Consider the following 115,343-nt stretch of genomic DNA (forward strand, 5'->3'; position numbering starts at 1 on the left):
TACTTTTGATGAACCGCTTAAGTCTAAATACTCATGGCGTCGTATGGTGAGGACAGGAAGCGGGCCGGCAGGGTCCTTGTGGCTTGGCGGCTTCCTGATCCGCTGTCGTTACGTCTGTGAGGATATCTGACATGGCTATTTCGCCCTTAGCGTTTGCTCCGGCCTCGGACTATACCCGCGTCGCGGGCTATGAAGTGCCTGGCGATGAGCACCCTAGACGCTTTACAACCGACTACCGCACCGCTGATGAGCTGGAGCAACTGATTCACGCGGCCTATCGCCAGATCTTTCATGAGCAACAAATGCTCGCTTGCACCCGTCAGCTCCGGTTGGAATCCCAACTGCGCGCGGGGCAGATCACGGTGAAGCAGTTTATTCGCGGCTTACTCACCTCGGATGCCTTTCGGCGGCTCAATTATGAGGTCAATAATAATTATCGCTTTGTCGATTTGGTGTTTCAGCGGGTCCTGGGCCGCTCGGTCTTTCATCACCGGGAGTCACTGGCTTGGGCGATGATCGTGGCGGCCCAGGGCTGGACGGCGTTCATCGACGCCCTGCTGGAGTCCCCGGAGTATACCCAAACCTTTGGTGACCATACCGTCCCCTTTCAACGCCGCCGCATTCTCCCCCACCAACGCCTCGGCCACCTCCCGTTTCAGCGCACCCCTCGCTATGGCCCCGCCTATCGCCTATCCCAGCCGGCTCTCGCACCTAGCCCCCAGCACAGAACCCCGCCCGCCTGGCAGACCTGGCCCTGGCCCCGCATCGCCCTGCTGCTGCTCTCCGCCCTCCTGCTGTCCCTCGCCTTACTCACCCTCCAATCCCTCCTCCTCCTCCCGCTCTCCTAACCCCACTCTCCTAACCCCGCTCCCCTAACCCCTCGCTTCATGAAGTTCCGTAACACTTTATCAGACTAAAGCGAATAAAGCACCCCACCCGCCGTATGATCAGGGTTGATTTTCGTACCGTTCGTTTGCGTAGGGAGCTTGTTTTAGCGTGGCTATTCCTCTTTTGTCCTATTCCCCCTCGTCCCAAAATGTCCGCGTCACGGGCTTTGATGTCCCCGGTGATGACCAACCTCGCATCTTCTCCAGCGATAATCTCCTCTCGCCCTCCGATATGGATACCCTCATCGAGGCCGCCTATCGCCAACTCTTTTTCCATGCCTTTGCAGCCGACCGCGAACCCTTCCTCGAATCCCAACTCCGCGCGGGCCAAATTACTGTCCGCGATTTCGTCCGCGGCTTACTCCTCTCTAATACCTATAAGCGCAGTTTCTATGACCTCAATAGTAACTATCGCTTTGTCGAACAAACCGTCCAGCGCGTCCTCGGTCGTGATGTCTTTAATGAACGCGAAAAAATTGCCTGGTCGATTGTCGTCGCCACTCAAGGCCTCAAGGGCTTTGTCGACCAACTCCTCAATTCCCCAGAATACCTCGATGCCTTTGGTGACTCGATTGTCCCCTATCAGCGCCGCCGCTCTCTCCCCGGTCGCGCCCAAGGCAATCTCCCCTTTAATATCAAGTCCCCCAGATATGATGAATACTACCGCCGCAAGCTTGGCTTCCCCCAAATGATCTGGCAAAATGCCACTCGCTCTTATAAACCTCAAGACCAACAAGCCAAAGCCGGTGACCCCGCGAACTTCCTCGCCATGGCCCGCTCGATTGACCCTAAAGCCAATCCCCCTCAGCGCCTCTCCGCTCAAAATGTGGACTTCCTTAACCAGGTCCCCTATAGAAAAAAGTAGGGTAGGTTTCTCTTGAGATACTTCTTCGAGATCCTTGAATTATGCTGAACCCTCCCCAGATAAATGAGGAGGGTTTTTATTTGTCTGCTATCTGTTAGTCAATGTTTGCTTTTCGTCTTCAGTGCTCTTTTTGCATTATGGCTCGGTACTGTATCCGGTACTTGATCGAGTACTCGCAATTAAACACAGTTAGACAAATAGTTGACAACCAGTTAGACAAAATAATTGTTCACCGTTAAAACACCTGCATTGGCATCTCCAGATCTAAAGCGAATGCCCGTTACATCTACTACTAAATCCCGCCGAGGCGAGAAACCAGCCTCATTGTCGTTCACGGATAAATAGGCTTTTCTCCTCCACTCAAAGAAGACGGCTTCATTCACGCTCAAAGCTTGATTACCGCGTCTAGCCTGATTTTTATCCGCATAGGCAGCCTCTACCGCATCAGCCAGGTTGCCTCCGGTTTGTCGTCCAGCGTTAAACAATTTGGCGGGCAGATTTGGTGTTGTTTGATCGTTATCAAAGTCTAGCTGGAAGCGGTCCCCCTGCCCAAACCTAAAGTCAACGATCCGATCTAACCCTTGCAGCGAGGAATTTGCCAAGGCCGCTCTTTGAGTCCGTCCAGCATAGATAAAGCGATCAGCACCCAGTCCTCCAGTCAGCGTATCTTTACCACGTCCACCATTTAACCCATCATTACCCGCGAGGCCCAGCAGCCGATCATCGCCACCCAATCCCAGAATTAGATCATTGCCATTGGTTCCCCGCAGCCTTTCGCCGGCTGACGTGCCTCGAATCGTGCGAACAGCATCATTATCAGTGATGGTTAGCGTAGCCGTATTCTGACCTGCTAAAACAGCTCGACTTGTCGGATTACTCAACTGTAGCAGAACCGTTTCATTATTCTCTACCAGCGTATCATCGGTAATGTTCAGCGTAGCAGTAGCGCGAGTTTGACCGTCAGCAAAGGTAACCGTTGCCGGTAGGCCACTAAAATCGCTGCTGTCAGCCGTTCCACCCGTTGCAGTTACATCAACGGTGAGGGCACCGGATGAACCACCAGACCGCACCAGCTCAATCGCAATCGTCTCGCCATCTTCCGACACCGTATAGGTCGGCGCACTAAAACCAATCGAGCCAGTTGGCGCATCTGCCACAGTTAGACCACTCAACTGGGTTGTGCCTGCACCAATTGCTCCCACAAATGTAGCAGCCCCTGTACTCAGATCAATTTTGTAGAGTCCGGTTGTGCCACCTACAGTCAATCCAGCAAATCCCTGCCCAGAGGCGGGTGTATTAGAAGCGGACACTTGCACACCAGCCGGAATATCAAATCCATTCACCGCTGTGAAATCTAGCGGATTACCATTGAGCGTCACGGCTAGGGGAGAAATCTGCGTGCCGCTATTGGGTGGATTTTGAATAAACAACCGATCGCTAGCCGCATCTAGCGTGTATTGAGTGGTTGCCGTGGCTCCAGTCGCCTGAGCAAAGCTGTTGGTGTAGGCCGTGGCATCAACGCTGGTTGTGCCGCCTTGAACCGCTCCATCTGGATTAACTCCAGGTACGCTGCCTGCCGTCAATCCCGTGTCTCCATCCACCGGTGCACCCGTAATCGGATTGAGGCGGAAGTTTAACCCAGTACTCGTTACGACCCGAATTCGATCGACAGTTGGATTGAAATCGAAGCCATAGCCCGTCTCTGGCAGATCCACTGGACTGCCTGCCGCATCCACAAAAGCCACCGACCCAGGGCTGCCTATCGGAGTTGCCGCACCCGACTGCGGATCTAGGATGACAACCGTTCCTGTATTAGTCTGGGCGTTAACAGCCAGACCATAAAGTTGACCAGTTGCCGGACGGAAATCGATACCTACCAGTGTTGCACCAGCCGGCAGACCCGAGACCGCAACCGTGGCAACCGTACCAGGAGCCGCGCTATTGAAACGCAACAAATTGCCATTCGTATCCAAGCCAACAATGGGAGTACCATTCGGCACTACCTCGCTCTGCACCGCATACCCCTGGACTGGGGCAGTGCCATCTCCAATTGGACCAAGCAACGTAGCCGCACCAGTAGACAGCTCAATCGCGTAAAGCCCTGTATTCCCAGCCACGGTGAGAGCCGCAAACGCTTGCCCTACAGCAGGCGTATTGGATGCCGTCACATTCACCCCGGCTGGAATGTCAAATCCGTTTGCCGCCGTAAAATCTAACGGACTACCGTTGAGAGTGATAGGCAAGGCTGCGGTTTGAGTTCCGCTATTGGGCGGATTCTGAATCAAAAGCGTGTTATTAGCAGCATTCAGTGTGTACTGAGTTGTGACTGTGACGTTGGGCGCGTTGTTCGTGTAGGCTGTCGCATCAACCGTAGTTGCACCGCCGCTAATCACACCATCAGGCTGAATTTCAGCTGTATTAGGGTCACTGTCAACCAGTTCGCCAGTATTGGGGTTAATGCGGAAGTTGAAGCCACCATCAGTCACAACCCGAATCCGGTCTACTGTGGGATTAAAGTCAAAGCCAAAGTTAGTTCCTGTAATGGGTGCAGGACTACCATTAATCGTGAAGCTCCCGGCGGTGCCGACAGCAGTTGCGACTCCAGTTTGTGTGCTAATGACATACAATTGGACATTTCCGGCTGCATCTCTGGCAAGTCCATAAAGTTTGCCATTCTGTGGACGAAAATCGATACCAACTAGCGTTTGTCCTGCTGCTAGTCCCGTAATAGCCAATGGCGATTGGGCCGCTCCAGGGTTAGAGGTATCAAAAGCAATTAGCGTATTGTTGCGCAGAGCATAACTAACGCTAAAGGTACCAGCATAATTCTGTTGCGCTTCAGCCGTAAACGCTAACGCCGCCGTTATGTTCCCCAGATGTTGATCCAGTTTCCACCAACCTTGTCCCACCGTTCGACTAGAGGCCGCAATACTAGCTCCAGTTAAACTACGCAGCATTTGCAAGAACCGGGTCCGACCTCGCTCTGCGACACGGCAACCATAAATTAAGATCTCAGGGCGGTCAGTAGCTTTGCCCCATTGTTGGAGGTTAGCTGCATAGCGCTTCAGATTGGTTGAATTCAGCTGAGTATTGCCTAAGTACAAACAGTCGGGACTACCGTGGCTAACCAAGTGAATTTCCGCAATATCGCAGCGGTTCTGTAATGCTTCGCTAATTTGAATTACACCATCCCGGTCTGGGTCCAATAGCACCACTTGGCTGCCCGGTTTGACATGCTGCAACAGATATTGGTAATCACGGACTTGGCGATCAATAAAGACATAGGAACGCTTTTCCATCTGACTATTCCACTTGATGATTAGAATGGACAAACTGCAACTGAGCCTGCTTCAATCCACAGGGCTGCCTATGAGTAAATAAGTTACTTGTATTCAGTACGGAGCAGTATGCAAATCGGATTTGCAAATTTTGAAGAGATAGGAAACTCCTGGAGTTCAGTTAAAGTAAAGCTCAACTCCCTATCTCATGCCACGCTTCTGCTCAGCCAATATACCGAAGCAGACACATGGACGCAAATTAGAGGAAGATAGCAATTGTGATAACGACACACTTGCGATTGTGATAATGGCACACTTTGTAATAATGGCACACTTGGGTAATGTTAAGCTTATGGCAATCGCAACCTAAAGTGCATACAGCTGTCATTGATCACAAAGAGTAGTTCCCCATGAATAACCAATGACAGGTGCTTTGTGATAGTTCTAACATGATTAATTGAACTGTACTGATCAACTGAGTCTTTTCAATTTTCCAGTAAGACCCTGGTAATGTTCTACTCCTAAAGAGGTAATTCCTGAGACTAAGCGCAAAAATTTAGTAATCTAGGATACTAATTCTGATTTTGAGCCGCTTGAGAGCATGAATCGAGTTCTGTACGTCCTGTTAAACTGGCTACGGCTGCGGTCAGTTCTGGCAAGTTGACGGGTTTGGCGAGATGCAGCTGAAATCCAGCGGCAAGCGCACGAGTGCGGTCCTCAACTCTGGCATAGGCACTCAGAGCTACGGCAGGTAAGCGTTTTGAGTCAAATTCTGCTCTGAGCTGCCGAATCAACGTATAGCCATCTTCATTCGGCATGCCAATATCGCTAATCAGCAGGTCGGGCTGGAGTCGGTCGAGCAGGGCAATTGCTTCTGATGCAGAGGCCGCCACCGAAACCTCTGCTCCACACTGGTGCAGAATCATGCGGATGAGTTCGCGGGCATCTACCTCGTCGTCCACAACGAGAATATGCAATCCATATAGTTGGGGTAGATCACTCCTGAGGGCATCAGCATCAGCCCGAGGATGAACTCGCTCACCCTCCTTCAGCGGTTGCGCCACCATCAGCGGTAGTTGCACTGTAAAAATAGCACCTTGGCCCAAACCAGCACTATAGACCGACACGCTGCCCCCGTGCAGTTCCACCAGATGTCGCACAATTGCCAGACCCAGACCCAAACCACCATGAGAACGGGTAGTTTTGCTATCCGCTTGCTGAAATCGATCAAACACAAAGGGTAAAAAGTCAGGGTTGATCCCCAGCCCAGAATCACTCACCACAATTTCCACCTGGGAGTTGACCCGTTCAAGGCGGACCTGCACCCAGCCGCCCCTCGGCGTGAACTTGACCGCATTGGAAAGCAAATTCCAGACCACCTGCTGCAACCGATCCACATCACCCGACACCGGACCAGCTTCGGGGTCTAGGATTGCACGAATTTGAATTCCTTTTGCGTCCGCTGCTGGCCGTACCGTATCGATCGCCGCTTCAATCACTGTAATCAGCTCTACCGGACACACATTGAGCCGCAGCTTTCCGGTGATGATCCGAGAAATATCCAGCAGGTCATTGATCAGATTAGCCTGACCGCGAGCATTGCGTTCAATCGTTTCTAATGCACGTTGAACAATCGCCGCATCGAGTTGGGGTTTAGAGCGCAGCATTTGCGCCCATCCCAAGATCGCATTTAGAGGAGTCCGCAGTTCATGGGACAGCACCGATAAAAACTCATCTTTGGTGCGATTCGCAGCTTCAGCAGCGGCCCGGGCCATTTGTTCACTGGCCAATAACCGTTCCCGTTCTAGTTCTGCCTGCTTCTGCTCAGTAATTTCTTGCACGACAATATTGACACCCAACACCTGCTGTTCCGACAGGCGGAGTGGATAGTAGCTGACCCGCCAGATGCGTTCAATTCCTGGTTGAGCGGGTGTCATACCACGAATTTCTTGATTCAGCGATGGTGTACCCGTTTGAATCACCTGTTGAAATATCTGGGCTTGAGCTTCACCCAATTCCGGCAGCACCTCACGCACCGATCGCCCAATATGCTCAGATACTGGCAAGCCGTTCATTTCAGCCAAAGACTCATTGATGCGCATGAAGCGAAACTCAGTATCAAGCACACACAGCCCGATCGGTGTATTTCGGTAGATACTCTCTAGCTCAACAAGCTGCCGCTGCGTGGTTTCCTGGCTGGAACGCAAAACATTTTCAATTCGCTGTCGCTCGGTGATTTCCCGCTGAAGTTGTTTATTAGCCGCAACTAATTCTGCCGTGCGTTCCTGCACCCGCAATTCCAGCTCGTTTTGGTAACGTCGCAGTTCTGCCTCAATTCGCTGCCGCTCCTCAATCTGGGCTTCTAGTTGCTGGTTGGCCTCCGTCAGTTGGGCCGGACTCGGTAAGGCCAGCGCTTTTGGAATCAACGGCAAAAGCTGCACTGCCGTAAACAGAGAAATCCCAGCCGTTGTCGCCTTAAGGCCACCAGAGATCCAGTAAGTGGGATGCCAAAGCGTCCAAATTTCCATTAAGTGGGTCGTGCCACAAGCAACAATGAACGCCCCAAATAATAGAAAAATCCAGTTGAAGGGTAGATCGCGCCGCCTTTGCACAAAGTAGACTAGCGCAAAGGGAATCGAATAATATGCAACAGCAATTAAAAAATCGGAAGCCAGATGTAACCACACCAGATCGGGTTTCCAGAGGTAGCAATGCCCGTGGGGAATGAAGGGATTTACAGCCAACGTCACACGCAGAAAATTCGTCATATTTATATAGATTACTGGATTGCTCGCGGTTTATGGCTCTACGGCTGAACTGAACTACCACTCTAATGTTAGAAAACTAACCAGAAAGCTCAAAAAGCTTAAACAAATTTCTAGCTTCAATTGGCCTGTCATTAGATTGGCCGCAAGATGTAAAAATCAGCAACTAGCAAAAGATAGATTTATGGCGCACTAGCTATAAACCTCTACTGTGGCAATGGATTCAAAATAGACACAAAATAAACGCGAAACAGCTTCTCGAAAAGTAACTTATCAATACAAACTTTATACAAACAAAACCTGCCTTCGCGAGTACTCCGCAAAAGACAGGTGTAGGTTTGGGTTAGGAGCGCAATGGTGCCACTGAGAGAAGCCCGCTAAGAGAAGCCCGTTAAGAGAAACCACTGGCAACTGCTGGAGGCAAATTGGTCAAGCGGAGGATCCAATCAACTCATTCCAAGGCTCTGAGCGATGCTGTCAGCAATCTGCCCCAACGTTTTAGGACGAACTTCTTTATAGCGCCGATTTCCTGGCATCATTACCAAATTCGGCGCTGAAGAGCAACACTTCAAACAGCCAGTTGGTTTAATCGTGACATGCTGATCTAGGTTGCGTTGACAAAGCGCTTGCTGCAACGCCTCACATAATCCTCTGCCGCCTTTTTTCAAGCAACCCGACTTTTGACAAACCAGCACCTTGATTTTCGATTTCGCTGAATTGACCGGAGCGGCAGAAACCAGACCATTCAGAATTTCACAGCCATTAGTCAGAGTAGTGCTCAAGCTATCAGCTGGGTCATCAACGAGGCTATTGAGCAAACTATCAGGCAGACTATTAGGCAAATTATTAGGCAAATTATCAGGCAAGTTATCAGACAAACTATTAGGCAAACTATTAGGCAAACTATTAGGCAAACTATTAGGCAAAGGCACAATCTGCGCCGCTTTCAGCTTGAGTTCACGAGCATAACGGTTGAACTTACCCCGGCCCGTCACCAAAATCCGCTCGCCAGGTTGCAGATTCAGCCCCCCAGCCAAACGCAAGGCTTTGGGAAGTTTGATCTGCATTTCTTCAGATAACACCCGTACCCGCAAATATTTCGGTAGGTAGTCCGACTTGTTAGCAGGTCCGACAAAGCCCAAAAATTGTCCCTCAAAATTAAACTCTAACTGCTGCTGATAGTCATAACCCATGATGTTTATTCCTAAGCGATTCGTTTAGCTTCTACCGTCTTGGGTAACTCTAGCGGTTCGGTTAACCCCGCAATTGCCAGCTCCCAACCATTTGCCAGGGTGAAAATCTTTTCGCTGTCAGTCTCTACTTGTTTCACTACTTCTTCTTCCAGATCTTTTTTGGCCACATAAACAACCAAATGTCCAACCGCGTTTCGACGAAGCATCACTTTCATGAAATTTCCTCAACTAGTTCAAGTTCTTTTTTGCGACAGCCGACAATGTATCCTGTCGGCATAAAATGTACGGCATAAATATAGGAGTTTTGCAAGAAGGTACCAATGCTGATCACATAACCAACATCGCCTTTCTTTGCCAACGTCTCGCCAATCTCTTTGCCAGGAAAGGTACCATCATTGCGAATCAGTTTGCGTGACCGCACTTTTTGACCAATATCAAAGGCTGGAGGGGCATCTAGTTCGAGTTCGTCGTATTGCATAGGAGAGTAGATGGGTAGATGGGCTTCGCCGTGAGCGGCTCAGCCGAACGGTGGATGAGTTTTGGTTAGTGTGAGATGGTTTGGGGGACTAAGCTCAAAAGTTCTTCGACCGTGAGGCTGCGCTTAACCAGAACTGACTGATGCCGCACGGCTTCGAGTAGCGCTTGAATTTCTTCTGAGTTGAGCATGATGCCATGCTGTTGCAGCACACTCAGCACCAGATGTCGCCCTGAATGTTTACCGACTACAAAGCGGCGTTCCCAACCTACATCTTCTGGCGCAAACGGCTCATAGGTGACGGGATTTTGCAGCACTCCGTGGGCGTGAATGCCGGACTCATGGGCAAACACATTGTCACCGACAATCGCCTTCCAGGGGGGGACCGGACAGTTAGAGGCTTTGGCTACTAGGCGAGAGAGTTCTAATAACCGTTTTGTATCAATGTCGGTTTGCATCCCATAAATACGCTTCAGCGCCATTACCACCTCTTCTAGGGCTGCATTTCCAGCACGTTCACCCAGGCCGTTCACCGTTGTATTAACTGATGTAGCTCCAGCCTGAATTCCGGCCAAAGCATTGGCAGTTGCTAAACCCAGATCGTTATGGGTATGCATTTCAACCGGAATCATCAGACGAGAAACTAACCGCTGCACTTTTTTGTAGGTTGTTAGAGGATCCAAAATGCCCACCGTATCGCAAAAGCGAAAGCGAAACGCTCCCCAGGATTGAGCTAACAGGGCGACATCCAGCAGAAAAGATTCATTCGCTCTAGAAGAATCTTCCCCGCCCACCGATACATCCAAACCATGATCGCGAGCAAAGTTGATACTATCTCGCAACCGGTCCAGCATGACCCGCCATTGCCCATGAAATTTAGCAGCAATTTGAATCTCTGAAACTGGAACCGAGACATGAACACGCTGCAAGCCGCAGTTGAGCGAAGCCTGAATGTCTGCTAAGTTAGCTCGGTTCCAGCCCAGCAATTTTGCCCTTAGCCCCAGGTTGACAATCGCCCGAATCGATTCGGCTTCCTCCTGACCCATGATCGGAATACCAACCTCTAGTTCCTGAACCCCAATTGAGTCAAGGAACGTAGCAATCGCAATTTTCTCTTCGATATTGAAGGCAATTCCAGCGGCTTGTTCACCGTCACGTAGGGTAGTGTCGTTGATTTGGATGAGTGAGTTAGTCATAAGCTGTGCTAATCCGCAACTTCGCGAGGGGTTGTTGATTTATCTAGGTTATCTTTCTGGAGAATATCCAGCATGTAATTTTCGGTCACTATGATGGATACAAACATAGCTACAAGCATCACAATTGTCGTTAACATAATATCTCCTAGGTTAATTTGGGGTCTTCCTGCATCCTTCCTCACGTCGTCTATTCAAGAAGACCAATCTCGTAGAGCGAGTCTCAGGCTCGATTCACGAATGCCAACGTCAGGCTATCTTCAGCCAAGAAATGAGCCAGATGAAACGCTCGATCTTCGGTTTGCAGCAAGATCTGTTCGTACAGGTAGCGTGTAGCCCGGTCGCCCACACTTTCTGCTTGGGCCGCCTGCCGTCGCAGAACATCAATCACAGCTTGCTCAGCGTATAAGTCATTTTGCACCATCTGACGAGCCGTGAAACAACCGTCTGCTTCTGGCGTAAAGCAACACAGTTCTGCCAATTTGCCAAAGCTCGCCGCCGGCACTCCGCCCAAGCCATTCAATCGCTCACCAAGCTGATGCACGTGATTTTGAACTTGCTCATAGCTTTCAGCAAAAAATTCATGCAGTGAGTAAAACTCTGCCCCTTCTACTACAAAATGATGTTTCTGGTATTGCAGATACAGGGCTTGGAAACTAGCTAGGGCAATATTCAAACCTTCACAAACCGGAACAGTCACTTCCTGACCTAAACCGATTGGATTGAATTGAACTTGACCAAATTCTTGTGCGAGGGTTTGTGTCTGTGTCATGGTTTTTTAGGGGGGTGAGGGGTGGGGGGTGAGGGGGTGGGGGGAGGGAGTAGGAAATTAGAGGAATACAAGAGTAGAAGAAACAATTACTTTGTTATCTTGTAGTCTCATTACCATCTACCCATCCACACCTTCACATTAATTAGCCTGCCAGCAGCGCTCTAGCCAGTCCACCATTTCTTGCCGCGAGGCGATGAACTGTTGTACGACACTCCGCACTAGCAGAGCACCGGTGCAGTTTTCTACTGCAACACAGAGCGAGCCGTCGGACGGGCAGCAACAGGGAATGGTGAGTTCTTGGAGGCGATGATAGATTCGCCAGCGATCGATCCGAGGGACAGATACAACATGCATTGTGGTATTGGCATGCGTTATATGAATTGACTGGGTTGCAGAATGAGTAGGGGAAGAGAGGAACATTAGCATTACCTCAAAAGGGTTGATGGGAAGTGAACGGTGAATTATTTTATTGTTTTGAATCTGAGTTAATGTTGAGCAAATCGATTTTGAGATAAATGTTGAGATAATTAATTACCGGGATAATTGCTGAATTTGTTGTTCTAATTGCTCGATTCGATTTAGCAAAGCCCGTATAGCAATTGCTTCGGCATCGGGAATTTGGTCATGATCGAGCGGGCAGGTTTGGGTTGTTTCGCGGCAAATATTGCGACCGGGTATGCCAACGGCTGTACAGTGAGCAGGAACAGGGCGTAGTACAATCGATCCGGCTCCAATGCGGGCGAAATCGCCAATGTGAATATTGCCTAGAATTTTGGCTCCGGCTCCCACCACCACATGCTGACCGAGGGTGGGATGGCGTTTACCGGTTTCTTTTCCTGTTCCCCCCAGCGTTACACCTTGATAGATCAGGCAATAGTCACCGACAATCGCAGTTTCGCCAATCACAACTCCCATACCGTGATCGATAAACACACCTTTGCCGATCACCGCACCCGGATGGATTTCAATGCCGGTGAAAAATCGGCCCAGATGGGAAATTAACCGAGGCAGAAACACCACATGCCGACCATGCAGCCAATGAGCCAGACGATAGCACAACAGCGCATGAAAACCGGGATAGCAGCAAAGCACCTCTAGCCAGTGACGAGCCGCTGGGTCTCGCTCAAAAATAATGCGAAAATCTTCCTGTAGAGTTTGCCAGACTTGCCGCAGTACGGAGTCAACGTTGAATTTGAAACTTGGCTTAGTTTCAGAGCTAGCGAGGCTAGATACCTTGGAAAGCGCAGGGAAGAGGAAGAGGGTGAGGGGGTGCTGCATGGCGTTTGGCTGCATGGCATTGGGTGAAGTTCTGTTCTTCTGCTTATAGCAGGCAGTTCCAACTAGGGCAGAACCGGCAGCCCCCTCAGAGTTATTGAATTAATTAGTCCTGTACTCAACTTCCAACGCCTGCATTAGCAACGCATCTAATTTTTTTAGGGGTTGGGGCACGAGTATTTTCAATCAGGGGAATGAGTATTTACAGCAATAGGACTAAGTATTTTAGTACTCAGAATCAAACCCAGTTCTCGTGGGCTTTTAACCAGAATTTTTGCAAAGAAATCGTTAGCAGATGAAGAGTACTCAAACCGAGTGTTCTGTATCAAACGACTCTATTTATAGAGTAATTTAGTTCATAATGAACAAACATTAAAAAAAGCTTAGCTAGCATTTTCATCTTGAAAAAAGTGCTAATTTAGATACAGAATTGAATTTTGGCAGCACTGGGAGTTTTCCTAGCTTGATTTCTCCCAGTCTTTAATCAAAAAACCCATCAAACATCTCCTCAAATGGCAATTCTGGGCTAGGTTGGGCTAGTTTTTGAGTACAGGTTCGCATACTCAAAAACGATGAAAAAATAGCCTCAAATCCTGATTTGATAAAGACTAAAGCTGAGTACAGAAAACACCATTCCCCCGCTCCATAAATACTTGACCCCCTGCTAAAAAATACTCGTACCCCGACCTGAAAAAAATTTTTAATCCTGGCTCAGTCTGTGTTTGCGGGCTTGAGTACAAGTTAATGAATTCAATAACTCTTACCTGGTTTGACTCGACTGGGCGATTTTAGCTGGCTGGTATAACTCTCATAACACCAGTTGCTCAGTTCTCCCAGAGACACAGGTTCGTTCAACCAAACCACTATAGATTTAGGTTTCTTGGCGAGAGACAGAGTGAATGGAGTTAGCAATTGTTCCCATTTCCTAATGAATGAAGTCGTTGCGTTACAGTCTTAATTATTGTCCTCAACTGGACCCATAAAGCTTCTAGCCTGCATCGGTAGGTTGTCTGTACCCAGCGACTTCAATCAATTTTTTGGAATAGTGGAGCAACTGATAGTGATGTCCACCCAACCTGCCGAAATTCAATGACACCACCTCCATTGTCCGGACTTCTCTCTCCTCCAACCGAAGCTGTCACAGACATTGTAATCACCAAAAACACGGTGACTGAGAAGGTAACGCATAACAAGAGCGATAGCTGTGGTTGTAGTAGCAATACAAATACGGCCAGCAGCTTCGACCAACGCACTCTCGACCGGATTGCCAAGCACCCCTGCTACAGCGAAGAAGCGCATCATCACTATGCCCGCATGCATGTGGCTGTGGCCCCGGCCTGCAATATTCAATGCAACTACTGTAACCGCAAATATGACTGCGCTAACGAAAGTCGTCCCGGTGTGGTGAGTGAATTATTGACGCCCGAAGAGGCTGCCCATAAGGTGCTGGTGATTGCCGGTAAAATTCCCCAGATGACCGTATTAGGCATTGCTGGGCCGGGTGATCCGTTAGCGAATCCAGAAAAAACCTTCCGCACCTTTGAACTAATTGCCGACAAGGCACCCGACATTAAGCTCTGTTTGTCTACTAACGGACTGATGTTGCCGGATTATGTGGATCGGATCAAGCAGCTGAATGTGGATCACGTTACTATTACCATTAATATGGTAGATCCGGAAATCGGCACCCAAATTTATCCCTGGGTGCACTACCGCCGCAAACGCTATAAAGGACTAGAAGCCGCTCGAATTCTGCACGAACGCCAAATGGAAGGACTCCAGGCCCTGAGAGAAGCCGATATTTTGTGTAAGGTCAACTCGGTGATGATTCCGGGAATCAATGATGAACATCTCGTAGAAGTCGATCGAGTCATCCGCGAGAAGGGAGCATTTCTGCACAATATCATGCCACTGATTTCCGCTCCGGAACATGGTACTTATTTTGGTTTGAACGGACAGCGTGGTCCTACACCTAGAGAATTGAAACAGTTGCAGGACCAGTGCGCCGATAGCAATATGAAAATGATGCGCCATTGCCGCCAATGTCGGGCTGATGCAGTTGGGTTACTGGGAGAAGACCGCAGCCAGGAATTTACCAAAGATAAGTTCATGGAAATGTCGCCCCAATATGATCCAGAACTACGTCAGGAAGTGCATGCGGGAATTGAGAAATTCAAGGAAGAAATCAAGCTGACAAAAGCCAAAGTCAAACCCAGCGAGCGCATCAAAAATAGCCCCAAAATTCTGGTGGCTGTAGCCACGAAGGGAGGCGGCATTGTCAACCAACACTTTGGTCACGCCAAGGAATTCCAGATCTTTGAAGTAGACGCCAACGAAGCCAAGTTTGTCGGCCACCGCAAGGTAGACCAATACTGTCAAGGCGGTTATGGCGAAGATGCCACACTGGAATATGTAATCAAAACCATTGCTGACTGCAAAGCCGTGTTAGTTTCCAAAGTCGGTGAATGTCCGAAAGCCGAACTAAGAGAAGCGGGCTTACATGTCGTCGAAGCCTATGACGTGATCGAAAAAGTAGCCAGAGAGTTCTACGACCAACATGTCCAGACGTTTTGAGGCATATAGTAACCCGCTCAGTCCTGCAACTCAAAACTTAAAACTTAAAACTTAAAACTTTTCAAAGGGGGGTTGCTATGACCTACATGATCACAAATCAGTGCATTGGATGTAATCGTTGCGAATCAGTTTGTCCGAATCAGGCAATCACACAAAATAACCACCAGTATCAAATCAATCCTGAACGCTGTAATGATTGTGTAGGTCACTATGCCGTCCCTCAATGTTGGGCCGCTTGCCCTACCACTAACGGATGCGTTCCAGATCTGACGGTTCTACCGCAATCCCTCACCATCAGCTCAAACGATTACTGGGAAAACTGGTTTAGCCTTTACGATTGTCTAGTCTCTCGGCTCAAAGCCAATCACCAATCCGAGTATTGGCAGTCCTGGTTCAATACCTATTCCCACTATTCGCAAAAATTGTCTCAACACTTACAAACCCCTACACCTGTGGGAGCCAACGCATGAGTGCAGTTATCTATCTCGACAACAATGCCACCACTAAAATCGATCCAAATGTGCTGGAGGCAATGCTGCCCTATTTGACCGAATATTACGGCAATCCTTCTTCGATGCATAGTTTTGGTGGGCAGGTGGGCAAGGCGCTGAAACAGGCGCGTGGACAAGTCGCTGAACTACTTGGTGCAGAAGAGTCAGAAGTCATTTTTACAAGCTGCGGCACCGAAGGGAACAATACAGCGATTCGAGCTGCTCTAGCCGCCCAACCCGATCGGAAACATCTGATTACCACGCAAGTTGAACATGCCTGTGTATTAAACTTATTCAAGCAGCTAGAAAAGCAAGGATATACCGTCACCTACCTTTCAGTAGACCGCAAGGGACAGCTTGATCTGATGGAGCTGGAAGCCGCTATGACCGGCAACACTGCTCTGGTTTCCACCATGTACGCCAACAATGAAACCGGCACAGTATTTCCAGTTGAACAAGTCGGTCTAATTGCGAAAGAATACGGAGCTACTTTCCATGTCGATGCGGTACAGGTCGCCGGGAAACTACCCTTAAACCTCAAAACCAGCTCGATCGATCTGATGACAATATCGGGCCACAAGCTGCATGCGCCTAAAGGCGTGGGGGCGCTATATGTGAAGCGTGGGTTCCGCTTCCGGCCTTTGTTGATTGGCGGTCATCAGGAACGCGGACGACGAGCAGGTACCGAAAACGTAGCGGGCATTATAGGACTAGGCAAGGCGGCTGAACTAGCTCAGATTCATTTACCGGATGTAGCCCAGGAGAAAAAACTGCGGGATCGTCTGGAAAAAGGACTGTTAGCGATTCCCGAAACCGAGATCAACGGCGACCGGAAAAACCGCCTGCCCAACACCACCAACATTGGCTTCAAGTACATCGAAGGCGAAGCAATTCTGTTTTGCCTCAACCAGTACGGCATCTGCGCCTCCTCCGGCTCTGCCTGTACGTCCGGTTCCCTAGAGCCATCCCACGTCCTGCGAGCGATGGGGCTACCCTACACGATTCTGCACGGCTCGATTCGGTTCAGCCTTTCGCGCTACACCACCGAAGCCGAAGTAGACCGCGTCCTAGAGGTCATGCCCAGTATCGTCGAACGGCTACGCGCTCTTTCCCCCTTCAACAACGACCAAGCGGAATGGCTCCAAGACCGGGAAGAGGCAGTGGTGGGGAAATTCTGAGTTTTAAGTTTTGAGTTTTAAGTTCATTACTTAATTCTCGACACTCAGAACTCAATTTAACACTCAACATTCGACCCACTGCTACGTAAAAGCAAGCTATAGCCTCCACTCAAAACTCAAAACTCAAAACTCAAAACTGAAGTAACTGCCATGTGGGACTACACCGAGAAAGTATTGGAATTGTTCTATAACCCTAAAAACCAGGGCGCGATCGAAGCGACGGATGCAGCAGGGATTGCGGTTGTGTTTGGTGAAGTAGGCAGCATTGCCTGTGGGGATGCGCTCAGACTGCACATCAAGATTGAAGTCGATACCGATAAAATATTGGATGCGCGGTTTCAAACCTTTGGCTGCACTAGCGCCATTGCTTCCTCTTCGGCCCTAACGGAAATCATCAAAGGACTGACATTAGATGAAGCTCTGAATATCAGTAACCGCGATATTGCCAACTATTTGGGTGGGCTGCCGGAAGAGAAAATGCACTGTTCAGTGATGGGACAGGAAGCATTAGAAGCAGCAATTTATAAATATCGCGGCATCGAAGTAGAAGAACATGAAGAGGATGACGGTAGACTTGTCTGTAGCTGCTTTGGTGTGAGTGAAAATCGCATTCGTCGGGTAGTGATCGAAAATAATTTGACTACGGTTGAGCAAGTCACAAGCTACGTAAAGGCGGGCGGTGGCTGTAGTTCCTGTGCTGCCGAAATCGAAGATCTGATTGCGGCGATTCAGGAGGAAAAAGACCTGACGGCGATCCGAGTTGCGGCGGAAATTGCTACAGCCCAAGCCCAGAATCGACCCCTGACTACGGTGCAAAAGATCAACTTGATTCAAGCGGTTCTGCAAGAAGTGCGCCCGGTTCTGCTTGCCGATGGCGGTGATGTCGAACTATATGACGTAGACGGTGATGTCGTCAAAGTAGTTTTGAAGGGGGCTTGTGGCTCCTGTAGCAGCAGTCTGGCGACGCTAAAAAATTCGATTGAAGCTCGGTTACGCGAACATGTTTCACCTAGCTTAGTTGTGGAAGCGGTGTCATGATGCCCATTCGACTTCCAGTTGGGCGATCGCCTCCGATTGATTCCAACCTCCTAATCCGGTCATCAAATCTTGACGAACATTCTGATGAACTAAAAAACAACTCAAGAATGAGCATTTCAATAATTGATGGCTGATGATTGTCCGCTCACCCCTTAACACCTTAAAGGAGATTCTCCCATGACTGACGAAAATATTAGACAGATTGCGTTCTACGGCAAAGGCGGGATTGGTAAATCGACCACTTCGCAAAATACTATTGCCGGGTTAGCCGAGATAGGCGAGCGCATCATGATCGTTGGCTGTGACCCCAAGGCCGATTCGACCCGCTTGATGCTGCACAGCAAAGCCCAAACCACGATTCTCCACTTGGCGGCTGAGCGTGGTGCTGTAGAAGATCTGGAAATCGAAGAAGTGCTGCTGGAAGGGTATCTCGGCGTCCGTTGCGTTGAATCGGGCGGTCCGGAACCCGGTGTGGGATGCGCAGGCCGGGGTATCATCACCGCCATCAACTTCCTGGAAGAAAACGGTGCCTACGAAGATCTAGATTTCGTATCCTATGACGTGTTGGGCGACGTTGTTTGCGGTGGTTTTGCGATGCCAATCCGGGAAGGTAAAGCCCAGGAAATCTACATCGTCACTTCCGGTGAAATGATGGCGATGTATGCAGCCAACAACATTGCTCGCGGTATTTTGAAATATGCCCACTCTGGCGGTGTGCGCTTGGGTGGTCTGATCTGCAACAGCCGCAAAGTAGACCGGGAAATCGAGCTAATCGAAACCCTGGCCGAGCGGTTGAACACCCAGATGATTCACTTCGTCCCCCGCGACAACATTGTTCAACATGCTGAGTTGCGCCGCATGACCGTGATCGAATACGCACCCGACAGCAGCCAAGCCAACGAGTATCGCACCCTCGCCAAGAAGATCAAAGAAAACACCAAGCTCACCATTCCGACACCGATCACCATGGACGAGTTGGAAGAACTGCTGGTCGAATTCGGCATCCTAGCCGGTGAAGAAGACTACCAGAAAGCCATCCAGTCTGGCACTAAGGCACCGGCTGGCGTTGCTTAGTTTTAGGAGATGAGGAAGGGGAGATGGGGAAGATGGGGAAGATGGGGGAGATAGGGAAGTATATTCCCCTTATCCTTCCGTGAACACCTCCCAATCCCTGCAAACTGAATACACAAGCACCCTCCCCCACCTCCCTCACCTCCCTCACCTCCCCCACCTCCCTCACCTCCCTCACCTCCCACCTCACCCTCCACCCTATCCTTTACCCGAGAGGCAGACTATGACACCTCTAGAATCCAGTACGCTTGAAGAGAATCCTGCTGTTGAGACGAAAGACGCCAAAGAACTGATTCAGGAAGTTCTGCAAGTCTATCCGGACAAAGCGAAGAAAAAGCGAGAAAAGCACCTGAATGTCTATGAAGAAGGTAAATCTGATTGCGGCGTTAAGTCAAATATCAAATCGGTTCCCGGTACAATGACCACGCGCGGTTGCGCCTATGCTGGCTCGAAGGGCGTGGTTTGGGGACCAGTCAAAGATATGATTCACATCAGCCACGGGCCGGTTGGCTGCGGCTACTACTCCTGGTCTGGTCGGCGCAATTACTACATTGGTACCACCGGCATCGACACCTTTGGCACCATGCAGTTTACCTCCGACTTTCAGGAGCGGGACATTGTATTTGGCGGTGATAAAAAGCTGGCGAAGCTAATCACCGAACTGGAAGCACTGTTTCCGCTGAATCGTGGGATTTCCATCCAGTCTGAGTGCCCAATTGGTCTGATTGGCGATGATATTGAAGCAGTTGCTAAGAAATCGGCAAAAGAAATCGGCAAAACCGTAGTTCCAGTCCGCTGCGAAGGCTTCCGAGGTGTCTCCCAGTCCCTCGGCCACCACATTGCCAACGACGCGGTTCGGGATTGGGTATTTCCTCAACATGATAAAGAGAAGCAAGCAGGAAATATCCCAGAGGGCACTCCCTATGATGTCGCGATTATTGGTGACTACAACATTGGTGGAGATGCCTGGTCCAGTCGAATTCTGCTCGAAGAAATTGGCCTGCGGGTCGTCGCCCAATGGTCCGGCGATGGCACCCTGCACGAGATGATCAAAACTCCTTCAGTGAAGCTGAATCTCGTCCACTGCTACCGCTCGATGAACTACATCAGCCGCCACATGGAAGAAACCTACGGCATTCCCTGGTTAGAATACAACTTCTTTGGCCCGACCAAAATTGCCGAATCGCTGCGCGAAATTGCTTCTAAGTTCGATGAAACGATTCAAGCCAAAGCCGAGGAAGTAATCGCCAAATATCAACAGCAAACTGAAGAAGTAATCGCTAAATACCGGCCTCGATTAGAAGGCAAAACCGTCGCCCTGATGGTAGGCGGCCTGCGTCCTCGCCACGTCGTTCCCGCCTTCTACGACCTCGGCATGAAGCTAATCGGCACCGGCTACGAATTCGGCCACAACGACGACTACAAGCGCACCACCCACTATGTCGAAGACGGCACCCTGATCTACGACGACGTATCAGCCTACGAATTCGAGCAATTTGTCAAAGAATTGCAACCCGATCTAATCGCCTCTGGCATCAAAGAAAAATACGTCTTCCAGAAAATGGCGCTTCCCTTCCGCCAAATGCACTCCTGGGATTACTCCGGTCCCTACCACGGCTACGACGGCTTCGCAATCTTCGCCCGCGACATGGATCTCGCCCTGAATAGCCCCACCTGGAGTTTGATTGGCGCACCGTGGAAGGAGGTGGATGGCTGAGTGAATGCTGAGGTGGGGGAGATGGGGAAGATGGGGGAGATGGGGAAGATGGGGAAGGTGGGGAAGCAGCAATTCCTCACTCCACCTCCCCAGCCTTGAAGCACGTTATGCATTGACATTTGCGAGCGAATGCAAATTCCCCAACCAGTTCAAAAAGCTTACACCTCCCCCACCTCCCTCACCTCCCCCACCTCCCTCACCTCCCCCACCAGGCACGCTACGCAAATACCCCCTACAGGAGAACACCCATCATGGCTCAAAACAATATTGACAACATCAAAGACCACGCCCAGTTATTCCACCAGGATGAGTATCAGGAACTGTTTGCGAATAAGAAGCAGTTTGAAGGCGGACATGATCCGGATCTAGTCGCGCAGACAGCGGAATGGACCAAGACCTGGGAATACCGGGAGAAGAACTTTGCCCGGGAAGCGCTGACCGTTAACCCAGCCAAAGCTTGCCAGCCACTGGGAGCAATTCTGGCTGCCGTTGGGTTTGAAGGAACGCTACCGTTTGTACATGGCTCGCAGGGATGTGTCGCTTATTTTCGCTCTCACTTTACCCGCCATTTCAAAGAACCATTCTCAGCAGTATCATCTTCGATGACAGAGGATGCTGCAGTATTCGGCGGATTGAAGAACATGGTGGAAGGATTGGCAGTCTCCTACAACCTGTATAAGCCCAAGATGATTGCGGTCTGTACAACCTGCATGGCGGAAGTGATTGGCGATGACCTGCAAGCCTTCATCAAAACATCGAAGGAAGAGGGATCGGTGCCGCAGGACTTTCCTGTGCCCTATGCCCATACGCCTAGCTTCGTCGGGTCCCACATCACCGGCTACGACAATATGATCAAGGGGATTCTCTCGAATCTGACCGAAGGCAAGAAGCAAGAAACCACCAACGGTAAGCTCAACTTGATTCCTGGGTTTGAGACCTACATCGGCAACCTGCGGGAAATCAAGCGGCTCGCCTCGGTGATGGGCATCAACTACACCCTGTTGGCCGACAACTCAGACTATCTGGATTCTCCCAATAACGGCGAATTCAACATGTACCCAGGTGGAACCAAACTAGCCGATGCCGCCGATTCGATCAACGCCGAAGCTACCATTGCCTTCCAAGCCTACTCGACTACCAAAACCCGTGAGTACATCGAAACCGAGTGGAAACAGAAAACCTATGTGACGCGCCCCGTAGGAATTCGCGGTACCGATGAGTTCCTGATGAAGCTGTCGGCCCTGACCGGCAAACCAATTCCGCAGGAGTTAGAAGATGAGCGGGGTCGTGCTGTCGATGCGCTTACCGATTCGCAAGCTTGGTTGCATGGTAAGAAAGTAGCGCTCTATGGCGATCCAGACTTGGTGGTCGGCTTAGTGCAGTTCCTGTTAGAAGTCGGTGCTGAACCCGTTCACATTGTAGTGACCAACAGCAACGAAGCCTTTGAAACAGAACTGCGGGCACTGCTGGACTCCAGCCCGTTTGGGGCCGGTGCTACCATTTGGGGCGGCAAAGACTTGTGGCACCTGCGCTCTCTGCTGTTCACCGAACCCGTTGACTTCTTCATCGGCAATTCCTACGGCAAATACCTCTGGCGCGACACCCATACCCCAATTGTGCGGATCGGCTACCCGATCTTCGACCGCCACCACCTGCACCGCTATGCCACCTACGGCTATCAGGGCACGATCAACCTGCTTAACTGGATCGTCAACACAATTCTAGACGAACTCGATCGCAACACGATTATTCCGGCCAAAACCGACATCTCCTACGATCTGATTCGCTAATGCATCTGCGGGCGGGTTTCACAGATAATTGTCAACCCAATCAATTTTCTCAGTAAATCCGCCCTCACATTTCAAATCCACATCCTATCGATTCACCATCCCATTCTCTATGTCTACGCTCTTTCATCACCTCAACTCAAGAGGGCACCCCGATCTCGATCTGCTCGCCCCTCTGCGACAATGGTTGGACCATTTCGAAATCCACAACAACCGCTTGGCACACCTGATCTGCCATCTGATCCCCTGTAGCTGCCCCTTTGAACGCGATATCTCCCTACTCGGCAAAACTCTACATATTCCTGCCCTCTGCAAACTCAATCCCCTCTACAACGAATTCATCACCCTCCGATTTCGCGCCCTCAGCTATCTCTCCGATACATGCGGCGAAGACATTACCAAATACATCTGTTGAAAGTTCTGAATTCTGAGTTTTGAGTTTTGAGTTTTGAATTCAGCACTTAGCTCAAAACTACTCACCCTAGCGCCTACGGCGACGCTACGCGTGGGCAACGCCTGTCCGCAGGACATACACCGTTCGGCTGAGCCGCTCACGGCGAAGCCCCTCCACCCCCTACCCCTTCACCCATGAAACTCACTCAAGGCAAAATCAACGAACTCCTGAGCGAGTCAGCTTGTGAACACAACCACAAGAAGGACGGCAAAGGTAAAAACAAGTCCTGTACCCAACAGGCCCAACCCGGTGCAGCCCAAGGCGGATGCGCCTTTGATGGAGCTATGATCGCGCTGGTACCCATCACCGACGCAGCCCATCTAGTGCACGGTCCAATTGCTTGTGCAGGTAATTCCTGGGGCAGTCGCGGTAGCCTTTCCTCCGGGCCTACACTCTACAAAATGGGCTTCACCACCGACCTGACCGAAAACGATGTGATCTTTGGTGGGGAAAAGCGCCTCTACAAAGCGATTTTAGAAATACAACAGCGCTACAATCCGGCTGCCATTTTCGTTTACTCGACTTGCGTTACAGCCCTGATTGGAGATGATCTGGATGCAGTTTGTCAGAAAGCGACCGAGAAAATCGGTACACCCGTGATTCCAGTCAATTCTCCTGGCTTCATTGGCAGCAAGAATCTCGGCAACCGCGTCGGTGGCGAAGCGTTGCTAGGGTACGTAGTCGGCACCCGCGAACCCGAATATACCACGCCCTACGACATTAACTTAATTGGCGAATACAACATTGCCGGAGAACTGTGGGGTGTATTGCCCTTATTCGAGAAATTGGGCATCCGCGTCCTGGCTCAAATTACCGGCGATGGCCGTTATCGAGATATTGCCGCTGCCCATCGGGCCAAACTCAACGTGATGATTTGCTCAAAAGCGTTGATCAACATGGCGCGCAAAATGGAGGAACAATACGGCATACCTTATATCGAAGAATCCTTCTACGGTATAGAAGACATGAATCGCTGCCTGCGGAACATTGCCGCTAAACTAGGCGATACAGACTTACAACAGCGAGTCGAACAGCTAATTACCGCAGAAACGAATCAATTAGATCAGGCCCTTGCTCCCTACCGCGCCAAACTAAAAGGCAAACGAGTCGTACTCTACACCGGCGGCGTCAAAAGCTGGTCGATTATCTCCGCCGCTAAAGATTTAGGCATGGAAGTCTGCGCTACCAGCACCAAAAAAAGCACCGAAGAAGACAAAGCCCGCATCAAAGAACTACTTGGTAAAGACGGCATCATGCTGGAGAAAGGCAACGCCCAAGAACTGCTGCGCGTCATCGCCCAAACCAAAGCCGACATGCTGATCGCCGGTGGCCGCAACCAATACACCGCCCTCAAAGCCAGAATTCCCTTCCTCGACATCAACCAAGAACGCCACCATCCCTACGCCGGCTACATCGGCATGGTCGAAATGGCCCGCGAACTCGAAGAAGCCCTCTACAGCCCCGTCTGGTCCCAAGTCCGCAAACCCGCCCCGTGGGACAATAGTTCGAGTTTTGAGTTTTGAGTTTTGAGTTTTGAGTTTTGAGTTTTGAGTTTTGAATTTAGCACCTAGCTCAAAACCACCCCCTCACCCCTCACCCCCCACCCACTCACCCATGGCCACCATCACCACTCCCCGCAAATCCATCGCAGTCAATCCGCTGAAGCAAAGCCAACCCCTCGGTGCCGCCTTAGCCTTTCTGGGTTTGAAAGGTATGATGCCTTTATTTCACGGGTCGCAGGGCTGTACGGCCTTCGCCAAAGTGATGCTAGTACGTCATTTCCGGGAGGCGATTCCTCTATCGACCACAGCTATGACTGAGGTGAGCACCATTCTGGGTGGAGAAGAGAACGTCGAACAGGCGATTTTGACGCTGGTAGAAAAATCCCATCCGGAAATTATCGGACTATGTACCACCGGATTAACCGAAACTCGCGGCGATGACATGATTGGTATTCTCCAAACCATTCGCAAGCGCCATCCCGAACTGCATAATTTACCTATTGTTTTTGCTTCTACTCCAGATTTTCGAGGTGCATTACAAGACGGATTTGCAGCAGCGGTAGAAAGTCTAGTCAAAACCTTGCCTCAACCGGGCGAAACCCGCCCCAACCAAATTACACTGCTGATTAGCTCCGCCTTTGCTCCCGGAGATGTGCAGGAAATCAAGGAAATTGTCGCAGCATTCGACTTGAGTGCGGTTATAGTTCCTGATTTATCTCTTTCACTAGATGGTCATTTAGACGAGACCGCCCAAACCGTCACCAGTGGCGGCACCACGTTAGCAGAATTGCGAGAAATCGGCAGTTCAGTTTATACGCTGGCCCTGGGTGAAAGTATGCGAGCAGCCGCAGCAGCCCTCCAGTCCCAGTTTGGCATTCCCTATGAAGTCTTCCCCAGCCTCAGCAATCTGGACGCTATAGACAGCTTTTTAGAGAGCTTAGCAGACCTGAGCGGCCTGCCTGTACCAGAACACTATCGCCGTCAGCGCAAACAGTTGCAAGATGCCATGCTGGATACCCACTTCTTCTTTGGCCGCAAACAGGTAGCTCTGGCGCTAGAACCCGATCTACTTTGGTCAACCGTACATTTTTTGCAAAGCATGGGAGCCAATGTGCAGGCCGCCGTCACAACCACCAAATCGCCGCTGCTGGAACAGCTCCCTGTCGAAACTGTGACGATTGGCGATCTAGAAGACTTTGAACAGCTCGCAATCGGATCAGATTTGTTGATTGGCAACTCTCACGTGGCAACAATCAGCCAGCGACTCCAGATTCCGCTCTATCGTCTCGGATTTCCAATTTTCGATCGCCTTGGTAACGGCCAGCGCTGCACCGTCGGCTATCGCGGTGTGATGCAACTGTTGTTTAACCTCGGCAATTTATTTTTAGAGCAGGAGGAAGCACACGTAAAACACTAATAATATTGAGGAGGAACATCCAATGAAAATTGCCTTCACAACCAGCGACAACATTCATATTAACGCCCACTTTGGTTCAGCGCGAACGATTGATGTCTATGAAGTAGATCAGACTGGATACAGCTTTGTAGAAACCCTGCGGTTCGACGGTAACCTCAATGAAGATGGCAACGAAGACAAGTTACTGCCCAAAATTGAAGCTCTGCATGACTGCACGATTGTGTATGTCTCGACCATTGGCGGTAGTGCAGCCGCCCGCTTAATTAAACAGCGCATTACCCCGATCAAAGCGCAATCAGAAGACCAGGAAATTACCGACCTATTGACCAAACTGGTGCAAACCCTGAACAGTAGTCCTCCCCCCTGGCTGAGAAAAGCCCTGCTACAACGTAACCCCAACTTTGATCAAACCGAGGAAGAAGTACCTGTATGACTACAACTCAAACTACCAGCTCGACAGCAACTGAACCAGTAATCAGCCCCTTCCTAAAGGCAATTGTGCAGCAGGTTCGCGCTAATGATCCCTACGGCACCTACCGCAACTGGTCCGATGAATTACTGCTCAAGCCTTATGTGGTCAGCAAAGCCCAGAAACGCGAAATCTCGGTTGAAGGCGAGGTAGATCCCATCACCAAAGGACGTATCCTGGCCTTTTATCGAGCTATTGCCCACCAGATCGAATCAGAAACCGGCCTCTTGTGTCAGGTCGTGATCGACTTAAGCCACGAAGGATTCGGCTGGGCACTGGTGTTCTCTGGTCGTCTGCTGCTAGTGGCCCGCACCCTACGAGATGCCCAACGGTTTGGCTTCGACTCGCTGGACAAGCTAGAAACCGAAGGCGACAGGCTGATCCAAACGGCAGTCGGTTTAGCCAATCGTTTTCCTGAAGTCGGTAAACTCTAGGGGAAAATTCATGACACAAACCGCACAAACAACCAGCATTGAGGAACTCAAAACCCAAATCAAACGGCTAACCAGCAAAGCCGGACAGATGAAGATGGATCTGCACGATCTGGCCGAAGGATTACCCACCGACTACGAACGTTTGGTTGATGCCGCCACCGAAACGTACCAGATCTATCGACAAATTGCTCAACTCAAAACTCAGCTAAAGCAATTGGAGCAGAAAATATGACTGGAACCCTAGCCGAATTTCAGCAATTGGTAAATGCAGAAGATTACCTAGAATTCTTCGGTCTGCCCTACGATCCAACATTCGTCAATGTAAACCGCCTGCATATCCTGCAAAAATTCTCCACCCTAATCAAAGCCATTGATGCAGAATTCCCAGACCTAAACGACACCGAAAAGCTAGAGCGTTACCAAGCCGCCCTCCAACAAGCCTACAACACCTTCACCACCTCTTCCCCCCTCACCGAAAAACTGTTCAAAGTATTCAACGAAAAACCACCCAACCTAGTCCTACTCTCAGAAATTGGCACCGATTAGTCCCCCCACCTTCCCCATCTCCTCCACCTTCCCCATCTCCTCCACCTTCCCCATCTCCCCTCGTTCGGCGAGGCTCACGAGCCGCATCTCCCCCATCCATCTATCTACCCATCCCCGGAGAATCCAGCATGCAACCCCTCACCCCTACCGAACTAGAGCGTTACCGGCGTCAAATCATGCTGCCTGGATTTGGTGAAGCAGCACAGCAGCGGCTGAAGAACTCAACCGTCCTCGTGACCGGGGTAGGTGGTTTGGGCGCTACAGCAGCTCTCTACTTAGCCGTGGCCGGAGTGGGCCGATTGATTCTGCTGCGGGGCGGCGAACTGCGGCTAGATGATATGAATCGGCAGATTTTGATGACCCATGACTGGGTAGGAAAACCACGAGTATTTAAGGCCAAAGCAACGCTGGAAGCTATCAATCCAGATGTGCAAATTGACGCTATCTGCGAATATGTCAACTCAGATAACGTCGATGAATTAGTGCAAACAGCCAATATTGTTCTAGACTGTGCCCATAACTTCACCGAACGGAATTTGCTGAACGCTGCCTGTGTTCGTTGGGGGAAACCAATGGTGGAAGCCGCGATGAACGATATGGAAGCCTACCTGACAACAATCGTTCCTGGCTTAACTCCCTGCCTCTCTTGCATTTTCCCAGAAAAGCCCGACTGGGACAAACGCGGATTTGGCGTCTTGGGGGCAGTATCGGGCACGCTGGCCTGTCTGACGGCACTAGAGGCCATCAAGCTGATCACCGGATTGGGCACACCACTGCTATCCCAACTACTCACCATGAACTTAAGCCAAGCTGAGTTTGCCAAACGGCGGCCTTACCACGATCCGAACTGCCCGGTTTGTGGCCATAAAAACCAGTGGTCAACCAACACAACTATCCAGGAGGAACCATGCTGCTCCCACTCTTAGCGCTGGCAATCGGAATCTGTGCAGTTTATGTCAATCAGCCAGCCGATGAAATTACGCGGCTGCTGATCAAGCTGGTAGGGCTAGTCAGTCTGTTTCTCGGTCTGTTGTATGCTCCCTGGTCTATCAAGCTGCTGATTGTAATCGCCATTCTCGCAACTCCGATCTGTGCTCAAAAGCGTTGTCTGCCCCAGATCCATTGTCCAACATTATGCATCGCCCGCCGCAATTGTCCCCAATCTCCGTTTTAGATTCAACCATCTATTCGCTTCTGGAGGAACTCCCATGACCATTATCCTGACCGAAAAAGCCGAATTCCGCCTGCGGGCCTTTCTGCAAGGCAGCGCGGATGGATCGACAGAAAAAGGTATCCGAGTTGGTGTCAAAGATGGAGGCTGTAACGGTTACGAATATGTACTCGATATCGTTAATGCACCTCGTCCCAATGATCTAATCGACCAGCAGGGCAAAGTGCGGATCTACATCGATCCTCAAAACGCCCCTCTCCTGGAAGGTGTGGTGATCGACTTTCTAGAAGGGTTGATGGAAAGCGGTTTCAAATTCACCAATCCCAATGCAACCGACACCTGTGGCTGCGGCAAGTCTTTCCAAGCCGGAGACTGCACCCCAACCGGAGTACCGTGTAGTTAATTTCGGAGAACACAATCATGGCAACCTATCAAGTTCATCTCATCAACAAAAAGCGGTCGCTTGACGTTACCTTTCCAGTTGAAGATACCACAACCATTCTAGAAGCAGCTGAAGAACAGGGGCTAGACTTGCCTTTCTCCTGTCAGTCTGGGTCTTGCTCGAGCTGCGTCGGTAAAGTGGTCGAAGGCGAACTGGATCAGTCAGAGCAAGTATTTCTCGATGAGGAGCAAATTGCAAAAGGATTTGTACTGCTCTGCGTCGCCTATCCCCGCTCTGATTGCACGGTTCGCACCCATCAGGAAGCTTATCTGGTTTAATTACGTTGTCTGAATTGCAATTGTCTTAATTGCTTGTTTCAATTGCAATCGTCTATCCAGGAAGGATTAGTCTCATGCACAAGTCATTTTCGGCTCAGGATTCGTCATTAAAATTGCTGCGGTTCGGTGAACGAGGCATGATCACAAGCATCCATACCCTTAGAGACGCTACTGCTCAAGCCCTACGAAGCATGGGACTAACCCCCGGACGGACAATTACGTTAGAGCAGCGCTTTCCTCGGTTTATTGTCCGAATCGGCAATACCTGCCATGCTCTAGATGAAACCGCAATTAACGCCATCTATGTGCGAGTAATTCAACATTCAACGCTTAGTCATTAACGGTTCATCCTAGTGATTGAGTTATTCATGATCTGCCACATGTAGTCGAACAACTCCTGTCTCTTTCATGTCTCCTGCCTCAACCCATTTCACCATTCACCAAGAAGATCCAAAAATGGCTGAACAACCGGCTGAACAACCGATTTCCAACGCAGTGGCCCTGAGAATTGCCCTCGCCTCCAGACTGTTTCCGGAATTGCCGATTACAGATTTTATTGAGGCTTTGCAGGATTACCTGGGCGGTGTTCTGGATGAAGCCAGCCTGAGTCGGATTACGGTCACGAATCTGAAAACCGCATTGGGACAAACCTACGAACTCGATGGGGAAGAAGACGGAGAAGATGCCAACACAACTGACATTGCAGCTCTCAAAAAAGCCGTCCGCATCCTTTGGGGTGAACTAGACGCAATTGACCAACTCCCTGTGATTGAACCCTACCGAGCTGAGGACATGCCCAACTCGATTCGAGTCGCGGTGGCCTCCAATCATCAAGAATCATTAGATGGGCATTTTGGTTCCTGTTTGCGTTATCTGATCTATCAACTCTCGACTGAAGAAATTCGGCTAGTTGACATTCGCTCGGCCTTAGCAGCCGACTTCTCAGACGACAAAAACGCCTTTCGCGTCAGTTTAATTCGAGACTGCTCGGTGCTGTATATCGTCGCTATTGGTGGGCCAGCTGCGGCCAAAGTGGTGCAGGCTGGCATCTACCCAATTAAAAAAGAGCAAGGCGGCGCTGCTAGAACCTTACTCGCCGAACTGCAACAGGCGATTGCCACCTCACCACCACCTTGGTTGGCCAAAATCTTGGGAGTTGCTGCCAGTGAGCGAGTCAAAAATTACAAAGCGCTGGTGTAGGCTTTTATTTCTTACTAAAACCCGATTGAGAGGAACACAACCAATGACGACATTTACAGGACTAACCTTCGGAGGCCAAATTTGGACACCCAAATTTCTGCAAGCAATTGACATTGTCCGCTGTATCGGCTGCGGTAGATGTCTGAAAACCTGTGGGCGTGGGGTGATGGCCTTACGCGCCCTGAATGAAGAAGGTGAATTTGTCGATGATGAAGAAGATGACGAAATTGAACGCAAGGTAATGACGATTGCGAATGCAGATAATTGCATCGGCTGCGAAGCTTGTGCTAGAGTCTGTCCTAAAAATTGTCAAACCCATACCGAGTTGGCACTAGCTGGCGTATGACCCCATCTACCCACCCTACCCGACATAACTGGACAGCTTATTACGCAGCAGTAGAAGGCCGCCCACCACGCGAAACGCTGCTCAAGGCTCTCGCTAATTTTGAGGCAGAGCCAAGCGGTGATACCACTCAGCCTCGATTGGCCGTTGATTTAGGCTGTGGAGATGGACGGGATACCATAGAGCTGCTGCGACGAGGTTGGCGAGTACTGGCCATCGATGCGGAGCAAACGGCGTTTGAGCGGATGCTGAGTCGTTCTGATCTCCAGCCAAATTGGCGGCAAACCCAACTGCGAACCCAAGTAATGCGTTTTGAGACATTGGCTCTACCGATTGGAGCAGATCTGATCAACGCCAGCTTTTGTTTGCCCTTCTGTCCGCCGGCTAATTTTCCCCATCTCTGGCAAACAATTTTGGCAGCACTGAACCCCGAAGGTCGGTTTTGCGGACAGCTATTCGGTGACCGAGACTCCTGGGTGAAGTTTCCGAATCGCAGCCATCAGACTCGCGAACAAGTCATCGCCCTACTACAGCCGTTTGAGGTGGAATGGTTAGACGAAGAGGAACACCCCGGCGTCACGGCCATCGGTGAGGAAAAGCACTGGCATATTTTTCACATCGTGGCGCGCAAGCAATAAAGTTGTTTGAGCTGGGATCTGTCAATGGTTCTGTGTTGCCTCGTTGCCTGACTCGCCCGCAATTGATTCGCGGGTATACGAAGTCAAACACTGGATTGACACAAAACTCTGAACAGATCCTTGAGCTGCGCTTCCAGAAGTTAAAACCCACCCTATCTCCTGACCCCTATCTCCTGCCCCCTAATCAACAGCCACCATCACATCACTAGCTTTCACAACCGCGTAGGCTTCTTTACCGACACTCAACCCCAATCGTTCGGCAGAAGCTTTGGTGATGATGGCAGTAATTTCAACGCCAGGTGCCACTTCCAAAACCACTTCCGTATTCACAGCTCCAACGTCAATCGTTTTGATTGTGCCTTTCAAAGCATTGCGAGCGCTAATTTCCATATCTGATTCCTTACTTAGCTTGAGAAAAATCTACTGTTTGATTCGAGAGAAATCTATATTACTTGTAGCTTGCAGTAACACTCTAGCAAAAAACATAAGCTTTTAAACCCATTGACCTCCATATATTTTTAAATCAATTTAAAAGTATTCTTAAGTTCATGATTTCTGTACCTTTAAATACCTTTTACGATTGATACTACGTTCACGATCTAAAATATGGTAGCTAAAAGGATATGTAAACAATCTCAGTCGATCGGAAATGGATTTGTTTTGATCACTAGACTTGGGGTCGTTCCCGCAGCGTGTGCATAGCACAATCCCCCTAAACCCCAGCGGGGATGCGCCTTCGGCGTAGAAGAAGGGGGACTGCAAACCACGGTTGGCCCGGTCCCCCCCTTTTGTAAGGGGGGCTAGGGGGGATCTCAACAGAATTCGCAATCTACTCGACCTGACTATTGCTAGTAAAACAATTTCTCTAGAAACCGATCTCTTCAAGACAGAATTTCGAGTTCGATTCCTGATGAATACCCGGTAAGCTTGTGCAAAGAGCGCCCAATTAGCCAAAAATCATTTTATTCTAGCTAAGCTGCTAATCAAAGTCGCCACTTCGTTCTAACACCCTCTACTATCTCAAGTCCCATGAAACGTAAACAGGTTCTTGCTTTTTTAGGCGGTTTGCTGATTGCCCTGACCGGATCGGTTGGTTGCAGTACGGTTGCTCCGGTTCCTGCCAGTGATCAATCTACAACACTTTTGATTGCTGCCGCCGCCAGCCTTCAGAATGCACTAGAGGACATCGATCCAATATTTGAAGCCGCCAATCCTGGCATTACAGTCAGCTATACCTTTGCCGCCTCCGGTCCGCTGCAACAGCAAATTGAGCAAGGTGCGCCTGTAGATGTGTTTATTTCCGCCGCAACCAAGCAAATGGATGCGCTCCAAACCAAGGATTTGATCCTCAGCGAAACTCGTCGTAACCTCCTGACTAATCAATTAGTGCTAGTCGTACCCCAAAATTCCCGCTTGCAACTGACCAGCTTCCAACAGTTAACCGATCCAACCATCAAGAAAATTTTGGTGGGTGAACCGCGCAGCGTTCCTGCTGGACAATATGCCGAAGAATTATTCAGTAACTTAGGCATCCTCGATCAATTACGTACAAAATTCGTCTATGGCAACTCGGTTCGTAGCGTTTTAGGCACCGTAGAGAGCGGCAATGCCGATGCAGGCATAGTCTACGCCACCGATGCCAAAAGCTCAAACCGAGTCAAATCTGCTCTCACCGCTACCGCCACCCTCCATACGCCCATTGTTTACCCAATCGCGGTGATCAAAGCTAGCCCCAATCAACAGGCAGCCCGCGCCTACGCTCAGTTTCTAAGCAGCAAACAATCACACGCTATCTTCGAGAAGTACGGTTTCGGCATTGCTCCCTGAGGTTGATATGATGCCTGCGGATTTGTCTCCCCTCTGGACTTCCCTCAAAACGGCTGGGTTGGCCACCCTGATCACATTCCTGACGGGCACAGCGGCAGCCTACTGGATGCTGGGATACCGAGGCCGCTGGAAATCAATCATCGAAGCCATTCTGATCGCGCCGCTAATTTTACCGCCTACGGTGGTAGGATTTTTGCTGCTGCTCCTGTTTGGCAAAAACGGGGCGTTAGGCTCTCTGATGCAGCAGTTCAACTTTAGCATCATCTTTACCTGGTATGCTGCCGTTGTAGCTGCGTTCGTGGTTTCCTTCCCGCTAATGTACAAAACCGCGTTGGGAGCCTTTGAGCAAATTGATCCTAGCCTCCTTCAAGTGGCCCGGACGCTGGGCGCACCAGAACCGCGAGTCGTGAGGCAAATTCTCTTACCGTTGGCAGTACCTGGGCTGTTAGCTGGAATTACGCTGGCCTTCGCACGGGCCTTGGGTGAGTTTGGTGCCACTTTGATGCTGGCGGGCAACATCCCCGGCCAAACCCAAACCATGCCAATGGCGATCTACTTTGCGGTGGAAGCGGGCGATATGAAAGCAGCATGGCTGTGGGTGATCTTGATTCTCAGTCTTTCACTATCGGGACTGCTGGCCGTGAACCTGTGGCAGAAGCGATACGAACGAAAACTACAGGGACAGTCTGGCTGGGTAGAAGCTGATGAACCCGTCAGCCGAGGCGGCAAACTCACTGAGCCAGCCCCACAAGCAAATTGGCACAAACCGCGGCTCACTCCTACTGCTACCGGGTTGTTGGTTGACCTCGAAAAACAGTTGCCTAGTTTCACCCTCAATCCAGCCTTTACCGCCCCACCTGGCACCCTCGGCATTTTGGGCGGCTCCGGCTCCGGCAAAAGCATGACGCTGCGTTGTATTGCTGGAGTAGAAACCCCTGACCAGGGGCGAATTGTCTTAAATGGGCGGACCCTGTTCGATTCAGCACGGCAAATTAATCTCCCCTGCCATCAACGCAACGTTAGTTTGGTATTTCAAAACTATGCCCTATTTCCCCACATGACCGTAGCGCAAAATATTGCCTTTGGAATTCAGCATCTGCCTAAACCTATGCGCAACCAGCGGGTCAAGCAGCAGTTGGCATTAGTGCAGTTACAGAGCTTGGGTGACCGCTATCCTCATCAGCTCTCCGGTGGACAACAGCAGCGAGTCGCGTTAGCTAGGGCACTCGCTACCGAACCAGAAGCCTTGCTGCTCGATGAGCCGTTTTCAGCCCTCGATACCTATCTGCGCAGCCAAATGGAGCGGCAGTTGCTAGAAGTCTTATCTAGCTATCGCGGTGTCACCCTATTTGTCACCCACAATTTGGAGGAGGTCTATCGCGTCTGTGGAACGCTGCTGGTGATGTCGGTCGGCAAACCAATTGCTCAGGGTTCCAAGCACCAGATTTTTGAGCACCCTCAAACCGTGCGCGTAGCTCAACTCACCGGCTGCAAAAACTTTTCTCGTGCTGTGGCTCAAGGGCACAATATTATCGAGGCTATTGACTGGGACATCACTCTGAAAGTTCTCGAAGCCATTCCCACTCAGCTCACCGATATTGGCATCCGAGCACACCAGATCCGGATCGGCACCGATTCTGCAGCCATCAACACCTTCCCCTGCTGGCTAGCTGCAACTAGCGAAACCCCGCATCGAATGACGCTATTTCTTAAATTCAATGCCGCTCCCACTCACCCACAGGACTATCATGTCCAGGCAGAAATCTTCAAAGAAACCTGGCACACTATCAAAGACCAGCCGTTTCCCTGGTCCGTTCAGCTTGATCCGGCTCGGTTAATCCTGATGATAACCGATTGAATTGACAGATTGCTCAAAGCAGGGATTCGCGCCGCCCTCGAATAAATTTCGATCGCGGAAATTCGAGCGCTTGACATGCAACCAAATAGTTGCATAATAGGTTAATATGGACGCAGTGTTTAAAGCCCTTGCCGATCCGACTCGGAGAAAATTGCTCGACCAGTTGTACCTTCACAATGGCCAAACATTAGGAGAACTATGCAAACATCTAGATATGACGCGGCAAGCTGTGACCAAACATCTAACCGTGCTGGAAGCAGCGAATTTAGTTGTCACTGTCTGGCAGGGGCGAGAGAAATTGCATTACCTCAATCCCGTACCGATTCAGGAGATTTATGATCGCTGGTTGAATAAATATGAACGTCGCCAGTTAAATGCTCTGGGTGAATTGAAACGAACGCTGGAAGAGAACACTAAGGAGACGGAACATGGATAGACCCACCTTCGTTTATGTAACCTACATTGCCACCAGTCTCGAACAGCTTTGGGACGCTTTGACCAGCGAAGCTTTCACTCAGCAGTATTGGGGAGAGGGGCAACTCCAGTCAGACTGGCAGGTGGGAGCAACCATACAACACATCAATCCAGATGGTGAACCGGATTGGCAAGGCGAAGTGTTGCAATCCGAACCGCCGCATCGATTGGCCTACAGCTTCCAGCCGCTGGACGCAACAGAGAATCAGCCATCTCATGTGCAATTTGAGTTGCAGCAGTATGGAACCCTGGTGAAGCTAACGCTAATTCACAACCGCCTAGATGCCCAAAGCTGTCTGACCATCAGCCGCAAATGGACCGCTAGTTTGTCCCATCTGAAACACCTGCTGGAAATTGCAGATGGCTTGGCCTTAGTCGCCTGAAATAATTCAAGCATAAAAATGGCAGTTTCAATCGCTCATCCCCTACCGCTCACCTCTACCGGTAAACAGTTGCCAATGAACTGCCCTATCGTCGATTAAATCACTGCACTCATGTAAGGACAACTAAGGACAACGTATTTGCCAAATAGTTTGGAGTGCATTATACAGATTGAGCAGACAGATTGAGCAGACAGATTGAGCAGACAGATTAAGCGGCAAATTTAATCTCTACAACCGTCAAATTAATTGAGAGAACTCAGATCATGATTCCTACCGTCATCGAACAATCAGCTCGGGGCGAGAGAGCCTTCGACATCTATTCTCGCCTCCTGCGAGAGCGGATTATTTTTTTAGCAGAACCAGTCGAGTCAGAAATGGCCAATCGAATTGTGGCACAAATGCTGTTTCTAGAAGCCGAAGACCCAGACAAAGATATCTACCTCTACATCAATTCTCCGGGTGGTTCCGTGTTGGCAGGATTGGGTATCTACGACACTATGAATCACATTCGTCCAGATATATGCACAATTTGCTATGGGATGGCAGCTAGTATGGGGGCATTTCTACTGGGTGCAGGTGCTAAAGGTAAACGCAGCAGTTTGCCCAGTTCGCGGATTATGATTCACCAACCCTCTGGCGGCGCAGAAGGGCAGGCGGTGGATATCGAGATTCAAGCCAGGGAAATCCTTTATCTCAAACGTCAGATTAACCAACGGATGGCGAACTATACAGGAAAATCCCTAGAGCAAATTGAGCAGGATACGGAGCGCGATTTCTTTATGTCGGCGCAAGAAGCGGTGGACTATGGCCTGATTGATCAGGTGATCGACCACCCTACAGTTTCGATGCAGCCTGACCTAGCAGCAGCTAGATAGCCCATCTATCGCCGAGCCTGTGTTAGCCCTCGATCCAATCGGCCCTCAATCAAAGATGTAGCCATGCGTGCCATGATTCTCAAGGCTCCTGGTTCTCCGCTTCAGGAAGTCGAGCTACCCATTCCCACTCCGCAGCCGGGACAGGTGCTGATTCAAGTCCATACCTGTGGCGTCTGTCGCACCGATTTGCATGTGGTGGACGGCGAATTGACCCAGCCAAAGCTGCCGCTGGTGCCGGGTCACCAAATTGTCGGAACCGTGGTCGCAGGAGCAGGCAGACAGGGTACATTTCCACCCGGAACTCGCGTCGGTGTACCCTGGCTCGGTCATACCTGCAACCACTGCCGCTATTGCCTCAGCGGACGAGAAAATCTGTGTGATAACGCTCAATTTACCGGCTATCAACTGGATGGCGGCTACGCCGAATACACCGTTGCCGATGAGCGCTTTTGTTTTCCGATTCCGGCTGGCTATCCCGATCTGCAAGCCGCTCCTTTACTCTGTGCTGGCCTGATTGGCTATCGCTCGCTGATGATGACCGGAGAGGCCGAGCGGATTGGGCTATACGGATTTGGGGCTGCCGCTCACATTGTGATTCAAACCGCACGCTATCAGGGCAGACAGGTGTTTGGCTTCACGCGGTCGGGCGATACCCAAGGCCAGCAGTTTGCTCGTGATCTAGGAGCCGTGTGGGCCGGCAGTTCGACAGAAGCCCCGCCTGAACCGTTGGATGCAGCAATTATTTTTGCTCCGGTGGGTGCTCTGGTGCCAGCAGCGCTCAAGGCGGTAGTCAAGGGCGGCGTGGTGGTTTGTGCGGGGATTCACATGAGCAACATTCCCTCCTTCCCCTACGAATTACTGTGGGGAGAGCGGGTACTGCGGTCAGTAGCAAATCTCACCCGTCAAGATGGCGAAGAGTTTTTGACGCTAGCGCCCCAAATCCCAATTCAAACGCAGGTCGAGTCCTTTCCCTTAGCTGCCGCCAATCAAGCGTTAGCAGCACTTCGCGGCGGTAAAATTCAGGGTGCCGCCGTTTTAGTCATCGACCCCAACCTAATTTCTGAAGTTTAAGTTTACGGTATCAGCAACTCACTCAAAAGCGGGTTTAGATTGCGAAGTCTTGCGAAGTCTTGAATTATGTTTTCAGTTGAGGCGGTTCTGTCACAATCCTCACAACTTCCTCATTTTTGTCATCTATGCTTTAGAAGTTGGCGGATGAGATGGTATCCGTTATTCACCAGGTTATTTACCAGACAGAATTACAAATAATTATGAAAACCTCATTCACAGACTGCCCTTGCTGCGGATATTCACTGGTGCGGTGCTTTCGTCATCATCGAACCGTTTCATTCTGCCGCCATTGCTGGCAAGAAGTACCCGATTTGTCAATGGCAGCTAGCGCTCCGTTGTCCAGACGGCAGTCACCAGAGCCAGTTATTCAACCTGCTTAGCCATCCTGAGTCGTACAGAAACCCTCCACCTGTATACATCCCTGATTGACTGATATCAAATCCGACTAAACGCCCTAAATTTAAATGCCGCGTTGTACGGGCGTTTCGGCGAAACGCCTCTACGCGAACTCTGGCTGATCAACCGGATTTGATATGACAAAACTCTGACTACTGGCAGCTAGAAGCCATGCCTACACAGACAAAACCCGCCTTCGCGGGTTCATCATCCTACCCAGGGTTAGTGTAGGGCGTTCGACGAAGCTCAGCCGAGTCGCCGACTTAGTTTGTGTAGAAGCGGTTTGCACCGCCACATATTAAAAACTCAATTGGAATCGCCCCCCTAACACAAATGTATCATTAGCATCATTTAGCAGTGGATGAATAATGTACTGAGCACTAAACGTCATTTGTAACGCTGGTGTCAAAGCAAGATTATAATAAACCTCAAACCCAGTTTCTTGTCCATCTCAATCGCGCCCAACAACGCGACTGAGAACAGGAGCATCATTGATCGCATCGATTGTACCATTGGCGAAATCTAGATAGTACCAGCCCAAGCCAAACTCGTCATATTCGCGACTCGGTGTAATACCCTTAGCCCCTATTCCTAAACTGATAAATGAATTGATAAAGTTAGAGTTTTCAGGTCCGCTCCCAAAACGCCAAACAATTCCAGGCCACGCGGAGTGGCAAACTTTAAATCAGGATTGCGCTCAGTGGTATCGACCGTGAAAAGATACTGATCAAAATTTGCATAGACCATAAACGCTCCATCCTGAGTTCGAATTGGATCACGAAAATCAATAAAGCCGTTCCGTCCAAACGTATTAACTGGATTGCTAAAGTCAGTGCTGCTTTGACTGCTGTAAAGCCACCCTAACCGTAAGTTACCCGGATTTTGGTTGATGGGTAAAAATTCACTGCAGGCTCTCTCAAACTAGGAATATAGTTACGGTTGGTTATCGATCGCCTCCGATGCCTCTGGGGTGGCAACAGAGGTAAACAGCACGCTCTTAGCTGCACCAACGGCTTCCTCAATAAACAGCGGGAATTTAGCATCCTGATACAAGGCTTCGACCTTCCGTTTCAGCCTGGCTACTATCCCACGATGTTGGTCTGCAAGGTTGGTTTCTTCCCCAGGATCCTGCGCCAGATTGAACAGTTCAACTCGGGATGGCAACATCACTTGCCACACCAGTTTCCAATCTCCCTGTCGAATAGCTGCCCGAAACGGCTCGATTCCATAAACCACTTCGTCCCGATAAGGAATTTGGCCTCCAGTCAGAGCCGACCAGATATTGATCCCGTCCAGAGGTTTGCTCGGATCAGACGCTGCGCCAGCCAAACCCGCTAGGGTTGGGTACCAATCCACAATGTGCATTGGTTGGTTCACCATAGAACCTGGCTCGATATGTCCTGTCCAACTGGCAAGGGCAACAACGCGAGTGCCCCCCTCATACAGTGACCCTTTGCCATCGCGGAAGGGACCATTATCAGCGGGAATGGTGCCGCCAGAGGTATCGACCTCCCCCGTCACCTTCGCAGAACGGGGACCGCCATTGTCACTCTGAAAAACAACGAGCGTATTCTCACGCATGCCTTGCCTGTCCAGCGCATCCAGCACTTGACCAATCTGGTCGTCCATTGCCGTGATCATGGCTGCATACGCACGGCGATTCGGATCGAGGATGGATTGATACTGGTCGAGATATTCTTCTGGAGCCTGATAGGGTGCATGGGGAGCAGTAAAAGCCAGGTACAAAAAGAGCGGAGTGTTGGGGTCATGCGCTTCGATCAGCTTCACCGCATCCTGTCCCAGGAGGGTCGTGACATAGCCTTCTTCATTGACCAGATCATTGTTGCGATACCAATCCACCTGACCATGAGCAGAGTGGGTGAAGTAGTCAATTTCACCCAAAATGGGACCGTATTGATAATCAAACCCTCGTTGTAGGGGCCAGTACTGGCGATCGCTATGTCCAAGGTGCCACTTGCCCACAATGGCAGTCTTATAACCCACTTCCTTTAGCGCTAGAGGCAGCAACCACTCATCGGTAGCCAGTCCATAGGTTCCCGCCGAGGGAATAACAGCAGTTTGCAGACCATAGCGATGGGGATATCGACCCGTCAGTAGGGCGGCCCTTGAGGGTGTGCACATGGGATGGGCATAGTACTGTTCGAGACGGGCTCCGGTTTGGGCAAGCCGATCAAGGTTTGGGGTCTTAATATCTGAGCCATGAAACCCAACATCTTTCCATCCCTGGTCATCTGACATGATGTAGAGAATGTGGGGGCGCGACGGTTGCTGAGCTATAGCTGCTACAGGCGGCAACCACCCACGACCCCCTAACAAAAGTGCCACTATGCAGGCAATAAAAAAGCCCAAAATTTTCACGTTATGCGTCACTCCAGTTCATATCAGCGTGTGTGTGATGGTTTATGGCAAGCCAGAAATAACACTGCATCCTGAGGCAAAATTAATTCTTGTGCTTTCTATAAGACACAAGAATAGAGGTCAGCTAAAATGATGACTATCCAAAAATTGCAAGATTATGAAGGCAAAATATTAAGAATTTCAAAAGGGCTTAATAAAAAGCAAAATGTCTCAGGAGTGTTTTCTCTAGAGAGTTTGGCATTACTCGGGTAAGGGATGAAATTACTGAAGGGCTTAAGTTCTCAATTTCTGAATGACACTGCTTCGAATGTTGTATTGCACTACCACTTTGAAGATATTGATGAGCTGGCGGTATTTTTGCCTGAAGATGTCCGTCTAACTCTTTTGGAGTGTGAACCTTTTAATTGTGAATCAGCAGCCCTTAATTTAGGGGCAATTCAGTTCAACTTTAATCATGTCAATCGTAACCTGTATGCAGTTGGACATAAGCAGGTAGGCTTTCTAACTTTTTCCATGATTCTGCAGGGCAAAGGACAACATGGCATTGAAAATAACCGACTCGTTACCGAAGACTATCTGTTTGGATTCGATGCCAATCGTGAGGCAAATTTAGTTTTCCCAGGGGGCGCTATATATTGTGCTGTCTACATTCGGCCAGATATATTTGAAGCCTATGCCCAAGCTATGAACCGACTGGAGTTAGATTCAAGATTTTTGGCTTCGAACTATGCTTGTATACCAAAGTCTTTTCCTCCTTTGCGCAGCTACTTGAAACAAATTTATGAGTTGTTGCATCAGCATTCCCCGTTGTTGCATAAACCAGACTTTCAGCAGATCATCTTGCAAGATTTTTTGCCTTTGTTTATTACGGCATTAACGGCTCAGCAAGAACAACAGGTTTCTGCTAGGATCTTTCGCCGCTCTCAATTGGTCAAACAGGCGGATGATTACATGCAATCGCATATTGACCAAACCTTGACTCTGACTGATCTGTGCCAAGCTCTAGGCACCAGTAGCCGCGCGCTCTGCTACGGTTTTCAGGAAATGTTCGGAACGAGTCCAATGTCTTACTTAAAAATTCTCCGACTACAGGGCGCTTATCGAGCTTTAAAGTCGGCTGAACCCAGTAACAAAACTGTAACGGAAATTGCCACTCAATTTGGCTTTTACCACCTTGGATACTTTGCCCATGATTACAAGCAGGCATTTGGCGAACTGCCCTCGGAAACATTGAAACGGATCAGGTAGGCTCCATATCCCTCCAGCCCTGTTTGACTGACAAAACTCAGTAGAACACAAATTCTCTAGAAACCGAATAAAGGAGAAGGGAGAAGGGAGGCTCAGGCTAACATCAGTTAAACACAACCATGACCTACCCTTCCTCACTATCTTTTCCTCCGCATTGGCCGATGAAACGACGCTAGCGCTGTTGTCTAATGTTTGTCGCGTATAGCGCCTCAGATCAGAACGACTTTTTATCAGATGGATCGCCTTTAAATGGCTGGACTCCAGTTTTTGGATAGTCATCATCGTTTGGGCTAAACACACGAGCAACTGCGCTTGAAATATAGCGAATCACTTGCTGAGGAACAGTTTCAAGCGTGGTAAGCAGCTTCTGCAACTGGCTTTTAATAGACATAACAATTTCTCCTTAAATCTGCTTGGTAAACATTCAATCCCCTAACCTTCATTCACGAACCGACGAACCGATATCCTCAACTGTGGCCAACAAATCAACAAACCTATTTCCTCCCCTGCGACAGATTTATCAAACCCATTTCCTTCTACACCTTTACGCTAAGAAAATAATTTGAGGAACTTGTGAGCCTTCCAAATGAGCTTTACAGGTAGGCTTTACAGGTGGTCCTTACAACTTGAGTCAGTCCTACAAGTACCCTAAGGGGTCATGTTACTTTACAGCCAACCCAATTAGAATCAGATAGTATGAGGCAACCGAATTGGGCTTGGTAATGAGCGCTTCAGAGGACGGCACGATGCAACACAAAACTCATGCATTAGTAATTGGTGGCAGTCTGGCCGGGCTGCTTATGAGTCGAGTTTTGGCCAACCATTTTGATCGCGTCACCGTGATCGAACGAGATACCTACCCCGATCAGCCGATGCCGCGCCGAGGCGTGCCCCACTCTCGCTTTCCCCACACGCTAATGCTGCGCGGCCAACGCATCTTAGAGCAGTGGTTTCCCGGCCTCAAAGCAGAACTGCTGGCTCAGGGGGCGATTGAACTAGATAGCATGAAAGAAATCGCCTTTCTCACCCCCGCCGGATGGACGGTGCGGTCTGACTCAGACCTGATGCTGCTGGCCTGTAGCCGCGACCTGCTGGATTGGCACATTCGCCGTCGCTTAGCCGCCTCTGACAAGATTCACTTCCTGACTAGCGCTAGCGTCACAGGCTTATTAACCGATCCGGAGCACACCAAAATCACCGGAGTATCCCTACATCGTCACCAAGACACCAACACCGAATTACACGAGAATCTATACGCTGATTTAATTGTCGATGCTAGCGGTAAAGCCTCCCGGACTCCTCAGTGGCTGCAGAAATTGGGTTATGCAGCTCCCCCTGAAACTGAGGTCAATGCCTTTGTGGGGTATACAGCCCGCATCTATCAGCCGCCCCCCAACCTATCTGTTGATTGGAAAATGGTGTTTATACCCAGTGCACCGCCCCAGCAGCATCGCGGCGGAGCCATCTTCCCGATTGAAGGAGACCGCTCTACGCCCAACCAGATGCGCTGGATTGTCAGTTTAGTCGGCGGCGATCACGATTATCCACCTACTGACGAAGCGGGGTTTGTTGCCTTTGCCCGCAGTTTGCCCTCACCGATTCTGGCCGATGCAATTCAGAACGCCACGCCGCTAACGCCAATCTATACCTACTGCGGCAACGAAAACCGTCGGCGTCATTACGATCAGCTCTCCGATTCACCCGCCCGCCTGATCGTAGTCGGTCATGCCGCATGTTTGCTCAATCCCACCTACGGTCAAGCCATGACGGTAGCAGCCTTGGAAGCCAATATCGTCGATCAATTTTTCCAGCGCCATTCAATCGATAGCCTCCATCAGCAGACCCATGTCCTGCAAAAGCGGCTAGCAACCGCCCATCGAGAAGCTTGGTCAGCGGCAACTAATATGGACTACCGATACCACAGCGTCTCTAGTAAACCAACCGATACAGTCACACGGTTTGCGAACTGGTACTGGGATCAGCTGCTGGAATTAGTCGTCGATCGAGTCGGGGTTCATCACACCTTTCTGGAAGTATTGCACCTGCTCAAACCCTCGATAGCGTTATTTCACCCGTCGATCTTGGCTCAAGTCCTATGGCATGATTTGCGCAAGCGGCGGCAGCAGTCAGCGCTCCGACAAGAATCCACCATCTCTACTATGTAGCAGCATATTGATATCAAATCCGACTAAACGCCCTCAATTTAAATGCCGCGTTGTACGGGCGTTTCGGCGAAATACCTCTACGCGAACTCTGGCTGATCAACCGGATTTGATATGACACAAAATTCTGGACAGACTCGCATCCGGCAGTGCGGTTGACCCGAATCATTGGTGCGAACTTAAGGGAAATAAGGATTGGCTTCAGTGACCGTTTCCGGCAGGGGAATGAATTCGGTTTCATCTGGAACAGCAGCAAAGCGACAATTGCGCCAGTCCGCTTTAGCTTGGGCAATCCGTTCAGGGCGGCTAGAGACAAAATTCCACCATTTATAGCGAGGCCCTAAGGGTTCACCGCCAATCACCACGCAGCGAGCCGAAGAGGACGATGCAAGCACCACTTCACCGGGTTCAAGAATGGCAAGCTGATATGGCTCCAGCAGTTCACCATCGATGCTCAATCCTGTCGTGACGCCATACACGGCTCGTTCTGAATAGTCAGCAGGGAGCGTAAATTGAGCGTTGGCAGATAGCATAATATCTAGATAAATAATCGGTGAAAATACCTTTACTGGCGATGTGTAGCCTGACATTCGCCCAGCAATTAGTTTAACCGTTACGCCATTTTCGTCCCAGCTAGGCATCGTCTCCGCCGGATAGTGCGTAAACCAGGGAGCGGTTTCTTCATGCTCAGCCGGCAGAGCCACCCAGGTTTGGATGCCGTGAATCGTGGCTTCATTGTGGCGATCTGCCTCGGGTGAGCGCTCAGAATGAACAATGCCGCTGCCCGCTGTCATCCAGTTTACCGCACCGGGTTGAATTTCCTGCACCGTACCCAAACTATCCCGATGCATCAACGCTCCCTCAAACAGGTAAGTTACCGTTGCCAAATTAATGTGAGGATGCGGGCGGACATCGATTCCCTGACCAGCCGGCAGCCGCGATGGTCCCAACTGATCAAAAAAGATGAACGGACCCACCATTTGGCGATTCGGATAGGGCAAACTGCGGCGAGCAACGAACCCACCCAGGTCCTTAATTTCGGGTTCGATCAGCTGGAGGATAGGCATAGGAGTGATGGCGGAGTAGCTGTGTTGATTGTACTGTAAAGTGCAACCTTCGCAACCTCGCTCGATACAAACAGCAGTCATGGTATCCTGCCTTGAGCGATTTCTTCAACGAAATCTAATCAAACGAGGCTAAACCAAATGACTACTGAGTTTAACAACTGCTCATTTCTCTGACCACAAGTCAGTATGCAGGCGATTATGCTCGCGTACAAATCTGGATTCTTGTTAATGCGATAAAGGGACCATATGACGTTGCTGAATTAGAGAAAGAATCTTACCGTCCTTTGATGTCATGAGAAAATGCTCTAGATTGGAAAGTAACGAAGAGAAGCTATCCGCAATTCTCTATCCATTGACAATCCTTGGCGAAGCAACGAAACGGCTTTCCCAAGCTTTCCATGCCCAACATCCTGGCATCCCCTGTTTCCAGGGGAAGTGACTTAGAAGCAACCTAGTAGCGAAAAACTGCCGCAATCGGGGCTTGATCAGGAATTGCTTCTGGTTCTACCGCGTACACAGTCCCCCCGTTCAGCAGCGTTTGTACAGCCGCAGCATTCAGCAGATCTTCGTCACCCGGTTCCGCTTCTGAATGGAGGTGCAGTTCGTTCGCCTCTGGATCGAAACTACCCCATTGCTGCATACCCAACGCTACAAACAGCTGATCAATCCGCCCGTAGTAAGCACCAGCAATCGTTTCTTGCCAGTCCGTAGAGGCCTTTCCGGTTCCCGCCAGCTCATGATAGCGCTCAACCGCCGCTTTTTGCGCCTCGGTGTAGTAGGGTTCCACCACTGACCAAGCCTGCTCATGGATATCCTCAGGTTTGAGAACGCCAATATTCTCAACCGGCAAGATCAGGTCTATCAAATGCGGATAGGTATTGGCCTGCTGATAAAGCGGCAGAAGATATTCAACCCCAGCCAAAACCAGGGGAGCCTGCTCGTTATGCAAATATTTTTGCAGCCCTCGGTCTAATACATGGAAGAATTGCAGAATGTCCGACTGAGGTTCATCCTGATCGGGGCTACCCTGCCCATGAAAACTGCCTGCTTGTGGAAATGGATTGCTAGTGCCGCCCTTCGATGTACTAATGCGGAATTGCCCTTCCTTTGCCGTTTCATCGTAGAGTAGCGCCGCCTCTACACTCGTGGGTATCTCTTCTAGTTCAATTTCTTGCATGCTGTAGCGGCTGCCTTCAAACAATCGCACCTGCTTTTGACTCAGAGCCAGGAGGAAGAATTTGCCATCGCCCGTCAACAGGGGCAGGAGAGGTTTGAGGTGAAAACGATCGCTAACAACCACCAATTCGTCAAACGCCAGCGGCAGGCGATAGTAGCGCAGAAACCCATCTGCCAGAAAAATCGCTAATCCCTGGCTTTGATGCTGCCAAAACTCATCCCTGTCCAACTCCAGGACGGGCTGCAATCGCTCTAGCACCTCAGTAGGGCGCAACTGCTTCTGTTCTTCTAGTAAAGCCTCGGCCTGCTTAATCAAGTTCTTAAACCGAATCGGATTTTGTTGAACTTCAGCACCAGCTTGCACAGTCGGCATGTAGAGAGAAACGCAACAACTGTGAGAGTGCTCAACCAGTGCTTTAAATTCGTCAAGCGACAATAAACTCATAGCAAAACCTGTTCTAACCTAACTTTCTGACTCCTGAACCCTGCCCCTGATACCAGCGCTCAACGTGCTCACGCTTCATCCCGCCCATGCACTTCTGCTGGAGGGCTAGTCGCTTCAACAGCTGTGAACGGTTCTAGAATTCTGTAGGTATGGCTAGCCCCTTTGGGGACCACCCAGGAACTACCCGGTTCCAGCAGCACCATTTGACCAGAAATGTGGAGTTCAGCGCGGCCTTGAATTACATAGCCAACAGTTTCGTAGTCCCGCTGAGTTTCCGGCTTGGGTTCGCTGGGTTGTTCGTCGCGCCAAAGCCGCATCGAAACATGAATACCGGAAGCTAAATAAATCTGCCCCATTTCACCTTTGGGTGAGGCATGGGAATCAATTTTGATCACGGTAGTATCTGCCATTATTCTCTCCTATGCATTCGCTTCTACATGTTCGCTTCTATGGGCGCGCTTTTATACATTCTGCTGTTTACCCTGCCCAATCTCTACTCAATCTGGCTTAGAGCTAAGCTTCTTCAGTTGCGGTATCGTCAGCTTGACTAACTCGTTCGGCTCCCTCACCCGTGCGTCTTCTGGCCTGGAGTGCTTGCTGATCCACAGCACCCGATTCCGGCTGAAATTCCTGCTGTTCCAGAGTATTAGGATCTTTTGCTTGCTGATTCACTCGTTGATTCAACGGTTCGGAGTTTTCAGCTTGGTTAGAATGGGCTGCACTAGGGTGAGCTGTATTAGCGGCGTCTGTCATAATTATTGATTGTTTTTAGTTTTTTATTAGTGGACAAATTCACTGAAACGCTTTGTTTGCTGATTTACTAGCATCGATCCAATTCGACCATACTCCCGAGCATACTCCTGTGTCTTACTCGCTGCTCATTCATGACATATCAACCATTACATGGCAAATCAGCCAGCGAATCATGACAGGAGCAAACCTTACGTTTATTTTAAAAAGCAAATGCTTTTCGCCCCTCTATCGCTAGGAGTAAGAGATTCAACGTTCTCGAAGGGGAAATAGAAAGCAACCAAAGTGCTGTTGCAGGCGTGATACAGATTACGCAGACGCACTGTTGCAGCTAGTCAATTGCAGCTAGTCAATCGCAGCTAGCCAATCGCAGGTAAATGGTGTGGGGGTGAGGGGTGAGGGGCTTCGACGCGAGCGCACTGCTCCCATGGGGCCAGAAAACTCAGCCGAGCGGTGTGGGGGTTGCCTATAAAGCGCTCGGGTTAGTAAGAGACTATTTGTAAATGAATTTTAAGAGGCTAGAATCGACTTCACATCTGATCCTCCCTAACCCTCCTTATTAAGGAGTGATCCTCCCTAACCCTCCTTATTAAGGAGGGAACCGAGTCAAATCTCTGAAGTCCCCCTTTTTAAGGGGGACTTAGGGGGATCTCAATCTTGGTTTACAAACAACCTCTAAGTAACGTCGCCTAAATAACATAAATACTTAACCTAAGTCATTTCCAAAGGCATATTAGGGGTGGGATCGAGGAATTAGCATTTCACCCTTTTGATTGACCCCCTGAAGCGAAATAAAGATTTACATAGACAAGTACATAGCGATTCCGCGGTGTTGCGATTGCATGATTCCCAAGGCTGAAAGCATAAGCTGAAAGCACCGAGTCAATGTTAAAGCAAGAGCCGCCTTCAGTTCCTCACTTTGTACTTATCTAATGACTAACATTCAGTTAAAGCCAATCTCTCAGCAGGTTGTGGCCCTAATTGGCGCTTCTAGCGGCATTGGTCGAGTCACGGCTCTAGAATTTGCCAAGCAGGGCGCAAAAGTAGTTGTATCGGCTCGCAGCGAATCGGGTTTAAATTCTCTAGTCGATGAAATCAAACAGCTTGGCGGCGAAGCAATCGCGATTCCTGCTGATGTGGCTGACTATGAGCAGGTAAAAGCAGTTGCCGACAAAACGGTCAACCACTATGGCCGCCTAGACAGCTGGGTGCATTTAGCGGCAACGTCGGTATTTGCTAAGTTTGAGCAGTTGTCACCAGAAGAGTTTCGCCGGGTGATTGAGGTGAACTTGATGGGACAGGTTTATGGGGCAATGGTGGCCTTGCCCTATTTGCGGCAAGCAGGTCAGGGAGCACTGATCATGGTGTCCTCGGTTGAAGCGAGGCGATCGCTGCCGTTACAAAGCCCCTACTCGGCATCAAAACACGGCATCGAAGGTTTCCTGGATTCGCTACGGGTAGAGCTACAGCATGACAATATTCCAGTTAGCGTTACTAACGTGATGCCCGCTACTATCAACACGCCATTCTACAATAAGGGCTTAACCAAGCTAGGAGTAAAACCGACTGGCGTTCCCCCTTACTATCAACCCGATTTAGTTGCCAGAGCAATTCTGCATGTAGCCGAGCATCCTACCCGCGACATTATTGTCGGAGATGTAGGCCGCGTACTGGATGTGATGCAAAAAATTTCGCCCCACCTGGTCGATTGGGTATTGCAAACTATCGCAATTGAAGGGCAACACACTCAAACTCCCAAACAAGAAACCGATCCCAACAACCTGTACAGTTCCATTGAAGACCCAAGCTACAACCGGGCAGAAGGCGACTACAGCAATCTAGCCATTCCCAGCTTCCTCGATTGGTTTGATTGGCATCCCACTGCTAAATGGGGCGTAGCGGCAGGTCTAGGCGCATTGCTGCTGTTGACAACCCAAGCGTTCAAAGATAACGACACTGCCTAGGATGCCGAATCCACAGGCGTTCAAATTATTAAATCAAAATTATTAGATCAATAGATCAGGAGCAGAATCATGGAAGAAACCGTTCATTCAAACCCAGAGCAACCCCAATCGCCCGGTGATGCAGAACGTTGGAGTTCGCTGATTACCGGAGGCGCAATGGTGCTGCTGGGGCTGCGGCAACGTTCGCTGAGGGGCGCATTGATGGCGCTAGCGGGCGGTGGTCTGGTGTATCATGGCGCGAAAGGGCAGCAGGGGTTAGCCGAAAAAGTGGCGGAAACCGCCGGACTAGATCAGAGCGTTCGGGTCGAGAGGACCGTTACGATTGCTAACAAAACCCCCGAAGAGCTGTACCGCTTCTGGCGCAATTTTGAAAACTTGCCTACGTTTATGAGGCACCTGAAATCGGTAACGGTGATCAACCACACCCGCTCCCACTGGATTGCAAATGCGCCAATGGGGAACTCGGTGGAGTGGGATGCCGAAATTATCACCGAACAAGAAAACCGTTTGATTGCCTGGACTTCGGTAGAAGGAGCCGATGTGGATAACTCCGGGTTTGTGCGATTCCAACCCGGTCCGCAGGGGCGTGGCACAGAAGTCAAGGTCGTGATGGAATACAAACCGCCGGCTGGAATTGTTGGCGCTACGCTAGCAAAACTGTTTGGCGAAGAACCAGAACAGCAAATTGGCGATGATCTACATCGATTCAAAATGCTGATGGAGGCCGGTGAAATTGCCACGACGGATGGGCAGCCAATGGGGTAGTACTAATTTTCAATTGCTAAAAGTTCAGTTTCTACAAAAATTTAATACCGAAGGAGAATCATTAATGAAAGCAGTATGCTGGCATGGCGCGATGGATATGCGGGTCGAAACCGTTCCCGATCCAAAGTTGCTCAATTCTCGCGATGCAATTGTCAAAATTACATCTACCGCCATTTGTGGCTCAGATATTCACATCTATGATGGCTTTATTCCCACGATGAAGCCCGGCGATATTGTCGGACATGAGTTCATGGGTGAGGTCGTGGAAGTGGGCCGCGACGTGAAGCGGCTGAAGGTAGGCGACCGGGTTGTCGTGCCGTTTCCGATTTCCTGCGGTCAGTGTTTCTTCTGCAAATCCGATCTGTGGTCACTCTGCGACAATTCTAATCCCAATGCCTGGATGGCTGAGAAACTTTACGGTCATTCTCCGGCAGCTCTGTTCGGCTATTCCCATTTGTTCGGCGGCTATGCAGGCGGACAGGCCGAGTATGCGCGGGTACCCTTTGCTGATGTCGGGCCAATCAAAATCCCAGACGGTTTAACAGATGATCAGGTGCTATTCCTCAGCGATATTCTTCCCACGGGCTACATGGCAGCAGAAAACTGCAACATCAAGCCCGGTGACATCGTAGCAGTTTGGGGCTGTGGTCCGGTCGGGTTGTTTGCAATCAAGAGCGCAGTTTTACTCGGTGCCGAACGGGTGATTGCCATTGACCGAATTCCAGAACGCTTGAAGATGGCACAGGAGTACGGTGGAGCAGAAATTATCAACTATGAAGAAGTTGACACCGGAGAAGCGCTGAAGGAAATGACCGGCGGACGTGGTCCGGATGCCTGTATTGATGCAGTTGGCCTGGAAGCCCACGGCATGGGATTAGAAGGATTTTACGATAAGGTGAAACAGGCAGTACGGCTGGAAACCGATCGTCCTAATGTGTTTCGTCAGGCGATTGTAGCTTGCCGCAAGGGAGGCGTCGTGTCCTTGGCTGGCGTCTATGGCGGCTTTCTGGATAAGATCCCAATGGGAGCGGCCTTTAACAAGGGGCTGACGTTTAAGATGGGTCAAACCCACGTGCAAAAGTATTTGAGACCGCTGCTGGAACGGATTCAAAACGGTGAAATTGATCCGTCGCTGATCATTACTCACCATTTGCCACTAGCCGAAGCTCCCCACGGTTACGACATTTTCAAGCACAAAAAGGAGAACTGCATCAAGGTGGTACTGAAGCCCTAGGATAGGATTGCTATAGTTGATCGTGCAAACGAATCAAACAGGAGCAGCCTATGGCCTCAGTGGTGATTGTAGGAGCGGGTCCGGCAGGCACCACCTTGGCCTATCTGCTGGCGCAGCGCGGGATTGAGGTGACGTTGGTTGAGGCGGCGGCCAACTTTGAGCGTGTCTTTCGCGGCGAAGGGTTGATGCCTGGCGGTCTGTATGCCCTAGAGCAAATGGGTTTATTCGATCTGCTGGACCAAATTCCCTGCCGCCAACTTCACGCCTGGGAATTTGTTGTCGATGACCGAACGGTGCTGCATGTGAACGAACCCGCCGATCTGGGCCGCTACCGTCCCACGATCATTCCCCAACCCGCTTTTCTATCTGCGGTAGTGGAACGAGCGCAAGCGTTTCCGTCCTTTCGGTTTGTGCACGGCACAGTGCAGGCATTGACACAGAAGGCGGACCGCGTGCAGGGCGTTGTGGTGCGGCAGGCCGACCAGGAAATTGAGCTGGAGGCTACGCTGGTGATTGGGGCCGATGGGCGGGGTTCTACGGTGCGACGCTTGGCTAACCTGCCGCTGCAAAAACTCGACTACGATGCAGATGTGCTGTGGCTGCGGCTGCCGGTGCCTCTGCCGGATGAGAGCCAGCGTTCTGTATTCTATGGCTTCATTTGCGGTTCCGAAAGCCTGGGAGCCTATACCTCCTGGGATGACAGCCTCAAGTTTGCCTACTTGGTCCCGCGAGGCCAGTCACTCGACAGCAAACCCATCGACTGGCCGACTCGCTTAGCTGAAATTGCGCCCGACTGGATAGCAGACCATATTCGGACTTATGCTGAAGCGCTAGAAGCACCTATCCCGCTAAAAGTGGTGTTTGGTCGCTGTCCGCAGTGGTTTCAGCCCGGTGTGCTGCTGATCGGCGATGCAGCTCATCCAATGGCTCCGATTCGCGCTCAAGGGATCAACCTAGCGCTGCGGGATGTGATTGTGACGGCGAATCATCTAATTCCACTGCTGCAAACCAGTGCATCTCCAGAGCAGTTCGACCAAGCGATGCAAAGAATTCAAGCCGAACGTCAGCCGGAAATTGTTCGTTGTCAGAACCTCCAGTCTAGCGAACAGCAGCTCGCCACTCGCCTTTGTCAATCATCGATCTTGCGAGGACTGTTGACCCAACTCTCGCCCTTGGTTCGACCTGTAATCGAAAGACGCTGGTTGGCGCGGCAAAAGCATTTGCGGTTTGGGTTGCAACCCATTGCGTTAGTCGTCTAGAAAATTATTTTTGTATGATCAACTTGATCAACATGCTGTAAACCTATAAACGCTGCAAAACAAGATTGAGCGCACGCCGCACATAGGCAGTCCAAGATTCCGAAACAGTTGGAAAAATCAGGGCATAGAGCATAATTCCACTCATCAGGTCAAACACTAAATCCGGGTCTAAATCGGCCTCGACTTCATTTCTGATTTTGGCTCGTTCTAGCACAATGGCAAAGGCTTTGCGGCGCGGTTGCAGGTATTTAGTCCAATAGATTTGCGCAAAGGCAGGATTACTAGATGCGCTACTAATAATCATGGCGACAGTTTGCCGCCCTAGTGGACTAAGAGTGATCTGGGCAGCGCTTTCAATCAAAGCATCAATATCACGTTGCAGATTGCCTGTATCGGGAATAGCAATTTCTGTTCGAATGCTCTCAATCGCATCTGCCACCAATTCCTCTTTACTGGCATAGCGACGGTAGATCGTAGTTTTACCCACTCCGGCCCGCGCTGCAATTGCATCGATGCTGATCGCCTCAAAGCCAACTTCTGCCAAAAGTTCTAAGGTCGCTTTCAGCATGGCTTGATGAGCTTGGGCACTCCGAGGACGGCCCACCGATCTTTTGCCCGATGAATTTTTAGAGTGTTTCTGCATAAATGATATTATAATTACGGTACTGTATCGTATCGAAACTATGGGAAGCTAAAATTATGGGCAAGCCTCGTCCTCACTACCTTGATAAAAATAGCACTCAGACGCTGCAAGAAGGTCTAGAGGAATATTATGCGTTCAATCCGCATGTCACGCCTCCAAGCACCCAGCCACCTGAGTTCGGCAAGATCTTGCTGGCTCATGATGTAGGTCATGTGATCTATGGCTGCGACACCAGCATGTACGACGAACTAAAAATTCTGCCACTATTCTGGTGGACTAGTGAATGTACATTCCAACAATTCCGGCAGATGCGAAACACACCTGCTGTCGATGTAATGTACGACGATCTGATTCGAGAAAAGGGAGCCTTTTGGCTCTACAGCGAGATTTGTAAAACCCTTCCTCTAGTCATCCCAGAGCTAATTTTGATCTGGTTCAGAACGCGCAACCGTAAAAAACGACTGCCGTTTCTAGAATTTGAACCGCTGCTAGATCGTTCATTGCTGAATATCCGTCAGGAGTTTGATTTGTTGCAGTTTATCAAGTGATTGGGTCAGTAGAACGGACAGCCAATAGAAGACATATCACTCAATAAACTGGAGAAATTCCACCTGCGGATCGGGCAAATGGCGATACTGCTGCGCTTTGGCTTCGATCTCCTCAAGTTGGCCCAAGGCCAGACCACAGGGATAGCCATACTTCGCCTTCACCCGGTCGCTGGCAATCTGTAGGGCGGTGCGAGAGCGGTCAACGAAATCATCAAGATTGTAGGTTTGATTGGGTGTGAAGTATTGTTTGACAACCAGGGACGGTGAATAGCAGGTATCTTCGGTGCCATCACACCAGCGAATCCGAAAGCGTATCTCAGGCATGGCTCAGGAGTTTAGAATAATGGTCTAAATGCATTTTGGCAGAAGTTTGCCACGAAAACGAGGCGCAGATTTGAACGGGTGGATTAGGAATAGCATCCGGTTTTAGCACTGCCAGCATCGCCTCAGCAATCGCATCCACCGACAAGGGATCAACCCAAACCGCCTGATCTGGCAGCAGAAATTCGGTAAACGGAGCCTGATTTGGCATAACAACCGGCAGCCCAGACGCGATCGCCTCCAGCACCACCAAGCCCCAACCTTCCTTCAGCGACGGAAACACAAATCCATTCGCGCTCCGGTACAGCGTTGGCAAATCCGCATCTGGAATTACTCCCGGCAGGATCAAAGAAGAACCAACGGATACCCCTAAGCGCTCTACCTCAGCAAAGAACTGATCGCGATAGGGCTGATAGTCAAACAACGTCGCGCCACCGGCAATCACGAGTTGCGCCTCTGGATAAACGCTAAGCACCTGAGCAAAGGCTTGCAGCAGCCGGATCGAATTCTTGCGCGGTTCAATGCCGCCTACCGTCAGATAAATGGGATACCCAGTCAGGTCAAGCCGTCCCCTAAGAGCCGTTTCCGTACCGTCTGGATGCGGAGAAAAGCGCTGAAGATTAACACCATTTAGAACTCGTAGCGCATGTACATCATAACGTTTACATAACTGCTGCTGCCAATATTGACTGACACATAGGCATAAATCCGGTTCTCGAATCGATCGATCCTGACATTGCTGCAAATAAGGACTGTTGAAGTCATCAATATGGTGTATGGTGCGGATAAAGTGCGGGATACAGCGACGCTGACGTAAAATGGCCAGTGCATTGGCGCTGAGGCAGTCTTGAGCATGGTAGCAGTCGTAGGGCTGAGCGGCGAGGTGGTCATCCAAGAAATCAACGAATTCCTGAATTCGCTGCTGAATTAGCTGATCAAAATCCGTCCCTGCTGGTTTGACTGGAATCGGCAGATAGCGGCAGTGAAGCGGATAATCAAAGCCGTTGCCATCCTTGTCGAGGGCATAGACACAGACCTCCTGGCCAAGCTGATGCAGCGCCTCAGCCAATTCTAGGGTGTGGATCACACTGCCACGCGGCTTGGTGGAATAGGTAAACAAAGCGATGCGTAGTCTCATAGATCGGCCTCCGGTGGGGTTAAGCCCATCAGCGGCATTTGGGCCAAGTCCCAAAATAGCACCGATTCGGTCGTCCCGGCGGTTTGCTGCTGAAGCCAGAGCTGACGAGTCGCAGTCACCGAACCAATCGCCTCACAGACAAGCTGCTGCTGCCGGAACTGAGCTTGAACTGCCGTGACTCGATCAGGACGCACGCTGAGCAAAAACCCATAGCTAGGAAAGGCAATCAACCAGCGCTCTAACGGCACCCCCGCCGGACAGGGAATCTGATCCACCCGCAGCACGGCACCACAGCACGAGGTTTCCAACAGCATCAATAAGGTGCCCACAATGCCACCCATGCTGATATCCTTGCCAGCATCACACAGTCCCGCTTCTGCTAAAGCCGGCAAAATCGCCAAATTGCGCCGCAACTGGATCGGGTCGGCTTCAGTAGCTGCATTCCAAAACGGATAGCGGGGATGGGCTTTACCATTAAAATCCACCGCCAGCAGCAGCATATCTCCCGGCTGGGCATTAAAGCTAGAAATTAGGCGAGTCGCTCGTCCCATAATCGCCACCGACAGCGCATCATAGGGACTATGCTGATTCGTATGTCCGCCAACAATCGGCACTGCATAAGCCTGAGCTGCCGCCTGCATTCCTTGCCATAGTAAATTCGCTGTATCTGTAGATTGACTCCAGAGCGTATCCACCACCGCAATCGCTCGTCCGCCCATTGCGGCAATGTCGCTGATATTCACCATCACCGCACACCAGCCGGCAAACCAGGGTTCGGACGCCACCAACTGAGGCAAAATGCCTTCTGCCGCCAGCAATAAATAGCCTTCTCCATCGGGAATAGCCGCACAATCATCACCGAGCATCACCGGCGCATCAGCCCAACCCTGGGCGACAAGCTGAATGTCCTGTTTATGCAAAATGCCAGCAGAGTGGCGCAGGTGCTCGACAAGTTGGTGTAACACAGTAGGGAATGAACTAGATGGCAAATTTGAGCGAAGCTCCGGGGGGGAAGTGCTCCCGCTGGGTTTCGGCTGCGACCGGCGGATAGTAGACGAGGTCAGCTTGCATCAAGTGGTGAGGACAACCGCGAATTGATAATTCTTTCAAAGATTGCCAGTGCAGCCGCTGGAAAAATCGCACATTTTGCTGTTGCACGGTTGCTAAAAACTGCTGGCAGCCCCAGGTATTGGCCGTTGTTACCGCTTTGTAAATCAACCCCTTCCCAATTTGCCAGCCGCGACGGTGATCGGGATGGGTTCCCAACCGGCCTCCATACCAAACGCCCGGTTCCACTTCATAGATGCGCACTACACCGACGACCTGAGTGCTTTGCGTATGCTTTTGGGGATGATTCCGAGTATTGCTTTCATTATGATCTCGAACATTACTCAGAACTGCCACAATCGGATAGGCAACTGCATCAAACTCATCGACATCATGCTGACTAAACAATTGCTGCTCCTGAACAAAAATTAACCGCCGCAGCTCGAAGTAGGCGGTTAGTTCTTCTGGTGTGGTTGCTAGTTTGAAGTCGTATTGGCTGCTTGACATGGGGATAGAGAGGGGTGGGGAGTGGGGGGTAGGGGGTGGGGAGTGAGGGGTGGGGAGATGCGGCTCGTGAGCCTCGCCGAACGAGGGGAGATGGGGGTGGGGAATGAGTAAGGATGTGAATGATGTTCTTGCTGGATTGGTCATTTTGGGTGTTGGGCAGATCCTAGAGCGTTTTCAAAGACTTTGGTGCTGCTGCTTCAGCCTTTCGCTCCCCCTAAATCCCTAACGTCCCACACGTTATGGCTGCTTGAATTGAATTTTTGAATTGGTAATGCAACATTCATCCAACCTTACAGTCACTCCTACTCAACCGAGCCACCAGCTCTTCCCCACCTTCCCAATCTCCCCTCGTTCGGCGAGGCTCACGAGCCGCATCTCCCCCATCTCCCTCATCTCCCCGATCTGCCTCAAACACCGGCAACGCCGAACACGCTCCACACTTAGCACAGCCCGCCTTGATGTCAGCGGAAGCCATTCCGGCTCGGTTGAGTAGGGCACCAATCTGCTGATACAGGTCATACATAAACTGACTCGAGGGAGGCGCATAGTGTTGCAGGGGAGTTCCGGTAATCGGCACAAACGGCACCACAAACGGATACACACCCATCTGAATCAAGCGTTCTGCCGTTGCTACCAGCGTCGCCTGATCATCGCCCAAGCCCGCCAGCAGATAGGTGCTGACCTGTCCCCAGCCGAATACCTTAACGGCGGCTTCAAAGGCTTGAAAGTATACCGTCAGCGGCACCGTCGCCTTACCGGGCATGATCGCGGCCCGCACATCGGGATCGACTGCTTCTAGATGCATCCCCAAACTATCAACGCCCGCATCCTTCATGCGTTCAAACCAAAAGAAATCTTCTGGGGGTTCGCACTGGGCCTGAATCGGTAAGTTCACCCGCTGTTTGATCGCAGCAGCGCAATCAGCCAGATAGGCCGCGCCCCGGTCGCCAGTGTTGGGGGTGCCGGTGGTCATCACCATATGCGTGACGCCATCCAACCGCACGGCTGCCTCGGCCACCTCGGCCAACTGAAGCGGTGTTTTCCGGGCAATCGTCCGTTCTGCAGCTAGAGATTGACCAATCGCGCAAAACTGACAGGCTGTAGCCGCATCGCTGTAGCGCATACAGGTTTGAAGCACTGTGGTCGCCAACACATCGCGACTGTGCAGTAGGGCAATTTTCCAATAAGGAATTCCGTCTGCTGTTTTGAGGCTGTAAAACTTGGGCTGCTGCGGAAAGCTAATCGACGCTATCGGATCCGATTCCCAGTGCAGAACTGCCTGATTCGTCTGGGCATTGATCGTAGCGCTGTAGGGCGAACTAGCAGCGGCATCGGTGTAGATCGGCACCATTACGGTCGTTCCAGCAATCGTCACTGCCTTGTGATCCGATGGTCCAGCTCCTCCTTTGCGTCCAGAGGCCCCAGCTTCGGCATTGATAATTTTCAATCCATGAGATTGCAGCTCTGCGATTAACCGTTGCGTATTCATAGTGTGTTCACAAGTGAGTTGAGTGAATTGGGTTGAGCTATAGATTTTGTGGTTCTAGCGGCAACTCAGAGGAGATCCTGACCATCTGCGCTGATCCATTCTCCATCGCTTGCTCAGACACTTCACTCAGTACGGACCAAGGGGCCATATTGGACTTTAGCTGCAGCAGATCGGGACGGGCATAGTGGCCAACACAGTCCATCATCCGTTTGCGTTTGGTAATTAAGGAAAAATCGAGGTCGGCAATTGCCATGCCTTCGCCTTCAGTAATTGGTGTAGCCAGCAACACTCCCTCTGGACTCACAATCGTCGTGTAGCAGCCACCATTCAACACCGATCGCAATTTCGGATCCGGCGTGATTTGTTCGACCTGATCGGGCGAGAGCCAGCTTGTGGCGTTAACGACAAAACAACCGGCCTCCAGGGCGTGATGCCGAATCGTCACCTCAATCTGCTCGGTAAAAATCTGCCCTACCATCGAACCGGGAAACTGGGCGCAATGAATCTGCTCATGTTGAGCCATTAGAGCATACCGAGCTAGGGGATTGTAATGCTCCCAACAGGCCAAGGCTCCCAATTTACCAACCGCCGTATCCAGCACCTTCAATCCGGCTCCATCCCCCTGTCCCCACACCATCCGCTCATGATAGGTCGGCGTGATTTTGCGTCGCTTCAACAGCAGAGTACCGTCCGCATCAAAAACAAGTTGCGTATTATACAGCGAGCCATGATCTCGTTCATTCACGCCTAGGACTACTACCAATCCGTAGGACCGCGCAGCTCGACTCACCGCATCCGTAACAGCACTGGGAACTTCTACAGCTTCTTCGTATAAACGCATGTGTTCCTTTCCCATCAGTACAGGCGGCTGTACAAACGAGAAATAGGGGTAATAGGGAATCAACGTCTCTGGAAACACAACCAACTGCGCACCCGCCTGGGCCGCATCCGCAATGGCCTGCAACACCTTCTCGGTGGTTCCATCCCGACTAAACAGCACCGGACTGATCTGAACAGCCGCAGCCCGCACGATCGTTGGTTCAGTCATGGGTTTGTCCTGTTTGGTCAAATTTGCCATCTTAGAAAAGGGGAACGGGAGGAAGCGAAACTTTAAGAGCTAATTTGTAAACAACTGTTTTGATCCCCCTAAATCCCCCTTGCTAAGGGGGACTTGAGCATCGGAGTCGAGTTCCCCCCTTGTGAAGGGGGGCTAGGGGGGATCAAGCCATACCAACAGTTTCGGAGCTTTAGATTCACTTTATAAATTAGCTCTAAACCATCATTCCTCATTCAGCAACACTGGTTTAGCTAATTAGTGAACTGCTTGTCGTTAGCCTCTCGGCAAAACCTACCCCACGTCTATCCTCCCCCCGTTCGGCGAGGCTCACGAGCCGCATCGCCCGCATCGCCCGCATCGCCCGCATCTCCAACGCACACTCTACAGCGTCCAGGTATCCAAAATAAACGCGCCATCCTTACGGTGCATCAGAATCAGATCCAGCACATCCAGAGGATTGATCGGGCGAATGCCTGGAATCAGCGAAGGTTCACCGTGGCCGTAGAGAGCTTGGAGTGCAAATCGGCAGGCATAGACTTTTCCACCTTCCGACATGAACTTACTTAGCTGGTCATTAAAATTTTGATGACCAGGGAAAGCGGCATCACCTAGTTTGGGGAAACCACGCTGCACACCCAAGGTGACTCCTGGACCATAGAGCAAAACCGAGGTGTCAAATCCTTTGCGCAGGAGGCGAGTGGCTTGCAGTAAATTTACTAAACCAATCGATCCTTCAAAAGCAACCGTATGGAACGTCACCAATGCTTTTTCGCCTGGTTCCGCCTTGATGTCGGGAAATACCTTCTCCTCGTAATCGACAAAAAAGTCACCCGGTTGATGCACAGGAGCTGTTACTTCAGGCATAAAATTTTCCTCATTCCAAGAGTTATTCCAATCAGTTTGGAGGTGAGTTCAGCTCAACCTAGACAATAAACCTACCAGAGTCTAAACGCAATTAACAGGAGTTAACAGAAACTTTACTGCTGGCTGAGAAATGAGATTCACGGAATCGGATCGAGGCTAAGCATCGACGCTGAGCATTGTATGTGCAGCATAAAAAACAAGCCGATCAACTTCTTGTAGCCATCGCTACAGATCGCTAGAATCTGGCTTTATTGACAGAATCAGTATTCACAAATAGTAACTAATAATGCAGTTTTGGCAACATCCCCTGTTCATTTAGACAGGTAACCCTCGATCCAGCCAGCCTCGGATCACGGCCTGATAAAGAGCCTGACAGCGAGTCTGGACCTGAAGTTTGGCAATTGCGTTATTGATATGAAATTTGACCGTGCGTTCGCTAATGTGGAGCTGATCGGCAATGTCGCGATCGCGAAACCCGGCAGCCAGCAGCAGCAACATTTCCTGCTCGCGGTCTGACAAGGGCGAAGTTTGGGAGCGGGAATCTGGATACGGCAATGTCAGCAGCACTTGCAGCATTGCTTGATTGGCGGCTCCACTCAGCGTTTGCAGTGTGCCTCCCACACAGGCGCTAGCTAACCGCAATTCATCGAAAATGGCTGCGATCCAGTCCTGTAAGTTTCTAGATGCAAGCTGTTTAACCGGCAAGCTGGCGTTTGAACCAATATCTGGGATGACCATTGCATCGAGTAAAACCTGAGTTGACTCATACATCAAACGGCAATGACTGCACTGTAACTGGCTGAGCATTTCACCAGTTCGCAGCAGCAGCACATTCAGCGACATAGGCAGTAAACGCTCGGTTCCCACCAGACAGAATCGAGATTGGGATAAAAGAGTTGCTATTTGTTCTGATAAAGGTAGAACAACAACGGATGAATGGATTGGAGACTGCTGTTCTCGCTGATGTGCCAATGCACTATCGAGGGCAACTGTAACAGTCGCACACAGATATTGCAATACTTCTAGGAATTCTGGCGATAACGGTCGATGACTAAAAACAGCCAATACTCCTACAACACGATCGCCTACAGCCAGCGGATATCCGGCAAAGCCCGTAATCTGCTCAGCAATGGCCCATTCTCGATCTTTTACCCACGGTTCTTCTGCTAAATGATTGCTCAGAAATGGAATCCGATTTTGGGCAATTTTACCCACCTTATAGGCTCCCATCGCCACTCTAGAGAATGAGCCATCCGTGTGGGTATACAGTCCCGACGATGCAACCAAACGCAGAGCGGTTTGATCGGCTTCTACTAACCAGATGCGGGCAAAGGCACAGTCAAAGACGCTGATAATTTGATCGGTGACTTGTTTCGCGATCACGGTTGGGTCCAAACAGCCACTGAAGGCTTGAGCCATTTGACTCACCTGTTGGAGATCCATCAGCAAGCGCAGCGAGTTGGAAGATGCAGAACCGTTGAATGCCATTGCTGTTACTAAGTGCTGTTGCCAGTTGCTATTACCAGACATGCTACCTTTATACAGAATAGGCTGCCTGCTTTCATATCTGTATCCGCCATCACTGGATAAGTTAGATGGATAAGTTAGATAAGGCGATGGGCAGGTAATGACTGCTTGACAGCTCGGCGTTGCTGAATGGTGATACAAAACCACGAGCAAGATGATCACACTATTAGGCAACGATCCAGTGGGAGCAGTTCGCTCACATTCCTCATCAGGAGATCATTTGCCGATTCAGCAATGCTACGGCGACTCCTGCGCAGCCTCCCACAGGGTAGGCACAGCTACATAGACAGAGTACGGGCTTATTAGCTAACCGTTGCTGAGCGAAGATCAGAGGATTTATTTGCAGCTGAACCGCAACTAAACTGCAATCAAATTAACAACACTTCAAAATTGATTGCAAAACATGACAAATTGCTTGGCCCATTAACAGGAAGCTAGAATAAATTTCTATGCTGATGATGTCTCGATAGACTGGGCTGTCAGGTGATACTACGATTAACCCTTCCGTGAACAGACAGCCATGAAAATTCTGATCATCGAAGATGATAAGTTGACCACCGAAGCGTTGGTTGCCACCCTGAGTAACCAGAACTATACCGTTGAAGTAGCCACCGATGGAGAAGCCGGGTGGAACTTGGCAGAAGCCTTTACCTATGACCTGATCTTACTGGATGTATCACTTCCTAAGCTCGATGGCATCAGCCTCTGCCAACAGTTGCGCTCCCACGGTTATCAGATGCCAATCCTGCTGTTAACGGCCCGCAGCAGCAGTCACGATAAAGCGATTGGGCTAGATGCAGGGGCCGATGACTATGTGGTCAAACCCTTTGATCCGGAAGAGTTAACGGCCCGGATTCGAGCTTTACTGCGGCGCAACCAGACAGCAGTTCAGGCCGTGTTGGAGTGGGGGGAACTACGCCTGAATCCGGAAAGCTGTGAAGTCATCTATGGGACACAGCCGGTGCCTCTAACGGCGAAGGAATACGCCTTACTGGAATTGTTCTTGCGCCACAGTCGGCGCGTATTTAGCTGTGGAGCGATTCTGGAAAACCTCTGGTCGTTTACCGAAATTCCCAGCGATGAGGCGGTGAGAACCCATATCAAAGGATTGCGGCAAAAGCTGAAGGCGGTCGGTGCTCCAGCAGATTTGATCGAGACGGTTTATGGGATTGGCTATCGCCTCAAGCCGCTAACCGAAGCAAACGCAGTCAATGCAGCCAATTCCAAACCCAAGCAGCATTCCCAACAGCCTACATCCCATCTGACTGATTCGTCTGACCAGCAGCCCCTCACGAGTGCAGAACAAATCGGGCAGCAAACTCAAGCCGCGATCGCCATAGTGTGGCAGAAATACCAACCGCGCGTGAACGAACAGGTAGATGTATTGGAACAGGCAGTGACAGCCTTACAGAATCAAACCTTGAATCCGGAATTACGGCAGCAGGCGGAACACGAGGCCCACTCCCTGGCTGGTTCGCTTGGCACTTTTGGCTATGCTCAAGCGTCCCAACTAGCCCGCATGATTGAGCAACAGTTGCGAGAGATTGAACAACTCAGAGCTGACCAAATTCCCCAACTGCAACAGCAAATCGTAGCCTTGCGGCAGGAAATTGCCGGAACGAATCAGAGTGCTGCTGCTCGTGAAGCTGCCTCGATTCAATCTGCCGCAATTCAACCCATATCGCCCCCCGTTTCACTCAACCAGCCCTTACTGCTGATCATCGATTCTGACCGCTCAGCCGCTGAGCCAATCCTGGCAGAAGCGCCAAATTGGGGACTGCGGACCGCACTAGCCACCAATCTGACAATGGCTAAACGCCTGATGCAGCAACAGCCACCCCAGGCCATCTTGCTCGACCTGGCGGCTTCCAAACGCATTACCGATAGTTTTAATTTGTTGAGTAAACTCCAGCAGCAATGGCCTGCTGTCCCCGTGCTGGTGTGGACTGCTCAAGCCGATCTATCCCATCGTTTAGAAGTAGCGCGACTAGGAGGACGCAGCTTTCTGCAAAAACCACTGCTTCCAGCACAGGTACTAAAAGAGGTGACGCGCCTACTGCATCAGACCGACCCAGTCGATGCCACCATCCTGGTCGTGGATGATGACCCGCAGCTTTTGGCAGCAGTCAGGACGTTGCTACAACCCTGGGGACTGCACATCACGACGCTAGGTAAACCTGATCAGTTCTGGCAAACCCTGGAAGCAGCCACACCAGACCTGTTGGTTCTCGATATCAAAATGCCGAGTATCAGTGGTATTGAGTTATGTCAGGTGGTGCGAAACGACCTGCGCTGGAGTGGATTGCCAATCGTGGTATTAACGGCCTACACCGATGCCGATACAATCAATCAGGTGTTTGCTGCCGGTGCCGATGACTTTATCAGCAAACCGATTGTGGGGCCAGAACTGGTAAGCCGCATCCTCAATCGCCTAGAGCGAAGCAAACTCCTAAAAAATCTAGTGACGCTGCATCAGCAGGATGTAGCCGAGTGCCAACGAGCTAATCTGTCGGATCAACGATCGGTCACTGCCCTGCGCAAAGTCAAAGATGAGTTGGAGATGCGAGTAGCCGAACGAACGGCTGAGTTGGTCAGCGTCAACGAACGGTTGCGCTCTGAACTGAAGGAACGCCAGCAGATCGAAGCAGCTCTGCGAATTTCTCAAGCTCGCTTTGCCGGAATCCTCGATATTGCCGATGATGCGGTAATTTCGGTTGATAGTCAGCAAACTATTACATTGTTCAATCAAGGTGCAGAAAAAATCTTTGGCTACACTGCAGACGAAGCGATTGGCCAACCCCTCGATCTGTTGTTGCCAGTTCGTTTCACCGATCTACATCGCCGCCATGTTGAAGAGTTTGGCGCATCTGATGGTGGAGCACGCCGGATGGGCGAACGCCGTGAGATTTTGGGCCGCCGCAAGAATGGCGAAGAGTTCCCAGCAGAGGCATCAATTTCTAAACTGCAATTACAAGGAGAAACGATCTTCACGGTGATTTTGCGAGATACGAGCGATCGCAAAGTCGTTGAACGCATGAAGGATGAATTTATTTCCATCGTTAGCCATGAACTGCGCACCCCTCTAACCTCAATTCACGGCTCCTTAGGAATGCTGGCTAGCGGCCTACTAGATGCCGAACCCGAAACCGGAAAACGCCTGCTCGAAATTGCCGTCGATAGCACCGAACGCCTGATTCGCCTAATCAACGATGTCCTGGATGTGGAACGAATTGAATCGGGCAAAATCACGATGGTGAAACAAACCTGCAATGTAGCTGAACTGATGACCAACGCCACCAATGTGATGCAGGCTATGGCCGAGAAATTTGGAGTCACGTTATCGGTCACGCCACTAGAGGCAACCGTCTGGGCCGATGGCGATCGAGTCATTCAAACCCTGACCAACCTATTGAGCAACGCCATTAAATTTTCACCGCGAGGTGGCACAGTCTGGTTGAGGGCGGAGGGACGAGGAGGTGGGGAAGGTGGGGAAGATAGGGAAGATGGGGAAGATGGGGAAGATGGGGAAGATGGGAAAACCGGATTTTGCCAGTGTGAGTATCCTATGCAAACGCTGTTGAAGTCTTCCCAACACCTTACACAAACACCTCCCTCATCTCCCTCATCTCCCTCATCTCCCTCATCTCCCTCATCTCCCTCATCTCCCTCATCTCCCTCATCTCCCCCACCTCCCTCATCTCCCTCATCTCCCTCATCTCCCTCATCTCCCTCATCTCCCTCATCTCCCCCACCTTCCCCCACTCCCTACATCCTCTTCACGGTCCAAGACCAAGGGCGTGGTATCCCAGTGGATAAACTGGAAACTATTTTTGAACGGTTTCAGCAGGTGGATGCTTCTGATTCACGCAATCACGATGGTACCGGGCTGGGCTTGGCCATCTGCCGCAACATCGTCCAGCAGCATGGAGGCCGGATTTGGGTCGAGAGCCGTCTGGGAGAAGGAAGCACATTTTACTTCACCTTACCCACAGCAGACGTGCAGCAGTGAAAGCCTCAACGACTCATCAATCCAAAATTCAAAATCTAAAATTCAAAAATGGTATGACCAGACGCATTCTAATTATCGACAACGAACAATACATTCAAGAAGTAACGCAAATTTGTCTCCGCACAACTGCCGGTTGGCAAGTATTAACTGCGAGTTCCGGACAGGAAGGAATTGAAAAAGCTACCGCAGAGCAGCCCGATGCGATCTTGCTCGATGTGATGATGCCCGATATGGACGGACTCACCACCTTTCAACACCTCCAGGAGAATACCACAACTCGCCAGATTCCGGTGATCTTGCTGACGGCAAAAGTGCAGGCATCGGATCGGCGTCGCTACGATGAATTAGGCGTGAAGGGAGCAATCGCCAAACCCTTTGACCCACTTCAGTTAGCTAATCAGATTGCCTCCACCCTAGGATGGAGTAACTAGGGCGTGTTTTAAAAGTCTTTAGTGCTGTTGCTCCAGCCTTTCGATCCCCCTAAATCCTCCTAAATCCCCCTAAACCCCTACGGGGATGCGCCTTCGGCGTAGATCAAGGAGGACTTCGAGCCGCGCTTGGTATGGGCTGCGCCCAGGCTTCGCCTACGGTTGTTCCCCCTTTTTAAGGGGGTTAGGGGGATCAGATCAGGGCTTTAAAACACACCCTAGTTTCTAGCAGCTTCACAAGTTTCTCAAATTGTTGGCTTACTCTGAGAGTAAATAATGCAAGATGCAACGATGGCTGACTTGGAGGTGTCCGATGGAGACAGTCAGGATGATCACAAATGAGCTTGCGATTGCAGGACCCCTCACCTTCCAGCAATTCCATCAGCTTGCCAAAGATGGTTTCAAGGCGATTTTGAATCTGCGATCGCTAGATACCTACCTGCTGATCAACGAGCAACAGCATGTGACCAGTTTAGGATTGCACTATATCAATATACCAATCGATTGTTTAACCATGACGCCTGAAACCGCAGGCAGTGTGCTCAAGCAAATCGATCAGCTACCTAAGCCCACGCTGGTGTATTGCAACAATGCCATGTTAGCCGCCGCAATGGTGCTGATGCATATTTCAACTCACCAGGGGGAAACCTTGCCCCAAGCTTTTCAACGAGCTGAAAACATGGGGCTATTTCAGGTATCTGCCGAAGCGGCAATTTGATAGCAAGTCCCACAGCCTCCGCACACAAGCGATCGCCTATCTGAAAGCTTTTACAAGGGAGAACTGGGACTCACTGTTCTACTTGCATCTTTAGCGCCCGATTCATCTCTTCAAAACCTTGCCTTGTTCGCCTGCTTAAGCTGCTCCACAAAAAAGGGACCAGCAGACCAGAGAACACTTCACGCTGGATAAATCGAGTGCGATTATCCCCAAGTGGCTCAATCTGGAATTGATGCTCTCCATCAAAAATGCCAGGTAACAGGAATCGCCCCAGCCAACGCAGTTCACATCCTGGTTTCAGAGTCAAGATAACCGGACGGAAAAGCATTCCGCTCCCACCGGGTGGTTGAATGAACACCTCAAGTTTTTCACCTTGCTTTGCTTCTCCACGAACGGAACGGATAAAAGGATTCCATTGACTGTAGCGGCCAAAGTCGATTAACACCTGCCATACAGTTTCTGTTGATGCATTAATCTCAATGTGGGTATCAAGCGCTTTTGCCATGATTGCCCCCCTGATAGACCACAAACTACCCATCTATCTTACTAAATACATTGCTTCTCAAAAAAATGCGAAAATATTCATCGGCTCTGTAATTGGAAATAGGAGTCAGAATTCTACTTGAGTTCTGACTCCTGACTCCTGACTCCTGCTGAATCATCAATCAAGCTGCCAAACCGTCAACCGATAGGCAGAAATTCTGCCTCCTGGCTCCCGGCTCCTGACTCCTCAGTCCAATAGTAAGTCGCTGATTCCAATCGACAGCCTAAATAGGCCAGCGTATAGAGTTCCTTCAGGTCTTGAATCAGCGGGTAGCGGGGATTGGCACCCGTACACTGGTCATCAAACGCCTGTTCAGCCATGTGTTCGACTTTACTGTAGAAGGCTTGAGCATCGTCGGGCAGGGTTTCTTTGATTGTGCCAGGGATATCGAGCTGTTGTTTTAGCGCTTCGATGGCTTCCACCAGTCGCTCTACTTTTGCTTCAGGAGTGTCGCCGCCCAGCTTCAGATAATCAGCAATTTGGGCATAGCGTTCCTTGGCGTGGGGATATTTGTATTGCGGGAAGATGGCTTGTTTGAAGGGCACATCAGTAGCGTTATAGCGAATCACATGGGAAATCATTAGTGCATTCGCTAAGCCATGCGGTACATGAAAGGTAGAACCTAGTTTATGGGCCATTGAATGACATACACCTAGGAATGCATTAGCAAAGGCCATACCGGCAATCGTGGCGGCATAGTGAACTTTTTCGCGGGCTTCCGGATCGTTGGCTCCCTGATGATAGGCACGCGGCAGATACTGAAAGAGCAGTCCGATTGCTTCTAGGGCCAATCCTTCGGTGAATTCGGTCGCTAACACCGAAACATAGGATTCCAAGGCATGGGTCAAAGCGTCGATGCCACCGTAGGCAGTCAACTTCTTGGGCATATGCAGCACCAATTCTGGATCGACAATTGCCATGTTGGGCGTCAAGGCATAGTCAGCTAAGGGATATTTAATTCCAGCTCGGTCATCGGTGACGACAGCAAAAGGCGTGACTTCAGAACCAGTTCCTGAGGTTGTAGGAATCGCAACCATAATTGCTTTCTGCCCCAGCGGCGGCAGTTCATAGACCCGCTTGCGAATGTCCATGAATCGAGTTGCTAAGCCCTCAAACTCGACCTCTGGATGCTCATACATCAACCACATGACTTTGGCCGCATCCATCGGAGAACCGCCGCCAATCGCGATAATTACATCCGGCTGATAGCTCTTGAGCAACTCCAGACCTTTGTTGACGTTCGAAAGGGTTGGATCGGGTTCCACCTCGTGGAAGACATCGTGCTTGATGCCCATCTCATCTAGTACGGTTGTGACCTTGTTCACCAGACCCAGATCAAACAACGGCTGATCTGTGACGATAAAGGCTCGCTGTTTGCCTACTAAGTCACGCAGCGCTACCGGCAGGCAGCCATACTTGAAGTAGATTTTGGGCGGAACGCGGAACCACAGCATGTTTTCTCGCCGTTCAGACACAGTTTTGATATTCAGGAGATGATGCGGTGTAACGTTCTCAGATACGGTATTACCGCCCCAAGTACCACAGCCCAGCGTCAGGGATGGATCAAGCTTGAAGTTGTATAGATCTCCAATCGCACCTTGGGAGGAGGGCGTGTTGATCAACACCCGTGCCGTTTTAACTGCGTGCTTAAAGTAGGCAATGTCATCCAGATGAGCCGGATCAATATACAAAACCGCAGTATGCCCTTGGCCACCAAATGCCACTAGCTGTCCCGCTTTCTCGACCGCATCGTGAAACTGACTAGCACGGTACATGGCCAAAACCGGCGACAGCTTCTCGTAGGAAAACGGTTCGTTAGGACCAATCTGCTCAACTTCAGCAATCAACACCTTCGGCAACGTACAGGGCAAGGGATTCAGCCGCTCGCCGGTTTGGCGCTGCTGACCCTGATCTTCCAGACAGACTAAACCAATGCCCGCTAACTGAGCAATCTTTGCCACCGACTGTCCCACAATCGCCGGATTTAGATGCCCGTTCTGCAACAACACCTGCCCCACTTGAGTCTGCTCATCGGGCGATAGGAAATAGGCTCCCCGTGCTATAAATTCTTGCTTCACCTGCTCATAAACAGCATCCACCACAATCACCGATTGCTCCGAAGCGCAGATCATGCCGTTGTCAAAGGTCTTACTCAGCAAAATCGAGCTGACTGCGGTTTGAATGTCTGCCGTGGCATCGATTACGGCTGGGGTATTGCCAGCCCCCACTCCCAGTGAAGGATGCCCAGAGGAGTACGCGGCCTTCACCATGCCCGGTCCACCCGTAGCCAAAATCAGCTTGATATCGGGATGCTGCATCAACGCCTGCGACAGTTCAACCGTGGGTTCATCGATCCAACCAATCAAATGATCTGGAGCACCGGCTGCAACGGCAGCGTCCAGGACAATTTTGGCAGCAGCAGCCGTGGATTGTTTAGCGCGGGGGTGGGGAGAAAAGATAATCGCGTTGCGGGTTTTGAGCGTGATCAGTGCTTTGAACACTGTGGTTGAGGTAGGATTAGTAACTGGTACAATGCCGGCAATCACGCCAACGGGTTCAGCAATTTTCTGAATTCCGTAGGTTTTGTCATCCTCAATCACGCCGCAAGTTTTTTCCTGTTTGTATTTGTTGTAAATGTATTCAGACGCAAAGTGATTTTTGATGACCTTATCTTCAACCACTCCCATTCCCGTTTCTTCAACTGCTAATTTGGCTAAGGGAATTCGGGCCGCATTGGCGGCCAGAGCCGCTTGCTTGAAGATGGCATCGACTTGCGTCTGTGAATAGGTAGCATAGACTTCCTGAGCGGCTTTGGCTTGCTGAATCAGCGTTTCCAGTTCTTGCAGGTTGGTAATTCTCATCGTTAGCTACTCCAGGTTGGGTGATGAAATTAAAGAAAAATTGCTACAGCTGATCGCGGCAATCAAGCGGCAATCACATCGAAACAAGCTAGACAACCTTGATGCCGCGTTTGCGGAAAATGGCTTGGGCTGCCTGTATCTGTTTTGAAGTGGGAGGTTGGGTATCGTTGAGCTGATACTCGTAGCCCAGCTCTTCCCATTTGTATTCGCCTAGCTTGTGAAACGGTAGAACTTCTACTTTTTCCACATTGCTCAGCGTCGCCACAAAGTCTGCTAATTCGGCGATATTGTGAGGAGCATCGGTTAAACCAGGCACGAGGACAAACCGAATCCAGGTGGGCTTACGGATATCGCTGAGGTAGCGGGCCATTGCTAAGGTCGGCTCTAGCGATACCCCCGTGACGTGCTGATAGATTTCAGGATCAAAGGATTTGATATCGAGCAAGACCAGATCAACCTGGTCAATCACGGGTAGAGCTAACTGCAAATCACAGTAACCAGAGGTATCTAGAGCGGTATGCATGCCCAACCCGTGACAGCGCCGAAAGATTTCCGCAACAAAATGCGGTTGATACAGTGGTTCTCCACCACTCACCGTGACTCCACCTCCAGACGCCTTCATATAGGTACTATATTTCTGAATTTCTTCGATCAGTTCGTCCACGCTAACTTTCCGCCCATTTTCCATATAGCGACAATCTGGATTAGAGCAATACAGACAGCGCAACGGGCAGCCTGCCGTAAAGACGACAAACCGAATGCCAGGGCCATCGACTGTGCCACAGGTTTCAATGGAATGAATATACCCTTGAACCGTTGCGGAGTGGGGAGCGTGGGCTGTTGAGACTTGCATGATCACCGCCTTTTGCCTTGATGAAACTGGTCTGACTCGACCTCACCTTTGGTTATAGGCAAAGAATTTGGGGAACTTGTGAAGCAGATTCTCAAATGTCAGAACTGATTGACAAATAACCCGGAAGGGTACTTGAAAAAATAACCCTCGTGGGTACTTTCAGAGGCCCATTACAGCTTCTAAGATCAAGAAAACGTCATTTAAATAGATTAATTAGAAGTCAGCTTGAGCATTAGCTCAAGTATTAGCTCAATCATTAACTCAACTATTATTCTAACCAAACAGTTCACTATCACCGTGAACGAGGTGAATAAATATGCTAACTCATCAAAGCCTATATGAATTTTGGCATCGTTCTCAAAGCTTATGGTCTTGTAAATTAGCGCAAGTATCAGTAGACTTCCTGAGCGCATCTGAATTAGCGGAGATACAGCAGCTCCATCAGCTTCAGCAGGTCGAATTTGGGGTTCATTTGAGCTGGAAATACCTTACCAGAGCGGGATCAGGTCAGATGAGCTGGTGTGTTGATGCTAATCATATCGGCGCTGTTTTTACCGACAAGGGTTTATTAGAACAGAGCTTGCCGCAAGTTTATCAATACCAAATGCTGGATGAAAATACATTAATCATGTCAGTAGATAAATACGAAGAAACAATTCGGCTAGAATCCGATTGCCGTCGCCTGCGCGAACATCGCTATGATGGCAAACTAATTCGGCGCGTTTGGGAACACAAAGATGAAGCGCTAGTGGCTTAACTAAAACGCGATCCTTTGGCAAGATCAGGACGACCCACACATGGCTTCTGGAATGTCGGTTGTCGAACTCTATGTTGATGATCAATGTTGATGATCAGCACGCGAATGTGGTGGGGTGAAACCAGGCAAAGACCAAATCAGGGTTATATCCACAAGTAATACCATTTCCCTTGAATCGGGCTACAGATTACCCCATTCAACAGGTTGCGTTATCCAGCTTTCGTAATTCAAAACTCGGTTCGGCTGACTCACCGGAAGCCAAAACTCAAAACTAAGAATTGGTATCAGTAGGTGGGCGCGATGATTGAGAAGACGCATTTCGACTCCGCTCAATGCGCAACGTTTCGGGAAGCAGAGGGTTGAGCGGAGTCGAGACCCGACATTGTGGAGCGAAGATTAATTTAGCCTACCTACTTATTTTTCAAATTCTAATTGGAATTTGATTGTGCTTTTTTCTACTCTGAACCATTCATTTGAGCAACAATTCATTAGACTAAAGAAGACCCTTTTTACAGTTGCTGAAATTTTATCTGCTGCAATTATTTTCATGTCATTCTTAGAATCCGTTTGAGATCCCCCTAAATCCCCCATTCTGGGGGACTTTCCCGAACCGTTGCTATTCAAAGTCCCCCACTGGTGGAGAATTTGAGGGGCGGATCCCGACGACAAGCTCCTTTTCAAACAGCTCTTAGGAGGAACTCTCCTTAGATTTGATGCCAAGAAGAGAGCCAGCGGATAGGTGTCAGCATCAGCCAAAATTATGAGTAGTGAGCAGCAGTTTAGACAGTATATCGACACCATCCGGCAGCAGATTGCTTCCAAGAGCAAACTAGCAGACCACTGGGAGAAACTAGCAGCAGCAGTGGAGGAATTGGAGCTGACCTATGAGGAAATGCAGACCCAGCTAGAAGCCGCTGAGGTCATCGAGGAACGCCTCGTTGAGCAGAATCAGCAGATCTGTGACAAATACCAGTACTTTTACAATCTATTTCAGTTCGCGCCAATTCCCTATTTAGTCACCGATGCCAATGGCTTAATTCTGGAAGCCAACCAGGCAATTGCCGACTTGCTGCATGTGCCTCAACCCTATCTCGCCGGTAAACCCCTAGTCCTGTATGTAGCGGAGGCAGATCGATCTGCCTTTCGCAGTTGTTTAAATCGGCTCTCTTCCAGTACCCCGCACAGTGACGCCTACAACAGCGACAACAGCAACAACAGCAACAACAGCGACAGCAGCGACAACCCAATCTGGCAGATTACCCTCCGTCCCCGTCGGGGTGAACCCATTCGGGCCGAGGTTACTGTCGTCGTTAACCGCGATGGCACTGGCTCGATTCAAACGCTCCAGATTGGGGTCTACACCTTCAGCCAGTCTCAGCCGCTTGCTGCTCCAGCCGTTGTATCCCAGCCGCTAGCCGTTGCAGGAGTCACCGCGCCCTCCTTACCTCAAGCCCTCGATGGATTACAGGTGCTGATTGTGGATGATGAAGCCGATGCTCGTGAGTTCATTACTGCGGTGCTAGAGTCCCATGGCGTTCGCGTCACCGCCGTGGCCACTGCTGCCGCCGCATTAGAAGTACTGGAACACTGCCGCCCCGATGTATTGGTGAGCGACATTCGCATGCCCGATGAAGATGGGTATAGCTTGATTCGCAAAGTTCGGGCGCTAGAAGCTCAAACCGGATGGCATATTTCCGCCGCTGCCCTGACTGCCTATCTAGCCGAGGACCGAGAAAAAGCCCTGACTGCTGGCTTTGAAGCCCATTTGCATAAGCTGGCCCAACCCACCGAATTGATTGAGATGGTGGCTCGATTGGCAGAGCAGAGCAGAGCAGAGCAGAGCAGAGCAGAGCAGAGCAGAGCAGAGCAGAGCAGAGAATGAGTTTTCGCTCCTCTCTCCAGGCTTTCCTCCTTAATGACAATTCAAATAACAATTCATAAATCCTGCTCAACGTGATTTTGATGCTTCAGTGCAGGGGAAAAGCGCAGCAAAAAAGCGCAGGAGAAAATAACGCCATGCTAGGACAACCTGAAACCGTCACTTTGAATGACATTCTAATTACAGCGGAGCTATGGCAACGTGTTCCTCGTCAACCGAACTGGCAGGCAGAAGCCCAGGCGATGCAAACCTTGGCCCGACAGATGGCCGCTAATGCAACAACGCTGCTGCAAACGCTGGTGGATTTAGCAGTCGAGCTTTGTCAGGCTGGAACTGCTGGAATCAGTTTGCTGGAGAGTGGCGAGACGGAAGCAGGCTTGTTGCGGTGGGCTGTATTAGCTGGAACTCTGGCGCACCATGTTGGTGATACCACACTGCGCAGCTTTAGCCCCTGCGGAGCTTGTCTAGACCACGGTACGCCGCAGCTTTTTTCCTATCCCGAACGGCATTTCACTTACCTCCAGGCAGCCCACACTCCGATTGTCGAAGGGTTGGTGTTGCCTCTGGTTGCCGATGGTCAGACGCTCGGCACGATCTGGGTTCTGTCGCACGATGAGCAGCGACATTTTGACTTAGAAGACATGCGGATCATAACGAGTTTGGCAGACTTTGCGGTGGCTGCCCGACTTCTAGATCAGCAACAGACCCAGGAGCGGTCGATTCCCACCGGGCTTGTCCATCTTCCTCCTGAACAAATTGGCTCATCTCAAACCTTGCCCTCAACGGCAATCGGCGCAAGTGCCTATGTAGAGGAAGTAGTGGGATGGCTGCCGCAAGAGGGTGGGCGAGTAGATGAGGGGACGAGTAGGCGAGTAGGCGGGCGCTCAGTCACCCAGCGACCCAAAATTCTTCTGGTAGATGACAACCCAGATATGCGCAGCTACCTAAAGCGGCTATTGAGTCAACAATGGCAGGTGGAAACCGCCGCGAATGGAGCGATCGCCCTGACTCAAATCCAGCAGAATCCGCCTGATTTGGTGCTCACCGATGTGATGATGCCAGAAATGGACGGGTTGCAATTGCTGCAAGCGCTTCGGGCAAACCCTCAAACCAGAGGCATCTCCATCATGTTGCTATCAGCACGAGCCGGAGAAGAAGCCATGATCGAAGGATTGGCAGCAGGGGCAGATGACTACTTGATCAAACCCTTTACGGTGCGGGAATTGCTGGCTCGGGTTGAAACCCATTTGCAATTGACACGGCTGCGGCAAGAACAATCTGCAACCCGTTTCAAGGATGAGTTTCTCCTGACGGTCACCCATGAATTGCAAGCTCCGCTGACAGCGATTCTGGGATGGGCACGGTTACTGCAAACCCAGTCGTTTGATACAGCCACAACGATACGGGCACTCGCTACCATCGAGCGCAATGCCACGATTGAAGCCAAATTGATAAAAGATCTGCTGGATCTTTCCAGCCTGCTCTCGCACAAGGTGCAATTGAAGTCGCAGCTCGTCGATGTGGTCGCGCTGGTAAAAGCTGTTGTACCCCCATTCCGTGAGGTAGCTGAGGCAAAAGAGATTCAATTCATCGATACCCTATCGGGTTTTGCCCAGCAGACTATTGTTGCAAATGGCGATCGTTTCAAACAAATCATTGCCCATCTGCTAGAAAATGCCATCAAATTTACGCCTAAAGGAGGAGAAGTCGCGATTTACCTGCAATGCCTTGATGCTGCAATTGAAATTCAAATCCGCGATACAGGAATTGGTATTAGTCCTGAGTTTCTTCCCTATGTCTTCGAGCGCTTCAGTCAAGCAGAGGTACCCAGCCGCTATTCGCCAGGAGGGGTAGGCATCGGCTTGGCGATTGCTCGACTCCTGGTGGAATTACACCACGGTACGATCGAGGTAGTGAGTGAAGGAGAAGGGCAAGGAACAACGTTTATTGTTCAGTTGCCGTTGGTGCAATAGGGCGAGGTGATTGAGCAATGGATCGAGTAAACCAATATCGCGATATCTGCTATGCAGCGACCCCAACCTGAAACCATCATCTTAGAAGACATCCTGATTACTGAGGAGCTGTTTCGGCGCTCACCCCGTCCCTCTAACTGGCAAGCTCAAGCGGAGGCAATGCAACGGCTGGCCCAGCAAATGGCGCGAGATTCGGAAAGCCTGATGCCAACCCTGGTAAACACAGCACTGGAGCTATGTCAGGCAGGAACGGCTGGGGTGAGTTTACTGGAAACTGCACCCAATAGGGAAGAGAGTTTTCGCTGGGATGTTTTAGCTGGAACGTTAGCACACCGGGTTGGCAGCACTATTTCCCGCAACTTTAGCTCCTGTGGAGTTTGTCTTGACCAGGGTACTGCCGTCCTCTTCTCCCACCCTGAACGCTATTTCACCCACTTCCAGGATGCCAATACACCGCTTAGTGCAGAGCGCAACTCCGTAGGAATCGTCGAAGAGTTAGTGTTGCCACTAATTGCTGATAGTCATGTCTTCGGCACAATCTGGATTATGTCCCACCATGAGGGGCAGCATTTTGATTCAGAAGATGCGCGGCTGATGACGAGTCTGGCAGACTTTGCAGCGACTGCTTTGCTGTTGAAGCAACGCCAAACGGGAGAATTACTGGCGGCTAATGCGGCGTTAGAGACAGAAATTGCCGAACGCAAACATGTGGAAGGGCGAACGCACGCATTAATCTCCAGTCTTCCAGGGGGAGCAGTGTTTGTGGTCAATCGCGATTTGCGCTACCTGCTGGCCGAAGGAGAAGCCTTATCCGTCGCTGGATTCAAACCGGAAGATTTCGTTGGACGGACGATTTTTGAGGTGCTGCCTTCTGAATTAGCTGCAAATTACGAGCCGATGTACTGTCAAGCCCTGGCAGGCAAACCGTTTGAGCATGAGCACCATGCCCATGATCACACCTACGTCTCACGGGGCATCCCACTTCAGACGGAAACTGGGGAGATCGATGCGGTGCTTGCGGTGTCTTACGACATCACTGAACGCAAACAAGCCGAAGCCGCCTTGCGCGAATCGGAAGCAAAATATCGATCGCTGTTCAACTCGATCGACGCAGGCTTTTGCATCTTTGAGATGCTCTACAACGAAGCGGGTGAGGCAGTAGATTTCTGTTACATCGAGACCAATCCAGCCTTCGAGCAGCAGAGTGGACGCAGACCGCAACCAGGGCAGACGATGCGCGAACTCTTCCCGGAAGCGGAGGACATGTGGCTGAAGGACTACGCAGAAGTCGCCCGCACCGGACAGCCAAAGCGTTTTATCGACTACCACGAAAACCTCGATCGCTGGTTTGATGTCTTTGTCTTTCCCACCAGCAACGGCAAGAACCAACTCGCAGCACTCTTTAGCGATGTCACAGACGAGAAGCGGGCGGAAGCCGCGCTGCGCGAGAGTGAAGAGCGGCTGCAAAAGGCAATGTCCATCGAAACCGTTGGCGTTCTGTTTTTCACGTTGGATGGGCGCATCACAGATGCAAATGATACTTTCCTACGGCTGAGCGGTTACAGCCGGGATGAGCTATGCAACCTCACAAACTGGCAAGAGTTGACCCCGCCTGAATTTTGGGACGCAACGAGCGTTGCTGCTCAGGATCTGGCAACTCTGGGGAACACTGTGCCCTACGAAAAGCAGCATATTCGTAAGGATGGGTCGCGCTGGTGGGGGCTATTTGCACCGACACGACTTAAAGGCAGCGGACACCATGCCAAATGCGTCGAGTTCGTGATTGACATTAGCGAAGCGAAGCGCGTCGAAGACGAACGCAAACTCGCAGAAGCCCAATTGCGTCGCGCTGCCGAGATGGATGTGTTCCGAATCAAGTTGGCGGATGCATTGCGATCGCTCAGTGACCCGGAGGAAATCAAATACCAGGCGGCCTGTGTGTTAGGAAAACATCTCGGCAGCGATCGCGCCTACTACGTTGAAATTGACGAGGCACGTTCAGAGTTTGTGGTGGCGCGAGATTGGCATCAGCCAGGGGCACCCAGCCATGCTCGCCGCTATCCGCTCTCAGGGTGGCCTATGCCGTGGCTGGTGGATGGTCAGCCCTGGGTAGTGCGCGATGTGGATACAGACTCCGCCATGCCGGATGATCAGCGAGCGTCCTACCGGGGAAACGACATTGGGGCTTTGATTGTGGTTCCCCTGATCAAAAACGGGCGCTTGGTAGCGACGCTAGCGACGAATCAGCACACTCCCCGCAACTGGACTACTGAGGAGATTACCGCTGTGCAGGAAACGGCAGAACGTACCTGGGCAGCCGTTGAACGTGCCTACGCCGAAGCTGCCCTGCGAGAATCGGAACAGAAATACCGCACTTTGTTTGATTCGATCGATGAGGGGTTAGCCATTGTTGAGATGATCTACGACGACCAGGGCGAGATCGTCGATATCATCTTCCGCCAGGTGAATCGCGCCTACGAACGTCATGGCGGTGTTTACGATGTCGTCGGGCGTTCGATCTTCGACGTTATCCCCGGCGTTGAAGATTATTGGCTCGACCTTTACAATCGGGTTGCCAGGACTGGCGAGCCTGTGCGGGAAGAAAACTATCAACAGGACGTTGACCGCTGGTTCGATGTCTACTTCTCGCGCATTGACGATAACGGGCGCTTCGTTGCGATCGTCTTCTCCGACATTAGCGATCGCAAGCAGCGCGAACGGCAGCAGGAATATCTCCTGAAACTCTCCGACGCATTGCGTCCGCTCGTCGCAGCGGAAGAGATTGAAACCACCGCCTGCCGTGTGCTGGGAGAATGGCTTGGCGCGCACCGCGTCTACTACGTCGAGATATTTGAGTCGGAAGGCGTTGGAAGAGTGAGCAAACAGTATCTGGGCGACGGCGCGGCTTCCATCGCGGGCGATTACCCGATCGCGGCGTTCGATTGGACGGCACAGGCGCTGCGGCGAGGCGAGGCGGTAGTCGTCTCCGACGTTTATCATTCCGACCTCGTGCCGCCGGAATCGATCGCGGCGATGGAAGCCGTTCAGCAAATATCCATTGTGCTTGTGCCGCTCATCAAGGAAGGCAAATGGGTAGGCGTGCTGACTGTGGGCAAGGACGCGCCGCGCGACTGGAGGGAGGAGGACGTAGAACTGGTGCGTGAAACGCTCGAACGAATGTGGGCGGCGGCGCAACGTGCCCGCACCGAAGTAGCGTTGCGCGAATCAGAAGCGAAATATCGATCGCTGTTTGAGTCAATTAACGATGGCTTCGCGCTGCTCGAAGTGCTGTATGACGATGACGCTAGACCCGTCGATTGTCGCTTCTTAGAAGTCAGTCCCTCATTTGAGGTTCACACGACATTGCCCCAGGCTCAGGGCAAAACCCTGAGGGAACTGATTCCGTCGGTTGAGTCAGGTTGGTTTGAGCACTATCACCAGGCGCTGGTCACAAATGCTCCGGTTCACTTTGAGATGTACCAGAGCCATATCAAGATCTGGTTAGAAGTCGATGTGTTTCCCTACGGCAATCCCCAAGTTCGCGCAGCGTCTCCGCAGGAGAATCGACAAGTGGTGATCGTCTTCCGGAACATTAACGATCGCAAACACGCAGAAGCTCAATTGCGTCGTGCGGCTGACATGGATGCCTTTCGAGTCAAGTTGTCGGATGCGTTGCGATCGCTCACAGACCCGGTGCAAATTCAGGCAGAAGCGTGCCGTCTTTTGGGCGAACAGTTGGGCGTTGACCGCGCCTACTACGTCGAAATTTACGAGGCGGAAGGCTATGCCCGCGTCAATCAACATTATTCGCGTGGCGACTCACCTTCGATCGTGGGAGATTATCGGCTGTCGGAATACGGTTGGAGTATGCAACTGATGCGAAGGGGCGAAACTATCGTCATCACGGATACACAATCCTCACCCGTCGTTCCCGACCATGAACGGGCAGCGATGGCGATGCTCCAAATGGTTGGGTTTGTTGCCCTGCCGTTAATCAAGGGAGAGGTCTTAGTCGGCGCACTCACCTTGAACGAACCCACGCCCCGCGAGTGGACAGAGGCGGAAGTTGAACTGGTGCGCGAAACCGCTGAACGCATCTGGGCAGATATCCAACGCGCCCAAGCTGAAACCGCCTTGCGGGAGTCGGAACTTCAGCGAATTCAAGAACAATCTGCCCGTGAACAAGAACGCCAACGCGCCGAGACTCTGGCAGAACTCGATCGCGCCAAAACCCTCTTCTTCAGCAACGTCAGCCACGAATTCCGCACACCCCTGACGCTATCCTTGGCTCCGCTGCAAGATGCCTTGAGCGATCGTACCCATCCCCTCGACCCGGTTCATCGAGAACGGTTAGAACTCGTTCACCGCAACAGCCTGCACTTATTGAAACTGGTCAATACCCTACTCGACTTCTCCCGCATTGAAGCTGGACGCATCGAAGCAGTCTATGAACCGACGGATCTGGCCCAGTTCACGATGGATCTAGCGAGCGTATTTCGTTCTGCGATCGAGCGGGCAGGGCTGCGCTTAGTAGTCGATTGTTCGCCTTTACCAGAATCGGTCTACGTTGATCGGGAGATGTGGGAAAAAATTGTCCTGAATCTGCTCTCAAATGCCTTTAAGTTCACCTTTGCCGGCGAAATCGCCGTCAGGCTGTATGGGGCTGACAATCAGGTCATGCTCCAGATTCAAGATACAGGCACTGGAATCGCACCGGAGCACCTGCCCCATTTATTTAAGCGCTTCTATCAAATCCGAGGCACCCAGGCCCGCACCCACGAAGGATCGGGAATCGGTCTTGCCCTGGTGCATGAACTGATTCGACTGCAGGGCGGCACAATCGAAGTGAGCAGCACGCTAGGACAGGGAACCTGCTTCACCATCGCCCTGCCCTTTGGAACCGATCATCTCCCTCCAGAGTGCATTCAGGTAGCTCGTCCCCTCACCTCCCCAGCGCTGGCTGCAGATCCCTATATAGAAGCAGCACAGTGGCTACCAGAAGATTCAAATCCCCTCCAGCCCTTCACCAAGGAAAAAACCTCAGCCAAAGTCCCCGCCAAAGTCCCCCTTTCTAAGGGGGATTTAGGGGGATCTCCAGAACTACCAACAAACGCTACAGCTTCTGCGCGCGTCCTAATCGTGGATGACAACGCCGACATGCGCGAGTATCTGACGCGAATTCTCAGCGACCAAATGCAGGTCGAAGCCGTCGCTGATGGGGCAGCCGCATTGGCCGCCATACAAGCGCGAGTGCCCAATCTGGTTCTCACCGATGTGATGATGCCACGGCTAGATGGCTTTCAGTTGCTGCAGGCCCTGCGGGCGGCTCCGCGCACTAGAGAAATTCCGATTATCCTGCTCTCGGCCCGTGCCGGAGAAGAAGCGATCGTAGAAGGACTGGCAGCCGGCGCAGACGACTACCTGATCAAACCCTTCTCGGCTCAAGAGCTGGTGTCTCGTGTCCATGCCCATGTCCACATGGCCCACTTGTGCAGCGAAACTCTCCATCAGGAACGCACCAGCAGTCGGCGCAAAGACGAATTTCTCTCTATCGTTTCCCATGAACTGAACACCCCTCTAGTGGCGATTCTTGGCTGGACGCGGCTGCTTCGTGCCAATCCATCCAACTCCCCGATGGCAATGAAGGCATTGGACACAATCGAGCGCAACGCTATGGTGCAGGCCAACCTGGTGCAGGATCTGCTCCATCTTTCCCGCATCACTGCAGGCAAACTGCGTTTGAATCTGCAGCTAGTTGAACTGGAATCGGTAATCGAAACCGCGATTGCTACGGTCCACCATTTGGCTGAAGCAAAGGTAATCGATCTGGTGTGGAACCGCACAGGTCAAGCTCCTCCGGAAAATCCAGTGGTTGTCATGGGCGACCACGATCGCCTTCAGCAGGTGATCTGCAATCTGCTCAACAATGCCATCAAATTCACTCCAGGATTTGGCAGGATCACCGTTGAACTGAAATTAGAGGGGCGCGATGCCCAAATCCGCGTTAGCGATACCGGCATCGGCATCAGTCCGGAGTTCCTGCCGCATGTGTTCGACCGCTTCCAACAGGCTAGGGATACAGATTCAGCCAAAGGATTAGGACTCGGACTAGCAATCGCCCGTCATCTAGTCGAACTCCACAACGGCACCATTCAGGCAGAAAGCGCCGGCGCAGGGCAAGGAGCAACGTTTATGATTAGGCTACCGATTCGAGACGCAGAAGTGGGGGAGAGCGAGCCGGCAGAAGCGGCAGAAGCGGCTGAGGCTTGATCTGGCTTGAACGTGCTTCTGATGAAGCATTCTAGTATCTTCCACTCCTTTTCCTGTTTACTGCCATGCCTCCTCCCAAACCCAATCCCGAATTTGAAGCATTGCTAGATTACCTCAAGCACAATCGCGGCTGTGACTTGACGGGCTATAAGCGCTCGACCTTGATACGGCGGTTTCAACACCGCATGCGGCAGCTCAACATCGAAGACTATCCAAACTATTTAGAATATCTCCAGTTTCATATCAATGAATATCGTGCTCTTCTCAACGAAGTTCTGATTAATGTCACTGGTTTTTTTCGCGACCAAGCGGTTTGGGATTATCTTTCAGTCAGTCTTATTCCTCAAATTATCCGGCAGCAGCCCAATCAAGTCATTCGGGTTTGGAGCGCGGGCTGCGCTGGCGGTCAGGAAATCTATAGTCTGCTGATCTTGCTAGCAGAAGCGTTAGGGATTGAATCTTGCTTACAGCGGGTTCAGTGCTATGCAACCGACGCAGATGAAGCAGCGCTGCAACAGGCCCGACAGGGCATTTATAGCAACTCGGAAGTTAGCAGCATTCACCCTGAGTGGCTGGAGAAATACTTTCAGCGAACCGAATCGAACTATATTTTTCATCCTCAACTCCGCCGCAGGATCATCTTTGGTCGTCACAATCTGACCCAGGATGCTCCTATTTCTAAAATTGATTTAATCTTGTGCCGCAATGTTTTAATTTACTTTAACTCCAATGTTCAAATGGCGATTTTAGTGCGTTTGCACTTTGCGCTCAAAAAGACAGGGTTTCTTGTCCTGGGTCAGTCAGAAACCTTCAACCACCATAGAGCTATTTTTACAGCGGTTAATTTGAAGCATCGGGTTTATACCAAAGGGCTGGCTTTAGATATGAAGGAGCATCTATTCATCTCTCCCAAAACCCCTCAAAAAGTAACGGTTGAACCACCTTCACAAAGCTGCTTCTGGCAAACGGCTTTTGAAACTAGTCCCGTGGCTCAGCTAGCGGTGGATGTCAACGGTTACTTGGTGAGCACCAACGAACAGGCAAATCGCCTCTTTGGGCTGTCATGCAACGATTGGCAGCGTCCACTGCAGGATCTAGAAGTGGGGAAACAACTCGGTTTCCAGATTCTGAACCAACCGTTCCACCGCCATCATCCGGTGGTTTTGAGAAATTTAGAGTGGAGCAGTTTAACAACCACAAAATATTTTGATGTTACGATTGCTCCAGTCTATGATGCCAAACAAAAGCTCCTGGGTATAACATTAGCATTTTTGGAGATAACTGAGGGTAAGAAGCTACGCGAAAAATTAGAACTTACCAACCTCGAATCGAGCGCACTCAAAAATACACTGCAATCGCTTACATCTGAGTTAAATATAGCTCAAATTGAGTTGGCATCAGTCCGTCAGGAAATGAAACTACTTGAAGATACATTTGATATCGATAGAAGTATCAATGGAAGTATCGATGAAAGTATTGATAGAAACAAAACTAACACTAACAGCAATTAGTAAGGGTGAAGCACTTGCGAAATGAATCCAAGGCATAGCTACAAAACTTCTGATGCAAATGCTTCGCCCTTACATCTCACCGTTGCTCAAACCCTGATGCGAGTACAATGCAGCGAGTACAATGCAGCGATCAATGCCCTGCCCCCGTCTTCAACCCTGTCCGGCGTTCCAATAGCGCCTTTGCCACCATCGTCACAATCGCCAAACCAGCCAACAGTACCGCTGCCGAGTAAGCCGCTTCGGTATGGTATTGCTTATAGGCTTCTTCCACAAACAGCGGCAGGGTTTGCGTTTTGCCCGTAATATTACCCGATACCACCGCCACCGCCCCAAACTCTCCCATCGCTCTAGCGTTGGTCAACAGCACCCCATATAGCAAACCCCAGCGAATCGACGGTAACGTCACCCGCCAAAAGGTCTGCCACTCGCTGGCTCCCAGGGTTTTAGCCGCCTCTTCCTGCTCTGGGCCAATTTCCTCTAACACCGGCAGCACCTCACGGGCCACAAACGGCAGCGATACAAACAGCGTCGCTAACACCATCCCCGGTACCGCGAAAATGATCTTGATATCGTTGGCTTCCAGCAGCGGCCCAAACCAGCCATTGCGACCGTAGAGCAACACAATCATCAGACCCGCCACCACTGGCGACACCGAAAACGGCAAATCAATCAAGCTAATCAACAGCGTTCGTCCCGGAAACTGCTTGTTACGAGCAATCGCCCAGGCAGCACATAGCCCAAACACCGTGTTTAGAGGCACCGCAATGATTGCCATCAGGACGGTTAGCCAGAGCGCATTTAAGAAAGCACGTTGAGAAAAAGTTTTGAGAAACAAACCAACGCCACCGCTAAAGGCTTGGACAAACACATTCAAGGCTGGAATGAACAGAACCAAACCTAAATAGAGAATTACAAACGCAATCAACAACGGTTTGATTAACTTTTGCCAGCCTGTAGATTCCGGAGCTGCCGTGGTAGCTGGAGTAGTATCAGGTTGGATTGATTTTGTCTTAGTTACCATAGCGTCGTCCCCAAGCTTGCAGTAGGTTAATTGCCAACAACATCAGCAGCGAAATCAGCAGCATCACCGTGCCGATTACCGTGGCTCCGGCATAGTCATATTGTTCGAGGCGCTGAAAGATCAGCACCGGCGCAATCAAGTCTTTGAACGGCACGTTCGAGGCCACAATGACCACTGAGCCATACTCGCCCACCGCTCGCGCAAACCCCAGCGCCACTCCGGTCAACAGGGCTGGAACAATCGGCGGCAGCACCACCCGCCAAAAGGTCTGCCACTGCGAGGCTCCCAGTGACCAAGCCGCCTCTTCGATTTCCCGTTCCGCCTCTTGCAACACCGGCTGCACCGTGCGCACCACAAACGGCAGCGAGATAAACAGCATCGCCACAAACACTCCCAGCCGCGTAAAGGCCACCTTGATGCCAAACGGAGCCAGCAGCGACCCCAACCAGCCCGTATCGCTGTAAACCGTTGCCAAGGTCAAACCCGCCACCGCCGTGGGTAAAGCAAAGGGTAAATCGATCAGCGAATCCACAATCCGCTTAGCTGGAAAGTCATAGCGGATCAGCACCCAGGCAATGATCAAACCAGCCAGTCCGTTGATTGCTCCAGCGAATAGAGCCGTGACAAAGGTGACCTCATAGGCTGACAGCGCCATTGGGCTGGTGGCAATCCGCCAGATCTCCGCTGGGCTAAGCGTTAGTGATTTGAGGATCAACGCCGCTACCGGCAGCAACAGCATCAAAAACAGATAGCCAAATGTAATCACCCAGGGAATCGAAGGGCGTGGTATGGCAGGCAGACGCGTAGATGGGGAAATGGATGAGGTGGTCATATTGAGGTGAATTTTGAGGTGATATCAGCGATTTATTGAGGTAGGGGGGGAGTAGGGGGGTAGGGGGTGGGGGGTGGGGGGTAGGGGGTAGTTTGCTATAGGTCGCGAGGAACGGAGTGGAGTAGTCTGTGAGGATCTGTAAATTTTTCTGTGTCGCTTCGTTGCCTGACCCGTCCGCAGCCCGCAGATGAATCGCTGGCTAATGAAGCAAGTCCACTATACGCTTGCGTTCCCGCAGGGTAGTGCACTGAACCTCCTGCTTAGTCTGCTACTCTGCGAAAAGGCTATGCCTACAGCAAACTTCATTCATTAGCCCACAATAGATTCGCGGCTGAGAGAAGTGCTTCCCCGATTAGCCCGCAATTAATTCGCGGGTAGAACATGACGAAGCCAAACAATCGAATTGACACAAAATTCTGAACAGACTCCCTACCCCCTACCCCCTACTCCCTACCCCCTACCCCTTACTCCCTACCCCCTACTTCCCAGCTTCCGTCAAGATCTTGTCAAACACCGCTCCGTCATCAAAGAACTCGGCTTGCACCTTGTTCCATCCACCCATATCCTGCACCGTAAACAGTTTGTCCACTTTCGGGAACTGGCTGGCATATTTCTCACCGATGCTGGGATCGACCGGACGGAAACCGACCTTGGCAAATTCCTCTTGTGCTTCTGGAGTAAACAGAAATTCGACAAAGGCTTCGGCCACTTCACGGGTACCGTGCTTCTCGACGTTTTGATCCACCACTGCTATCGGATTATCAATCGAAATATTCACATCAGTCGGAACCACATAGGGCAGGTTTTCACCTTTTTGCTTAGCTAACAAAACTTCGTTTTCGTAGTTGATCAGCACATCGCCTTGGCCCTGCTTGAAGAAGACATCGGTAGATTCGCGGGCATCTTTGGGTAATATGGGCACGTTTTTGAACACCTGCGAGGTAAATTCTAGGGCTTTGTCTTCGTTGCCGCCGGTTTGGGTAATAGCTCCCCAGAGTGCCATGAAGTTCCAGCGCGCACCGCCCGAGGTTTTGGGGTTGGCTGTGATTACCTGCACGCCGGGTTTGGTCAGATCGGACCAGCCCTTGATGCCTTTGGGATTACCTTCTCGCGTCACCAGAGCTGCTACTGACTTATGCACAATCGAATTATTGGGCGCTTCAGTTTCCCAGCCTGTGTCGATCAGCCCCGCCTTCTCGATTTTCTGAGTATCCAGAGCCAACGCCAGCGCCACGATATCCGCCTCTAGGCCATCGATGACAGCACGACTTTGGGAGCCAGAACCGCCGTAGCTCTGGTCAAACACCACTTCTTGATTGTGGTCTGCTTTCCACTTGGCGGCAAACTTGGGAATGATCTGCTCGTAGGCAGCTTGGGTGACGGCGTAGGAGACGAGGGTTAAGTTAACCGTGCCGCCTTGAGCGGGAGAGGCGCTGTCACTCGTAGCCGTGGAGTTGGGCGCAGAATTGCAGGCAGCCAGTGTGAGACATAAGCCAACCCCGACTAAAAACATTGAAACAAACCCACGGAACGAACGCAGGCGCAAGCGGCCCCATCTAAAGCTACTCATGTAGTCCTCTCCAAATAACAAATCAATTCTGTTGAATAGAACACAACCTAATCTCAGTAAATCAATCAAGATACCGGAGTTATTAAAGCCACTTTACCGTAATTTGACAAAAAATCAACAGTAATCCGATAAGCTTACTAGAGATTAAAAACTTCGGTAGATCGATCAAGTTACCGGGCTATTTAGGTTAAATTTAGCTCAGGTTGTGATAAAACACCAGTATCTCGATTAGTTTTTCGGAGTTTTCGATTCCCCTTTCGTTTAGTCGTAAAAGGTTTATCCTATGGGCATTTTGGTAGACAATGTATCCAAACAGTTTGGTGATTTCAAAGCCGTGGACCAGGTCAGTGTCGAAGTCAAAACTGGCTCACTGGTTGCCCTACTTGGCCCGTCTGGTTCCGGCAAATCCACCCTGCTGCGCTTGATTGCGGGTCTAGAAACTCCCGACAGTGGACGGATTTTTGTCACCGGACGTGATGCCACCTACGAGAGCGTACAAAAGCGAGGCATTGGCTTTGTGTTTCAGCACTATGCCTTGTTCAAGCATTTAACAGTGCGGCAAAACATCGCCTTTGGCCTGGAGATTGCCAAACAGCCCAAACAGCGAGTTCAGAACCGAGTGGAGGAACTGCTAGAACTAATCCAACTGCAATCCCTCGGCGAGCGCTATCCGTCGCAGTTGTCAGGTGGGCAACGGCAGCGGGTGGCGTTGGCACGGGCCTTGGCGTTGGAGCCGAAGGTGCTGCTGCTGGATGAGCCATTTGGTGCGCTTGATGCTAAAGTCCGTAAGGATTTGCGCGCCTGGTTACGCAATCTGCATGACACCGTCCATGTCACGACCGTGTTTGTTACCCACGATCAAGAAGAGGCAATGGAAGTCTCGGATGAGATTGTGGTGATGAACCACGGCAGGGTGGAGCAGGTTGGCACCCCAGCAGACCTGTACGACAATCCGGCCAGTCCATTTGTGATGAGCTTTATTGGTCCGGTGAATGTATTGCCCAGCACTGCACCGCTGTTTCGGCAGGTGGGTGAATCGATCCCGACTCAGGATTCGGCCCCGGTGTTTCTGCGGCCTCATGATGTGATTATCGAACTGCATCCAGATCAAACGACAGTACCAGCCACCGTGCTGCGGGTGATTCACCTCGGCTGGGAAATTCAGGTAGAGTTGGGGCTAGAAGACGGTCAGGCGTTTACGGCCTATCTGTCGCGGGAAACTTTCAAACGCCTGAATCTGCGGTCGGGTCAGCAGGTGTATGTAAAGCCCAAAGAGGCGAAATCCTTTGCTACCCCGTTGGCTTAGGCCAGCACATAATACAAAATACCGCTGCCAATCAAAAGCACGGCAATGCTAAACACAATGACCCAACGTTCGGTGATTTCGTCGCTGTCGTCGCTGATTTCCCGCCGAATCGCCAGATAGTGCTGGGTGGATAAAAACACGGTGATTAATCCCACCACGGCAAAAATAATTCCAAGTTGCCAGGTCCGGCTCGGATTAGGCGCTAATGGTGGCCGTGCGGCGTGAATTCGTCCCAAGATCACGCCGATTCCCATCAGTGAAATGGCGGTCCGCATCCAGGAGAGATAGGTGCGCTCGTTGGACAGGTATTCTCTGGTTCTAGACTCGACCGGCTGGCTGGTTGTAGGCAAGTCTGATCCAGCCGAGGCTGGTGTTGGGGCTGCGGTTGGATCTAGATCTACTGAACCTTTTGGCGACCCATGTTCTAGAGAAACGGCTGGCGGCGGATTTTCCTGAGGCTGATTTTCGATTGGCGGTGGGCTTTCCATACTGACGTGAGGCCATTACTGTCTTCTAATAATTTTTAAAACTACGGTAAACCTATCGACATAACGTATTCATAGAATGATAAAATACGGCAAGTCGATAGGGATTATCGTATTTACATGCTGAAATCTACAGACGCCGTGGGCGAGGATCTGGGGCAGGCAGAAAATCAGATGCCGTCAAAGCATGCGGCTCCGCTGTTTAAGCAGTTTACCAAGCGGCTTATCAAGTTACCAAAGCACTTGTCGTTTAAGCGCTTGCGAGGCGGTCTATTGTTTGTGTTGGGCTATTTGCTTTCTCCACTCTGCTGGTGGAATGACCTGATTTTTAATTTGCCCGTGGCTTACGGGTTTGGCTATCTGTGCAGTTTGGTGTCGGCTGGCTGGCTGCTGCCCGGTCTAATTGCCGGATACTGGCTCTCAAATGTCTTGGGCTTTGTGCTGATGCAGTTCGGGGCCGTTGATGCCCTCCAAGCCGAGGCGAAGCCGCGCAATCCACAAAAAGAACTGTTGATGGGTGTAGTTTCTTCCACGATCTACACCCTTGTTATTTTGGCCTTGGTGCAGCTCCAGGTGATTGATACCGCAAGTCTCTTGCCGGGAGAGTTGCTGAACCTCGGTTCTCTCTTGCCAACATCAAGAGGGCTGGGATGAACTACACACTGCTTTCGGCCCTCAGCTTTTTGGTCGGCATTCTGGTCGGCTTGACGGGAATCGGCGGCGCGTCGTTGATTACCCCAATGCTGGTTCTGGTATTTCAAGTGCCCGCATCCGTGGCGATTGGTTCGGATGTAGTGGCTGCCACATTAATGAAGATTGTTGGTGCGGCAAAACATTGGCAGCAGCAAACGGTAAACCTGCAAGTGGTGCGCTGGCTGGCCTATGGCAGCGTGCCGGGATCGCTGCTTGGCGTGGGAATTTTGCAGCGGCTGCAATTGCTCGGTGCGAGTTTAGATGCACTGCTGCTGCGGCTGCTGGGAGTCGCAATTCTGCTGATTACGCTGGTGGCATTAATTCAAATGGTGCTGATAATTTTCACACCGCAATTCCAGTTGCCGATTCCGCCCAAGCTCGATTTGGAAACTCGGAGCGGCAAAAGTGCGGCGGTTGCAATCGGAGCAATTTTGGGCTGTGTGGTCGGTATGACGAGTGTATCCTCCGGATCGATGTTTGCCCTGGTGCTAATTGCCCTGTTTCAGCTCGATGCTCAAAAGCTGGTTGGAACAGACTTAGTGCAGGCGGCAATCCTGCTAGCGTTTACGTCTCTAGGGCATCTCAGCCTGGGTACGGTGGATTGGAGCTTGGTGATTGCCATCTGGCTTGGTTCCATACCGGGTGTGCTAATTGGAGCTAGGCTGTGTCAACAGATTCCCCAACGTCCGCTGCGCTTTGTGCTTTACATGCTGTTGATCATGGTGAGCTGGAAGCTAGTGCATTTTGCTTGATTTGCAAGTCCTCCTGCCCCCTTTCCTGAAAGGATGTTTGAGAAGTCACCACTGTTGTCCGAACCGCCTTCTGCCCCCAACCTTAGGGGGTTCTGAGGAATCAAGTCTCCCAGATTTGGGGAATCTAGGGGGCCAATCAAGTCCCCCACGATATAGCCCTAACAGGCATTTCAGAAAGGGGGATTATCGCCCTGCGGGCCTCCTAGAAGAGGCGAATGTAGTCAATTTGAAATATCCTCTCAACGATAGGTTGACTGTATAACAGGTGGGATTTATATATTGCTAGGTGGACGTTTAGCCGTTTCACGTTGATCGTTTCCTACAGCTTCGTCCTCATTGTTATCCTGCTTATCACCAGATGCTTACCCCAGATGCTTACCAAGTCTATTGATTAATCAATAACCATGCAGCCTTTCGATCCTTGGAATCGGCTTCAATCGTTTACCTATTTTCTCAGTCGCTGGTTACAACGCAACTGGCAGCCGCTGCTATTTTTATTTGGTACCTATGTGCCGCTGGCGATTTTTGCCATTTTAGCGATGCAGATTTGGCAGTTAGAAGGAGGATTAAGCTGGGATGTCGCTATTATGCAGGCAATTCACGCGAATGCGAATGCCACGCTCGACCGGATCGTTCCCGTTTGGACCAAATTCGGCACCAGATGGGGCGTGTTTCCAGTCTCGACCCTAATTGCGGTAGGGCTGCTCTATGCCCGCCGCTGGCGATTGCTCACCTATTGGCTGATTACCCTAATCGGCTGCGTTTTAATCAACCGCATAGCGAAGCTTTGGCTGCATCGAGTTCGTCCGAGTTTATGGGAATATCCACCCGTACCAGAATTTTCATTTCCCAGCGGTCATGCAATGGCGAGTATGGGGTTTGTGGTAGCGCTGATTATTCTCACCTGGAATACCAGTTGGCGCATCTGGGTATGGCTATTGGGTAGTTTCTTTGTCGTCTCGATTGGCTGGACGCGGCTATACCTAGGCGTGCATTACCCAAGCGATATCTTGGCAGGCTGGATGATGTCAATCGCTTGGGCCATCGGAGTGAGTTTGATTGTAAAACCCTTATCGTCTAACCAAACCTCAACTTCCCCGTCCCCCCAACCCTCACATCCAGCATCCACCTCCGCATCAACTAAATCTTAGTAAGAGCAACATATTTGCTGATCATCTGTACACTTGCGTTCAGGCGTTTCGGCAAAATGATGGATTGTACAGGCGTTATTTCCTGCGGAAAGGCTGCGCCTACGGCGAAACGCCTGTACGCGAATGCTGGCCCATCAATCAGATCGATACAACCTATTCAAATACCACGCCACTCATCGGATTCAGCGGAACCGTGAAAAAATAATAGATCACGCCTGCTCCTAACAGCGTCACCGCCAAGCTAAAAGCAACCACTAACCGATCCGCAGGTTCGTAAGTGTCTTCATCAATGGCATAACGCGACGCAAAATAATGCTGCGCTGAAAATAACACGGTGGTTAAGCCAACAATCGCAAATACGAGTCCCAGCTTCCAACCGTTGCCCGGAGTAGTTAACAACGGCGGTTGAAAAGCTCGCAAGCGCACAATCACCACACCAAACCCCATCAACGAGATGCCAGTCCGCATCCAGGCTAAATAGGTGCGCTCGTTTGCGAGATGGTCTCGCACGCGTGAGGTGTTGCGTTTGGCTTTGGCCAGCTTTTCGGGGTCGAGGGGCTTGAAGAGTTGCATGGTGTTCAGTCGGTGGGGGCATTGGCGACTTGGGTGTCTACTTCGGCTTGGGAGAGGTTGGGGATAGTCCAGGTGCCTTCTCCGGCTTTGAAGATGCCTGCGAGTGGTAAGTTGAATTGAATCGCGCCGGTTGGATCGGTGTCAATCGTTAAGCGAGAGCCGTCCACAATTTTAACGGCTCCGGCTCCACCTAAAGACAAACCGGCTACTTTAGCATCATTGGGTAAATATACGCCATCGCAATCCCAATCTTCGTCGGTTTCTTGTCCGGGGGCGAGATAGTAAAGTGTATTGGTAGAGTTGGTGTAGGGCTTGACGGGTTTATGGGCGTAAACTCCTATCATCTTATTGGTGTTGTTTTTGCAGACGCCCCAATCTTCGCTCGATTCCATAATGTATTTCTGGAACTGTAGCTCGGCAATTTTTTGCTGAAGTTCTGCGGCGCTGTAGCCCGCTTGTTCTGGATTGTTTTTAGCCTGGAGTAATTGGGTCAAGGTTTGGCTCAATTCGGCATATTCTGGGCTTTTCTCTGCAATTGGATCGGCCCAGGCAGATGGTGCCATCCAGAAATTGACGAACAGCAAGACTGTGATTAGCAAAACTTTGAGAAATCGCATTTTTCCTCCTTTTCAGGTTTTTCTTTTCAGGTTTTCAAGAGAAAAACGTTGAACGCAAGCAGTTCAAGAATTGGATCAAGAGCGGCAAGCCGTTAAATCTACAAGCCTGACAACAGGCGATAGCTGCCATTTTCGATCAAAATAAACAGTCCTAATCCAATTAGCACATAGGGAACGATGACATTGCCATAGCGAGTTAGGATTGGCATGATAGCGGGATGGCGCGAAAAATAGTAGGCGACCGCACACCAGAGGGCTACCATCACTAGAAACACGCTGAGAATGATCAGTAGTCCAGCCAGGTTGGTGCTAGCAAACAATGGAACATAGATGCCAATGTTATCTCCTCCGTTCGCAATTGTGACTGCTGCCACATGATAGGTTTGAGGAACGAGCAGGCTGGCAAATCGCGTTTGTCGAGGTTTAGCAGACAGTTCACAGGTAACGGTTTGAATCGTATCGTCATCGTCCGATTTGAAGAGCTGATACACGCCAATCCCGATTGGTACGAGACCCAGTAACCCGATCCAAGCTTTTGGAAGCACCAAGCCGCCTAGAAACCCTGGTAAGCTTGCCAGAATAATCACCAGAAATCCCAAATATTGACCGACGAGAATATGCCGCACTCGAAAATTGGCGTTGATTTGCGAGAAAAAGATGGTCAGAATCACAATGTCATCTAGATTAGTGGCGACAAACGACGTGATGCCTTTAGTCAGTGCAGCAGACAGCTCATTCATGACCGAGCATTATTCTTGTTGCGATGGCAGCATCCGACCCACGCCTATCAAATAGCCGATTCCAATTAGCAGCGCAATTAAAATCAGGCCCCGGTCGGCAAGTGTTTGACTGTCCCATAAAATCATTGCTCCTAGCCCAATCAGCACATAGGGAACAAATTGATTGCCATACCGCGTCAGCGTTTCGGCAATCGTCGGTAAGCGAGTCAACTGATATGCAGCGTAACACCAAACGCCAACCAAGGCGAAGAAGATCAGCAGCATCAGGACCAGGGTTTCCCCGGTGCAGTGGGCAAACAGCGGCACATAGATTCCTACATTATCGCTGCCATTGGCAACCGTCAACGCAGCTATGCCATAGGTCTGCGGCGACAGAAAGCTAGCCCACGCCGACTGGGATGGCTCCACGGTGGGTTCTGCTTCGTCTTCAGCAGGTTGCTCCAACAAGCGGTTCAAGCCCAGAATGATTGGCACAAGTCCCAGTAAGCCAATCCAGGGGCGGGGCACCAACAGGCTGCCAAAGAAACCTGGTAAGCTCGCCAGCACCAGCAGCGCAAAGCCGAGATACTGCCCAGAAACAATCTGCCGCCGTTGCAACAAGCTGCCCACCTGCGAAAAGATCAGCATCAAAATCACCATATCGTCTAGATTGGTGGCCGTAAAAGCGCTGACACCCGTAGATAATGTACTCCAGAAATTCATACTCCAGAAATTCATGCTCCAGAAATTCATCAATAGCGACTCCTTCGATTTGGGTCAGGATGGGATGAAATGGGCAGCAATTCACTCGCAACTGCTGCGGTGGCAAAGCGCTCGTGCAGTTCTTCAACATTGCGCTGCATAATTTTAACCATATGAGGCCGCCGCAAACGCTGCCGTACAAACCAGCCGCAGGTGATGATTAAGTACAGCAAGAACAGATAGGGGAACCAACGATAGGGCGCTTCTGGAACTGGAAACCAATCGCTGCCAGGAATACCCACACTGCCCACGACCGGAATCATCATGAAACCAATTGCTACTGCTGCACAGACAATGTCCCGTAAACGCAATTGGCGAATTTTGTAGAGATACAGCGGTGCCGCAATTGAAACTAGAATATATACGGTTAGAAATCCATAGCTGCAAATGGCGCCCAAGTAGCCCATGCTCTCGAACAAACTGATGTTGCCCATCGCCATCACGGCTGGTACCAAAAACATGACCAGCGAGCACATGGTCACGGCAATATGAGGCGTACGGTTGGCCGCATGCGCTTCTCCCAAAGAGGCGTGAAACAAACCATGCCGCGCCATCATAAACGCTACTCGGGCGGCTGGATTAATTGTGCCAAGAATACAGGCAAAGAAGCTAAACAGTGCTCCCAGCCCAACCAATTCTCCCAAATAGCCGAGGCCAATCTGCTGCGACAAAAAGGCCAACGGCTCTTCGGTCATGGCAATCGACATGCCACTCTGTTGAAAGCCGAGCACTTCGATGTAGGTCGTAGCTACAAAGAACAGACCTGCCAGAATCACGCTGCCCATCACCGCTCTGGGAATCGTTTGCAATGGACGCTTGGCTTCATCGCCCAGAGTGGTAGCACTTTCAAATCCGGAAAACCCGAACATCACCAGCACCAGCCCAGTCGCAATATTACCGGGCGTCACGCCTTCCAACCGCAACTGCGGCCAATCCAACGCAAAGCCATGATGTGCCCAAATCAGCCCACACAACACCGCAATCAGCAGGAGCGACGCGCCTTCGATCCACAGCATTGCCATTGCCGAAAGCTGAATGTCTTTATAGGCGGTATACCAGGCAATTCCGGCTCCGATTGCCAACAGTGTAATGCTAGAGGGATGAATTCCCAAATGTCCGATGAAGACACTGCTAAAATTAGCAAAACCGCAGAGCACCGCCATCCCCGTACATAGATACGCCAACACCAAACTCCAGCCGCAAATCACACCCGCTGTTGGTCCCAAGCCTTTGACGATATAGGAATAGAACGACCCCGGAGACGCAGACCGACTGGCAAACTGATTAATATTAATGCTGACAAACACCAGCCCAACTAAGCCAATCAAAAAGCTCAGCCAGGTGCCGTTGCCAGCTAGCGCCACGATCAAACCAATATTTGAGGCGGGAATAGTTGTGGGAGCAATTACAGCAAACGACTGAGCTAACACTTCTCCAAATGAGAGACAATTAGGCTTTAAGCCATGTAGACTTTGAAGAGATTGACTGGTCATAGGCCCTTACTTTTTCTAAGCATTTTGCTGAGGATTCAGGTATTCCCGAATCAGCGATTGCTATAAGCATCGCGCGTTCACACCTCTCACTTTAGAAAGGGCTATTCATAGAATCAAATACTCTTTCTTGTCCAAACGATAAATTAAATTGATGCAAGCCGATTTAGATAGTGAATCGGAGTTTGTCATAAAATGAAGTATTGCTGTGAGCAAAGATCATAAAAAAGAATGATGCAATCAAGGTGACATAGTATAGATGCGTGGTCTAGATGCAGGTGGATTTTTAAAGGGTCAGGAATCAGAAAAGAGTAATATCAAATCCGGTTGATCAGCCGCGTAGAGGCGTTTCGCCGAAACGCCTGTACAATATCGCGTTTCGGCCAAACGCCTGTACAATATCGCGTGTTGGCGTAGGCGGAGCCTTTCCGCAGGAAATAACGCCTGTACAACGCGGCATTCAAATTTAGGGCGTTTAGTCGGATTTGATATAATGTCCCATTCAGTTGGTTAGCCATCAATTCGGTAGGAGGCTCGCGCATTCCTTCAGAGAAGTCAGCTACAGCCTTCCACAGAAAATACCACCCCTATAATATTGATGTAATTGATGTAGTAATTTGTAGGAACGCAGCAGAGCAAAAACGACCGCGGCACTATTCTGACTTCCGGCTTCTGACTCCTGGCTCCTACCTCAACAACGATTCCAATCTAGATCAATGAAAACAGATCTATTTATCGCTACTCGGATTTTGGTGCTGCTGCTGGGCTTAATGATTTTCGCCAGCTTTTTTGTGATTGTCCATGCTGGTGAGCGAGGTGTGTTGATGCGGTTTGGGCAAGTGCAAGTGCAAGTACTCGATGAAGGGATTCATCCGATTATTCCCCTTGTCAATACCGTCGAGAAACTAACGGTGCGGGTGCAAAAGCAGGAAATTTCGACCGAAGCTTCTTCTAGAGACCTCCAGGATGTATTCACTGATGTGGCGCTCAACTGGCATATCATTCCGGAACAGGCTAACTTACTGTTTCAGCAGATTGGCAATACTGATGCGGCTATTGAGCGGATTATTAACCCGTCGATTCAAGAAGTCTTGAAAGCAGTAATTGCTCAGTACACAGCAGAGGAAGTGATCACACGACGAAATGACGTTAAGGCTGAAATCGACTGGTTGTTAACTGAGCGATTGGCCTCGTACCATTTAGCGGTAGATGATGTTTCCCTGGTGCAAATCAATTTTTCCCAGCAGTTTAGCGATGCGGTCGAAGCCAAACAAATTGCCGAGCAAGAAGCCAAACGAGCTGGCTTTCTGGCGATTCGGGCCGCCAAAGAAGCAGACGCCAAAGTTAATCTAGCCAAAGGCGATGCCGAAGCTCAACGCTTGATTGACACTACCCTAACGCCAAAGTTATTGCGAAAGCAGGCGGTAGACAAGTGGGATGGCCGTTTACCGCTGATGGCTGGAGATCAAAACCTGAAATTACTAGAGTTTGACCTTGACGATTTGATAGAAGCGCAATAGAGGCTTTGTTGGTCTACAGTCCTGCAACGTGGGGTAGAAGGGGCCGCACCTCCACAGTTTACACCTCTATAGGATTCTGTTCCTTGTCAATCGAGAGATCAAGCAACATATCCTGAAATGCTAGCGCCAATCTGGTTTGGAACCGCTGCCGGTGCTTTAGTAACAGAACGGATTGAGTAATTTCTAGTGGGCTTGCCCTACTATCGCGATCATCCACGACCCGAATCGCTCTTAGCGTCACTAACTGAAGTTCCTTCTGGATCATCATCTCAGAAATAGCGGCGGCTCCTACTCCATTTTCAACCACGGCCTTGATCATTTCACTCGTATTCAACACTAGCACCACGTTCAGCTCAGTACTATCAATGCCCCAACTCTGGAGCGCCTGCTCGAACATTTGCTGGGTACCAGATCCTGGCTCGCGCATCACCCAAGCCGTTTGTGGCAGATCTGATAATCCAACTTCGCCTTGCTCGTACCAAGGATGAGCTTTGCCGACAATGATTTGCAGCCGGTCACTGTCTACGGTTTGCTGTTCGAGGCAGTGGCGGAGAGCAGGTTTCACTTCACCAGTCACTAGTCCTAGGTCAAACAGTCCCGATGCGGTTCCTTCGCAGATTTCTTCGGCATTAGCCAAAATACAGTTGACCGTAATACCCGGATATTGCTGCTTAAATTCGCTGATGCGTTCAGGCAACCAGTAGTTGCCAATTGTCAGACTCGATCCGATTCGCAGTTCGCCGCGCTGTAAGCTGGTGAGCTCTTGCAAACCTCGTTTCGTCAGTTCCACCTGATCCAGAATTTTTTGCGCCTCGGTTCTTAGCAATTTACCCGCATCGGTAATTTCGACTCGTCTACCAACGCGATGAAACAGTTTCAGATTATATTCCTTTTCCAAGCTTTGAATTGCCGCACTCACGGCAGGCTGCGTGATGTAGAGTTCTTCTGCCGCACGGGTAAAGTGGAGATGTTCGACAACCGCTAAAAAAATTCGCAACTGCTCTAACGTCATTCTGCTCCACAAATTGATATAGCCAAAAGAACTCTTGTTATAACTGCTTACTGGAAATCAGGTTTATGTCGGAAAGGATTAGGATACAGCTCGCGCTGGGCTTCAATGCCAACTTCGAGATAGCAATCGCTTAACGGGGAAGCGATACAAAGCAACACATAACCTTGCTGCGCTTGGAATGGCTTGAGCGCAATTGCTCGCGGTTGGTCCACTTCACCCTGAAGCAAACGGGCCGCGCAGGTAATACAGGCTCCAATCCGACAACCAACGGGTAACTTCAGTCCCGTTTGCTCGATTGCGGCCAGAATATATTGCTGCTCGGCCACTTCTAGCCGAAAGTTATCTCGATTCACTAATATGATCTGATGAGTTTTCATTAAAGTAAAAAAGAACCTTTCCCCAACCACCCATCCACTCAACTAAACCCAAATATCAGATGTACAATCGCCGCCGGGATAGCGCATCTCATGGGCGCGAGCCGGTCCATTCGGTTCACCGCCAAAGTCAACGTAGAAATTTTGGTTAATAGTCAAGCCGCCCTGCTCGGTATTACAGTCAATTTGCAGTAGATACGATCCCTGCTTGGCTAAGTCGGGATAGAACTGATTGTCCCAGGTGCTAAACAGGGAATTGGTTACATATAGCCGTTTGCCATCTAAGCTGAGTTGCAGCATTTGCGGACCACCTTGCAGCGTGTGGCCTTTCACAGTCTCGGCTTTACCAAGCAACCCGCCCACCCAAACTTGGCCGGTCAGTTGCGGCTGGCTGGGATTACTGATGTCATATTGGCGAATATCACCATGCAGCCAATTAGAAAAATAAATGAAGCGATCGTCGAGCGAGACCAGAATATCAGTAATCAACGAAGGCACGGGAATCGGAAATCCTTCTAAATCAACCGAGGGAATATCAATGACTTTTTCAACTTCCCAATGGCCATTTTGCTTGTAATAATGCAGCACATTACTGCTGAGGGCGGCTCCAACAAAGCCATGTAGACTGTCGGGATTGTGATGAAACCGCACCTCTAGCGGAATCAGGCCGTCTTCTCCTAGATCCAGGGTTTGGACAATGTCGTGCGTTTGCCAATCCCAAAAATGCAGCCGTTGGCCGTAGTTGCCAGCCTGCACGTCGTTGAGATCAAAGCCGGGGTAAAAGGTTTTCGGTGCCGCCCATTCGCTGCTGACCATAACGTTGTGGCGCGGCTGATACCAAAAATCGTAATTGAACTTCATCGCCTCAGCTTGGTGTTCCCAGCGGCCAATAATGTCAAATTTGTCATCCAACAACAAAAAGCCACCCGGTGCGTTTCCGTCTTCATCGCCCAGCATCGAGATCATGATCTGACCGTCGGCGAGACAGTGAACCGTATGGGGAGCCGTTAGCTTGGTTTTGCTGCGAATTTCTTCGGGTTCAATGATTTTGTGCAGCGTGGGAGCCTTGGGATTGTTCGTATCCACAATATAGATGCGGCTGGAGCGGATGCCCGGAATAATCAAAAAGCGGCGAGATTTGCTAGCGTCGTTGTGGCAAGAACTACAAGCATTCCAACCAAAATGATGCAATTCATCGCCAATGTAGGGCATCGGTAAGCGATGAATCACCTGAGAATAGGTGGGAGAGGTAGGATCTACATCAATCGTAGCGAGATAATCTGGCTCCTGAATTCCTGAGCCGGTGTAGAGCGCAATTGTATATAACAGTTTTTCCGGTTCTGCCTGCATGGCTGCTTCTGGGGAAGCATAGCCCGGACCGCAACATGCATGTGCCATTGCTTTATCCTCTCGATTAAAACAGGAATGAGTTTTAGGTTAGCTCTAGTTTGGAGCTTCAGACTTTTGTTTCCTGACTTTAGTTTGGAGCTTCAGACTTCTGTCTCTTCTACAACCTACCTAAAACGCCCTTCAAATGTGATACATCGGATTAGTTTGTCGATAGGCATCACGTCTCTGGCACAAATCCTGTAAGGTATAGTGACTAAAAATAGTGTGAGAAGCCGATTTGGCTTGTTTCCAAATTTCGTGGATCAGATTTTTTTCCACAGTTGCTGAAGCGGCGACTTCTTTCTCAAACCGGTCTCCTTCCACCGAGGTGATAATTTCCAACAGCGTGATTTGCCAAGGCTCACGACTCAGTACATAACCTCCTTTTGCCCCTCGCTGACTTTGCACGATTCCACTCCGGCGCAGATTCGTGAGAATTTGTTCCAAATACCGATCTGGAATGTCTTGTTTGGCTGTAATCTCGGAGATTTTCAGCGGCTCTCTTTGGTGGTAACGGCCTGCCATTTCCAATAAGGCAAGCAGGGCGTATTCGACTCTAGCAGATAGTTCCACAGTACGCGGTTGGAAAATCATAAGGTGTCTAGCCACTATACTACGGTTTCTCAATCAAGTTAAAGTATTTTTTGAAATTTTTATAAATTACGTTAAACCGATAGAGTTTGTCGGTTTTATCTTGCCAAGTATGATACTATGCTCTAAATTCAAAAAGAACAGTAACTTGATTGACTAACCGTAATTTTTTGTTGCGCGGATTGAGAAATGTCTCAAAAGTTAAATAGAGAGATAGGCTAGGTTGCTTCCCCAATCTCTCGCTCTCTAAACAATCACCAGCTTCCCTCTACCTGATAATTAGAGTCACATCCTGGTGGCTACAAAAACGATCCAAAAATCATGTGCCTTGCTCAACCAGTCTCCAAGCCACTGCTCTCCTGCTCCATTTCTGACTCCTATCTCCTGTCTCCTAACTTCCGCCCCCTCTCTAGCTCTGTGCCGAGTCGCTCACCCTTTCTCCTATGGTCACTGCTCCTACTTCGCTAAGTTTTCCAACTAAGGTGCGCCTATCGTTTTCGCCTCGTTCAGTTTTGCCCAAAACGAATGAATTGTGGGCAATTCAAGCGGGCTTTGTGCGCGTGTTGACCCGGCCAGAGGAAGGCAGCAGCCTGACCTTAGGAATTTGGGGCACAGGCGATGTGGTGGGCCGCGCTTTATCGATTGCTCATCCTTATCACATCGAGTGTTTGACATCGGTGCAGGTGGTGGCCATTAGCCTGAATGACTTGACTAACCCCACCGAAGTGCTGCTGAAGCATCTGCATCAAGCAGAAGAATTAATGCTGATCCGCAGCTATAAACGCATCGATACAATGCTGCTAAAACTATTGAGTTGGCTAGCCAATCGATTTGGTCAGGATGCCAATCAAGGTCGCCTGATTGATCTGCGCTTAACTCACCAAGACTTATCTGAACTGTTGGGCACAACCCGTGTCACCGTGACTCGCGCCCTGATTCAACTCGAGCAGCAAGGCTTTATTCAGCGCCTCTCATTACAGCGGATCGTGTTACAGCAAGCTGAATATTGGCATTATGAAATTTGATCAGCCTGAAATTTGATCAGCAGAACAGTATCTAGCAGTCGTTGTAGCTTTCACCGGTTCTTCCACTCGATTGATCGGGGTCGGTTGGGCGCTGATTGAGGAGAGGTTGCAATTTCAGCTAGGCTTATCCAGCAATCACTACTATGGGTTGCAGCAAAAGCTTGAACATTGAGTCGCTTAGCAGTTTCCCATATCAGTCTCCACATATTAGACATTGAGCTGAAATGAAGTCCTGTACCAATTTCATCAGCGAGTAGAACACCGTCTCTTGCAATATTGCCTAATGGAATGCGTTGGTTGCTATCCTTTAGACGCACAGCCGCCCCCCTGGAGGAGACGGTGATGTAGATCGTCCAGAACCAACTGACGCTATACGCTCAACAAGGGATTCAATAGTTCTCAGTGGTTCAATCACTAAATCCTCTTCTGGTGTCAGAACAATCTGATCAAACAGTGCAAGCATATCTTTGTTGGTCAGCGAATTGGTCAGCGAAGATGTGGTTATATGTTGCGCTCTAACCCCTAAGTTTTTTGATTCTCCAGAAATACGAAGAATATTTGCAGGCAAACCTTGATTTGCAGATAGAGGAACCTGAATAGTTTTATTTTCTCGCTTTAAGTAATTAATGACAAATTGCCAAATTGTAAAGTTGCTTGCCACGGCTGGCAATTTCTATGGTATTCTGACACATAATCTACTATATCTTGATAAAGATACCGGAGATTAAGTTGTCCGCTTGTGAACTGGGAATTAAAGGAAATTAAATATGCTTGATGCGCTTCAGCAATCGCTGCCGTTTCGTTGGGTTCGACGCTGCTTTCAAGCCCTGCCACGCCGACCGTTTACCCTTTTGTTTGCGGTTGGATTAGGACTGAGCTTAATCACCGCTGCATGCTCACCCAATTCAACTTCTAGCTCTACAACGGCCCCAGCGGCCCCAACTCAGTCGGTTGAAGTGCGGATCGGCTATCAAAAGGCTGCTACTATTCTCAACGTGCTCAGAACCCGTGAGGATTTAGCCAAAACACTGGCAGATTCTGGAGCAACCGTATCTTGGGCTGAATTTCCGGCCGGTCAACCCATGCTAGAGGCATTAAACGCTGGCTCGATTGACTTTGGCTATACGGGAGAAGCTCCGCCGATTTTTGCCCAAGCGGCTGGAGCGCCCCTGCTATATGTGGCTTATGATCCTTGGAGTCCCAAGGCAGAGGCGATTGTGGTACCTGAGGACTCACCAATTCAATCTGTGGCCGATCTAAAAGGCAAGAAGGTTGCGGTTGCTAAAGGTTCCAACACCAACTATCTACTGGTTGCAGCTCTAGAGAAAGCAGGACTGAAATTTAGCGATATTGAACCTGCTTATCTGCCACCTGCAGATGCCCGCTCTGCGTTTGAAGGCAGAAAAGTGGACGCATGGGCCATTTGGGATCCGTTTTTGGCAGTGGCAGAATCGACTGCCGGCGCGCGAGTAATTGTTGATGCCACCGGATTGGCTCCCAATCGTGGCTATTATTTAGCGTCAAAATCCTTTGTGGAGCAACATCCAGAACAGCTCAAAGCCGTGTTGGATAGCGTTAAGCAAGTGAGTGACTGGGCGGCTAAAAACCCAACCGAGGTTGCCGAATTCCTAGCTCCAGAGTTGAAAATCGATCCGGCTCCGCTGGAAAAGGCCGAGAAGCGGCGAGAGTATGGTGTGTTGCCAATCACAGATGATGTAATCAACGATCAGCAGAAAATTGCTGATACCTTTCAAAAGATTGGCCTGATTCCTCAAAAGATCAACGTGCGTGAGGTTATTTGGACCGAAAAGTAAGAGATTCTCACTTGGAATAACTTGGAATAACCTGGAGTGAAATATGAGTATCAACTTAGATATCCGTCCGACTGCTGGGCGAATTGGTGCAGAGATTAAAGGCATTAATCTGAGTGGAGACCTAGACGATTTTGCTATCAACGCAATTCGGAAAGCCCTGGTAAAGTACAAAGTGATTTTCTTCCGGCAGCAAAACCTAGATGCTGACGGTCAGATCCGCTTTGCCCGTCGCTTTGGTGAATTGACAACTGCTCATCCAACCTTGCCGCCTCTGGTAGAGCGTCCAGAGGTGTTGGATCTGGATTACGGTCGCACGGCAACCCGCTCAAATGAATGGCATACTGACGTTACCTTTGTAGATCGTCCGCCGCTTGGCTCTATACTGCGAGCTGTAGAAATTCCACCAGTCGGGGGTGACACAATTTGGGCTAACACAGTTACTGCCTACCAAGATTTGCCAGCCCATCTTCAAACTTTGGCTAACGGACTTTGGGCAGTTCACACTAACGCCTACGATTATGTTAAGCCAGCCGTAACGCTGAACGAAGCTACCAAAGCCTACCACCAAGTTTTTACTTCAACCGTATACGAAACTTTGCATCCCGTCGTTCGGGTTCATCCGGAGTCGGGTGAGCGAGGGCTGTTTATTGGCGGCTTTGTACGGCAAATTCGCGATCTATCTACGTCTGAGTCAACCGCACTAGTGCAGCTCTTGCAATCCTACGTGACTCGCCCTGAGAATACAGTCCGCTGGCGCTGGCAAGTGGGTGATGTGGCCTTCTGGGATAATCGAGCGACTCAGCACTATGCAATTTATGACTATGATGGCCAACCTCGTCGAGTGCAGCGGGTTACGATTGCCGGCGACCGTCCTATTAGCATTGATGGTAAGTTCAGTCAGGCAATCAAAGGAGATGCTTCAGCCTATCTTCCCCAGGCTGTTTGAGCCAGTTCTCTTGTGCTCAAATCAATTCTAGAATTCGCCTGAGTTATTCAAACAAGGTCATATCTTATCTGGGCAGTGGAGTACTCTCTTCAATGCTCAGTCTTTGTCAATTCAAATTCTCAGAAATTAGTAGGAATATTTACCAATGCATCACCTATCTCCAACCAGACTATTAAAGTTCGTTTATCCCTATTGGGTGGTTGCTAGAGTGATCACTCTAGTCGTTGGAAGTCTTGTATTTCTTATGTTGCATGAAATGCTGCGGTATATGCTGCATACTCCGAATGCATCAGCTAGACGGAAGCTAAACTATATGAATCGAGCTAGCTGAGCCGGCATCTAAAGCTGGTTATGCTGCTGGCTCTACGATCTACAAGTTATTCAAATCCATCTGATCCGCCAGCGTAGAGGCATTCTGCCATTGGCGTAGCCTTTCCGCAGGAAATAACGCCTGTATTGCATGTCGAGCGGCAAGCGAACAAACAGAATCGAATTCGGATTGTTTGCCAAGGTCAACTCCAAGGTCCGCGGGTTCGCTGCTTCCAGATCAGGTATTCATCAACTGAAGCAAAGTATTGAATGGTGCTATCCAACCCTTCCGGTCTGCCCTTGAGATAGCCCGATAGGTAGCTTTCATCCTGCATGCGAGGCAGCAATCCAGCGTCGCGATCCCGCTGTCCTTTTTGAAACTGCTCTTGGCGAAGATAGTTGAACATCATGCAACTGAGGCGAGAATTACGTTACTTCTAATCTACATGTAGTAACAGATAGAAGCAAATGTTCCTTTTTGTTGAATCGATAATTAAAAGTGATTGACAACTTTTGATTAATTTGCATCATGCAGGGCAACAGCTAGCAGATGTTAAATATCCTGTCAGCCCTGATTTCAAGAAGTTACATTCAGCGAATTGAACCCCTTGCTTTCTCGGTTGAGTTATGTAATAGTCCTAGTTAATAAAATACGGTAAATCGACCAATTAACCGTAGATTAATATGGCTTCATAACAAGGGCGAGAAAATCAAGGTTTTGCATGCGGACTAATCCTCCTCACGTCCGCTTTCTTCTTGCTTCCCTTCTAACTAAATCATTGGATGAAAGCGAGCGTAACTCGCCTGAGAGCATAGGCTGAAACATCAATCGAAACCGCTTTTCTCAAGACATCACTCAACTCTTGAAAATCATAGGAGTACAGCAATGACACAAGCCATTGAACGAATTGAAACAAATTATCAGCAAATTGCTGCTGACCTATCTGATGAATTGGCGGCTAGTGCCGTTGAACGTGACCTCAGAGCGGGTGCTCCTGATGAAGAAATTCGGCGACTGCGAGAAACCGGGTTGTTACCGCTAGTGGTTCCCAAATCCTATGGAGGTGGGGGAGCGACTTGGGCAGAAGCCCTGAAGATTGTGCAGGAGTTGGCTAAAGCTGATGGTTCAGTCGGACAGCTTTATGGCAATCATCTCAACCTGACAACGCTGGCAGAAGTGGCCGGGACGCCGGCACAGGCAGAACGCTATTACCGTGAGACGGTTGAGCGCAATTTGTTTTGGGCCAATGCCATCAACACCCGCGATGAGCGCCTCAAACTGACGCCCGAAGGAGATCACTACCGCGTCAATGGCATCAAGTCCTTTGGTACAGGCGTGACAGAAGCAGACTACCGCGTCTTTTCTGCCGTACAGGAGGGCGTCGAGCTTCCGCCAATTTTTGTAATTCCCCGTGATCGAGAAGGCTTGGTCTACAACGATGATTGGGACAACTTTGGGCAGCGACGTACCGCCAGCGGCAGTTTTACGTTTAACAACGTCTATGTAGTGGCAGATGAAGTTCTGGGACCACCCCCTGATCCAGACGGTGCCTTTGCCACATTTCTGGGTATCGTAGCTCAGTTGACCAAAACCTACGTCTATTTGGGCATTGCCGAAGGAGCGTTAGAAGCGGCTAAGCATTACACCATAACCCAAACTCGACCCTGGATTACATCTGGCGTCGATAGTGCGACAAAGGATCCTTACATTCTTTATCACTACGGTGAGTTTTGGATTGAGTTGCAAGCTGCAATTTCACTGGCAGACCAAACGGCTGAGAAAGTAACGGCAGCGTGGGAAAAGAAAGCGGCGCTGACTCATCAAGAACGTGGCGAAGTAGCAGTTTCTGTTTCTGCGGCTAAGGCACTTGCTACCAAAGCAGGATTAAACATTGCTAATCGTATTTTTGAAGTCACTGGAACTCGCTCAACCGCAACTCACTATGGCTTTGACCGCTATTGGCGCGATTTGCGCACCTTTACCCTGCATGACCCGGTAGATTACAAATTGCGCGATATTGGTAATTGGGTGCTGAATCATGAATTACCAACGATAACTCAGTATTCATAACTGTTTCTAGAATACTACTGAGTAATTCAATCTGACTTAGCAGTAGATGAATATAAGGACATTATCTGTATTGTTTATCCCAAGGAGAAGCCACCATGACTGTCCAAAGCACTCAAATTTTAGAGCAATCTACCGGTTCCTGGTTGGAAGTGCCTGATGAGGCCGACCTGCCTGCTGAAGTAAGAGCGATATTTCAGGCTCAGCGAGACTGCTACGGATTTGTTCATCCCTATTTTGTTGGTTATTCGCTCAATCCAGATCATCTACTGCGTTGGTTCAATTACTACGATGCCTTGCAGCATGGTCAAGGTGAATTGTCCCATCGAGAGCGCGAAATTATTGCTGTGGTGGTATCAGCCGCCAATCGGTGTGAATCCTGCGTGATTACCCATCAGGCTCAGTTGCGCGAGGTGACTGGCAATCCTGAATTGGCAGCAGCGGTAGCAGAAAATTATTGGACAGCTCCTTTGAACGAACGAGAACGAGCCTTGGCTGACTTTGCGGTCAAAATTACTCGCTTGGAGCAAGAGCTTTCCCCCGCTGATCTAGCGCCCCTGCGGCAACTTGGTTTTTCTGATTTGGCGATTCTGGAAGCGGGTGAAATTGCGGCTCAGTTTAGCCTGTCGAATCGACTGTCTAAAGCATTCGGTTGGAAGGTGAAACGAGAACAGTATCAGCTATAGTGTTTGTCGTACTTAGTGTCTGTGGTCATCAGTGTTGTGGTCATCAGTGTCTGTCGCAATTAGATTGGCAACAGCAACCGATAGGACTGATTCTCAACCACAATCGAAAATCCCAACCAGATCAGGACAAACGGAAAGATTTTCCGAGCATAGTGCGCCATCACAAAGGCAATTGCAGGTTGACGAGTCAGGTGATAGGACATGAAACACCAAACGCCAACCGTGAGATAGCAAACTAGTAGAATAACGGCTAGGTTTGGGAGAGTGCTGCTGGCAAATAAGGGAATATAGATGCCAACATTGTTGCCACCATTGGCAATCGTCACGGCAGAAACTCTGTAAGTTTGCGGATCCCGGATGGTTTCCCAGAGGGTTTGCTTCGGATGACTGGGTCTGCCGGAGGTTGGTTTAGTGTTGAGACTGGCTGAAACGGTTTGAATGGTCTCTTCCGGTTCGCGGCTCAGCAGATGGCTAATGCCAATCATCACTGGTAGAAACCCCAGCAATCCGATCCAAATGGGTGGAATCGCTAAGCCACCTAGAAAACCCACTAAGCTAATCGCCACAAGTGCCGTGAAGCCAAGAAACTCACCCACAACCACATGCCGGGGTCGAAAGAAACGGTTGACTTTACCGAAGAACAGGGTCAGGTAGATATTGTCATCGAATGTAGTGGCAAAAGCGGCGGCAATGCCGGTGACTAATGCGCCAATCAACCAATTCATTGTTTTTCCTCATCAATTTTTGGGATCACTGATGTGTTTAATCAGTAGTAGGCAAGCACAAATCGTCGCTGGATAACTTGCCTGTTTTGCAACTGCATGTGTTACAGTCTCAATTTATAGAGATTGATTCATACAAGCAAATATTCTTTTTTGTCAAACTCATAAATTGAAGTGATGCATCGCCATGATTGAAGGACTGAGCCACATTACGTTCATCGTGCGCGATCTGGATCGCATGACCCAATTTCTCACGACCATCTTTGATGCGAAAGAGGTTTATGCCAGCGGCGAGGCAACCTTCTCGATTGCGAGGGAAAAGTTTTTCTTGATCAACCAGACTTGGATAGCCGTGATGGAAGGAGCACCGCTATCCGAACGAAGCTATAACCATGTAGCCTTCAAAATTCCTGAACCGGAGCTGAAACAGTATGCGGCTCGGATTCGCTCGTTGGGAATTGAACCGCAATGGGGACGCAGCCGCATCCCCGGTGAAGGGCAGTCACTCTACTTCTACGACGATGATAATCACCTGTTTGAACTGCATACCGGTACATTAGAGCAACGCTTAGCTAGCTACCAGACCACTAACTCAGCTTCAGTAAGCTAGCTTCAGTAAGCTAGCTTCAGCAACCGTTCCTCAGCAGCCTTGAGGGTTTCTGGAGTTTTGCTGAAACAGAACCGAATTAGCGATTGGCCTAATTCTGGTCGGCTAAAGAAACTAGAGCCAGGAACAACCGCTAAGCCAATATCCTTGATTAAATGGTAGGTAAATTCAACGTCATTGGGATAGCCAAATTGGGAAATATCTGCAAGTACATAATAGGCTCCCTGTGGCACAAAATAAGGAATGCCAGCTCGGTCAAGCGCTTGCAAAATGAAATCACGCTTTTGCTGATAGGTGCTTGCTAGATTTTCGTAGTAGGATCGGGGCAACTGCATCGCCACGACTCCAGCTCGCTGTAACGGTGCAGGTGCACCAACCGTCAGAAAATCATGCACTTTACGAATTGCTCCAGTCAATTCTGGATTCGCTAAGATGTAGCCAACTCGCCAACCCGTGACGCTGTAGGTTTTAGATAAACCGTTAATGGTGACTGTGCGATCAGCCATACCCGGTAGCGAAGCCATCGCAACATGCTGGGTACCGTCATAGAGAATATGTTCGTAAATTTCATCGGTAAAGGCTAGCACATCCCATTTCTGGCACAGCTCGGCAATAATAGTTAACTCTTCGCGGCTGAATACTTTACCGGTTGGGTTGTGGGGCGTGTTGATGATAATTGCCTTTGTATTTGCATTAAATGCCTGCCGCAGTTCCGCTTCGTCAAAACTCCAGTCGGGTGGATGCAGCGTTACATAGCGAGGGGTGGCGCCAGTAAGCACCGCATCGGGGCCATAGTTTTCGTAAAACGGCTCAAACACAATCACTTCATCGCCAGGGTTTACGGTTGCCAGCATGGTTGCTGCCATCGCTTCGGTGGAACCACAAGTGACGGTAATGTGCTGTTCAGGATCGATCGCTAAACCGAGGTACCAACCTACTTTCTCAGCGATTGCCATGCGAAACGGACGGTCGCCCCAGGTAATGGCATATTGATTCAAATCGGCATGAATAGCTTCACAGGCGGCCTGCTTCAGCTCTGGAGGACAGGCAAAATCGGGAAAGCCCTGAGCTAGGTTCACCGCACCATACTGCATGGCCACGCGGGTCATTTCGCGAATTACCGACTCTTTAAATTGACCAGCCTTAACTGAGGTTTTGGGTTTGTACAGCGATGTCACTACGTCCTCCCGACGAGCGGTTTTACAGTATAGTTCTCGATATTTAGCACCAACCACAGCCTTTTGCTGCCTGTAGAACGCACTCCAACCGATTCTCTGCTAGCAGCGTTTTTGCTGAAGCTGACCAAACCTAGGCAGCAGTCGCTTAAGGTAACCCCTTGTTTGGTTTACCACATTTCCCAGAGGTTTGCTAGTGCACAAGTAGAACAACTTAATTAAACATGAAACCCAAAGGAGGTGTTGTGGCCATCCTTCGGGCGGCGACAGCATCCTGGTGTTTTTCGGCATCTTGGTTTTAGCCGGTTGCACTAGATGTACATGCCGAAAAATGCAGAGATATCGGGTGTTAGTGAATCAGTATCGATGGGTGATGGTTGCAGCACTTCACCACAACGCTCATTAGCGGGCACTGCTATCTTCATCTTTTTCGGCAACGGTAAGTTCAAATTGCTCATGAGCTGAATAAACTGAAGGCGGTTGCGTCCGGCAAAGCGAGGATTCCAGCGTTTTTCTTCGCCAATCGTTGAGCAGGTTCTACCCTGGTAATCATGGCCTGGATAAACCAGCGTTGAATCTGGCAACGTAAACAATTTTTGGGTGACGGCATCGAACAGCAAAGCAGCATCACCACCTTGAAAATCGGTACGGCCACAGCCGCGAATAAATAGGGCGTCACCCGTCAACAAATGCGTACCGTTAATTAAATAAGCCATGTGGCTATCGGTGTGGCCCGGAGTCGCAATTGCTAGAATTTTAATCGCTCCCAATTGCAGAATTTCGCCATCTTGAATTAACCGATCTGCTCCCTTCACGGTTGCGTCATTGGGCACAATCACCTGGCATCCGGTTAACGTCCGCAATTGGTGTGCGCCAGTAATATGATCAGCATGAATATGGGTTTCCAAGCAAGCGTATAGAGACAGGCCCAATTCCCGCAATACTTGCAGGTCGCGTTCCATCTGTTCTAGCACTGGATCAACTAGGATGGCGCTGTGGGAGTCGGCAATCAGGTAGGTGTAGGTGCAGGATTCTCGGTCAAAAAGCTGTCGGAATGTCCACTCAGCAGGCTGAGGAAGCCGAAGCGACTGATTGAATTGAGAAGTTGCAGCATCAAACGATGTAACCGGTTGGGCGAGCGCTTGCAGGATCTGCTCTGCCAAATTCTGGGCCTGTAGCCGCAGCTCAGGTACGGCAGTTGTTTCCCAAAGGCTAGCCTTACGGGTAGTCCCAATCGTGTATAGGTAGTTAGAAGCGTTGCCGTCAGCATCAATAACAGCTCCGACCGCATCGGTCTCAATACCAATCGCTAAAGCACTGGGGCGGATTAGCCGCTGTTCCTGGAGGCTGGCAATCAATGGATGTTGAAGGCGGCGATAGTCGCAGGCTGCTCCCGTGCAGTTAATGATTCGCTCAACGGTTAAGGTGATGTTGCGATTAGTGCCCCGGAGACGCAAAGTGATATCAACACTGTGATTTGTATCTTCCGATGCTTGGCAGCTTTGAATCCGTCCGGCATAGTGGATCAGTTGCCCTGATTGGATCAGCTGATCTAACACATTCGCCACTTTTGGAGCGATTCGATGGCGATGGACTTCCCAATAGGATTTGACATGGCGCAAAAAGCGCTGTTGTTCAGTCAGCGGTAATTTTTGCCAGAGAGATTGGGTAATTGGGCGCAAGCCATCGATTACACTCCGCCAATCTTGACCGTCACGGGCGGCGGCTTGAATTTCTTGCCGGACTCGCTGTAATAGTCCTCGCATGGTTATAGGAGTATTGTCCAGATCAACACAGGCGGAACGAGATACAGATGGCAGATGACGTTGCGGCAACAAACCATGCCGCGAAACCGCATAGATCGGACCTCGATGCCCCTGCTGATGCAGTGAAATGACCATATCCGCCATCGTTAACCCAGTCCCCACCAGTAACACCGCCGCATCTGGATTGAGTTGAGTCACTGCATCCCATGACCAGGCTTCTCGCACGTAGCGTTCACGGTTGCTCAGGTGTTTGAGGGGGGCAGGCAGACTAGCCGCAACGTTGCCAGTCGCAAGCACTACCTTATTAGCCTGAAGGGATTCTCCGGTACTCAGATGAATCAATGCCCCATTCGCAGTGGGTTCAATGCCAACTGCTTCTTCGGTAATCCGTTCAAATCGAGTATATGGTGCTGCATGAATAATCGCTTCCCGTAGCGTTGCTTGGATATAGTCACCATAGACTTGACGAGGTACAAAAGCATCGGCATCAACTACAATTCCACGCGGCTGAGTTTTGCGGAGCCAGTGGAGAAAATGCTCTGGTTGATCAGGAAAGGCGCTCATTTTGCCGACTGGGACATTGAGCAGATGGGCATCGACTGAAGTACTGTAAGCAATGCCGCGACCTACTTCTGGGCGTTTTTCAATCAACTTGATTGAGACAGGAATACCTGCACTCAACAAATGAGTGGCGATCATGGCACCACTAAAACCACCGCCAATGATCGCAACTGTTTGAGGAGGACAGACAGTTTTGGAGATACTAAAGTTCATCAGACTCAATCAGTTTTTCTAACAGCAAAGGTGTATTCATTCAATACCCTAATCTAAACATTTGGAGAATGGGGTAACGTGATGCCATTGTCATCTTAAAATTTTTTAGAAAGAACGGTTATTGACTAGGGAACAGGAAATTAAATTTATCAGTTACGTGATTATAATAAAAAGTCTTTATTCATTTTCGTGCTCTAACCTGAAAGCTCGATTTCATCTGGTTTCCACTGCATAAACTGCCTGGGCCAAAATGGTTTAATCGGAATGTAACAACTACCTTACGGGATCTGTAATAGGACTTTTTGTGATGGATTTGACGTTTCTCCAGCTTTAATTGTCATTACCAATGTCAGGAAATCATAACATATCTAAAAGTCCGAAATTCCACAGGGTTTTTGCATCAATTCAAGTCCTATCCAATTCGGTTGATCCGCCAACGTAGAGACGTTTCGGCGAAACGTCTGTACAATTTTCGCGTAGAGGCGTTTCGGCGAAACGTCTGTACGATTTTCGCGTAGAGGCGTTTTGGCTACGGCTATAGCAGTCAAGTTTGAGCCTCTAACATTTTCTCAAACGCCAAAGCTGCCTGGGTCTGAAACCGTTGAGCGTGCTTGATTTGCAAAATTGGAAGCACAATCTCTAGCGGTTTTTTGGCTTCTTTTCTGGGCATCACCCGCACGGCACGCAAAATTTTGAGCTGTATCTCTTTTTTAATCATCGACTCTGGTAAAACCGCCGCACCCATGCCATCTTCGAGTGCCGCCTTCACCATTTCACTGCTGCTAACTACCATTAATACTTTTAATTTCTCCGGAGGAATCTCCCAAACTTGCAGCGTTGCTTCAAACACTTGTTGCAGTGTTGAATGCGATTCTTGCATGATCCAACCGCTGTGCAACAGTTCAGACAACAGAATCGTAGAGCGTTGAAACCAAGGATGAGATTGGCCTACGACAATCTGTAGCCGTTCATGGCCGACAATCATGTGCTGAAGCTGTTTGAATTTAGGCTGCACCAAACCTGTAATTAGCCCTAGATCCAACAATCCAAGTGCAACCCCTTCGCAAATTGCATCTGAATCACCGAGCGTACTTTTAACCGAGATATTAGGATGTTGCCGCTTGAACTGGCTGATTTTAGCGGGTAGCCAGTAGTTACCAATCATCGAGCTGGCTCCTAGCTTCAGTTCTCCCTGCTGCAAGCTGTTAAATTCCCGCAGGCCGCGTTCAATCAGCGCTACATGGTCGAGCAGTTTCTGAGCTTCGACTTGCAAGAGTTCCCCTGCCTCGGTCAATTCAATTTGGCGGCCAATTCGGTGAAATAGCCTGACATCATACTCAGCTTCTAAGCAGTGGATTGCTGAGCTGACGGCGGGTTGAGTTAAGCCTAGCTCTTCTGCCGCTCTAGTGAAATGGAGATGGTGCACCACGGTCAGAAAAACCCGTAGCTGGTCAAGCGTCATGATTTGACTCGCAGATTGTTGCTGTTTTAGTTATTCCAGTTTTAGTCATTCCTATTTATAAGATCAAATATTCTTTTTTGTTGAATTAATAAATAGATTTAATTGACAGTGGCAGGAATCAGAGCAAAGTACAGATTTATCGAATGATATGTCTATAAAAACGTTGCAGCGAAAACTGTAAATCCTTGTGGATATTAGGCTGGATGCTAGGCTAAGGCTGTTCATCAATTCAATTTATCATTTCAACAAACAAGAATATTTGATTTTATCTTTGAGTCTACCTAAAGTAGAACCATGCAAATCAAGCAACTGAGCAATCCCTCGATAGCTACGAAACTAACTCGATAAACCGCCAGTTGCAGTGTGATTGAAATTAAGCATCTCTAGAAGGAATCACAGACCATGAAACTACAGTCATCCAACACCAGCGAACCTGAAAAAAAATTGGCGATTGCCAATTCTCCTAAACTGTCAGAACCTACCTTTGGCCAGAAGTTAGCGGATAAACTGGCTTCTAAAGTTGGCTCTTGGTCGTTTTTGATTGGTCAAACTACAGTGCTGGTTGCTTGGGTTGGCTGTAACCTCACTCCTGGTTTGCCTCACTGGGATGAATCGCCGTTTATTCTGCTCAATCTCGTATTCTCGTTTGCCTCGGCCTATACGGCTCCGGTCGTGTTGATGAGCCAAAACCGCCAGTCGGATGAAGATCGTGCTCATGCTCAACAGCACTACCAAATGAATCTCCAAACCGCTCAAAATCTAGAGTTGCTGCATCAAAAGATGGATCAGATGTATTCTGAAAAGCTGTCGGAGTTGACCGAACTGATTCAACAACAGCGTGAAGCTAGAGTGTTATTCACACCCAAGCAAACGGGAACTGAACTAAAAGAGGACAGCAACATGGTTGTTCAATCGGTCGTGCCAGTACCGGGCTATTTCGGTTTGCTACCCCACAATATTGCTGAGGCAAAAGAATCATTCTATGTTCTGCCAGTTGAAGAAGTTGCCTTATCTCAGCAAAACCCAGATGCTGGTGAATCGTCTAACCGAGTGATGCATGACCAAAACTAGTTGAAAACTTCAATTTGAGTTGTCACTTGACTGGTAGTGTCTATTTTATCCAGGTATGGCTATTTTTATAACACTCTAGTCTCTAATGCATTGCCGTTTGTGTATCTCCTAACGCATTATCAAATCATTCGCAATCAAGATTTCATTCCATGAGCAACTTACTCGCTGCTATTCCCACTGGTATTACTGCTTTTATTGCCACAAACCTGGATGACATTATCATTCTGCTACTATTATTTTCTCAGGTAAATCGCGGCTTTCAACGTCGGCATGTGGTCATGGGGCAATACCTCGGCTTTACCTCTCTAGTGCTGATGAGCATGCCAGGATT

107 protein-coding genes and 1 pseudogene (1 of these 108 only partly in view) are annotated in these 115,343 nt (G+C 50.1%); 58 read left to right on the top strand and 50 right to left on the bottom strand.

Translation table 11 applies throughout. The annotated features are described in order from the left end of the window. The first annotated feature begins 131 nt into the window (after positions 1-131). Positions 132-848: a phycobilisome rod-core linker polypeptide gene (locus HJG54_RS28710; RefSeq protein ID WP_316436395.1), complete on the top strand. Its 717-nt coding sequence runs from the start codon at positions 132-134 to the stop codon at positions 846-848. 148 nt (positions 849-996) lie between these two features. Beyond that, positions 997-1,752 (top strand): phycobilisome rod-core linker polypeptide, encoded by a 756-nt coding sequence (locus tag HJG54_RS28715; protein WP_316436481.1) that lies wholly within the window; start codon positions 997-999, stop codon positions 1,750-1,752. A gap of 212 nt (positions 1,753-1,964) precedes the next feature. Here the strand turns inward: HJG54_RS28715 and HJG54_RS28720 are convergent, their stop codons facing one another. The 9 genes from HJG54_RS28720 to cysE all read right to left on the bottom strand — a co-directional run bounded on the left by HJG54_RS28720 (position 1,965) and on the right by cysE (position 12,706). Next, positions 1,965-5,051 (bottom strand): DUF4394 domain-containing protein, encoded by a 3,087-nt coding sequence (locus HJG54_RS28720; protein ID WP_316436482.1) that lies wholly within the window; start codon positions 5,049-5,051, stop codon positions 1,965-1,967. 551 nt (positions 5,052-5,602) lie between these two features. Then, entirely contained in the window at positions 5,603-7,798 is a 2,196-nt protein-coding gene (locus tag HJG54_RS28725) for an ATP-binding protein (protein WP_316436484.1), read from the bottom strand. Positions 7,799-8,241: 443 nt separating this feature from the next. Further along, positions 8,242-8,988: a (2Fe-2S) ferredoxin domain-containing protein gene (locus tag HJG54_RS28730; protein WP_316436485.1), complete on the bottom strand. Its 747-nt coding sequence runs from the start codon at positions 8,986-8,988 to the stop codon at positions 8,242-8,244. Between the two features lie 11 nt (positions 8,989-8,999). Beyond that, on the bottom strand, positions 9,000-9,203 hold the full coding sequence (gene nifT / locus HJG54_RS28735; RefSeq protein ID WP_316436486.1) for a putative nitrogen fixation protein NifT: 204 nt from the start codon (positions 9,201-9,203) through the stop codon (positions 9,000-9,002). Continuing rightward, the gene (locus tag HJG54_RS28740; RefSeq protein WP_316436488.1) at positions 9,200-9,466 is read right to left on the bottom strand and encodes a nitrogen fixation protein NifZ; all 267 of its coding nucleotides are present in this window, start codon (positions 9,464-9,466) and stop codon (positions 9,200-9,202) included. The genes nifT and HJG54_RS28740 overlap by 4 nt, the downstream gene beginning before the upstream one ends. 65 nt (positions 9,467-9,531) lie before the next feature. Beyond that, positions 9,532-10,659 carry a homocitrate synthase gene (nifV, locus tag HJG54_RS28745; RefSeq protein WP_316436489.1) on the bottom strand — a complete coding sequence of 376 codons (1,128 nt, stop codon included), beginning with the start codon at positions 10,657-10,659 and terminating at the stop codon, positions 9,532-9,534. A gap of 220 nt (positions 10,660-10,879) precedes the next feature. Next, complete coding sequence (locus HJG54_RS28750; protein WP_316436490.1) at positions 10,880-11,428, bottom strand: Dps family protein; 549 nt, start codon at positions 11,426-11,428, stop codon at positions 10,880-10,882. Positions 11,429-11,566: 138 nt separating this feature from the next. Next, a complete protein-coding gene (locus HJG54_RS28755) occupies positions 11,567-11,782 on the bottom strand; it encodes an Asr1405/Asl0597 family protein (RefSeq protein ID WP_036009858.1) in 216 nt (71 codons plus the stop codon). A gap of 177 nt (positions 11,783-11,959) precedes the next feature. Then, positions 11,960-12,706, bottom strand: a complete 747-nt coding sequence (cysE, locus tag HJG54_RS28760; RefSeq protein WP_316436492.1) for a serine O-acetyltransferase — start codon at positions 12,704-12,706, stop codon at positions 11,960-11,962. A 1,086-nt stretch (positions 12,707-13,792) separates the two neighbouring features. Here cysE and nifB point away from each other — a divergent pair. The 22 genes from nifB to HJG54_RS28870 all read left to right on the top strand — a co-directional run bounded on the left by nifB (position 13,793) and on the right by HJG54_RS28870 (position 31,453). After that, positions 13,793-15,277, top strand: coding sequence for a nitrogenase cofactor biosynthesis protein NifB (gene nifB / locus HJG54_RS28765; protein WP_316436493.1), 1,485 nt, complete (start codon positions 13,793-13,795; stop codon positions 15,275-15,277). A 77-nt stretch (positions 15,278-15,354) separates the two neighbouring features. Continuing rightward, complete coding sequence (locus tag HJG54_RS28770) at positions 15,355-15,747, top strand: 4Fe-4S dicluster domain-containing protein (protein ID WP_316436494.1); 393 nt, start codon at positions 15,355-15,357, stop codon at positions 15,745-15,747. Then, positions 15,744-16,946, top strand: coding sequence for a cysteine desulfurase NifS (nifS, locus tag HJG54_RS28775; RefSeq protein WP_316436495.1), 1,203 nt, complete (start codon positions 15,744-15,746; stop codon positions 16,944-16,946). Before HJG54_RS28770 ends, nifS begins: the two co-directional genes overlap by 4 nt. 150 nt (positions 16,947-17,096) lie before the next feature. Further along, positions 17,097-17,984, top strand: a complete 888-nt coding sequence (gene nifU, locus HJG54_RS28780; protein ID WP_316436496.1) for a Fe-S cluster assembly protein NifU — start codon at positions 17,097-17,099, stop codon at positions 17,982-17,984. A 177-nt stretch (positions 17,985-18,161) separates the two neighbouring features. Next, positions 18,162-19,058: a nitrogenase iron protein gene (gene nifH, locus HJG54_RS28785; RefSeq protein ID WP_316436497.1), complete on the top strand. Its 897-nt coding sequence runs from the start codon at positions 18,162-18,164 to the stop codon at positions 19,056-19,058. 220 nt (positions 19,059-19,278) lie between these two features. After that, a complete protein-coding gene (gene nifD / locus HJG54_RS28790) occupies positions 19,279-20,772 on the top strand; it encodes a nitrogenase molybdenum-iron protein alpha chain (RefSeq protein WP_316436498.1) in 1,494 nt (497 codons plus the stop codon). A 251-nt stretch (positions 20,773-21,023) separates the two neighbouring features. Beyond that, positions 21,024-22,562 carry a nitrogenase molybdenum-iron protein subunit beta gene (gene nifK, locus HJG54_RS28795; protein ID WP_316436499.1) on the top strand — a complete coding sequence of 513 codons (1,539 nt, stop codon included), beginning with the start codon at positions 21,024-21,026 and terminating at the stop codon, positions 22,560-22,562. A 109-nt stretch (positions 22,563-22,671) separates the two neighbouring features. After that, positions 22,672-22,974, top strand: a complete 303-nt coding sequence (locus HJG54_RS28800) for a Mo-dependent nitrogenase C-terminal domain-containing protein (protein ID WP_072009810.1) — start codon at positions 22,672-22,674, stop codon at positions 22,972-22,974. 173 nt (positions 22,975-23,147) lie between these two features. Continuing rightward, positions 23,148-24,536, top strand: coding sequence for a nitrogenase iron-molybdenum cofactor biosynthesis protein NifE (gene nifE / locus HJG54_RS28805; protein WP_316436500.1), 1,389 nt, complete (start codon positions 23,148-23,150; stop codon positions 24,534-24,536). A 91-nt stretch (positions 24,537-24,627) separates the two neighbouring features. Next, a complete protein-coding gene (gene nifN, locus HJG54_RS28810) occupies positions 24,628-25,932 on the top strand; it encodes a nitrogenase iron-molybdenum cofactor biosynthesis protein NifN (RefSeq protein WP_316436501.1) in 1,305 nt (434 codons plus the stop codon). Between the two features lie 22 nt (positions 25,933-25,954). Continuing rightward, positions 25,955-26,365, top strand: a complete 411-nt coding sequence (gene nifX, locus HJG54_RS28815) for a nitrogen fixation protein NifX (protein WP_316436502.1) — start codon at positions 25,955-25,957, stop codon at positions 26,363-26,365. Then, on the top strand, positions 26,362-26,835 hold the full coding sequence (locus HJG54_RS28820; protein WP_316436503.1) for a NifX-associated nitrogen fixation protein: 474 nt from the start codon (positions 26,362-26,364) through the stop codon (positions 26,833-26,835). The genes nifX and HJG54_RS28820 overlap by 4 nt, the downstream gene beginning before the upstream one ends. A gap of 10 nt (positions 26,836-26,845) precedes the next feature. Further along, positions 26,846-27,067 carry a CCE_0567 family metalloprotein gene (locus HJG54_RS28825; RefSeq protein WP_316436505.1) on the top strand — a complete coding sequence of 74 codons (222 nt, stop codon included), beginning with the start codon at positions 26,846-26,848 and terminating at the stop codon, positions 27,065-27,067. Beyond that, positions 27,064-27,381 carry a nitrogenase-stabilizing/protective protein NifW gene (gene nifW / locus HJG54_RS28830; RefSeq protein ID WP_316436506.1) on the top strand — a complete coding sequence of 106 codons (318 nt, stop codon included), beginning with the start codon at positions 27,064-27,066 and terminating at the stop codon, positions 27,379-27,381. The genes HJG54_RS28825 and nifW overlap by 4 nt, the downstream gene beginning before the upstream one ends. Positions 27,382-27,509: 128 nt before the next feature. Beyond that, positions 27,510-28,307 carry a HesA/MoeB/ThiF family protein gene (locus HJG54_RS28835; RefSeq protein ID WP_316436507.1) on the top strand — a complete coding sequence of 266 codons (798 nt, stop codon included), beginning with the start codon at positions 27,510-27,512 and terminating at the stop codon, positions 28,305-28,307. After that, on the top strand, positions 28,289-28,555 hold the full coding sequence (locus HJG54_RS28840; protein WP_316436509.1) for a hypothetical protein: 267 nt from the start codon (positions 28,289-28,291) through the stop codon (positions 28,553-28,555). The genes HJG54_RS28835 and HJG54_RS28840 overlap by 19 nt, the downstream gene beginning before the upstream one ends. A 34-nt stretch (positions 28,556-28,589) precedes the next feature. Further along, positions 28,590-28,955: a HesB/IscA family protein gene (locus HJG54_RS28845; RefSeq protein WP_316436510.1), complete on the top strand. Its 366-nt coding sequence runs from the start codon at positions 28,590-28,592 to the stop codon at positions 28,953-28,955. A gap of 17 nt (positions 28,956-28,972) precedes the next feature. Continuing rightward, positions 28,973-29,272, top strand: a complete 300-nt coding sequence (locus tag HJG54_RS28850; RefSeq protein ID WP_316436511.1) for a 2Fe-2S iron-sulfur cluster-binding protein — start codon at positions 28,973-28,975, stop codon at positions 29,270-29,272. Positions 29,273-29,346: 74 nt separating this feature from the next. Beyond that, a complete protein-coding gene (locus HJG54_RS28855) occupies positions 29,347-29,613 on the top strand; it encodes a FeoA family protein (RefSeq protein WP_316436513.1) in 267 nt (88 codons plus the stop codon). Between the two features lie 67 nt (positions 29,614-29,680). Then, on the top strand, positions 29,681-30,472 hold the full coding sequence (locus HJG54_RS28860) for a dinitrogenase iron-molybdenum cofactor biosynthesis protein (protein ID WP_316436514.1): 792 nt from the start codon (positions 29,681-29,683) through the stop codon (positions 30,470-30,472). Between the two features lie 43 nt (positions 30,473-30,515). After that, positions 30,516-30,818 (top strand): ferredoxin III, nif-specific, encoded by a 303-nt coding sequence (gene fdxB / locus HJG54_RS28865; protein WP_036009911.1) that lies wholly within the window; start codon positions 30,516-30,518, stop codon positions 30,816-30,818. Then, entirely contained in the window at positions 30,815-31,453 is a 639-nt protein-coding gene (locus HJG54_RS28870; protein ID WP_316436515.1) for a class I SAM-dependent methyltransferase, read from the top strand. Before fdxB ends, HJG54_RS28870 begins: the two co-directional genes overlap by 4 nt. A gap of 180 nt (positions 31,454-31,633) precedes the next feature. On the opposite strand, the gene HJG54_RS28875 is transcribed toward HJG54_RS28870, so the two are convergent. After that, positions 31,634-31,843, bottom strand: coding sequence for a TOBE domain-containing protein (locus tag HJG54_RS28875; protein ID WP_036009917.1), 210 nt, complete (start codon positions 31,841-31,843; stop codon positions 31,634-31,636). A gap of 639 nt (positions 31,844-32,482) precedes the next feature. Here HJG54_RS28875 and modA point away from each other — a divergent pair. From modA to HJG54_RS28905, 6 genes are all read left to right on the top strand, one after another. Continuing rightward, the gene (gene modA / locus HJG54_RS28880; RefSeq protein WP_316436517.1) at positions 32,483-33,280 is read left to right on the top strand and encodes a molybdate ABC transporter substrate-binding protein; all 798 of its coding nucleotides are present in this window, start codon (positions 32,483-32,485) and stop codon (positions 33,278-33,280) included. A 7-nt stretch (positions 33,281-33,287) separates the two neighbouring features. Then, the gene (gene modB, locus HJG54_RS28885; protein ID WP_316436518.1) at positions 33,288-35,138 is read left to right on the top strand and encodes a molybdate ABC transporter permease subunit; all 1,851 of its coding nucleotides are present in this window, start codon (positions 33,288-33,290) and stop codon (positions 35,136-35,138) included. A 106-nt stretch (positions 35,139-35,244) separates the two neighbouring features. Then, the gene (locus HJG54_RS28890; RefSeq protein ID WP_316436519.1) at positions 35,245-35,574 is read left to right on the top strand and encodes an ArsR/SmtB family transcription factor; all 330 of its coding nucleotides are present in this window, start codon (positions 35,245-35,247) and stop codon (positions 35,572-35,574) included. Next, the gene (locus tag HJG54_RS28895; RefSeq protein WP_316436520.1) at positions 35,567-35,995 is read left to right on the top strand and encodes an SRPBCC domain-containing protein; all 429 of its coding nucleotides are present in this window, start codon (positions 35,567-35,569) and stop codon (positions 35,993-35,995) included. The genes HJG54_RS28890 and HJG54_RS28895 overlap by 8 nt, the downstream gene beginning before the upstream one ends. A 260-nt stretch (positions 35,996-36,255) precedes the next feature. Beyond that, the gene (clpP, locus tag HJG54_RS28900) at positions 36,256-36,870 is read left to right on the top strand and encodes an ATP-dependent Clp endopeptidase proteolytic subunit ClpP (RefSeq protein WP_316437095.1); all 615 of its coding nucleotides are present in this window, start codon (positions 36,256-36,258) and stop codon (positions 36,868-36,870) included. Between the two features lie 63 nt (positions 36,871-36,933). Beyond that, positions 36,934-37,941 (top strand): zinc-dependent alcohol dehydrogenase family protein, encoded by a 1,008-nt coding sequence (locus HJG54_RS28905; protein ID WP_316436522.1) that lies wholly within the window; start codon positions 36,934-36,936, stop codon positions 37,939-37,941. Between the two features lie 694 nt (positions 37,942-38,635). On the opposite strand, the pseudogene HJG54_RS35630 reads toward HJG54_RS28905, so the two are convergent. The 3 genes and pseudogenes from HJG54_RS35630 to HJG54_RS28915 all read right to left on the bottom strand — a co-directional run bounded on the left by HJG54_RS35630 (position 38,636) and on the right by HJG54_RS28915 (position 40,683). Then, positions 38,636-38,992 (bottom strand): annotated as a pseudogene (locus HJG54_RS35630) (carbohydrate porin). Continuing rightward, positions 38,929-39,084 (bottom strand): hypothetical protein, encoded by a 156-nt coding sequence (locus HJG54_RS28910; protein WP_316436523.1) that lies wholly within the window; start codon positions 39,082-39,084, stop codon positions 38,929-38,931. The pseudogene HJG54_RS35630 and the gene HJG54_RS28910 overlap by 64 nt, the downstream one beginning before the upstream one ends. Before the next feature lie 186 nt (positions 39,085-39,270). After that, positions 39,271-40,683 carry an arylsulfatase gene (locus tag HJG54_RS28915; RefSeq protein WP_316436524.1) on the bottom strand — a complete coding sequence of 471 codons (1,413 nt, stop codon included), beginning with the start codon at positions 40,681-40,683 and terminating at the stop codon, positions 39,271-39,273. A 288-nt stretch (positions 40,684-40,971) separates the two neighbouring features. Between HJG54_RS28915 and HJG54_RS28920 the strand changes: the two genes are divergently transcribed. Next, positions 40,972-41,964, top strand: a complete 993-nt coding sequence (locus HJG54_RS28920) for a helix-turn-helix domain-containing protein (RefSeq protein ID WP_316436525.1) — start codon at positions 40,972-40,974, stop codon at positions 41,962-41,964. A 214-nt stretch (positions 41,965-42,178) separates the two neighbouring features. Here the strand turns inward: HJG54_RS28920 and HJG54_RS28925 are convergent, their stop codons facing one another. Beyond that, entirely contained in the window at positions 42,179-42,355 is a 177-nt protein-coding gene (locus HJG54_RS28925; protein WP_316436526.1) for a hypothetical protein, read from the bottom strand. A gap of 355 nt (positions 42,356-42,710) precedes the next feature. Between HJG54_RS28925 and HJG54_RS28930 the strand changes: the two genes are divergently transcribed. Beyond that, positions 42,711-44,129, top strand: coding sequence for a 2-polyprenyl-6-methoxyphenol hydroxylase-like oxidoreductase (locus tag HJG54_RS28930; protein ID WP_316436527.1), 1,419 nt, complete (start codon positions 42,711-42,713; stop codon positions 44,127-44,129). Between the two features lie 176 nt (positions 44,130-44,305). On the opposite strand, the gene HJG54_RS28935 is transcribed toward HJG54_RS28930, so the two are convergent. The 4 genes from HJG54_RS28935 to HJG54_RS28950 form a co-directional block, all read right to left on the bottom strand. Next, positions 44,306-45,193, bottom strand: coding sequence for a pirin family protein (locus tag HJG54_RS28935; RefSeq protein WP_316436529.1), 888 nt, complete (start codon positions 45,191-45,193; stop codon positions 44,306-44,308). Positions 45,194-45,644: 451 nt separating this feature from the next. Beyond that, positions 45,645-46,742, bottom strand: a complete 1,098-nt coding sequence (locus HJG54_RS28940; protein WP_316436530.1) for a hypothetical protein — start codon at positions 46,740-46,742, stop codon at positions 45,645-45,647. 140 nt (positions 46,743-46,882) lie between these two features. Next, positions 46,883-47,224 (bottom strand): cupin domain-containing protein, encoded by a 342-nt coding sequence (locus tag HJG54_RS28945; RefSeq protein WP_316436531.1) that lies wholly within the window; start codon positions 47,222-47,224, stop codon positions 46,883-46,885. A gap of 103 nt (positions 47,225-47,327) precedes the next feature. Further along, positions 47,328-47,567: a hypothetical protein gene (locus HJG54_RS28950; RefSeq protein WP_316436533.1), complete on the bottom strand. Its 240-nt coding sequence runs from the start codon at positions 47,565-47,567 to the stop codon at positions 47,328-47,330. 929 nt (positions 47,568-48,496) lie between these two features. On the opposite strand from HJG54_RS28950, the gene HJG54_RS28955 reads away from it, so the two are divergent. The 4 genes from HJG54_RS28955 to HJG54_RS28970 all read left to right on the top strand — a co-directional run bounded on the left by HJG54_RS28955 (position 48,497) and on the right by HJG54_RS28970 (position 52,786). Next, positions 48,497-49,528 carry an SDR family oxidoreductase gene (locus tag HJG54_RS28955; protein WP_316436534.1) on the top strand — a complete coding sequence of 344 codons (1,032 nt, stop codon included), beginning with the start codon at positions 48,497-48,499 and terminating at the stop codon, positions 49,526-49,528. A 69-nt stretch (positions 49,529-49,597) separates the two neighbouring features. Then, a complete protein-coding gene (locus tag HJG54_RS28960) occupies positions 49,598-50,293 on the top strand; it encodes an SRPBCC family protein (protein WP_316436536.1) in 696 nt (231 codons plus the stop codon). A 64-nt stretch (positions 50,294-50,357) separates the two neighbouring features. Further along, complete coding sequence (locus HJG54_RS28965) at positions 50,358-51,527, top strand: zinc-dependent alcohol dehydrogenase (protein ID WP_316436537.1); 1,170 nt, start codon at positions 50,358-50,360, stop codon at positions 51,525-51,527. 32 nt (positions 51,528-51,559) lie between these two features. Next, positions 51,560-52,786, top strand: a complete 1,227-nt coding sequence (locus HJG54_RS28970; RefSeq protein WP_420717439.1) for an FAD-dependent oxidoreductase — start codon at positions 51,560-51,562, stop codon at positions 52,784-52,786. 43 nt (positions 52,787-52,829) lie between these two features. Here HJG54_RS28970 and HJG54_RS28975 read toward each other — a convergent pair whose 3' ends face one another. Then, complete coding sequence (locus tag HJG54_RS28975) at positions 52,830-53,429, bottom strand: TetR/AcrR family transcriptional regulator (RefSeq protein ID WP_316436541.1); 600 nt, start codon at positions 53,427-53,429, stop codon at positions 52,830-52,832. A 56-nt stretch (positions 53,430-53,485) separates the two neighbouring features. Between HJG54_RS28975 and HJG54_RS28980 the strand changes: the two genes are divergently transcribed. Beyond that, complete coding sequence (locus HJG54_RS28980) at positions 53,486-53,977, top strand: hypothetical protein (RefSeq protein WP_316436542.1); 492 nt, start codon at positions 53,486-53,488, stop codon at positions 53,975-53,977. A gap of 36 nt (positions 53,978-54,013) precedes the next feature. On the opposite strand, the gene HJG54_RS28985 is transcribed toward HJG54_RS28980, so the two are convergent. The 8 genes from HJG54_RS28985 to HJG54_RS29020 all read right to left on the bottom strand — a co-directional run bounded on the left by HJG54_RS28985 (position 54,014) and on the right by HJG54_RS29020 (position 61,930). After that, complete coding sequence (locus tag HJG54_RS28985) at positions 54,014-54,301, bottom strand: MSMEG_0570 family nitrogen starvation response protein (RefSeq protein ID WP_316436543.1); 288 nt, start codon at positions 54,299-54,301, stop codon at positions 54,014-54,016. Next, positions 54,294-55,436 carry an MSMEG_0565 family glycosyltransferase gene (locus HJG54_RS28990; RefSeq protein ID WP_316436545.1) on the bottom strand — a complete coding sequence of 381 codons (1,143 nt, stop codon included), beginning with the start codon at positions 55,434-55,436 and terminating at the stop codon, positions 54,294-54,296. The genes HJG54_RS28985 and HJG54_RS28990 overlap by 8 nt, the downstream gene beginning before the upstream one ends. Further along, entirely contained in the window at positions 55,433-56,401 is a 969-nt protein-coding gene (locus HJG54_RS28995) for a sll0787 family AIR synthase-like protein (protein WP_316436547.1), read from the bottom strand. Before HJG54_RS28995 ends, HJG54_RS28990 begins: the two co-directional genes overlap by 4 nt. 13 nt (positions 56,402-56,414) lie before the next feature. Next, positions 56,415-56,990 (bottom strand): MSMEG_0567/Sll0786 family nitrogen starvation N-acetyltransferase, encoded by a 576-nt coding sequence (locus HJG54_RS29000; protein ID WP_316436549.1) that lies wholly within the window; start codon positions 56,988-56,990, stop codon positions 56,415-56,417. A gap of 280 nt (positions 56,991-57,270) precedes the next feature. Further along, the gene (locus HJG54_RS29005; protein WP_316436550.1) at positions 57,271-58,479 is read right to left on the bottom strand and encodes an MSMEG_0568 family radical SAM protein; all 1,209 of its coding nucleotides are present in this window, start codon (positions 58,477-58,479) and stop codon (positions 57,271-57,273) included. A 37-nt stretch (positions 58,480-58,516) separates the two neighbouring features. Next, the gene (locus HJG54_RS29010; RefSeq protein ID WP_316436551.1) at positions 58,517-59,527 is read right to left on the bottom strand and encodes a Nit6803 family nitrilase; all 1,011 of its coding nucleotides are present in this window, start codon (positions 59,525-59,527) and stop codon (positions 58,517-58,519) included. A gap of 390 nt (positions 59,528-59,917) precedes the next feature. Continuing rightward, positions 59,918-60,400, bottom strand: coding sequence for an MSMEG_0572/Sll0783 family nitrogen starvation response protein (locus HJG54_RS29015; protein WP_036009971.1), 483 nt, complete (start codon positions 60,398-60,400; stop codon positions 59,918-59,920). Between the two features lie 315 nt (positions 60,401-60,715). After that, the gene (locus HJG54_RS29020) at positions 60,716-61,930 is read right to left on the bottom strand and encodes a LuxR C-terminal-related transcriptional regulator (RefSeq protein WP_316436554.1); all 1,215 of its coding nucleotides are present in this window, start codon (positions 61,928-61,930) and stop codon (positions 60,716-60,718) included. Between the two features lie 517 nt (positions 61,931-62,447). Between HJG54_RS29020 and HJG54_RS29025 the strand changes: the two genes are divergently transcribed. From HJG54_RS29025 to HJG54_RS29035, 3 genes are all read left to right on the top strand, one after another. Beyond that, positions 62,448-65,936 carry a response regulator gene (locus HJG54_RS29025; protein WP_316436555.1) on the top strand — a complete coding sequence of 1,163 codons (3,489 nt, stop codon included), beginning with the start codon at positions 62,448-62,450 and terminating at the stop codon, positions 65,934-65,936. 53 nt (positions 65,937-65,989) lie between these two features. Continuing rightward, complete coding sequence (locus tag HJG54_RS29030) at positions 65,990-66,367, top strand: response regulator (RefSeq protein WP_316436556.1); 378 nt, start codon at positions 65,990-65,992, stop codon at positions 66,365-66,367. Between the two features lie 325 nt (positions 66,368-66,692). Then, complete coding sequence (locus HJG54_RS29035; RefSeq protein WP_316436557.1) at positions 66,693-67,082, top strand: beta-lactamase hydrolase domain-containing protein; 390 nt, start codon at positions 66,693-66,695, stop codon at positions 67,080-67,082. Between the two features lie 70 nt (positions 67,083-67,152). Here the strand turns inward: HJG54_RS29035 and HJG54_RS29040 are convergent, their stop codons facing one another. The 3 genes from HJG54_RS29040 to pflA form a co-directional block, all read right to left on the bottom strand. Then, entirely contained in the window at positions 67,153-67,587 is a 435-nt protein-coding gene (locus HJG54_RS29040) for an SRPBCC domain-containing protein (RefSeq protein ID WP_316436558.1), read from the bottom strand. Between the two features lie 176 nt (positions 67,588-67,763). Beyond that, complete coding sequence (gene adhE, locus HJG54_RS29045; RefSeq protein WP_316436559.1) at positions 67,764-70,487, bottom strand: bifunctional acetaldehyde-CoA/alcohol dehydrogenase; 2,724 nt, start codon at positions 70,485-70,487, stop codon at positions 67,764-67,766. Between the two features lie 88 nt (positions 70,488-70,575). Further along, on the bottom strand, positions 70,576-71,340 hold the full coding sequence (pflA, locus tag HJG54_RS29050; RefSeq protein ID WP_316436560.1) for a pyruvate formate-lyase-activating protein: 765 nt from the start codon (positions 71,338-71,340) through the stop codon (positions 70,576-70,578). Positions 71,341-71,851: 511 nt separating this feature from the next. On the opposite strand from pflA, the gene HJG54_RS29055 reads away from it, so the two are divergent. The 5 genes from HJG54_RS29055 (at position 71,852) to HJG54_RS29075 (ending at position 83,730) form a co-directional block, all read left to right on the top strand. Further along, positions 71,852-72,097, top strand: a complete 246-nt coding sequence (locus tag HJG54_RS29055; protein WP_316436561.1) for a hypothetical protein — start codon at positions 71,852-71,854, stop codon at positions 72,095-72,097. A gap of 760 nt (positions 72,098-72,857) precedes the next feature. Next, positions 72,858-73,979, top strand: coding sequence for a response regulator (locus HJG54_RS29060; RefSeq protein ID WP_316436563.1), 1,122 nt, complete (start codon positions 72,858-72,860; stop codon positions 73,977-73,979). 134 nt (positions 73,980-74,113) lie between these two features. Beyond that, entirely contained in the window at positions 74,114-75,949 is a 1,836-nt protein-coding gene (locus HJG54_RS29065) for a response regulator (RefSeq protein WP_316436564.1), read from the top strand. 51 nt (positions 75,950-76,000) lie between these two features. Next, entirely contained in the window at positions 76,001-82,219 is a 6,219-nt protein-coding gene (locus tag HJG54_RS29070; protein WP_316436565.1) for an ATP-binding protein, read from the top strand. A 65-nt stretch (positions 82,220-82,284) separates the two neighbouring features. Then, positions 82,285-83,730, top strand: a complete 1,446-nt coding sequence (locus tag HJG54_RS29075) for a CheR family methyltransferase (protein WP_316436566.1) — start codon at positions 82,285-82,287, stop codon at positions 83,728-83,730. Between the two features lie 130 nt (positions 83,731-83,860). Here HJG54_RS29075 and cysW read toward each other — a convergent pair whose 3' ends face one another. From cysW to HJG54_RS29090, 3 genes are all read right to left on the bottom strand, one after another. Beyond that, positions 83,861-84,751, bottom strand: a complete 891-nt coding sequence (gene cysW / locus HJG54_RS29080; protein WP_316436568.1) for a sulfate ABC transporter permease subunit CysW — start codon at positions 84,749-84,751, stop codon at positions 83,861-83,863. After that, the gene (cysT, locus tag HJG54_RS29085) at positions 84,741-85,583 is read right to left on the bottom strand and encodes a sulfate ABC transporter permease subunit CysT (RefSeq protein WP_316436569.1); all 843 of its coding nucleotides are present in this window, start codon (positions 85,581-85,583) and stop codon (positions 84,741-84,743) included. Before cysT ends, cysW begins: the two co-directional genes overlap by 11 nt. Positions 85,584-86,061: 478 nt before the next feature. Beyond that, entirely contained in the window at positions 86,062-87,153 is a 1,092-nt protein-coding gene (locus HJG54_RS29090) for a sulfate ABC transporter substrate-binding protein (RefSeq protein WP_316436571.1), read from the bottom strand. A gap of 283 nt (positions 87,154-87,436) precedes the next feature. Here HJG54_RS29090 and HJG54_RS29095 point away from each other — a divergent pair, with 283 nt between their 5' ends. Continuing rightward, complete coding sequence (locus HJG54_RS29095; RefSeq protein WP_316436572.1) at positions 87,437-88,459, top strand: sulfate/molybdate ABC transporter ATP-binding protein; 1,023 nt, start codon at positions 87,437-87,439, stop codon at positions 88,457-88,459. Here the strand turns inward: HJG54_RS29095 and HJG54_RS29100 are convergent. Continuing rightward, positions 88,456-88,947: a YidH family protein gene (locus HJG54_RS29100; RefSeq protein WP_316436573.1), complete on the bottom strand. Its 492-nt coding sequence runs from the start codon at positions 88,945-88,947 to the stop codon at positions 88,456-88,458. The genes HJG54_RS29095 and HJG54_RS29100 overlap by 4 nt on opposite strands. A gap of 117 nt (positions 88,948-89,064) precedes the next feature. Here HJG54_RS29100 and HJG54_RS29105 point away from each other — a divergent pair, with 117 nt between their 5' ends. The 3 genes from HJG54_RS29105 to HJG54_RS29115 all read left to right on the top strand — a co-directional run bounded on the left by HJG54_RS29105 (position 89,065) and on the right by HJG54_RS29115 (position 91,540). Then, a complete protein-coding gene (locus HJG54_RS29105) occupies positions 89,065-89,598 on the top strand; it encodes a hypothetical protein (RefSeq protein WP_316436574.1) in 534 nt (177 codons plus the stop codon). Further along, a complete protein-coding gene (locus HJG54_RS29110) occupies positions 89,595-90,389 on the top strand; it encodes a sulfite exporter TauE/SafE family protein (protein ID WP_316436575.1) in 795 nt (264 codons plus the stop codon). Before HJG54_RS29105 ends, HJG54_RS29110 begins: the two co-directional genes overlap by 4 nt. Before the next feature lie 404 nt (positions 90,390-90,793). Then, positions 90,794-91,540, top strand: a complete 747-nt coding sequence (locus HJG54_RS29115; protein ID WP_316436576.1) for a phosphatase PAP2 family protein — start codon at positions 90,794-90,796, stop codon at positions 91,538-91,540. 153 nt (positions 91,541-91,693) lie between these two features. Here the strand turns inward: HJG54_RS29115 and HJG54_RS29120 are convergent, their stop codons facing one another. From HJG54_RS29120 to HJG54_RS29145, 6 genes are all read right to left on the bottom strand, one after another. Further along, entirely contained in the window at positions 91,694-92,113 is a 420-nt protein-coding gene (locus tag HJG54_RS29120) for a YidH family protein (protein ID WP_316436577.1), read from the bottom strand. 5 nt (positions 92,114-92,118) lie between these two features. Beyond that, the gene (locus HJG54_RS29125) at positions 92,119-92,730 is read right to left on the bottom strand and encodes a hypothetical protein (RefSeq protein WP_316436578.1); all 612 of its coding nucleotides are present in this window, start codon (positions 92,728-92,730) and stop codon (positions 92,119-92,121) included. 98 nt (positions 92,731-92,828) lie between these two features. Next, positions 92,829-93,470 (bottom strand): cadmium resistance transporter, encoded by a 642-nt coding sequence (locus tag HJG54_RS29130; RefSeq protein WP_316436579.1) that lies wholly within the window; start codon positions 93,468-93,470, stop codon positions 92,829-92,831. Positions 93,471-93,479: 9 nt separating this feature from the next. Further along, positions 93,480-94,202, bottom strand: a complete 723-nt coding sequence (locus HJG54_RS29135) for a cadmium resistance transporter (RefSeq protein ID WP_316436580.1) — start codon at positions 94,200-94,202, stop codon at positions 93,480-93,482. Next, entirely contained in the window at positions 94,202-95,704 is a 1,503-nt protein-coding gene (locus HJG54_RS29140) for an APC family permease (protein WP_316436581.1), read from the bottom strand. Before HJG54_RS29140 ends, HJG54_RS29135 begins: the two co-directional genes overlap by 1 nt. A 314-nt stretch (positions 95,705-96,018) precedes the next feature. Continuing rightward, on the bottom strand, positions 96,019-96,219 hold the full coding sequence (locus HJG54_RS29145) for a hypothetical protein (protein ID WP_316436582.1): 201 nt from the start codon (positions 96,217-96,219) through the stop codon (positions 96,019-96,021). Positions 96,220-96,417: 198 nt separating this feature from the next. On the opposite strand from HJG54_RS29145, the gene HJG54_RS29150 reads away from it, so the two are divergent. Then, positions 96,418-97,221 carry a prohibitin family protein gene (locus HJG54_RS29150; RefSeq protein ID WP_316436583.1) on the top strand — a complete coding sequence of 268 codons (804 nt, stop codon included), beginning with the start codon at positions 96,418-96,420 and terminating at the stop codon, positions 97,219-97,221. Between the two features lie 58 nt (positions 97,222-97,279). Here HJG54_RS29150 and HJG54_RS29155 read toward each other — a convergent pair whose 3' ends face one another. The 4 genes from HJG54_RS29155 to HJG54_RS29170 form a co-directional block, all read right to left on the bottom strand. After that, positions 97,280-98,233, bottom strand: a complete 954-nt coding sequence (locus tag HJG54_RS29155) for a LysR substrate-binding domain-containing protein (RefSeq protein WP_316436584.1) — start codon at positions 98,231-98,233, stop codon at positions 97,280-97,282. 47 nt (positions 98,234-98,280) lie between these two features. Then, complete coding sequence (locus HJG54_RS29160; RefSeq protein WP_316436585.1) at positions 98,281-98,610, bottom strand: 2Fe-2S iron-sulfur cluster-binding protein; 330 nt, start codon at positions 98,608-98,610, stop codon at positions 98,281-98,283. 42 nt (positions 98,611-98,652) lie between these two features. Beyond that, complete coding sequence (locus tag HJG54_RS29165) at positions 98,653-100,005, bottom strand: selenium-binding family protein (protein ID WP_316436586.1); 1,353 nt, start codon at positions 100,003-100,005, stop codon at positions 98,653-98,655. A gap of 132 nt (positions 100,006-100,137) precedes the next feature. Then, positions 100,138-100,590: an RrF2 family transcriptional regulator gene (locus HJG54_RS29170; RefSeq protein WP_316436587.1), complete on the bottom strand. Its 453-nt coding sequence runs from the start codon at positions 100,588-100,590 to the stop codon at positions 100,138-100,140. Between the two features lie 440 nt (positions 100,591-101,030). Between HJG54_RS29170 and HJG54_RS29175 the strand changes: the two genes are divergently transcribed. Further along, a complete protein-coding gene (locus HJG54_RS29175; RefSeq protein WP_316436588.1) occupies positions 101,031-101,612 on the top strand; it encodes a Crp/Fnr family transcriptional regulator in 582 nt (193 codons plus the stop codon). 307 nt (positions 101,613-101,919) lie between these two features. Here the strand turns inward: HJG54_RS29175 and HJG54_RS29180 are convergent, their stop codons facing one another. Beyond that, positions 101,920-102,273, bottom strand: coding sequence for a hypothetical protein (locus tag HJG54_RS29180; protein WP_316436589.1), 354 nt, complete (start codon positions 102,271-102,273; stop codon positions 101,920-101,922). Between the two features lie 106 nt (positions 102,274-102,379). On the opposite strand from HJG54_RS29180, the gene HJG54_RS29185 reads away from it, so the two are divergent. Together HJG54_RS29185 and HJG54_RS29190 are read left to right on the top strand one after the other, a co-directional pair. Then, entirely contained in the window at positions 102,380-103,426 is a 1,047-nt protein-coding gene (locus HJG54_RS29185) for a sulfonate ABC transporter substrate-binding protein (protein WP_316436590.1), read from the top strand. A gap of 43 nt (positions 103,427-103,469) precedes the next feature. Next, on the top strand, positions 103,470-104,372 hold the full coding sequence (locus HJG54_RS29190; RefSeq protein ID WP_316436591.1) for a TauD/TfdA dioxygenase family protein: 903 nt from the start codon (positions 103,470-103,472) through the stop codon (positions 104,370-104,372). A gap of 512 nt (positions 104,373-104,884) precedes the next feature. Here HJG54_RS29190 and HJG54_RS29195 read toward each other — a convergent pair. Next, complete coding sequence (locus HJG54_RS29195; protein WP_316436592.1) at positions 104,885-105,091, bottom strand: hypothetical protein; 207 nt, start codon at positions 105,089-105,091, stop codon at positions 104,885-104,887. 476 nt (positions 105,092-105,567) lie between these two features. Here HJG54_RS29195 and HJG54_RS29200 point away from each other — a divergent pair, with 476 nt between their 5' ends. Beyond that, positions 105,568-106,752: an acyl-CoA dehydrogenase family protein gene (locus HJG54_RS29200; protein ID WP_316436593.1), complete on the top strand. Its 1,185-nt coding sequence runs from the start codon at positions 105,568-105,570 to the stop codon at positions 106,750-106,752. A gap of 95 nt (positions 106,753-106,847) precedes the next feature. Beyond that, entirely contained in the window at positions 106,848-107,435 is a 588-nt protein-coding gene (locus HJG54_RS29205) for a peroxidase-related enzyme (protein ID WP_316436594.1), read from the top strand. A gap of 59 nt (positions 107,436-107,494) precedes the next feature. On the opposite strand, the gene HJG54_RS29210 is transcribed toward HJG54_RS29205, so the two are convergent. Next, entirely contained in the window at positions 107,495-108,160 is a 666-nt protein-coding gene (locus tag HJG54_RS29210) for a cadmium resistance transporter (protein WP_316436595.1), read from the bottom strand. Between the two features lie 184 nt (positions 108,161-108,344). Here HJG54_RS29210 and fosX point away from each other — a divergent pair, with 184 nt between their 5' ends. Then, positions 108,345-108,767 carry a FosX/FosE/FosI family fosfomycin resistance hydrolase gene (fosX, locus tag HJG54_RS29215; RefSeq protein WP_316436596.1) on the top strand — a complete coding sequence of 141 codons (423 nt, stop codon included), beginning with the start codon at positions 108,345-108,347 and terminating at the stop codon, positions 108,765-108,767. 2 nt (positions 108,768-108,769) lie between these two features. Here fosX and HJG54_RS29220 read toward each other — a convergent pair whose 3' ends face one another. The 3 genes from HJG54_RS29220 to HJG54_RS29230 form a co-directional block, all read right to left on the bottom strand. Beyond that, the gene (locus HJG54_RS29220) at positions 108,770-109,999 is read right to left on the bottom strand and encodes an aminotransferase class I/II-fold pyridoxal phosphate-dependent enzyme (RefSeq protein ID WP_316436597.1); all 1,230 of its coding nucleotides are present in this window, start codon (positions 109,997-109,999) and stop codon (positions 108,770-108,772) included. 251 nt (positions 110,000-110,250) lie between these two features. Further along, complete coding sequence (locus HJG54_RS29225; RefSeq protein ID WP_316436598.1) at positions 110,251-112,479, bottom strand: FAD/NAD(P)-binding protein; 2,229 nt, start codon at positions 112,477-112,479, stop codon at positions 110,251-110,253. Positions 112,480-113,023: 544 nt separating this feature from the next. Then, positions 113,024-113,941, bottom strand: coding sequence for a LysR family transcriptional regulator (locus HJG54_RS29230; protein WP_316436599.1), 918 nt, complete (start codon positions 113,939-113,941; stop codon positions 113,024-113,026). 402 nt (positions 113,942-114,343) lie between these two features. Here HJG54_RS29230 and HJG54_RS29235 point away from each other — a divergent pair, with 402 nt between their 5' ends. Both HJG54_RS29235 and HJG54_RS29240 read left to right on the top strand, forming a co-directional pair. After that, entirely contained in the window at positions 114,344-115,012 is a 669-nt protein-coding gene (locus HJG54_RS29235; protein WP_316436600.1) for a DUF1003 domain-containing protein, read from the top strand. 149 nt (positions 115,013-115,161) lie between these two features. Then, positions 115,162-115,343: the 5' portion of a cadmium resistance transporter gene (locus HJG54_RS29240; RefSeq protein ID WP_316436601.1), read on the top strand. It continues 523 nt past the right edge of the window; the window shows 182 of its 705 coding nt (coding positions 1-182); its start codon is at positions 115,162-115,164; its stop codon lies beyond the right edge, outside the window.

The organism is Leptolyngbya sp. NK1-12 (assembly GCF_032598965.1).
Taxonomy (GTDB): domain Bacteria; phylum Cyanobacteriota; class Cyanobacteriia; order Elainellales; family Elainellaceae; genus Elainella.

Coding starts and splice junctions, on each gene's coding strand:
- HJG54_RS28840 (WP_316436509.1), top strand. CDS start 28,289: ATGCTGCTCCCACTCTTAGCGCTGGCAATCGGAATCTGTGCAGTTTAT.
- HJG54_RS28890 (WP_316436519.1), top strand. CDS start 35,245: ATGGACGCAGTGTTTAAAGCCCTTGCCGATCCGACTCGGAGAAAATTG.
- HJG54_RS29010 (WP_316436551.1), bottom strand. CDS start 59,527: ATGACTGAACCAACGATCGTGCGGGCTGCGGCTGTTCAGATCAGTCCG.
- HJG54_RS29165 (WP_316436586.1), bottom strand. CDS start 100,005: ATGGCACATGCATGTTGCGGTCCGGGCTATGCTTCCCCAGAAGCAGCC.
- HJG54_RS29145 (WP_316436582.1), bottom strand. CDS start 96,219: ATGGCTAACCAACTGAATGGGACATTATATCAAATCCGACTAAACGCC.
- HJG54_RS29095 (WP_316436572.1), top strand. CDS start 87,437: ATGGGCATTTTGGTAGACAATGTATCCAAACAGTTTGGTGATTTCAAA.
- HJG54_RS28740 (WP_316436488.1), bottom strand. CDS start 9,466: ATGCAATACGACGAACTCGAACTAGATGCCCCTCCAGCCTTTGATATT.
- HJG54_RS29000 (WP_316436549.1), bottom strand. CDS start 56,990: ATGTCAAGCAGCCAATACGACTTCAAACTAGCAACCACACCAGAAGAA.
- HJG54_RS29185 (WP_316436590.1), top strand. CDS start 102,380: ATGCTTGATGCGCTTCAGCAATCGCTGCCGTTTCGTTGGGTTCGACGC.
- adhE (WP_316436559.1), bottom strand. CDS start 70,487: ATGAGAATTACCAACCTGCAAGAACTGGAAACGCTGATTCAGCAAGCC.
- HJG54_RS28960 (WP_316436536.1), top strand. CDS start 49,598: ATGGAAGAAACCGTTCATTCAAACCCAGAGCAACCCCAATCGCCCGGT.
- HJG54_RS29115 (WP_316436576.1), top strand. CDS start 90,794: ATGCAGCCTTTCGATCCTTGGAATCGGCTTCAATCGTTTACCTATTTT.
- HJG54_RS29120 (WP_316436577.1), bottom strand. CDS start 92,113: ATGCAACTCTTCAAGCCCCTCGACCCCGAAAAGCTGGCCAAAGCCAAA.
- nifH (WP_316436497.1), top strand. CDS start 18,162: ATGACTGACGAAAATATTAGACAGATTGCGTTCTACGGCAAAGGCGGG.
- HJG54_RS29015 (WP_036009971.1), bottom strand. CDS start 60,400: ATGCCTGAAGTAACAGCTCCTGTGCATCAACCGGGTGACTTTTTTGTC.
- HJG54_RS28855 (WP_316436513.1), top strand. CDS start 29,347: ATGCACAAGTCATTTTCGGCTCAGGATTCGTCATTAAAATTGCTGCGG.
- HJG54_RS29030 (WP_316436556.1), top strand. CDS start 65,990: ATGACCAGACGCATTCTAATTATCGACAACGAACAATACATTCAAGAA.
- HJG54_RS28975 (WP_316436541.1), bottom strand. CDS start 53,429: ATGCAGAAACACTCTAAAAATTCATCGGGCAAAAGATCGGTGGGCCGT.
- HJG54_RS29110 (WP_316436575.1), top strand. CDS start 89,595: ATGAACTACACACTGCTTTCGGCCCTCAGCTTTTTGGTCGGCATTCTG.
- HJG54_RS28720 (WP_316436482.1), bottom strand. CDS start 5,051: ATGGAAAAGCGTTCCTATGTCTTTATTGATCGCCAAGTCCGTGATTAC.
- HJG54_RS29205 (WP_316436594.1), top strand. CDS start 106,848: ATGACTGTCCAAAGCACTCAAATTTTAGAGCAATCTACCGGTTCCTGG.
- HJG54_RS29135 (WP_316436580.1), bottom strand. CDS start 94,202: ATGAATTTCTGGAGCATGAATTTCTGGAGTATGAATTTCTGGAGTACA.
- HJG54_RS28895 (WP_316436520.1), top strand. CDS start 35,567: ATGGATAGACCCACCTTCGTTTATGTAACCTACATTGCCACCAGTCTC.
- nifX (WP_316436502.1), top strand. CDS start 25,955: ATGAAAATTGCCTTCACAACCAGCGACAACATTCATATTAACGCCCAC.
- HJG54_RS29100 (WP_316436573.1), bottom strand. CDS start 88,947: ATGGAAAGCCCACCGCCAATCGAAAATCAGCCTCAGGAAAATCCGCCG.
- nifK (WP_316436499.1), top strand. CDS start 21,024: ATGGCTCAAAACAATATTGACAACATCAAAGACCACGCCCAGTTATTC.
- HJG54_RS29235 (WP_316436600.1), top strand. CDS start 114,344: ATGAAACTACAGTCATCCAACACCAGCGAACCTGAAAAAAAATTGGCG.
- HJG54_RS29200 (WP_316436593.1), top strand. CDS start 105,568: ATGACACAAGCCATTGAACGAATTGAAACAAATTATCAGCAAATTGCT.
- HJG54_RS28835 (WP_316436507.1), top strand. CDS start 27,510: ATGCAACCCCTCACCCCTACCGAACTAGAGCGTTACCGGCGTCAAATC.
- HJG54_RS29090 (WP_316436571.1), bottom strand. CDS start 87,153: ATGAGTAGCTTTAGATGGGGCCGCTTGCGCCTGCGTTCGTTCCGTGGG.
- nifW (WP_316436506.1), top strand. CDS start 27,064: ATGACTGGAACCCTAGCCGAATTTCAGCAATTGGTAAATGCAGAAGAT.
- HJG54_RS28990 (WP_316436545.1), bottom strand. CDS start 55,436: ATGAGACTACGCATCGCTTTGTTTACCTATTCCACCAAGCCGCGTGGC.
- HJG54_RS28950 (WP_316436533.1), bottom strand. CDS start 47,567: ATGACAGACGCCGCTAATACAGCTCACCCTAGTGCAGCCCATTCTAAC.
- HJG54_RS28945 (WP_316436531.1), bottom strand. CDS start 47,224: ATGGCAGATACTACCGTGATCAAAATTGATTCCCATGCCTCACCCAAA.
- nifN (WP_316436501.1), top strand. CDS start 24,628: ATGGCCACCATCACCACTCCCCGCAAATCCATCGCAGTCAATCCGCTG.
- HJG54_RS28845 (WP_316436510.1), top strand. CDS start 28,590: ATGACCATTATCCTGACCGAAAAAGCCGAATTCCGCCTGCGGGCCTTT.
- HJG54_RS29230 (WP_316436599.1), bottom strand. CDS start 113,941: ATGACGCTTGACCAGCTACGGGTTTTTCTGACCGTGGTGCACCATCTC.
- HJG54_RS28850 (WP_316436511.1), top strand. CDS start 28,973: ATGGCAACCTATCAAGTTCATCTCATCAACAAAAAGCGGTCGCTTGAC.
- HJG54_RS28755 (WP_036009858.1), bottom strand. CDS start 11,782: ATGCATGTTGTATCTGTCCCTCGGATCGATCGCTGGCGAATCTATCAT.
- HJG54_RS29025 (WP_316436555.1), top strand. CDS start 62,448: ATGAAAATTCTGATCATCGAAGATGATAAGTTGACCACCGAAGCGTTG.
- HJG54_RS29055 (WP_316436561.1), top strand. CDS start 71,852: ATGAGCTGGTGTGTTGATGCTAATCATATCGGCGCTGTTTTTACCGAC.
- HJG54_RS29225 (WP_316436598.1), bottom strand. CDS start 112,479: ATGAACTTTAGTATCTCCAAAACTGTCTGTCCTCCTCAAACAGTTGCG.
- HJG54_RS29125 (WP_316436578.1), bottom strand. CDS start 92,730: ATGCGATTTCTCAAAGTTTTGCTAATCACAGTCTTGCTGTTCGTCAAT.
- cysT (WP_316436569.1), bottom strand. CDS start 85,583: ATGACCACCTCATCCATTTCCCCATCTACGCGTCTGCCTGCCATACCA.
- HJG54_RS29040 (WP_316436558.1), bottom strand. CDS start 67,587: ATGGCAAAAGCGCTTGATACCCACATTGAGATTAATGCATCAACAGAA.
- HJG54_RS28940 (WP_316436530.1), bottom strand. CDS start 46,742: ATGCCGACTGTGCAAGCTGGTGCTGAAGTTCAACAAAATCCGATTCGG.
- HJG54_RS28930 (WP_316436527.1), top strand. CDS start 42,711: ATGCAACACAAAACTCATGCATTAGTAATTGGTGGCAGTCTGGCCGGG.
- nifB (WP_316436493.1), top strand. CDS start 13,793: ATGACACCACCTCCATTGTCCGGACTTCTCTCTCCTCCAACCGAAGCT.
- nifT (WP_316436486.1), bottom strand. CDS start 9,203: ATGAAAGTGATGCTTCGTCGAAACGCGGTTGGACATTTGGTTGTTTAT.
- modB (WP_316436518.1), top strand. CDS start 33,288: ATGATGCCTGCGGATTTGTCTCCCCTCTGGACTTCCCTCAAAACGGCT.
- HJG54_RS28800 (WP_072009810.1), top strand. CDS start 22,672: ATGTCTACGCTCTTTCATCACCTCAACTCAAGAGGGCACCCCGATCTC.
- HJG54_RS29105 (WP_316436574.1), top strand. CDS start 89,065: ATGCTGAAATCTACAGACGCCGTGGGCGAGGATCTGGGGCAGGCAGAA.
- HJG54_RS28920 (WP_316436525.1), top strand. CDS start 40,972: ATGAAATTACTGAAGGGCTTAAGTTCTCAATTTCTGAATGACACTGCT.
- HJG54_RS28750 (WP_316436490.1), bottom strand. CDS start 11,428: ATGACACAGACACAAACCCTCGCACAAGAATTTGGTCAAGTTCAATTC.
- HJG54_RS29210 (WP_316436595.1), bottom strand. CDS start 108,160: ATGAATTGGTTGATTGGCGCATTAGTCACCGGCATTGCCGCCGCTTTT.
- HJG54_RS29140 (WP_316436581.1), bottom strand. CDS start 95,704: ATGACCAGTCAATCTCTTCAAAGTCTACATGGCTTAAAGCCTAATTGT.
- HJG54_RS28985 (WP_316436543.1), bottom strand. CDS start 54,301: ATGCCTGAGATACGCTTTCGGATTCGCTGGTGTGATGGCACCGAAGAT.
- fdxB (WP_036009911.1), top strand. CDS start 30,516: ATGACGACATTTACAGGACTAACCTTCGGAGGCCAAATTTGGACACCC.
- cysW (WP_316436568.1), bottom strand. CDS start 84,751: ATGGTAACTAAGACAAAATCAATCCAACCTGATACTACTCCAGCTACC.
- HJG54_RS29035 (WP_316436557.1), top strand. CDS start 66,693: ATGATCACAAATGAGCTTGCGATTGCAGGACCCCTCACCTTCCAGCAA.
- HJG54_RS28955 (WP_316436534.1), top strand. CDS start 48,497: ATGACTAACATTCAGTTAAAGCCAATCTCTCAGCAGGTTGTGGCCCTA.
- HJG54_RS28725 (WP_316436484.1), bottom strand. CDS start 7,798: ATGACGAATTTTCTGCGTGTGACGTTGGCTGTAAATCCCTTCATTCCC.
- HJG54_RS28820 (WP_316436503.1), top strand. CDS start 26,362: ATGACTACAACTCAAACTACCAGCTCGACAGCAACTGAACCAGTAATC.
- HJG54_RS28870 (WP_316436515.1), top strand. CDS start 30,815: ATGACCCCATCTACCCACCCTACCCGACATAACTGGACAGCTTATTAC.
- HJG54_RS29150 (WP_316436583.1), top strand. CDS start 96,418: ATGAAAACAGATCTATTTATCGCTACTCGGATTTTGGTGCTGCTGCTG.
- HJG54_RS28730 (WP_316436485.1), bottom strand. CDS start 8,988: ATGGGTTATGACTATCAGCAGCAGTTAGAGTTTAATTTTGAGGGACAA.
- HJG54_RS29065 (WP_316436564.1), top strand. CDS start 74,114: ATGCTAGGACAACCTGAAACCGTCACTTTGAATGACATTCTAATTACA.
- HJG54_RS28980 (WP_316436542.1), top strand. CDS start 53,486: ATGGGCAAGCCTCGTCCTCACTACCTTGATAAAAATAGCACTCAGACG.
- HJG54_RS28935 (WP_316436529.1), bottom strand. CDS start 45,193: ATGCCTATCCTCCAGCTGATCGAACCCGAAATTAAGGACCTGGGTGGG.
- fosX (WP_316436596.1), top strand. CDS start 108,345: ATGATTGAAGGACTGAGCCACATTACGTTCATCGTGCGCGATCTGGAT.
- HJG54_RS29195 (WP_316436592.1), bottom strand. CDS start 105,091: ATGATGTTCAACTATCTTCGCCAAGAGCAGTTTCAAAAAGGACAGCGG.
- HJG54_RS29175 (WP_316436588.1), top strand. CDS start 101,031: ATGGTCACTGCTCCTACTTCGCTAAGTTTTCCAACTAAGGTGCGCCTA.
- HJG54_RS28925 (WP_316436526.1), bottom strand. CDS start 42,355: ATGTCTATTAAAAGCCAGTTGCAGAAGCTGCTTACCACGCTTGAAACT.
- HJG54_RS29075 (WP_316436566.1), top strand. CDS start 82,285: ATGCCTCCTCCCAAACCCAATCCCGAATTTGAAGCATTGCTAGATTAC.
- HJG54_RS29190 (WP_316436591.1), top strand. CDS start 103,470: ATGAGTATCAACTTAGATATCCGTCCGACTGCTGGGCGAATTGGTGCA.
- HJG54_RS29130 (WP_316436579.1), bottom strand. CDS start 93,470: ATGAATGAGCTGTCTGCTGCACTGACTAAAGGCATCACGTCGTTTGTC.
- cysE (WP_316436492.1), bottom strand. CDS start 12,706: ATGCAGCACCCCCTCACCCTCTTCCTCTTCCCTGCGCTTTCCAAGGTA.
- nifD (WP_316436498.1), top strand. CDS start 19,279: ATGACACCTCTAGAATCCAGTACGCTTGAAGAGAATCCTGCTGTTGAG.
- nifV (WP_316436489.1), bottom strand. CDS start 10,659: ATGACTAACTCACTCATCCAAATCAACGACACTACCCTACGTGACGGT.
- modA (WP_316436517.1), top strand. CDS start 32,483: ATGAAACGTAAACAGGTTCTTGCTTTTTTAGGCGGTTTGCTGATTGCC.
- HJG54_RS29070 (WP_316436565.1), top strand. CDS start 76,001: ATGCAGCGACCCCAACCTGAAACCATCATCTTAGAAGACATCCTGATT.
- HJG54_RS28875 (WP_036009917.1), bottom strand. CDS start 31,843: ATGGAAATTAGCGCTCGCAATGCTTTGAAAGGCACAATCAAAACGATT.
- HJG54_RS29155 (WP_316436584.1), bottom strand. CDS start 98,233: ATGACGTTAGAGCAGTTGCGAATTTTTTTAGCGGTTGTCGAACATCTC.
- HJG54_RS28905 (WP_316436522.1), top strand. CDS start 36,934: ATGCGTGCCATGATTCTCAAGGCTCCTGGTTCTCCGCTTCAGGAAGTC.
- pflA (WP_316436560.1), bottom strand. CDS start 71,340: ATGCAAGTCTCAACAGCCCACGCTCCCCACTCCGCAACGGTTCAAGGG.
- HJG54_RS28910 (WP_316436523.1), bottom strand. CDS start 39,084: ATGGTCTATGCAAATTTTGATCAGTATCTTTTCACGGTCGATACCACT.
- nifE (WP_316436500.1), top strand. CDS start 23,148: ATGAAACTCACTCAAGGCAAAATCAACGAACTCCTGAGCGAGTCAGCT.
- HJG54_RS28710 (WP_316436395.1), top strand. CDS start 132: ATGGCTATTTCGCCCTTAGCGTTTGCTCCGGCCTCGGACTATACCCGC.
- HJG54_RS29020 (WP_316436554.1), bottom strand. CDS start 61,930: ATGTCTGGTAATAGCAACTGGCAACAGCACTTAGTAACAGCAATGGCA.
- HJG54_RS28770 (WP_316436494.1), top strand. CDS start 15,355: ATGACCTACATGATCACAAATCAGTGCATTGGATGTAATCGTTGCGAA.
- nifU (WP_316436496.1), top strand. CDS start 17,097: ATGTGGGACTACACCGAGAAAGTATTGGAATTGTTCTATAACCCTAAA.
- nifS (WP_316436495.1), top strand. CDS start 15,744: ATGAGTGCAGTTATCTATCTCGACAACAATGCCACCACTAAAATCGAT.
- HJG54_RS29160 (WP_316436585.1), bottom strand. CDS start 98,610: ATGAAAACTCATCAGATCATATTAGTGAATCGAGATAACTTTCGGCTA.
- HJG54_RS28825 (WP_316436505.1), top strand. CDS start 26,846: ATGACACAAACCGCACAAACAACCAGCATTGAGGAACTCAAAACCCAA.
- HJG54_RS29170 (WP_316436587.1), bottom strand. CDS start 100,590: ATGATTTTCCAACCGCGTACTGTGGAACTATCTGCTAGAGTCGAATAC.
- HJG54_RS28860 (WP_316436514.1), top strand. CDS start 29,681: ATGTCTCCTGCCTCAACCCATTTCACCATTCACCAAGAAGATCCAAAA.
- HJG54_RS28965 (WP_316436537.1), top strand. CDS start 50,358: ATGAAAGCAGTATGCTGGCATGGCGCGATGGATATGCGGGTCGAAACC.
- HJG54_RS29005 (WP_316436550.1), bottom strand. CDS start 58,479: ATGAATACGCAACGGTTAATCGCAGAGCTGCAATCTCATGGATTGAAA.
- HJG54_RS29060 (WP_316436563.1), top strand. CDS start 72,858: ATGAGTAGTGAGCAGCAGTTTAGACAGTATATCGACACCATCCGGCAG.